General features: G+C 70.2%; 102 protein-coding genes (1 of these 102 running past the window's edge). 40 read left to right on the top strand and 62 right to left on the bottom strand.

The features are described 5' to 3' along the window. The 3 genes in view from ACH4DZ_RS32765 to ACH4DZ_RS32755 are tightly spaced (at most 37 nt apart) and all read right to left on the bottom strand, a layout consistent with a single transcriptional unit that may run on beyond the window. Positions 1-183: the start of a CpaF family protein gene (locus ACH4DZ_RS32765; RefSeq protein WP_398291301.1), read on the bottom strand. Its footprint begins 1,128 nt before the window's first position; the window shows 183 of its 1,311 coding nt (coding positions 1-183); it begins with the start codon at positions 181-183; its stop codon lies off the left edge, out of view. Between the two features lie 37 nt (positions 184-220). Continuing rightward, entirely contained in the window at positions 221-1,093 is an 873-nt protein-coding gene (locus ACH4DZ_RS32760; RefSeq protein WP_398291299.1) for a hypothetical protein, read from the bottom strand. Positions 1,094-1,114: 21 nt separating this feature from the next. Beyond that, positions 1,115-1,861 carry a hypothetical protein gene (locus ACH4DZ_RS32755; RefSeq protein ID WP_398291297.1) on the bottom strand — a complete coding sequence of 249 codons (747 nt, stop codon included), beginning with the start codon at positions 1,859-1,861 and terminating at the stop codon, positions 1,115-1,117. A gap of 675 nt (positions 1,862-2,536) precedes the next feature. Here ACH4DZ_RS32755 and ACH4DZ_RS32750 point away from each other — a divergent pair. Further along, the gene (locus tag ACH4DZ_RS32750) at positions 2,537-3,280 is read left to right on the top strand and encodes a hypothetical protein (protein ID WP_398291295.1); all 744 of its coding nucleotides are present in this window, start codon (positions 2,537-2,539) and stop codon (positions 3,278-3,280) included. 53 nt (positions 3,281-3,333) lie between these two features. Here the strand turns inward: ACH4DZ_RS32750 and ACH4DZ_RS32745 are convergent, their stop codons facing one another. Further along, complete coding sequence (locus ACH4DZ_RS32745) at positions 3,334-4,761, bottom strand: metallophosphoesterase (RefSeq protein ID WP_398291293.1); 1,428 nt, start codon at positions 4,759-4,761, stop codon at positions 3,334-3,336. A 70-nt stretch (positions 4,762-4,831) separates the two neighbouring features. After that, positions 4,832-5,113 carry a winged helix-turn-helix domain-containing protein gene (locus ACH4DZ_RS32740; protein WP_398291291.1) on the bottom strand — a complete coding sequence of 94 codons (282 nt, stop codon included), beginning with the start codon at positions 5,111-5,113 and terminating at the stop codon, positions 4,832-4,834. 159 nt (positions 5,114-5,272) lie between these two features. Here ACH4DZ_RS32740 and ACH4DZ_RS32735 point away from each other — a divergent pair, with 159 nt between their 5' ends. The 12 genes from ACH4DZ_RS32735 (at position 5,273) to ACH4DZ_RS32680 (ending at position 15,285) form a co-directional block, all read left to right on the top strand. Next, entirely contained in the window at positions 5,273-5,530 is a 258-nt protein-coding gene (locus ACH4DZ_RS32735; protein WP_398291289.1) for a hypothetical protein, read from the top strand. Beyond that, positions 5,527-5,907 (top strand): hypothetical protein, encoded by a 381-nt coding sequence (locus ACH4DZ_RS32730; protein ID WP_398291287.1) that lies wholly within the window; start codon positions 5,527-5,529, stop codon positions 5,905-5,907. Before ACH4DZ_RS32735 ends, ACH4DZ_RS32730 begins: the two co-directional genes overlap by 4 nt. A 242-nt stretch (positions 5,908-6,149) precedes the next feature. Beyond that, complete coding sequence (locus ACH4DZ_RS32725) at positions 6,150-6,821, top strand: hypothetical protein (RefSeq protein ID WP_398291285.1); 672 nt, start codon at positions 6,150-6,152, stop codon at positions 6,819-6,821. Continuing rightward, the gene (locus tag ACH4DZ_RS32720) at positions 6,818-7,906 is read left to right on the top strand and encodes a hypothetical protein (RefSeq protein WP_398291283.1); all 1,089 of its coding nucleotides are present in this window, start codon (positions 6,818-6,820) and stop codon (positions 7,904-7,906) included. Before ACH4DZ_RS32725 ends, ACH4DZ_RS32720 begins: the two co-directional genes overlap by 4 nt. A 16-nt stretch (positions 7,907-7,922) precedes the next feature. After that, positions 7,923-8,255 (top strand): hypothetical protein, encoded by a 333-nt coding sequence (locus ACH4DZ_RS32715; protein ID WP_398291281.1) that lies wholly within the window; start codon positions 7,923-7,925, stop codon positions 8,253-8,255. A 49-nt stretch (positions 8,256-8,304) separates the two neighbouring features. Further along, entirely contained in the window at positions 8,305-10,299 is a 1,995-nt protein-coding gene (locus ACH4DZ_RS32710) for a hypothetical protein (protein ID WP_398291279.1), read from the top strand. Between the two features lie 154 nt (positions 10,300-10,453). Beyond that, on the top strand, positions 10,454-10,939 hold the full coding sequence (locus ACH4DZ_RS32705; protein WP_398291277.1) for a hypothetical protein: 486 nt from the start codon (positions 10,454-10,456) through the stop codon (positions 10,937-10,939). Positions 10,940-11,579: 640 nt separating this feature from the next. Continuing rightward, the gene (locus ACH4DZ_RS32700) at positions 11,580-12,617 is read left to right on the top strand and encodes a hypothetical protein (protein WP_398291275.1); all 1,038 of its coding nucleotides are present in this window, start codon (positions 11,580-11,582) and stop codon (positions 12,615-12,617) included. A gap of 21 nt (positions 12,618-12,638) precedes the next feature. Beyond that, on the top strand, positions 12,639-13,535 hold the full coding sequence (locus ACH4DZ_RS32695) for a hypothetical protein (RefSeq protein WP_398291273.1): 897 nt from the start codon (positions 12,639-12,641) through the stop codon (positions 13,533-13,535). A gap of 13 nt (positions 13,536-13,548) precedes the next feature. Then, positions 13,549-13,815 (top strand): hypothetical protein, encoded by a 267-nt coding sequence (locus ACH4DZ_RS32690; RefSeq protein WP_398291271.1) that lies wholly within the window; start codon positions 13,549-13,551, stop codon positions 13,813-13,815. Between the two features lie 4 nt (positions 13,816-13,819). Next, positions 13,820-14,269: an RDD family protein gene (locus ACH4DZ_RS32685; RefSeq protein ID WP_398291269.1), complete on the top strand. Its 450-nt coding sequence runs from the start codon at positions 13,820-13,822 to the stop codon at positions 14,267-14,269. Positions 14,270-14,490: 221 nt separating this feature from the next. Further along, positions 14,491-15,285 (top strand): hypothetical protein, encoded by a 795-nt coding sequence (locus ACH4DZ_RS32680; RefSeq protein ID WP_398291267.1) that lies wholly within the window; start codon positions 14,491-14,493, stop codon positions 15,283-15,285. Positions 15,286-15,305: 20 nt separating this feature from the next. Here the strand turns inward: ACH4DZ_RS32680 and ACH4DZ_RS32675 are convergent, their stop codons facing one another. From ACH4DZ_RS32675 to ACH4DZ_RS32665, 3 genes are all read right to left on the bottom strand, one after another. Then, the gene (locus tag ACH4DZ_RS32675) at positions 15,306-15,998 is read right to left on the bottom strand and encodes a hypothetical protein (RefSeq protein ID WP_398291265.1); all 693 of its coding nucleotides are present in this window, start codon (positions 15,996-15,998) and stop codon (positions 15,306-15,308) included. A 49-nt stretch (positions 15,999-16,047) separates the two neighbouring features. Further along, positions 16,048-18,126, bottom strand: coding sequence for a hypothetical protein (locus tag ACH4DZ_RS32670; protein ID WP_398291264.1), 2,079 nt, complete (start codon positions 18,124-18,126; stop codon positions 16,048-16,050). A 63-nt stretch (positions 18,127-18,189) separates the two neighbouring features. Beyond that, complete coding sequence (locus tag ACH4DZ_RS32665) at positions 18,190-18,591, bottom strand: hypothetical protein (RefSeq protein ID WP_398291262.1); 402 nt, start codon at positions 18,589-18,591, stop codon at positions 18,190-18,192. A 101-nt stretch (positions 18,592-18,692) separates the two neighbouring features. On the opposite strand from ACH4DZ_RS32665, the gene ACH4DZ_RS32660 reads away from it, so the two are divergent. Beyond that, positions 18,693-18,959, top strand: coding sequence for a WXG100 family type VII secretion target (locus ACH4DZ_RS32660; RefSeq protein ID WP_107020882.1), 267 nt, complete (start codon positions 18,693-18,695; stop codon positions 18,957-18,959). Between the two features lie 130 nt (positions 18,960-19,089). Here ACH4DZ_RS32660 and ACH4DZ_RS32655 read toward each other — a convergent pair whose 3' ends face one another. The 5 genes from ACH4DZ_RS32655 to ACH4DZ_RS32635 form a co-directional block, all read right to left on the bottom strand. Beyond that, positions 19,090-23,550 (bottom strand): FtsK/SpoIIIE domain-containing protein, encoded by a 4,461-nt coding sequence (locus ACH4DZ_RS32655; RefSeq protein WP_398291260.1) that lies wholly within the window; start codon positions 23,548-23,550, stop codon positions 19,090-19,092. A gap of 188 nt (positions 23,551-23,738) precedes the next feature. Further along, positions 23,739-24,077, bottom strand: coding sequence for a hypothetical protein (locus ACH4DZ_RS32650; protein WP_398291258.1), 339 nt, complete (start codon positions 24,075-24,077; stop codon positions 23,739-23,741). Positions 24,078-24,278: 201 nt separating this feature from the next. Further along, on the bottom strand, positions 24,279-26,534 hold the full coding sequence (locus ACH4DZ_RS32645) for a PQQ-binding-like beta-propeller repeat protein (RefSeq protein WP_398291256.1): 2,256 nt from the start codon (positions 26,532-26,534) through the stop codon (positions 24,279-24,281). Positions 26,535-26,655: 121 nt separating this feature from the next. Then, entirely contained in the window at positions 26,656-28,413 is a 1,758-nt protein-coding gene (locus tag ACH4DZ_RS32640; RefSeq protein ID WP_398291254.1) for a serine/threonine-protein kinase, read from the bottom strand. Positions 28,414-28,533: 120 nt separating this feature from the next. Continuing rightward, positions 28,534-29,415 carry a menaquinone biosynthetic enzyme MqnA/MqnD family protein gene (locus ACH4DZ_RS32635; protein WP_398291252.1) on the bottom strand — a complete coding sequence of 294 codons (882 nt, stop codon included), beginning with the start codon at positions 29,413-29,415 and terminating at the stop codon, positions 28,534-28,536. 371 nt (positions 29,416-29,786) lie between these two features. Between ACH4DZ_RS32635 and ACH4DZ_RS32630 the strand changes: the two genes are divergently transcribed. Continuing rightward, the gene (locus tag ACH4DZ_RS32630; protein WP_016645643.1) at positions 29,787-29,990 is read left to right on the top strand and encodes a cold-shock protein; all 204 of its coding nucleotides are present in this window, start codon (positions 29,787-29,789) and stop codon (positions 29,988-29,990) included. 137 nt (positions 29,991-30,127) lie between these two features. Here ACH4DZ_RS32630 and ACH4DZ_RS32625 read toward each other — a convergent pair whose 3' ends face one another. Next, positions 30,128-32,044, bottom strand: coding sequence for an AMP-dependent synthetase/ligase (locus tag ACH4DZ_RS32625; RefSeq protein WP_398291250.1), 1,917 nt, complete (start codon positions 32,042-32,044; stop codon positions 30,128-30,130). 191 nt (positions 32,045-32,235) lie between these two features. Next, positions 32,236-33,507, bottom strand: coding sequence for an acetyl-CoA C-acetyltransferase (locus tag ACH4DZ_RS32620; protein WP_398291652.1), 1,272 nt, complete (start codon positions 33,505-33,507; stop codon positions 32,236-32,238). A gap of 204 nt (positions 33,508-33,711) precedes the next feature. On the opposite strand from ACH4DZ_RS32620, the gene ACH4DZ_RS32615 reads away from it, so the two are divergent. Together ACH4DZ_RS32615 and ACH4DZ_RS32610 are read left to right on the top strand one after the other, a co-directional pair. Further along, positions 33,712-35,094: a 3-oxoacyl-ACP reductase gene (locus tag ACH4DZ_RS32615; RefSeq protein ID WP_398291248.1), complete on the top strand. Its 1,383-nt coding sequence runs from the start codon at positions 33,712-33,714 to the stop codon at positions 35,092-35,094. 567 nt (positions 35,095-35,661) lie between these two features. Beyond that, on the top strand, positions 35,662-36,594 hold the full coding sequence (locus ACH4DZ_RS32610) for a MaoC family dehydratase (protein ID WP_398291246.1): 933 nt from the start codon (positions 35,662-35,664) through the stop codon (positions 36,592-36,594). 43 nt (positions 36,595-36,637) lie between these two features. On the opposite strand, the gene ACH4DZ_RS32605 is transcribed toward ACH4DZ_RS32610, so the two are convergent. The 4 genes from ACH4DZ_RS32605 to ACH4DZ_RS32590 all read right to left on the bottom strand — a co-directional run bounded on the left by ACH4DZ_RS32605 (position 36,638) and on the right by ACH4DZ_RS32590 (position 39,127). Further along, a complete protein-coding gene (locus tag ACH4DZ_RS32605) occupies positions 36,638-37,378 on the bottom strand; it encodes a TetR/AcrR family transcriptional regulator (RefSeq protein ID WP_398291244.1) in 741 nt (246 codons plus the stop codon). Positions 37,379-37,460: 82 nt separating this feature from the next. Further along, entirely contained in the window at positions 37,461-37,811 is a 351-nt protein-coding gene (locus ACH4DZ_RS32600; protein ID WP_398291242.1) for a DUF4229 domain-containing protein, read from the bottom strand. Between the two features lie 107 nt (positions 37,812-37,918). Beyond that, a complete protein-coding gene (locus tag ACH4DZ_RS32595) occupies positions 37,919-38,452 on the bottom strand; it encodes a GNAT family N-acetyltransferase (RefSeq protein WP_398291240.1) in 534 nt (177 codons plus the stop codon). A gap of 114 nt (positions 38,453-38,566) precedes the next feature. Continuing rightward, on the bottom strand, positions 38,567-39,127 hold the full coding sequence (locus ACH4DZ_RS32590) for a DUF308 domain-containing protein (RefSeq protein ID WP_398291650.1): 561 nt from the start codon (positions 39,125-39,127) through the stop codon (positions 38,567-38,569). Positions 39,128-39,290: 163 nt separating this feature from the next. On the opposite strand from ACH4DZ_RS32590, the gene ACH4DZ_RS32585 reads away from it, so the two are divergent. Then, positions 39,291-39,887 carry a TetR/AcrR family transcriptional regulator gene (locus ACH4DZ_RS32585; RefSeq protein ID WP_398291238.1) on the top strand — a complete coding sequence of 199 codons (597 nt, stop codon included), beginning with the start codon at positions 39,291-39,293 and terminating at the stop codon, positions 39,885-39,887. A 205-nt stretch (positions 39,888-40,092) separates the two neighbouring features. Here the strand turns inward: ACH4DZ_RS32585 and mqnE are convergent, their stop codons facing one another. The 4 genes from mqnE to ACH4DZ_RS32565 all read right to left on the bottom strand — a co-directional run bounded on the left by mqnE (position 40,093) and on the right by ACH4DZ_RS32565 (position 43,066). After that, the gene (gene mqnE, locus ACH4DZ_RS32580) at positions 40,093-41,256 is read right to left on the bottom strand and encodes an aminofutalosine synthase MqnE (protein ID WP_398291236.1); all 1,164 of its coding nucleotides are present in this window, start codon (positions 41,254-41,256) and stop codon (positions 40,093-40,095) included. A gap of 75 nt (positions 41,257-41,331) precedes the next feature. Beyond that, positions 41,332-41,787 carry an Lrp/AsnC family transcriptional regulator gene (locus tag ACH4DZ_RS32575; protein ID WP_107020870.1) on the bottom strand — a complete coding sequence of 152 codons (456 nt, stop codon included), beginning with the start codon at positions 41,785-41,787 and terminating at the stop codon, positions 41,332-41,334. A 55-nt stretch (positions 41,788-41,842) separates the two neighbouring features. Then, complete coding sequence (locus tag ACH4DZ_RS32570) at positions 41,843-42,517, bottom strand: UbiX family flavin prenyltransferase (RefSeq protein ID WP_398291234.1); 675 nt, start codon at positions 42,515-42,517, stop codon at positions 41,843-41,845. A 51-nt stretch (positions 42,518-42,568) separates the two neighbouring features. Continuing rightward, positions 42,569-43,066, bottom strand: coding sequence for an Lrp/AsnC family transcriptional regulator (locus ACH4DZ_RS32565; RefSeq protein ID WP_398291232.1), 498 nt, complete (start codon positions 43,064-43,066; stop codon positions 42,569-42,571). A 73-nt stretch (positions 43,067-43,139) separates the two neighbouring features. Here ACH4DZ_RS32565 and ACH4DZ_RS32560 point away from each other — a divergent pair, with 73 nt between their 5' ends. Beyond that, complete coding sequence (locus ACH4DZ_RS32560) at positions 43,140-44,129, top strand: DMT family transporter (protein ID WP_398291230.1); 990 nt, start codon at positions 43,140-43,142, stop codon at positions 44,127-44,129. On the opposite strand, the gene mqnP is transcribed toward ACH4DZ_RS32560, so the two are convergent. Together mqnP and ACH4DZ_RS32550 are read right to left on the bottom strand one after the other, a co-directional pair. Beyond that, the gene (gene mqnP, locus ACH4DZ_RS32555; protein WP_398291228.1) at positions 44,119-45,021 is read right to left on the bottom strand and encodes a menaquinone biosynthesis prenyltransferase MqnP; all 903 of its coding nucleotides are present in this window, start codon (positions 45,019-45,021) and stop codon (positions 44,119-44,121) included. The two genes, ACH4DZ_RS32560 and mqnP, sit on opposite strands and share 11 nt — an antisense overlap. Then, the gene (locus ACH4DZ_RS32550) at positions 45,018-46,478 is read right to left on the bottom strand and encodes a menaquinone biosynthesis decarboxylase (RefSeq protein ID WP_398291226.1); all 1,461 of its coding nucleotides are present in this window, start codon (positions 46,476-46,478) and stop codon (positions 45,018-45,020) included. The genes mqnP and ACH4DZ_RS32550 overlap by 4 nt, the downstream gene beginning before the upstream one ends. A gap of 124 nt (positions 46,479-46,602) precedes the next feature. Here ACH4DZ_RS32550 and ACH4DZ_RS32545 point away from each other — a divergent pair, with 124 nt between their 5' ends. Next, entirely contained in the window at positions 46,603-46,959 is a 357-nt protein-coding gene (locus ACH4DZ_RS32545) for a PLD nuclease N-terminal domain-containing protein (protein WP_398291224.1), read from the top strand. A 21-nt stretch (positions 46,960-46,980) separates the two neighbouring features. Here the strand turns inward: ACH4DZ_RS32545 and ACH4DZ_RS32540 are convergent, their stop codons facing one another. The 4 genes from ACH4DZ_RS32540 to ACH4DZ_RS32525 all read right to left on the bottom strand — a co-directional run bounded on the left by ACH4DZ_RS32540 (position 46,981) and on the right by ACH4DZ_RS32525 (position 49,171). Beyond that, a complete protein-coding gene (locus ACH4DZ_RS32540; protein ID WP_398291222.1) occupies positions 46,981-47,493 on the bottom strand; it encodes a hypothetical protein in 513 nt (170 codons plus the stop codon). After that, positions 47,477-47,968: an RNA polymerase sigma factor gene (locus ACH4DZ_RS32535; RefSeq protein ID WP_398291648.1), complete on the bottom strand. Its 492-nt coding sequence runs from the start codon at positions 47,966-47,968 to the stop codon at positions 47,477-47,479. Before ACH4DZ_RS32535 ends, ACH4DZ_RS32540 begins: the two co-directional genes overlap by 17 nt. Positions 47,969-48,170: 202 nt before the next feature. Further along, entirely contained in the window at positions 48,171-48,800 is a 630-nt protein-coding gene (locus ACH4DZ_RS32530) for a class F sortase (RefSeq protein ID WP_398291220.1), read from the bottom strand. Continuing rightward, a complete protein-coding gene (locus ACH4DZ_RS32525) occupies positions 48,797-49,171 on the bottom strand; it encodes a sortase-dependent protein (protein ID WP_398291218.1) in 375 nt (124 codons plus the stop codon). The genes ACH4DZ_RS32530 and ACH4DZ_RS32525 overlap by 4 nt, the downstream gene beginning before the upstream one ends. Before the next feature lie 243 nt (positions 49,172-49,414). Between ACH4DZ_RS32525 and ACH4DZ_RS32520 the strand changes: the two genes are divergently transcribed. The 3 genes from ACH4DZ_RS32520 to ACH4DZ_RS32510 all read left to right on the top strand — a co-directional run bounded on the left by ACH4DZ_RS32520 (position 49,415) and on the right by ACH4DZ_RS32510 (position 53,238). After that, a complete protein-coding gene (locus tag ACH4DZ_RS32520; protein ID WP_398291216.1) occupies positions 49,415-49,921 on the top strand; it encodes a nucleoside deaminase in 507 nt (168 codons plus the stop codon). Continuing rightward, positions 49,914-50,942: an isopenicillin N synthase family dioxygenase gene (locus tag ACH4DZ_RS32515; protein WP_398291214.1), complete on the top strand. Its 1,029-nt coding sequence runs from the start codon at positions 49,914-49,916 to the stop codon at positions 50,940-50,942. Before ACH4DZ_RS32520 ends, ACH4DZ_RS32515 begins: the two co-directional genes overlap by 8 nt. Positions 50,943-51,102: 160 nt before the next feature. Continuing rightward, positions 51,103-53,238 carry a hypothetical protein gene (locus tag ACH4DZ_RS32510; protein WP_398291212.1) on the top strand — a complete coding sequence of 712 codons (2,136 nt, stop codon included), beginning with the start codon at positions 51,103-51,105 and terminating at the stop codon, positions 53,236-53,238. A gap of 19 nt (positions 53,239-53,257) precedes the next feature. Here ACH4DZ_RS32510 and ccsB read toward each other — a convergent pair whose 3' ends face one another. From ccsB to hemL, 7 genes are all read right to left on the bottom strand, one after another. Continuing rightward, positions 53,258-54,394 carry a c-type cytochrome biogenesis protein CcsB gene (gene ccsB, locus ACH4DZ_RS32505; RefSeq protein WP_398291210.1) on the bottom strand — a complete coding sequence of 379 codons (1,137 nt, stop codon included), beginning with the start codon at positions 54,392-54,394 and terminating at the stop codon, positions 53,258-53,260. Further along, complete coding sequence (locus ACH4DZ_RS32500; protein WP_398291208.1) at positions 54,391-56,247, bottom strand: cytochrome c biogenesis protein ResB; 1,857 nt, start codon at positions 56,245-56,247, stop codon at positions 54,391-54,393. Before ACH4DZ_RS32500 ends, ccsB begins: the two co-directional genes overlap by 4 nt. Positions 56,248-56,250: 3 nt before the next feature. After that, complete coding sequence (locus tag ACH4DZ_RS32495) at positions 56,251-56,973, bottom strand: cytochrome c biogenesis CcdA family protein (RefSeq protein WP_398291646.1); 723 nt, start codon at positions 56,971-56,973, stop codon at positions 56,251-56,253. A 51-nt stretch (positions 56,974-57,024) separates the two neighbouring features. Then, the gene (locus ACH4DZ_RS32490) at positions 57,025-57,648 is read right to left on the bottom strand and encodes a TlpA family protein disulfide reductase (protein ID WP_398291206.1); all 624 of its coding nucleotides are present in this window, start codon (positions 57,646-57,648) and stop codon (positions 57,025-57,027) included. 54 nt (positions 57,649-57,702) lie between these two features. Beyond that, positions 57,703-58,953, bottom strand: coding sequence for a hypothetical protein (locus ACH4DZ_RS32485; protein WP_398291204.1), 1,251 nt, complete (start codon positions 58,951-58,953; stop codon positions 57,703-57,705). A 387-nt stretch (positions 58,954-59,340) separates the two neighbouring features. Continuing rightward, positions 59,341-60,015, bottom strand: a complete 675-nt coding sequence (locus tag ACH4DZ_RS32480; protein ID WP_398291202.1) for a histidine phosphatase family protein — start codon at positions 60,013-60,015, stop codon at positions 59,341-59,343. Continuing rightward, the gene (gene hemL, locus ACH4DZ_RS32475; protein WP_398291200.1) at positions 60,012-61,331 is read right to left on the bottom strand and encodes a glutamate-1-semialdehyde 2,1-aminomutase; all 1,320 of its coding nucleotides are present in this window, start codon (positions 61,329-61,331) and stop codon (positions 60,012-60,014) included. Before hemL ends, ACH4DZ_RS32480 begins: the two co-directional genes overlap by 4 nt. A 139-nt stretch (positions 61,332-61,470) precedes the next feature. Here hemL and ACH4DZ_RS32470 point away from each other — a divergent pair, with 139 nt between their 5' ends. The 3 genes from ACH4DZ_RS32470 (at position 61,471) to ACH4DZ_RS32460 (ending at position 65,312) form a co-directional block, all read left to right on the top strand. Then, positions 61,471-62,133 (top strand): hypothetical protein, encoded by a 663-nt coding sequence (locus tag ACH4DZ_RS32470; RefSeq protein WP_199854965.1) that lies wholly within the window; start codon positions 61,471-61,473, stop codon positions 62,131-62,133. A gap of 268 nt (positions 62,134-62,401) precedes the next feature. Then, positions 62,402-63,565, top strand: a complete 1,164-nt coding sequence (locus tag ACH4DZ_RS32465) for a 4-hydroxybenzoate 3-monooxygenase (RefSeq protein ID WP_398291644.1) — start codon at positions 62,402-62,404, stop codon at positions 63,563-63,565. A 70-nt stretch (positions 63,566-63,635) separates the two neighbouring features. Continuing rightward, a complete protein-coding gene (locus ACH4DZ_RS32460) occupies positions 63,636-65,312 on the top strand; it encodes a methyltransferase (protein WP_398291198.1) in 1,677 nt (558 codons plus the stop codon). 121 nt (positions 65,313-65,433) lie between these two features. Here the strand turns inward: ACH4DZ_RS32460 and ACH4DZ_RS32455 are convergent, their stop codons facing one another. Both ACH4DZ_RS32455 and ACH4DZ_RS32450 read right to left on the bottom strand, forming a co-directional pair. After that, positions 65,434-66,747, bottom strand: coding sequence for an FtsX-like permease family protein (locus ACH4DZ_RS32455; protein WP_398291642.1), 1,314 nt, complete (start codon positions 66,745-66,747; stop codon positions 65,434-65,436). Between the two features lie 14 nt (positions 66,748-66,761). After that, a complete protein-coding gene (locus ACH4DZ_RS32450; protein WP_398291640.1) occupies positions 66,762-67,499 on the bottom strand; it encodes an ABC transporter ATP-binding protein in 738 nt (245 codons plus the stop codon). Positions 67,500-67,910: 411 nt separating this feature from the next. Between ACH4DZ_RS32450 and ACH4DZ_RS32445 the strand changes: the two genes are divergently transcribed. From ACH4DZ_RS32445 to ppk2, 3 genes are all read left to right on the top strand, one after another. Next, entirely contained in the window at positions 67,911-69,059 is a 1,149-nt protein-coding gene (locus tag ACH4DZ_RS32445; RefSeq protein ID WP_398291196.1) for an anion permease, read from the top strand. A 188-nt stretch (positions 69,060-69,247) separates the two neighbouring features. Beyond that, positions 69,248-69,481, top strand: coding sequence for a hypothetical protein (locus ACH4DZ_RS32440; protein ID WP_398291194.1), 234 nt, complete (start codon positions 69,248-69,250; stop codon positions 69,479-69,481). Positions 69,482-69,530: 49 nt separating this feature from the next. Next, a complete protein-coding gene (gene ppk2, locus ACH4DZ_RS32435) occupies positions 69,531-70,424 on the top strand; it encodes a polyphosphate kinase 2 (protein ID WP_398291192.1) in 894 nt (297 codons plus the stop codon). Between the two features lie 452 nt (positions 70,425-70,876). Here ppk2 and ACH4DZ_RS32430 read toward each other — a convergent pair whose 3' ends face one another. After that, positions 70,877-72,364 carry an ATP-binding protein gene (locus ACH4DZ_RS32430; protein ID WP_398291190.1) on the bottom strand — a complete coding sequence of 496 codons (1,488 nt, stop codon included), beginning with the start codon at positions 72,362-72,364 and terminating at the stop codon, positions 70,877-70,879. Positions 72,365-72,394: 30 nt separating this feature from the next. After that, a complete protein-coding gene (locus ACH4DZ_RS32425) occupies positions 72,395-73,147 on the bottom strand; it encodes a response regulator transcription factor (RefSeq protein WP_398291188.1) in 753 nt (250 codons plus the stop codon). Positions 73,148-73,441: 294 nt separating this feature from the next. Between ACH4DZ_RS32425 and ACH4DZ_RS32420 the strand changes: the two genes are divergently transcribed. Next, positions 73,442-74,707, top strand: a complete 1,266-nt coding sequence (locus ACH4DZ_RS32420) for a glycosyltransferase family 4 protein (protein ID WP_398291638.1) — start codon at positions 73,442-73,444, stop codon at positions 74,705-74,707. A gap of 659 nt (positions 74,708-75,366) precedes the next feature. On the opposite strand, the gene ACH4DZ_RS32415 is transcribed toward ACH4DZ_RS32420, so the two are convergent. From ACH4DZ_RS32415 to ACH4DZ_RS32405, 3 genes are all read right to left on the bottom strand, one after another. Continuing rightward, positions 75,367-76,023 (bottom strand): FMN reductase, encoded by a 657-nt coding sequence (locus ACH4DZ_RS32415; RefSeq protein WP_398291186.1) that lies wholly within the window; start codon positions 76,021-76,023, stop codon positions 75,367-75,369. After that, positions 76,020-77,129, bottom strand: coding sequence for an LLM class flavin-dependent oxidoreductase (locus tag ACH4DZ_RS32410; protein WP_398291184.1), 1,110 nt, complete (start codon positions 77,127-77,129; stop codon positions 76,020-76,022). Before ACH4DZ_RS32410 ends, ACH4DZ_RS32415 begins: the two co-directional genes overlap by 4 nt. A 339-nt stretch (positions 77,130-77,468) precedes the next feature. Next, complete coding sequence (locus tag ACH4DZ_RS32405) at positions 77,469-77,984, bottom strand: hypothetical protein (protein ID WP_398291182.1); 516 nt, start codon at positions 77,982-77,984, stop codon at positions 77,469-77,471. Positions 77,985-78,202: 218 nt separating this feature from the next. Between ACH4DZ_RS32405 and ACH4DZ_RS32400 the strand changes: the two genes are divergently transcribed. Continuing rightward, positions 78,203-78,997 carry an SDR family NAD(P)-dependent oxidoreductase gene (locus tag ACH4DZ_RS32400; protein ID WP_398291180.1) on the top strand — a complete coding sequence of 265 codons (795 nt, stop codon included), beginning with the start codon at positions 78,203-78,205 and terminating at the stop codon, positions 78,995-78,997. Positions 78,998-79,111: 114 nt separating this feature from the next. Here ACH4DZ_RS32400 and ACH4DZ_RS32395 read toward each other — a convergent pair whose 3' ends face one another. Continuing rightward, positions 79,112-80,305, bottom strand: a complete 1,194-nt coding sequence (locus ACH4DZ_RS32395) for an RtcB family protein (protein WP_398291178.1) — start codon at positions 80,303-80,305, stop codon at positions 79,112-79,114. Between the two features lie 206 nt (positions 80,306-80,511). Here ACH4DZ_RS32395 and ACH4DZ_RS32390 point away from each other — a divergent pair, with 206 nt between their 5' ends. The 3 genes from ACH4DZ_RS32390 to ACH4DZ_RS32380 all read left to right on the top strand — a co-directional run bounded on the left by ACH4DZ_RS32390 (position 80,512) and on the right by ACH4DZ_RS32380 (position 84,022). Then, positions 80,512-81,429, top strand: coding sequence for a DUF3558 domain-containing protein (locus tag ACH4DZ_RS32390; RefSeq protein WP_398291636.1), 918 nt, complete (start codon positions 80,512-80,514; stop codon positions 81,427-81,429). A 149-nt stretch (positions 81,430-81,578) separates the two neighbouring features. Continuing rightward, a complete protein-coding gene (locus ACH4DZ_RS32385) occupies positions 81,579-82,463 on the top strand; it encodes a DUF3558 domain-containing protein (RefSeq protein WP_398291176.1) in 885 nt (294 codons plus the stop codon). Positions 82,464-82,645: 182 nt separating this feature from the next. Beyond that, on the top strand, positions 82,646-84,022 hold the full coding sequence (locus tag ACH4DZ_RS32380) for a DUF2637 domain-containing protein (RefSeq protein WP_398291174.1): 1,377 nt from the start codon (positions 82,646-82,648) through the stop codon (positions 84,020-84,022). Positions 84,023-84,114: 92 nt separating this feature from the next. Here the strand turns inward: ACH4DZ_RS32380 and lysS are convergent, their stop codons facing one another. Further along, entirely contained in the window at positions 84,115-85,857 is a 1,743-nt protein-coding gene (lysS, locus tag ACH4DZ_RS32375) for a lysine--tRNA ligase (protein WP_398291172.1), read from the bottom strand. Positions 85,858-86,151: 294 nt separating this feature from the next. On the opposite strand from lysS, the gene argS reads away from it, so the two are divergent. The 3 genes from argS (at position 86,152) to ACH4DZ_RS32360 (ending at position 90,050) form a co-directional block, all read left to right on the top strand. After that, complete coding sequence (gene argS, locus ACH4DZ_RS32370; RefSeq protein ID WP_398291170.1) at positions 86,152-87,948, top strand: arginine--tRNA ligase; 1,797 nt, start codon at positions 86,152-86,154, stop codon at positions 87,946-87,948. A 276-nt stretch (positions 87,949-88,224) separates the two neighbouring features. Then, entirely contained in the window at positions 88,225-89,151 is a 927-nt protein-coding gene (locus tag ACH4DZ_RS32365) for a phosphotransferase family protein (protein WP_398291168.1), read from the top strand. A gap of 101 nt (positions 89,152-89,252) precedes the next feature. Beyond that, entirely contained in the window at positions 89,253-90,050 is a 798-nt protein-coding gene (locus tag ACH4DZ_RS32360) for a DUF4253 domain-containing protein (RefSeq protein ID WP_398291166.1), read from the top strand. Between the two features lie 18 nt (positions 90,051-90,068). On the opposite strand, the gene ACH4DZ_RS32355 is transcribed toward ACH4DZ_RS32360, so the two are convergent. The 9 genes from ACH4DZ_RS32355 to ACH4DZ_RS32315 all read right to left on the bottom strand — a co-directional run bounded on the left by ACH4DZ_RS32355 (position 90,069) and on the right by ACH4DZ_RS32315 (position 102,566). Further along, positions 90,069-90,971, bottom strand: a complete 903-nt coding sequence (locus tag ACH4DZ_RS32355) for an SAM-dependent methyltransferase (RefSeq protein ID WP_398291164.1) — start codon at positions 90,969-90,971, stop codon at positions 90,069-90,071. A 157-nt stretch (positions 90,972-91,128) separates the two neighbouring features. Then, positions 91,129-92,445, bottom strand: a complete 1,317-nt coding sequence (locus ACH4DZ_RS32350) for a helix-turn-helix domain-containing protein (RefSeq protein WP_398291162.1) — start codon at positions 92,443-92,445, stop codon at positions 91,129-91,131. Between the two features lie 141 nt (positions 92,446-92,586). Beyond that, entirely contained in the window at positions 92,587-95,310 is a 2,724-nt protein-coding gene (locus tag ACH4DZ_RS32345; protein WP_398291160.1) for an ABC transporter substrate-binding protein, read from the bottom strand. A gap of 143 nt (positions 95,311-95,453) precedes the next feature. Continuing rightward, positions 95,454-96,446: a porphobilinogen synthase gene (gene hemB / locus ACH4DZ_RS32340; protein ID WP_398291158.1), complete on the bottom strand. Its 993-nt coding sequence runs from the start codon at positions 96,444-96,446 to the stop codon at positions 95,454-95,456. Between the two features lie 227 nt (positions 96,447-96,673). Beyond that, complete coding sequence (locus ACH4DZ_RS32335; RefSeq protein ID WP_398291156.1) at positions 96,674-98,362, bottom strand: uroporphyrinogen-III synthase; 1,689 nt, start codon at positions 98,360-98,362, stop codon at positions 96,674-96,676. Further along, complete coding sequence (gene hemC, locus ACH4DZ_RS32330; protein ID WP_398291154.1) at positions 98,359-99,318, bottom strand: hydroxymethylbilane synthase; 960 nt, start codon at positions 99,316-99,318, stop codon at positions 98,359-98,361. The genes ACH4DZ_RS32335 and hemC overlap by 4 nt, the downstream gene beginning before the upstream one ends. Then, the gene (locus ACH4DZ_RS32325; protein ID WP_398291152.1) at positions 99,315-101,201 is read right to left on the bottom strand and encodes a glutamyl-tRNA reductase; all 1,887 of its coding nucleotides are present in this window, start codon (positions 101,199-101,201) and stop codon (positions 99,315-99,317) included. Before ACH4DZ_RS32325 ends, hemC begins: the two co-directional genes overlap by 4 nt. Next, entirely contained in the window at positions 101,198-101,965 is a 768-nt protein-coding gene (locus ACH4DZ_RS32320; RefSeq protein WP_210881859.1) for a redox-sensing transcriptional repressor Rex, read from the bottom strand. Before ACH4DZ_RS32320 ends, ACH4DZ_RS32325 begins: the two co-directional genes overlap by 4 nt. A gap of 331 nt (positions 101,966-102,296) precedes the next feature. Beyond that, positions 102,297-102,566 (bottom strand): glutaredoxin family protein, encoded by a 270-nt coding sequence (locus tag ACH4DZ_RS32315; RefSeq protein WP_398291150.1) that lies wholly within the window; start codon positions 102,564-102,566, stop codon positions 102,297-102,299. A gap of 417 nt (positions 102,567-102,983) precedes the next feature. Here ACH4DZ_RS32315 and ACH4DZ_RS32310 point away from each other — a divergent pair, with 417 nt between their 5' ends. The 3 genes from ACH4DZ_RS32310 to ACH4DZ_RS32300 all read left to right on the top strand — a co-directional run bounded on the left by ACH4DZ_RS32310 (position 102,984) and on the right by ACH4DZ_RS32300 (position 106,534). Further along, on the top strand, positions 102,984-103,919 hold the full coding sequence (locus tag ACH4DZ_RS32310; RefSeq protein ID WP_398291148.1) for an HAD family hydrolase: 936 nt from the start codon (positions 102,984-102,986) through the stop codon (positions 103,917-103,919). Positions 103,920-104,205: 286 nt separating this feature from the next. After that, the gene (locus ACH4DZ_RS32305) at positions 104,206-104,982 is read left to right on the top strand and encodes an ECF subfamily RNA polymerase sigma factor, BldN family (protein WP_107020822.1); all 777 of its coding nucleotides are present in this window, start codon (positions 104,206-104,208) and stop codon (positions 104,980-104,982) included. A gap of 316 nt (positions 104,983-105,298) precedes the next feature. Next, a complete protein-coding gene (locus tag ACH4DZ_RS32300) occupies positions 105,299-106,534 on the top strand; it encodes a DUF5667 domain-containing protein (protein ID WP_398291146.1) in 1,236 nt (411 codons plus the stop codon). A gap of 100 nt (positions 106,535-106,634) precedes the next feature. Here ACH4DZ_RS32300 and ACH4DZ_RS32295 read toward each other — a convergent pair whose 3' ends face one another. The 8 genes from ACH4DZ_RS32295 to ACH4DZ_RS32260 all read right to left on the bottom strand — a co-directional run bounded on the left by ACH4DZ_RS32295 (position 106,635) and on the right by ACH4DZ_RS32260 (position 113,835). Continuing rightward, positions 106,635-107,720 carry a lysophospholipid acyltransferase family protein gene (locus ACH4DZ_RS32295; RefSeq protein WP_398291144.1) on the bottom strand — a complete coding sequence of 362 codons (1,086 nt, stop codon included), beginning with the start codon at positions 107,718-107,720 and terminating at the stop codon, positions 106,635-106,637. A gap of 25 nt (positions 107,721-107,745) precedes the next feature. Then, a complete protein-coding gene (locus ACH4DZ_RS32290; protein ID WP_398291142.1) occupies positions 107,746-108,807 on the bottom strand; it encodes an NAD-dependent epimerase/dehydratase family protein in 1,062 nt (353 codons plus the stop codon). Between the two features lie 338 nt (positions 108,808-109,145). Then, on the bottom strand, positions 109,146-109,244 hold the full coding sequence (locus ACH4DZ_RS32285) for a 30S ribosomal protein bS22 (RefSeq protein WP_003948845.1): 99 nt from the start codon (positions 109,242-109,244) through the stop codon (positions 109,146-109,148). Positions 109,245-109,409: 165 nt separating this feature from the next. Continuing rightward, positions 109,410-109,619 (bottom strand): helix-turn-helix domain-containing protein, encoded by a 210-nt coding sequence (locus ACH4DZ_RS32280; RefSeq protein ID WP_037674604.1) that lies wholly within the window; start codon positions 109,617-109,619, stop codon positions 109,410-109,412. Between the two features lie 129 nt (positions 109,620-109,748). Continuing rightward, entirely contained in the window at positions 109,749-110,564 is an 816-nt protein-coding gene (locus ACH4DZ_RS32275) for a phosphatase (protein WP_398291140.1), read from the bottom strand. 177 nt (positions 110,565-110,741) lie between these two features. Then, positions 110,742-111,914, bottom strand: a complete 1,173-nt coding sequence (locus ACH4DZ_RS32270) for an acetoin utilization protein AcuC (RefSeq protein WP_398291138.1) — start codon at positions 111,912-111,914, stop codon at positions 110,742-110,744. Further along, entirely contained in the window at positions 111,865-113,109 is a 1,245-nt protein-coding gene (locus ACH4DZ_RS32265) for an MFS transporter (RefSeq protein WP_398291136.1), read from the bottom strand. The genes ACH4DZ_RS32270 and ACH4DZ_RS32265 overlap by 50 nt, the downstream gene beginning before the upstream one ends. A 78-nt stretch (positions 113,110-113,187) precedes the next feature. Further along, positions 113,188-113,835 carry an HAD family hydrolase gene (locus tag ACH4DZ_RS32260; RefSeq protein WP_398291134.1) on the bottom strand — a complete coding sequence of 216 codons (648 nt, stop codon included), beginning with the start codon at positions 113,833-113,835 and terminating at the stop codon, positions 113,188-113,190. Positions 113,836-113,963 lie beyond the last annotated feature (128 nt).

The following is a 113,963-nucleotide window of genomic DNA, read 5'->3' as shown; positions in this document are numbered from 1 at the left end:
GTTGATCTCCGTGCGGGCGTAGTCCTCCAGGATCTGGGCGATGACCGCGCGGGCGTACTGCCGCTCGTCCTCGTTGGACATCGGCGTGACGCCGGAGACCTGGTCGAGGCGGCGCTGCTCGGCGATACGGTCACCGGCGTCCTGCCGGAACCGCTTGACGAGCTGGTGGTCGACAGCGGTCATCGGCCCGCCTCCGTCGCCCTCTGCGTGCCGGCCACGGTCATCGGCCGGCTCCGGCGGTCGGCCGGCCGCCCGGGCCACCGGGACCGCCCGGACCGCCGGCCGTCGGTACGGACCAGGCCGCGCCGAACTGCTGGTAGAGGTCCGAGGTCACCTTGCGTGCCGAGCGGATGAGCAGCGACTTGTCGAGCCGTCCGCGCTTGCGGCCGGCCAACTGGTCGGCGCCGGTGGGGTCTTCGGCGATCGTGCCGACGACGCGGGCGCCGGTCTGCGCGGCCATCAGCATGTCGTCGACCTGGTGGACGATCTTGGCGGAGTCGCCCGGGTCGGTGATCAGCACGACGCCGATGAGGGGCGTGCCGAGCGCCGCCGCGCCCCGCGGTCCGCCGTGCAGCTTGGCGGTGAGCGCGGCGGCCCGGTCGCGCACCCGCGCGATGGCCTCCGGCTCGGTTCGCGACACCAGCAGGACGAGCGCGGCCTGCGAGAACATCTCCACGGCCGGGGAGTCCCCGCTGATCCGTCCGCAGTCCGCTATGACGTCGGCGGGCGCGTGCTCGGAGTCGGCGAGCTGCGCGAAGGCACGGCCGAGGGTGGGCCACAGCCCGGCGAGCCCGGCCGCCTGCTCGGCGTGCGCGAGCCCGACGAGCACGTCGAGCCCACCGCTCAACGGCTGTACGTGGTCCCAGATCTGGTCCGGTACGAGGCCGCGGCGGGCCGTGGCGGCTATGGAGAGCATGCCGGTGTTGGGGTTCAGCGGTCCGCCGTGCGCGGCGGCGCTGCGGTACACGAGGTCGCCGCCGGCCGGGTCGGTCTCGGCGAGCAGCACGCGGCGCGGCCAGACCGCCGCGAGGGCGACGGCCGTCGTGGTGACGCCGGGGGAGCCTTTGTCCGCGGCGAGGGCGATGAGGGCCATGGTGTGTGTGACTCTCTGCCGCTAGTTGCCGGGGACCTTGACGAGGGCGACCTGGTTCGCCGCGGCGGCGCGGGTCAGCGCGGCGGCATCGCTCTCGTCGACGGTCACGGTGACGCGCTGGTTGGTGCTGCTGATGGTGCTGTCGCTGCCGTCCGGCACTTTGGTGACGCGGGCGTTGTCGACGATCGGGGTGTCGCCGGAGCCGGTGGAACCGGAGCCCGTCGCGTCGTCCGAGTCCGCGTCGGAGTTGGAGTTGGAGTTCGAGTTCGAGGAGCCGGTGTTGCCGACCTGGTAGGCGGCCACGAGGTCGCCCGGCGCGATGCCCTGCGGGTACTGGCCCTCCTTGAGGGAGAGGCCGACGACGGCCTTGCCGGCCGGGACGCTCGCCTCGGTGCCGAACATCTGGCCGATGACGAGGGTGCCCGCGTAGATCGTGGACTTGGCCTTGAGTCCCCTGAGGGTCTTGAGCTGGGTCCACTTGATGTAGTTGACCCCGGCGTCGTCGGCCACCAGCACCGACTCCACCTTGCCGCCGACGGACTCACCGGCCTGGATGTCGGCCGTCACCTTGACGACCTCGATGCGGTCCCCGGCGCGCAGCACGAGCATGGTCGCCCCGAGCGCACCCACGAGGATCAGCAGCACCGCGAGCGCGGCCAGTGCCGGTTTGCGCTCGCGAGGCGGCGAGGGAAGGCGCTCCCCCATCGTCGGCTGAACCGGCGCGGAGGAACGGTTGCTGCCCGCCCCCGTACGCTCTTGGATCTTCACGCAACCGCTCCCCGTAACCCAAGAAGGTCTTCACCCAAGAAGGTCTTCGTCATTCAGGACACTTGGCACACTTGACGCATTTCGAGCACTGGGCCCTCACCGGGCGTACCGCCCGACCCGGCCGAATAGCCCCCGAAAGACTGCGAAATAGCCCTGGCCGGAACGAGTGTCAAGCCACCGCACCGTATCAGCAGCACATAAGCCCCTCAAGGCGCGACCGCGACCGCGAACCCCACACGCCACGACGTTGTCCACGCGCAACGAGGGGCGTTCGGTTCCCTGCTGAAGAAGGGGCCGCACACGGGGTTCCGGCCGGGGTCCCCACTGTGCACCAGCGAATCATCTGCCGCCGCCCGGCCGGATGTTGGTCACGCTGCGTCCATCATCCCTGCACGACACGCTCACGAGAGGCATGCGGGAGCGTGCGATGATCTTCGGCCACAGGGGGACGGCGGGTGGCTGTCGGTGACGGGGAGTTGATGTGCGGTGACGGGGGCGAAGGTGACGCCTGTCGGCGAGACACCCGAAGAGGTGAAGCCTGCACGGCGAGGAGCCCGCAGGGCCACGAACGGCAACGCCTCCGGAATATCGACGCCGGAGCCGGAGTACGTACAAGCCCTCGCCACCACCCACCAGAACCCGCCGTAAACCAAAAACAAAAGGAGCCAGTCCCCCATGAAGCGAACCGCCGCTCTGGCCGCGTCCGCATTCTCCGTCGCCGTACTGCTCACCGGGCTGACCGCCTGCGGGAGCGGCGACTCGGAGACGGACGCCACTGACAGGCCCGGGGCCGGCGCCACGGCGTCCAAGGCCGAGAAGACGACCCCGGCGGAGCGTCTGTCGAAGCTCATGATCACCACGTCGGAGGCCGGGGGCGGCGACGAGGTCGGGAAACTCTCCACCGAGTACGCCTTCGCCAAGTCGCAGGAAGAGGTGACCGTGGACAAGAAGGCATGCGCCCCGCTGGCGTACGCGCTGAACCAACTCCCGCTGGGCGGGACGACGGCCGACGTCACACGAACCGTGTCGAAGGAGGGTCTCAGCGGCGACGTCACCTACGTCACGCTCAACGCCTACGCGGACGGCGGGGCGGAGTCGGCCATGGCGGACCTGTCCGAGGCGGTGTCCTCCTGCGGCGCCGGGTTCACCGCCGAGGCGAAGGGCAACAGCAGCCCGTACGACTCGGTCGCCGCCGAGCAGACGGACAAGGCGGGCGAGGCGGGCGACGAGTCCCTCGCCTTCAAGTCGACGATGACCGTCCAGGGCACCACGCACACGATGCACTCGGCCGCCGTACGCGACGGCGACGTCGTCGCCGTCTACTTCGCGGTGAACGGCAGGGCGATCGCGGAGGGCCGGCCGAGCGACACGAAGCTCGCGGCGAAGGTGATGGAGACGCAGAACGCGAAGCTGGGCTGACCTGACGGGCCGCGTGCCCTGTGCCCCGTGCCGCATGCCCCGTGTGAGCCGCTTCAGGCGGCGCCGCGCAGGGCGGGCCGCCGTGTCACCGTCGGCGTGATGCCCGAGAGATCGCGTACGACGACGCTGTTGCGGTCGTGGACCGAGCGGCCGAGTGCGTACTGCGGCCACAGGCCCGCCGCGACCCGCCTGCTCCGCTCGCTCCACTCCCGCGCCGGGCCGCTGCTCGCCTTGTAGTAGTTGAGGGCGTAGCCGCCCGTGTGTATCCGCAGCAGGCAGAAACCACCGGGGTACTCCTTCACGGCGCCCACCTCCTGCAAGGTGACGTGCCGTGCCTGCGGGAGGACCGTGCGCTTGTTGCGGTGGGTGTGGCCCGCGTGGTGGAGGAAGACGCCGGGGGCGGCGGCGTACGTGTCGAGGATCGCGCGGGCCTGGCGGCGGTTCAGGCGTTGGCCGCTGGTCACGGGGAACGGCGAGTTGCGTACGGTCAGCGGGTGGTGCCCGAAGACCACCGTGGGCTGGTCCTTGTGCGCCCGCACATCGGCCCGGAACCAGGCGAGTTGCTCGTCGGAGAGCCCACCGGGCCCGGCCCCGTTCCCTCTCTTCTCGTACGTGTCGACTCCGAGGATGCGCAGACCGCCGAGGTCGCGGGAGAAGTACGCGGCCTCCCCGTCGGGTCCGCCGTCGGCGGGGAAGGCGTCCAGGAAGTTGTCCCCGCGCCCTTCTTGCACACCCTGACGACCGCACCGGTCGTGGTTTCCGCGTACGACGAAGTAGTCCTGCCCGTGCGTACCGAAACCGTCCAGCAGGCGTCTTGCCTCCGAGAGGTCCCGCGGTGCCCCGCCGGCGGATATGTCCCCCGCGGCCAGCAGGTGGCGGGCGCCGCGCCGGTGCGCCTCCTCCACCAGCGCCCGGCCCATGATCTCCGGATACGGGCCGAGGCCGAGCCGTTGCGAGATCCCGCGCATCAACGGCACGCCTGTCACCAGCCCGGCGGTGGTCTCACCGAGGTGGAGGTCGTTACAGAGAGCGATCGACAACAGGTGGCGGCCGGGCGGGGGTTGGGGCGTGGTGAAGGAGTACGGGCCCGCGCGGGTGCCGAAGCCGTGGAGGGAGGTGCCGACGGCGTTGCCGCTCACCAGGTGCAGTGGGGTGGGTGTGGCCGCGGAGCCGCGGGAACGGGCCTGGTAGTAGTACGTCTGACCGGGTTCGAGGTCCGTCAGCTCCACGTAGTGGTGAGCGGTGTCTCGGCCCTCGGAGGCGGTCCGGTTCAGATGGGCGGGATGGGTGCCGTAGACGACCTCGCCCTCCGATTCCACACCGGTGTGCCAGGTGATGACGGCCAGGTCCTCGGTGAGGGTCACCAGTTCCAGATTTACGGGGTCGGGGGCGTGAGGGTGGCGCGCCTGCGCCGTACCGCGACGGGCTGCGGAGTGGAGGGCTCGGAGGAGGGCGTGCGGGGCGGCGAGGCAGCATGGCATGCCTGTTTTGTGCCCACGCGTGGTGAACGCGAACGCCTGCGGGGTCCTGCGACCCCCTCTACTGCTCCTGCTACTGCTCCTGGCCGTCGCCTGTCGTCTCGGGGTAGGCGACGAAGGTGCCCTTGGCGGGGAGGGTGATGACGAGGCCGCGGTCGCGGAGTTCGCGGACCGCTCGACGGGCGGTCAGGTAGGCGACTCCGTACTCCGTACCGAGGTCACGCTCTCCGGCCAGCCGCGCTCCCGGCTGCAACTCGCCGGACGCGATCTGGGCGGCGATGTGGTCCGCCACCTGCATATAGACGTACGCGATCTTGTTGGGGTCAATCGGTGAATCGTCTGCTTCTCCTGCCATGCCTACCACCGTAAAACAGCACTGAGCTGCAGTGATGGTCATAGAGCTGCAGACTGCTATGCACTGACATGCGCAGCAATGTAGGCTCACGGCACGAAATACCCCGGCGACGGCGCGACCCGTCCCGGGGCATGGCCAACGCTTACTAGGAGCGTCAACGTGCTGGACCTTACTCTCCGCCTCCTCGCCAGGGTGCTGGACCTGTGCACCCCGCGCCCGCGCGGCCGTCACCGACTGGGAGCACTCCCGCCCCTCCGGTTCGTCCCGGTCCCACCACCCCGCTTCAGCTCCATCCGAGGTGACCGCACAGCAGACCACCGCCGCCAACGCGAACGCCGTCGCGCCCTCTACCTCGCGACGGTGGGCATCGACGTCGGCCCGGACCGTATCCACGGCGTCCCGGTGGCCGCCCGATGACGCGCCCCGCGGTGCGGATGTGCGCCCGCTGCCACCGGGTGACGGCCCAGCCGGTACTGGTCCACGAGGTACACGCGGCGACGGGCCCCGGCTTCAACGTCTACGCGTGCCCGGAGTGCGCGGACCAGTACCCGCCGATGACGGACGTACTGGAACTCGCCGGGCCCCGCCGCCAGGGCACCCGCCTCACCCTGCGGGTCTACACGGTCGACGCGCAGGGCACCGTGACCGGGGAGCGAAGCAGGGTCGAGATCCGGACCGCCGGAGGGGCGGGCCCGCTACCGCCACCACTGCCGCAGACGTCGGCGTACCCACCCTGCAGATGCCCGCGCTGCCGAACGCCGGAGCGCGGCGCGGCGGCGGCCCAGCAGAACTGAGACGCCTCGGGCCCCGGACGCATGCCGCTGCCCGGGGCCCGAGCCACAGGTGGAGGCCATATCCGGGGGTGTGTCCGGGTCCGCTGTGCACTCAGACACGATCGGGTCACTTACGCCAATCGGCTTGCCCCGATTCCTCCAGGTCCGACCGGCCGTACAAGGAAGTTCGCGGTAGCGAAAGCGTTCGCCCCACGGATACCGTCGTGGCTCTTGAATGCATCTAAATCTCACGGGGGTTCACTGTGAAGCGCCGATCTTTGCCCGTTGCTGCCGCGCTCGCCGCGACCGCAGCTCTCCTACTGACGGCGTGCGGCGGGGGCGAGGACGACAAGTCCAGCGACAACGACAAGATCGCGGGCGCCGACCAGGGCTCGAAGAAGCCGACGAAATCGGCGGAGCCGGCGGGCGCGGCGTCGGACAAGCCGGACGGTGTGGACGTATCCCTGCCCAAGGACATGAACCTGGTCTTCGACTGGGACAAGCCGAAGGCGAAGAACGAGGCGGCGGCGATGGATGATGCCGCGAACTATCTCCGCGCCATCTACCGGGGGGTGGACAAGCGCACGGCGGAGGACGCGGCCGTGACCGCGTACTCCACGGGCGACGGGCTGCACTACGCGCAGGTGCAGATCGGCGAGTGGATCAAGGGCGGCTGGACCGGCACCGGCACTCGCCGTCACTTCGACGTCACCACTCGCTCGACCGCGAACGGCAACTCGGTAGAGGTCGCGTTCTGCTCGGATGCCAGCAAGTTCTACGGCAAAGAGGTCAAGACCGGGAAGGTCCTGAAGACCGAAGCCAGCCCCAAGGACTTCGGCTACTACAAGATCATCATGGTCAAGTACCCCACGAGCGACGGCCTGTGGCAGGCGTCCAAGGTGTTCGTCGAGACGAAGGCGGCGAAGTGCCAGTGATCTCAACACGACGTACTGCTCTGGGCAGCACTGCCGCGCTGACGCTCGTACTCAGCCTCCTGTCCCTCACAGCGCCAGACGCGGCGGCCGATCCGGTGGACTACGACAAGGGTGGCTCCCAGACAGAAACGGGCGGCAGCGACAGCAACGGCAGCGGCATCTACGCCGCCGCCAGCGTCCAGTACTCCGGAGCCGTGGCCAAGAGCGGCGGCGCCGGCAACGTATCGTCCGCGGACGTCAACTGGACGCCGCCGTCCTGCTGGTACGCCCCCTACATGGGCGCCAAGGACTTCAAGAAGAAGATGTCCGAGAGCCTGAAGTCCCAGATGGGCAAGCCCGGCATGACCGGCCACGCCGGTGCGGCACTGAGCGAGACGCAGCGCCACTACGAGGACGACTACGGCTGGACCGACACCCCCGGCTACAAGGACTACAACGTCGACAAGGACGGCGAGGGGATGTTCTGGGCCGGCGTCGAGAACCCGAACGAGCCGGACTACCTCAAGCGCACGTCGTGCAGCGAACTCCCCTTCTGGGTCGACAACGGCGAGGCCCCGCCCGCGCGGTACGAGCAGGCCATCACTCCGGAGATGCTGGCGGCACTGGCGTACCAGCACATGGAGTTGCCCGGCACCAAGGTGACACTGGCGCCCGAGGCGATCACCAAGGTGAACCTGCCGACGTGGGCGTGGCTGGACGAGGCCGTGTTCGACGAGGTCCAGGCAACGGCGGCGATCAACGTGCCGGGGTTCGCCATCACCGCGACCACGACAGCGAAACCCAAATCCCTGACGCTGAGCCCGGGCACGGCGGACGCGACGACGATCCCCGCAAACGGCGGCTGCCCCATAGTCAACGGCAAGATCGGCGAGCCCTACGCCAAGGGCAAGGCCGGGGAGACACCACCCTGCGGGATCATCTACCGCCGCTCCTCCGGCGGCGCCACACTCCCCCTCAAGGCAGCCCTCACCTGGGAGATCAGCTGGACGGGCACGGGCCAGGCGGGAGCAATAGGCATGCCGGACGGCACGATCGAGGCCACCCAGAACATCACGGTGGAGGAAATCCAGTCGGTGAACCGCTGACTGACGGGGGAGCGAAATGGCGGCGGACGACGCCAAGCCAAAGCAGGACAACCCGGAACGGGAACGTCTGCAGCGATTGAAGCGGGAGCTTGAGAAGGAACGGTCCGACCTGGTCGACGCCCTGAAGAGGGGGGCGAGGGACATCGGCAAGGGCGGCCGGGACTCAACGAAGTCCTGGGTGGGCAAGACGGCCGACAAGTGGCACGGCGATGTCGTCGGCCACCGCAGGACCGTACGAGCCCGTATCGACAAGGTGCTTACGGACATCCAGCGCGAGATCGACCGTATGCCAGAGAAGGTCACGCCCGAGGAAGCCGGCGCGATGAACCGCAACAGGCGAATGTACTGAATGCGGCTGAGGGTCGGTAGCGGGTGCGCTGCGAACGGGGATGGTGGGCATGGACAAGGCTGACAGCTCAAGCGGTGGGAGTGTCTTCTCGGGCATTGACCCCGACGCACTCAAGGGCACGATCGACTCCGTACGACGGGACCAGGAAAAACTCCAGGACCGAGCGTCCTACTACAAGACGGAACTCGCCTACTACGGCGTGGGCGCCGAGGAGTTCCAGGACATCCTGCACGTGGCGAGCTGGGCCCGGGACGAACTGCCCATGCTGAAGAGGCGCTACCACCTGTCCATGAACCTGGACAACAGCCCCTTTTCCGCCTTCAAGGGCATGGTGCAGATCAACGAGGCAAACGTGACCCGAGCCGCCAACGCGGCAGCGGCCAAGGATGCCAAGCGAGCGACGAAGCTCGCGAAGAAGGACCCCGAGGACCTCACCCCGGAGGAACTCGACGAACTGAACACCCTCTTCGCCCTCAACCACGACCAGTACCCCTTCGCCGAGAAGGTCGTAGGGGCCCTGGGAGCGGAAAAGACGCTGCGGCTCTGGTACGGGATGAGCAACCTGGGCAGCGCTCCCGGATACGGCCGCCCCTCGGACTTCAAGAGCTCGGACGCCCTCGTCGAGGTGCAGAAGAACCTGAGCCTGACCGTGGCGGCGGCGACCAACTCCGACGCGCCGGCGATGGTGCGGTGGAAGAAGGACATGGTCGCGCTCGGCGACAACCCGATCGCAGAACCGGGCCCTCCCCCGTACGGCAGCTCCGGCGGCCCCAAGGGCTTCCTCGTCATGAGCAACCTCATGCGCTTCGGCGACTACGACGACAAGTTCCTCGAAAACTACGGAACAGCACTGGTCAAGGAAGACAAGCGGCTGGCGGACGGCCCCTGCCCCGGCTGGGGAGCCACGGGCAGGCTCAACCACGTGGGCAACGACAAGGGCAACGACCCTCTCACGGGTTACATGAAGGCCCTGTCGAACAGCCCGGCCGCGGCAACGGTGTTCTTCACAGCGAAGCAGAAGAACGACGCAGGCAAGCCGGAATCGAACTTCAAGTACCTCTTCGAGACCCGCGAGTGGCCGAACGACAGCAAACCGGGCGAGGAAAGCGTGACAGGCCGCAACTCCCTGGGCCACGCACTAGAAGCAGCAATGACGGGCCACCGCCCGGGCGAAGAGGCCACAACAGAAAACGCAAAACACTCAAAGCCCCAGGCAGCCTTGTTTTCATCCCTGGTGAGATCGGTATCCGAGGACCAGGACCGCCTACGCAATCATGAGTACCTGTCGGACAGCTTCGCGAACATCTCCGCCGAGTACATGCCCGAATTGTACCTATCGCTGGATCCCGACGAGGAAAACGGGGCCAAGCTCTTCCGGACCCCAGGCGCCACAACTTCTATCAACAAGTACGACACCATGCGCTTTATGCATACAGTATCCCGCAACAAGGAGGGGTACGACAGGCTCAACATCTCTCAGCACGCTTATGCTGCCGCGCTGATGGAGGCTTGGGTGAGGCGTCCAAATCCAGAATATGACCTGTCAGTCGACGAGGTTATCCAGAAAATCGCCTACGACACCGGTATCGCACAGGGCGTAATCGCCGGAGGTCTGCTTTTTCAGGCCGACGAGAACGGCGCTGAGGCGGCCGCACAAGACGACGCCTGGAAAGCCCACGCAAGCACGTGGGGAGGCTCCTTGGTCGGCAGCGCAACAACCCTCGCAACAGCATCATTCACCGGCCCTGGCGGTGTCGTCGCAGGCGGCTTGGCCGGAACAGCTGCCGCAGAGATCTTCGCGGGCATCCTCGACGGCTTTGACGACGACGGCGAGGACCGCAAGAAGCAGGTCTATGAGAACGTAAAGCGCGCAGATCAGATCGAGGAATCGGCCATCCGTACCACCCAGGAGTCCGTCAAAGCAGCCACCGGCGACGAAGGGGACGAATCCAGAGCGGGCGAGCAGGCAAGCAAGGGATTCAACGACGCCGATGCACTTATCGCGAAAAGTAAGACCACCGATAACCCCTCCAACGGCGAATAGGTGATGAAATTTGACGAACCCTACTAAGCGATATTACACCCGTAGACCTGTCATTTACGGAGCCCTGATTGCGTCTGGGGCTCTTGCTCTACTAATCACATACCTGCTCGGAGCCTTCGAGGAGCGTGGACACGTTCAGGCCGACGATGTGTGCATGCACGTGCCTGATAGGAAAAAGACCGCTGAAATTTTCAACTCTGTGCTGCCTCAGGCTCCCAAGTACAGCTTCGACGGGACTTGGAGGCCGGACCGGGACTGGGGATTCAGGAGCACCTGCACCGTAACTGGTGATGGCAAAGAATCCCTGCTCATCCTGACAGCCGAGATGGGATCCGCGAGGCCTTGGCAGCGATGGGCGGGGACAGAAATCCCGCCGAACTCCGGGGGCAAGCACACCTACTTCGAGGCCGGCCTCAAGGGCGTCTCCAATTCGGAAGTGGCCGCGATCTGGGTCCCCTGCTACGCCAAGGAGAAGGCCAGCAAGAAACCCTGGAACATGACCGTCCTCGCCGACGCCCTGAAGCCCCTCGAAGCCTCGGACGAAAAAGCACGCCAGACCCTAATCGACCTGGCAACAGACTTCGCCCGCCAAGCCCACAAGGACGCGAAGTGCGATCTTCCGTCCAAGCTCCCGAGCTGAGGGCGGGAAGGCGCCGAAACCCTACTTACCGGGGAACGTCCAGACGCACGGCTCCCCACCACCAACTTCGAGTTCGCCGGGATCAGATACGACTCGCGCAGGACACGGCCCTCGCCCCGCGTCCAGCTCTCGATGTCGTACAGGTACTCCCATGCCGCGCGCGTCGCCGGCCGCGCCGATGAGCAGCGCTCCGCGCTTCCCGCCGGACCGGATCGCACTGTGCAGGCAAGCAAAGAGAGCCGCACCGCACTGCGGCACAGCACCTCCATGCGGCGACCGCGACACCGCGACGCACCCCCTGCCGACGAGCCCCGCCCCGTGGCCCTACCCACGATCGCACCACGCGCACTCACCACTTGCCCTGATTCATCCAGATCCACCCGGCCCTACAAGGAACTTCGCTGTAGCGAAACCGATCGCCCCACGGATACCGTCATTGCTCTTGACTGCATCTTTGTCTCACGGGGGTCACTGTGAAGCGCCGCTCCTTGCCCGTCGCCGCCATGCTCGCCGCGAACGACGAGTCCGGCGACGCGGCAGCATGAGCCCGGGCCGGCCACCCCGTGCTCCGAAGAGCCATGTCACCACGCTTCGGCAGGACCGCATCGCGCCCTAGAGCAAACCAGAAAAGGATCGATCAGTGGGCTTCAAGGGAATGAACGACGTCCAGGCGCCGAAACTGGCAGCCGCCGTCGACGTACTGGGAGGGACACTCTCCATCCAGGGCGGCTTGATCAGCAACATTCTCGCAAAATGGGACGCGAAGGCGGAAGGCGTCTCCGACTTCCCCAAGAAGGCATCCTGGGCGCAGGACGAGGCCAAGGACATCCGTCGCCGGCTGGGGCTGTCCCTGGACGACCCGGAGGCGGTGCTCACTTTCGCCGGTCTCGCCGGCGCACTGGAGACGTGGAAGGAGTTCAAGGAGGGCACCCTAAAGGACATCAAGACGCCCTTCAAGATACTCAAGATCCCCACGGCGATCGAAGCCTCGATGCACCTCTACCAGAGGTGGGCCCAGGGGCAGAACGTGGCGGGCGCACGCGCCGTATGGGAACTCAACAAGTACTTCGGCTCACCGGCTGCGCGCACCGCCGCAAAGCGCGGCGAACTCCTGCAGGAGCTCCTCAAGGACCAGAAGATCCGCAACTGGTACAAGGAGCCCTGGAAGTGGCAGCAGGCAGTCCGGAACACCGCCATGCGCCTCAAGATCCCCTACGCCGCGAAGCTCTTCGCCAAGGCGCCCGGCACCGGCTTCCTCGCCACGCGTGTCTTTCTTCCACTGGCCGTCGTGAGCGGCGTCAAGGAGATGTTCCTCCCCACGCACGAAGGCGCCCAGGGCTGGGCAGACCGGGGCATGGGAGGCGTCCAGGCCGCGGGCGCCGTGGCCGTGTTGGGCGGCGCGGGCATGGCCACGGCCCTGGGAGCGTCCGCCGCCGTGGCCGCCGCGGTGCCCGTCGTAGGCTGGGTCGCTCTTGGCGTGGCCGGGGCCTACTTCCTGGGCAGTTGGGCCTGGGACAAGTGGGGCGACGACATCAAGGACGGCGCCAAGGAGGCCTGGAAAGCCACCAAGGAGTGGGGCAACGACATCAAGGACAAGGGTGCCGAGATCGTCGACGGAGCCAAGAGCGCCGTCACCAACCTGGTCCCCAACGCCATCCGCAAATACAGCTTCTGGTAAGCGAGCATCGGATTAACAGTCATGAAAAGCCCTGAAATCGACATGGACCTCCAGGAGTTCCGCGGAATTCTGGCCGAGGCGCTCTCCGAAGGAGGAACCCAGCCCCTCCTGCGGCTCACCGACGAAGAGATCGCCATCCTCGACCCCGACTCATTGACCGAGTGCGTCGCCCCCACGCCTCGGATCAGTGCGCTCTCCGGCCAGGAGCGCGAATGGGTCTACGCCACAGCACTACGGTCCCTCGTCTCGCGTGAGGCGGTGGAGATCGCCAACATCGACGAACTCGACGCCGTGCTGCGAGCGGCGTTCGGGAACTCCGGGGCCGACGACCCGAACTCCGCGTCCGGCGACGGCCCGGACCCCCGTTCCATCCCGTCAGGGGTGGACCTCGACATGCGCATCACCCCCGAGGTGAGCCTCGCCCTTACCCTGCGGCGAACCGCCGCCCGCGCGCTGGCTGTCGAACAGCACACGTCGAGCGGCGTCACGCACATGCTGGTCTACATACACGCCGAGGACCTCTACCTCGTGGAGCGCGTGACGGGCGGCGGCCTGCACATGTTCACCCTCGCCAGTTCCGCCAAGGACGCGGCGAAGATGGTGCAGCTCTTCATCGACCCCTTCGAGGTGGCCGACAAGGACGGGCGCGTCCAGCAGATCACTCCCGAGCAGATCGGCGAGGACAACGTCGGCCGCCCCCTCGGCGAGGCCATCAACAACGCGCTCGTCGTCGGCCAGACCGTGCTCCTCGCCGACGCCCCGGGCCCCCTCCTGACGACGTACGCCACCGACAGGGCCCTGTGGACGGTGTACGTCGAGAAGCCGAACGCCCCTACCGGCATCGAGGCCCGCCCGGTCAGCAGGACAACACTGCGCGCCATGATCGCCAAGTTGATCACCCCGGCCACCCAGAGCTGAAGAAGGCGGAAACATGTCCAGAGAGAGCGACTGCCGAGAGGACGTACGTCTCCTCAAGAAGTACGCGGACGAACTTGAGCGCTCCGTCGACAACGTCCAGAACCTCTGTGGCACCGACACCTGGAAGGGCCCCAAGAGCGAGCGCTTCCGTGGCGAGTGGTCCGGCCACAAGAAGCAGATCACCGACGCCGTGGCCAACGCCCGGGCGGCGATAGACAAAGCGCTCAAACGCGTGGAGCAGGAAGAGGCGGACAAGAAGAAGACGGGAACCGGAAGCTAGCGCCGTGGCCAACCAGCAACGCACCCCGACTCGCGTCCCGGCCCCCACGCCGGTACGCCGGATCACCGCGGCGACCGTCGACGCGGTCACCGCCCTGGTGTGCGGCCTCGCCGCCGGAGCCGCGGCCGGCCTGAAGGTGGTCGACGGAGTGGTCGAACTCCGGCCCGCGTCCCCCGCGGTGTGGGGCGCGGCGCTCGGCACGGCCTTGGGCGTCTCCTTCGTGAACCACGTCCTGCTCACGCTGGCGATCCGGGCCAGCCTGGGCAAGCTGATGACGGGCCTGCGCGTGGTCCGCGCCTCCGACAGTGGCCGCCCCGGCTTCCTCCGCCTCATCGGCCGCTGGCTCTTCGGCTTCTACTGGACGGTCGTGTTCGTACCTATCCATCTGGCAACGGACAGCGACGTCGAACAGCAGGACGCGGTGGGACTACGTATCGTGCGCCGGAAGGGCTGACCGAGGATCGCCAACGCTTCTGGCGTCCACATCATCGAACGGATCGGAACGAGATGCGTCACAGCCGAGCGATGGTCGCGGCACTGTCCATCGCAGCTCTCGCCTCTTGCACGAGCGAGAAGCCGCAGGACGGGGGTCAACCCTCCACAAGTCCCGTACGGATGAAGATTGAAGGTTCGTCCGACTTCGTGAGGGGAGAGCCGGGACCACTTGCTCTCGCAGTGGACAACAGCGAGTCGAGACGAAGCAACGTCGACGTCAGCCTTTCCCTCAGCTTGGAGCACGCGCCCAAGGGCGACGTCGCCATTGAGTACCAGGACCTCGGATCCTCTTCCTGGAAGAATCTCCGCCTCTCGCCGAAGGCCACCGGCGGGAAAGAGGACCTCAGCGGCACGTTCCAGACCGCACTGCCCTCAGGTCGCAGCACACTCAACCTTCGCCTGACCCCCGGAATGCGTCCCACAGACAGCGGTCAGTCCATCGACGTGACCGCCAGGATAATCAAAGCACGCACGTCACTGGCCGTCGCCCGCGGCTCAGCACGATTGACCAATTTTCAGGTCGAGAGGACTTCCGGAGCCGAGTACGTGCAGCGAGGTGGCGGCTGGTCCGAATACGACTTCTCGGTGAAGAACCAGTCCGCGGTGGACTACCCGAAGATCCAGATCCTGGCCTTCCTGTGCGAAGAAGTCGAAGGCGACTGCAGTGCAGCCGAGTCGACCTCCGCTCTGTCTGTCCAGTGGAAGACAGCGAATGGCTGGAAGGACTTGGAGATTCCCCCACCCGGCCCCACTCCGACCTCCGATGCCGTCCAGAGTCTGGAGGATGAAGCGGCACTCGTCTCCGACATCCCCCTGTCACGCGACGAAACCAAGCCTCTGCATTTCCGGATCAAGGAAACAGGAGATCTTCGCGCGGGCTCATGGCAGGGGCAGATTCAACTCACGGCACGTCTCAAGGGAGCCAAATCCACCACTGCACTGAGCTCTGAAGGTATCGCGTTCCACGTCAAATGACGTCCACCAGGGACAGCCCGTCAGCTCGCCACTTTATCCAGCTTCTGAAACTGCTTTTCAATGATCTGCTTCGGCACGGCGACGAATTCATGTGCATACTGAGTTGCCGCAGAGATTCTGATCAGAGTCGCCCTTTCACGCATCACGACATACCGAATCTTCATGCCCGCCTGATACTCGAACAGGATATTAATTTCACCGTCGGACGACGACTTGTCGGACGTGATCCGACGCACCTTGTTCGTCTGACCCGAGTACGTGAGATCGAATCCCGAAGAACAGGCTGAGACAGCGGTCTTGAGCTCCTTCAATGCGTCCTCGGCCGCCGACCCCGACTCAGCACTTGTCAAAATGAGCTGGTAGCTCGCATCCGGTTTCTCACTCTTGGTGATGCTCTGCCGTGCCGAGCGTTTGTCATAAGCCGAGATCTCGGGAGCAATGGCGAACACCACAATGGGCTGACAGGCCTTCTTGTCCGCTCGTGCCGAATTGTCTGTCTTAGCACGTGATTCGTCGAAGAACTTGTATCCCGACACATCTCCCTGACTCAGCACCGCGCGGGAGATCTGCGACTTGCTCAGCGGTTCTGCCCCTGCCTCATCCCCGCACGCCGCGGCCCCGAACAATACAGCGGCAAGGGACATCAGCGCAATGGCTTTCCGGCCAACGACCGGTGCCATCCCTTTGGGATTCCTTGCCTTTTCCTCGAACACACTGCCTCCGATTTTTGCCTCTATACCGAGAAATACTTGCTGTACATCACTAGCCGTTCTGGCCGGGCCAGTCCCAGGCGTTGCGGCCGTCGGAAAACGGCGTGTACACCTTCTGGACCACGGCAGGGTCGCGCAGCCATTCGCCATAGGCCGTGCGCTGCGTGGGCGACATCTTTTCCGGATCCATCACGACTCCATCCTTCGTCAGGAAGTTCCGCGACGAGTCTCCCTTGATGTATTCCTTGGGGTTCCCGGTGTACGTCTCATGACTTCCGTCGACCTTCCACACCTCGACTTCAGGAATGTAGCGCGCGTCGAATCCTCCATTCTTCTCGCGAAGGAGATCGTTCGCCTGATCCTGGTACGAGGTCTGCCAGCTCGTGTCGATGGTCGCCTTCTTCACGCCGTCGATCTGATGCCGAAGCTCAGCCGGTGCATCCGATGCGTCGACATGGACTCCTTGCTTGATCCAACCCGTGAGAATGTCTGATCCCATTCCATAGGCAGCCCCGATCGCAGCGCCCTTGGCACCCGCCACCCCCGCTCCGCCGGTAGCGCCCATGGCCACCCCCGTCACCTTGTCGATCAGGCCGTCGCGGAATGCGTTGGTGTCCGCAACCCACTTGTCCCTCTCGGCGCCCAGTTGATCGGCAACAGTACGCATGTTCTCGTAGTAGAAGCGTTGCATCATCCCCTTCTGAGCCGAGATGTATCGCACCGAGTCACCCGTACGATCCGGATTGATGTCATTCTCCTGCGCGATCATCTTCTGGTTGTAGCCCTGGAAGAGCGCTCCGATGATTCCAGCGCCCTTGGGGTCACGACCGGCTTCCACCGTCAGCGCTCCCCACATGTCCTGAGACAGCTCCAGTCCTGCACGCTTCTTGTCCTGACCGGCGAAGTAGGACTTGTCACTCCACTCCTTGCCGCCACTCCACAGGTCGTTGCTAACAGGTGACGTCACACTGTGCTCGACGTCTTTCCAGTAAGAGGTCATGATGCTGGTGTAAACGGCGGACGTACCATCGATCGGATGTACGTCCTTCAGGTCACCTTTGCTGTGCTGATAATTTTCGTAGATCAGGCGTGCCGCATTCTTTTCTGCCAGCGCCGGGTTGTCCTTCCGCAAGGTCACACTGCCCGCGTGCAAGATGTTCAGGAAGGCCACTCCACGCTCTTTTGGTTCATCGACCTTCCAGGGGCCGGTGGAGTACAGCATCGACTGGACGCCGTCCGCATTGTGATTCATCCACTCGCCGGATGCTTCCGGGTTCCGCGAGATGGCGTCGAACAGCTGCTCGTAACTGTCCTTCCCCCACTCCCCTTCTCCCATTCCGTTGTTGCCGAGGAACTGGTTCTCGTTGGTCTTCATGTCCTTACTGAACACACGATCACCGAACGCCACCAGGAAATCCTTGTCGTGTGACCCACCACGGAGCAGTGGCGTCAGGCGGTCCGGCCGGAATCCAAAGTGCTCGTCGAGCGCGGAGTCGTCGAACCATTTGTTCCACGCCCGCTGCTTCTCCTTGGGCGTCTTGCCCTCGAAAGCTACCTTCGTGTACGTACCGAAGGTGTCGGCGATAGTTTCGCGATCCTTTTCCCTCTGGTCCGCGTCATCCTTGTAAGCATCACTGTTACGGTCCCCCATCTCCTGGGACATCCACAACAGGCTTCGCGACCCGAGGGCGTCGTAGAACGACTTCACGTAGTCCGCGTCCGCCTTGTTAGCTCGCAAGTCAGCGAACATCTCGGGAGTGATTTCCTTCCCGTTCTCAAGCCGCTTCTTGAAGTCGTCGCCCAGCTTCTTCCCATTCGCCACCGACTGCTTCGTCTGGCCGACCATGCTTTCCTTGATCCGTACCATTCCCTTGTAGCCGTGGCCGTACTTCTCGTCCTCGGCGATGGAGAGGTGGTGGCGGCGTCTGAGCATGGGGAGCTGGTTCTCGGACCAGCCGGCGATGGCGAGCAGCTCGGTCAACGGCTCCGTTTCGACTCCGTAGCGTTCGAAACTTGACTTGATCCACGTCGCGCTGGACTTCAGCTTCTCCTGGTCCTTCTGGAGAGACTGGATCGTCTTGGCCAGCTGCTCCGGATCGATACCGGAGAACCCGTCCTCATCGCCCGCCATGAAAATGTCCCCCGATTGGTGCAGTTGCTACAGTTTGTTCAGTGTCAGCGCTGCTCTGCGGCGTCAACGCAAATCCATCCGCATCATCTTCGCCTCGGACGGCGACACCTTCTCCGGAAGGGAGTCGATCCTCCTCTGCACCGCAGGGATGAGCTTGTCGATCTCCCTGAGCATGCGGCCCCGGTTGCCCTCGATTTCGTCGTGCCACTTGTTGGCCGTCTTGCCCACCCAGGACTTCTTTTTGTCGCCAACGTCCTGAGATGCGGACTTCAGGCATTTTTTGAGCTCCTTGACCTCCTCCACGAGATTGCTCTTCAGCACCTCAAGCTGGGTTCGATAAGGGTTATCGACCTTCGGCTGCTCGTTCGTATCCCCCACTTGCGCCTCCAGTGCGGCATCAAGTTGCAGTTCGGAAATTTTTATCGTCGACAGGGAACCAAGAATAAGGAGCTTCCAGTACCACAAGCAAGGAGCCTTGAGCCGATGACGTGGCTACACCCATTGCGATAGCATCGGGTCCGGCGGACGGAAGGTTCGTCTGGCTATCGATACACGGGGAGGCAGTCATGACGCTAAAGGGCGCAGATACCACACGACTCCGGAGTCTTTCCACCACCTTCAAGACTCAGCACGGCAACCTCGACGACCTGATTCGTGCCATCTCGACGGGTACGAGTCACAGTGAGGAGTTCTGGAAGGGCGGCCGAGCCAACCGATTCCGGGAGGAATGGGACAAGCTCAAGCCGCAGCTGCAGAACTTTGTCACGTCTCTTGAGAATGCCCGCAAGGAGACCAGCGACGCCGCCCAGGCGAACGACACCATCAACGACTAGGTGAGCGACAGTCGTTGAAGCGACAGTCGTTGATGTGGGGGGAGTCGACCCCACTTCGCGCACACGTATTCGGGCCGGGCAACCTACGGGGTTGCCCGGCCCGAACGCGTTGGTCGTCGGCCACTCGCCGCTAGGGCCTGTCCGGCAGCACCGCCTGCGCCGGCATGGCTTCCCCGCTCCGGACGAACAGTCCGCGCCCGGTCGGGCCGCCGCCGCTGTTCGACGAGACGCGGATGTTGAACATCTCGCCGTCCGCCGTGCCCTGGGGAGAGAGCAGGAAGCCGTTGCGCGAACGGCGTGCCTGCACCACGGAACCTCGGTACTGGGAGGACAGCGTGTCGACCGCGCCTGCCATGATCAGGCCGAGACCGCCGTCCATACCGCGGCGCAGTTCCTCCTCAAGGGCCTCGTCGAGCGGGGTGTCGTAGATCAACTCGGCGTCGTCCACCAGGATGACGTACGGCCCCCGCGCACCGCCCGTCAGCGCCTGGAGGTCGTCAGCCGAGCCCTCGCTGTCGAGCGTTCCGAGGACGCCTGGCTCCGAGGCCAGGTCCCGCAGGGGTGAACGCCTCGGGGTGATCAGGACGACCTCGGTGCCACGGCTCAGCAGTGACATCGCCGCCACCACCAGGGTGCTGGAGCGCCCCGACTTCGGCGGACCCGAGATGACGAAGCCGGGCCCCGCCTCCTCCAAGTCCACGCCGAGCGGCGACAGTTCGTCCCCGCCGGCCGCGAAGAGGGCCCACAGACCCGACGGCGGAACGAAGTCGGGCTGCAGCGCCATGGCCTCCGACGCCTTGAGCCGCGCCGGCAGTACGTCGACCCGGATGGGCCTCTGGTGCGGGGCCGGGCGGGCCCAGGTCTGCGCCGCCACCCGTGCGATCTCCTGCAGTGCCGCCACCTGCGCCTGTCCGCTCGGGTTCTCCGCGAGCAGCGCGATCTGGCTCTCCTGCACCCCGTCGTCGGTCCCCTTGAGGGCCCGGCCGGACGGCACCTCCTTGGGCACGTCCTTCGGCGTGATGCCCGCGAACGAGTAGTCCTGCGGGTCGGCGAGCCTCAGCACGAGCCGCTCGGCGAAGGAGCTGGAGATCTCTCCCATCAGGCCGCTTCGGTCCGTGGCGAGAACGACCTTGACGCCGACGGCGGCACCCTCGCGGAACAGCCGCTTCGCCGCTTCGACGAGACGCCCGTAGTCGTAGTTCTCGAACGCCAGACGGAAGGCGTCCCATCCGTCGATCAGGACGACCATCCACGGCAGGCGGTCCTCGGGCTCAGCGGCCGCACGCTGCTCGGCCGCGCTCGACTGGCCCTTCTCCGCGAGGAACATCTGCCGTCGCGTGACCTCGTCGAGAAGGCGTCCCAGCAGCCGGTCGACACGAGCCGTCTGGTCACGGGTGACGACCGCCCCGCAGTGCGGGAGGCTGGTCAGCGGGAGCAGCGCGTTGGCTCCGCAGTCGATTCCGTAGAGGTGGACGTCGCTCGGTGCGCAGTTCTGCGCGAGGGCTCCCGCGACGGTCCGCAGGGCGGTCGACCGCCCGGAGCGCGGACCACCCGCGATCATCAGGTGCTCCCCGTCGGTCAGGTCGAGCGCGAGTGCCGCGCGGGCCTGCTGGGCCGGCAGGTCGGTGAGCCCGAAGGCCACGGGGCGGACCGTGTCGGCGCCGGGTCCGGCCTCGGGCGGAGCGGGCAGCTCGGAGGTCAGTACCTGCGAGGGAATCGGCGGGAGCCACGGGCTGCGGGGTTGCGCACAGCCGAGTTGCCGCGCCCCCGCGCTGATGGCCTCCACCAGTACGGCCAGGTCCGTCACCATCGTGCCGTCGTCGCCGTCCGCCTGTGCGGCTCGCGGCGGCGGATGCCCGTACGCCACCCAGTCCAGGAAGTTCAGCGTGACCTGGGGTGCCGTGTCGTGGCCGGGCCGCCGTCCACCGATACGCGCGGACTGCACACCGATGAGTGACTGGGCCCCGGACCGTACGTAGCAGCGCCCCGGGGTCGCCTTCGAGATGTTGCCCGAGTCGGGGGCGTCGATGACATCGCGCGACTCCTCGCCGTTGGTGACGCGCAGCGCGATACGGAGGTTGGTGTTGGCCCGGATGTCCTGGCTGACCACACCCGCCGGGCGCTGGGTGGCGAGCAGGAGGTGCACGCCGAGCGACCGGCCCCGCCTCGCGATGTCCACCAGGCCGGCGATGAAGTCGGGAAGCTCCGCGACCAGCGAGGCGAACTCGTCGATGACCAGCATGAGCCGTGGCATGGGTTCGAGGTCGGACCGCAGCCTGCGGGCGTCGTTGTAGTCCTCGATGTCCTTGGTCTCGGCCTCGAAGAGGATCTCCTCACGGCGCCTGAGCTCCGCGGCGAGCGAGGCGAGTGCGCGCTCCGTCAGATGGGCGTCGAGGTCGCTCACCATGCCGACGGTGTGCGGCAGTCGTGCGCAGTCCTGGAAGGCGCTTCCGCCCTTGTAGTCGATGAGTACGAAGTTGAGGGCATCCGGGGTGTTGCCCACCGCCAGCGAGGCGATGACGGTCTGCAGCAGCTCCGACTTACCGGCGCCGGTCGTGCCGGCGATCAGGGCGTGCGGCCCGTCCCGCCGGATGTCCAGGACGAAGGGTCCGTCGGCGGCCAGTCCGATCGGTGCGGCCGTCGTCGCCCCGCCGCGCTGCCAGATCCTGGCGATGTCGGCGCCGGTGGGGTTGGGCATCTCCAGCAGATCGAGCAGCCGGGCGGCCGTGGGCAGTGCGCTGTCGGCGTCGTCGCGGCTCACGTCCACCACGGGTGCGAGAGCGCGGGCCACGCGTTCGCACCAGGCGATGGAGACCTGGTCCGCCAGTACGTCGCCGGCGGCCTCGTATCCGTATCCGCGCAGGTGGACGCGGGTGGCCGACTCCAGGGTCCAGCAGATCGCGGTGCGGCACTCCTCCGGCAGCAGCCGTTCGTCCTCGTCCACGCAGAGCGCGAAGATCCCGTGGGCCGGGCCCTCCTGGAGCAGCTGGGGAACACCGGGCACCCTGCGCAGCAACCGGGCGCCGTCGAGGACGAGCAGTACCTGCGCGTCGGGGCGCAGGACGTTCAGACCGCCGTTCTCCTTGGCGACCGCCTGCCGTCTGGTGAGTTCCGCGAGGAGTTCGGCGATCCTGCGCGAGATGGACTCCGCGTCGGTGCCCATCAGGGCGACGCAGTTCTGGCCCTGCTGAGGGCTCGTGTGGGGCAGCCACTGTGCCCAGCTCCAGTTCTGTGCCGCGTCCGGCGCCGAGGAGAGCACCACCAGGGAGAGGTCGCGGGGGCTGTGCAGCACGGCCGCCTGGGCGGTCATCCAGCGGGCGCCGGCCACAGCCCGCGCCCTGTCTCCCGCGATGCCGACCACACCGAGCTCCGCGAAGGGCAGTGTCAGCGGCACGTCGGTCACCACCGGAGGCTCGGGTTCCTCCGCGTCCGAGGCGGCGTTGCGGGCGTTGGCGACGTCGATCTCCGCACGGAGATCGCTGAAGCCGACCCGCAGATGCATCGCGTCCGGGTCGGTGATCCGGCGTTCCCACAGGCGCCGCCGCGGACCGGTGGCGAACAGCAGGAGCTGGCCCGGATCCGGGTAGGCCTCGCGCCTGCGGCGCTGGTCCAGCTCGCTCAGCCGCACGACCTCGGCCTCGTGCTCGGCCTTGGCCTTCCGGTACTCCTTCATGGCGGCCCGGTACTTCTTCTTGCCGTGACGCCTGTCGCTGACCCACTGACCGAAGATCATGAGGGGTGACAGAAGGCAGAACAGCAGCATGTAGATCATCTTGGTGACGAAGTACATGCCCACCCCGAAGAAGAGGGGGAGGATCGCCGAGATGAGCTGGAACCGCTGTGCCTCGTCCTTTTTCGGCGGTGCGGGAACGACGAGCCGCGGGTTGGCTCTGGGTGAGGTCAGGCGCGGCGGGCGGTTGTAGGCCAGACCGCCCGCTCCCGCGGGTGAGAGGTGGGCGTCGGGCTCGCCGACCTCGGAGAGGCTGAACAGTGATTCGCCGGACTTCAGCAGGACACCGGGCTGCCACTCCTGCGGGGCGGACACCGGCGCGTCGTCCAGGACCAGTTCGGCGCCGTCATAGGGAGCGATCTCCACCCGCCCCTTGACGTCGACGGTCACTCGCGCCGCCAGCTGCGCCAGACAGGGGTCCTCGACGGAGAGCGTGGCGGTAGGTGCGGAGCCGATCGTGCTGACCCCGGCGGAGAGGCGGGCCACTCGGCCGGCCCCGGCACCACCGCTGACGGTGACCTCGTACCGGCCGACGGGTTCGCCGCTGACCATGAAGGGGCCGACGGACGGGTCGGTGGTGAGGCGCACGCCGTCCCGCAGCGCACTGCCGATCTTCGCGTCCGGCGCACAGAGCCTGCCGTCCACCCACAGTCCGGCTCCGGCCGTCGGCCGCTGCCACGAGGGGGCCTGACCAGGGAGGGGTGTCACCACCCCCTGAGCCGCGAACGTCGCGGGGCCGCCCCGCACACGGAGCCGTTCCACCGCCGCGGCGACCTCGGCCGCGGTCGTACCGTCGTCGACGTTGATGACCGCGTCCTGTGGTGCGACTCCCTCCCGGACCACGGTTGCCCGCACTCGCATCGGGACGTGTCCCCTCCCCCTTGGGATCCCGCAGGTGATCCTGCAGGTCATGATCTGAAAATACGCAGTCCAGAGCCTAGCTGGCACTGGTCGGCTGTTCGGGTGCATCGCCTGTGCACATTCCGGGGAGGCCTGGCGCCGTGGCAGGCAATGTTCGTCCCGTCGCGCAGACATTGCCTGCCACGGCACTAGCCGGGGCGCCCGTTCTCCTCCACGGCCACCGTCGGAGCGAAGGTGCGCAGAGCCTCGGTCAGGCGCTCGCGGTCGAGGGTCCACAGGTTGATGTGCCTGCTCGCCAGGAAGACCTCGTGATCGACATGGCCTGCCAGCCGGCCGGTCTGCTCCCGCGTCAGCTCGGAGTTGGGGCCCGGCAGTGCGGGCGCGCCCGCCCTGCGGCGAAGGCCCACGTAGCGCATCGGCGTCAGCGCGGCGGTCTCCTGCTGCCACAGCACCACCGCCTCGACATCTCCCCAGGGAACGAAGGCGGTCTGACTCGCGTATCTGGCGGGCGCACCCCCCAGGGTCACGCCGCTCCCATCGACGCGGAACGCGACAAGCCGCTTCGTCCATGCGCCGCTGAGCAGCTGAAAAGGTGTCCAGGTGAACTGGACTTCGTACGCTGAAGTCGAATCTGCAGACATGCTGATCGCAATCGCTCGGGTTCGCCGGTCCTCCGGGGCTGCCTGTGCTCAAGGACTGCCCGGAGGGCACGAACTGTCTGGTGTCCCTCACACCGCCGGCAGCGCATAGACCTCATACCCATGCGTGGCCAGCAGCCGGTTCCCGGAGATCGTGACCTGCCACGGCTCCCCGGGATCCTTGTTGTCGTTGTAGACCCAGCGGGCCCGGCCGGTCTTCGCGTCCAGCGCGAAGACCCCGCCCCCGTCCATGGCCGAGGCTCCGTACAGGGTGCCGCCCGCCCGGAGGAACTGGGCGGGTGCCTGGTCGGCGCCCGGGTCCTCGCAGAGCCAGAGCTTCCTGCCCGTCCCGACGTCGGCCGCCCATACGCCGCCGTCGTGGTCGGCGGTGTAGAGGACACCGTCGACGACCGTCGGGTTGTCGAAGCCGCGACGGCCGTTCGGGGACAGGGTCCAGCGGGACCTCCCCGTCTCGACGTCGATCGCCGTCAGGGTGGTGCCGGGGAGGAGGACGAGGCCCGCGCCGGGAGCGACCGTGGGCCGCCAGGTCCAGTCGTCCCCGATCTTCTTCGTCCACAGCTGGGTGCCCGTGGCCGTGTCGCGGACGGTGAGGTTGCGGCTGGAGTCCGCGTAGACGAGGTGCTTGCCGGAGACCGTTCCCTCGACGTCGTAGTCGGCGGTGCCCCAGTCGCGCTTCTGCAGCCACACCTTCTTGCCCGTGGAATGGCTGATGGCGGCGACACCCGTGCGGTAGTCCGTGGCGCTTCGGGAGTCGGCGTAGTCGGTCACCGTGACGTAGACGTTCTTCGCGTCGATCGCGATCGTCTTCTCGACCTTGAGATCCTCGCCGAGGCGGCTGCGCCAGGCTTCCTCACCCGTCGTCGCGTCCAGTGCCTTGAGCACGCCGCTGGTGTCGGTGTCCGCCATGTACAGCCTGCCGTCGGCGAGCAGCAGCGGGGCGCCGAACGGCAGCACGTCCTTACGGGACCAGCGCTGCTTGCCCGACCTCACGTCGTACGCCACCAGCGGGTCGCCGCTGATGAACAGCAGTCCGCCGTGGGTCAGCAGCCGCTCGGTCGTGGCGATGCTGTCCTCGGCGACCGACTTGTGCCACAGGGGCTGCGGGGCCGTACCCGCCGGCGGTGTCGTGAAGTCCTCCGCGTCCGCCCCGGCCGCGGGCTCGGCCGTTCCCCCTCCGGCAGCCGCCGAGGCCCCGTCCTTCCCGGCCCCGTCGTCCTTCCCGCTCAGCCACCAGGCGGTACCGCCGCCCGCCGCGGCCACGCCGGCAACGCCCGCGGCGAGACCGAGGAACCGCCGACGGGACGCGGCCTGAGCCGCAGGCGCAGTCACAGGCGCAGGCGCGGGCGCAGCCTGTCCGTATCCCGGTGCAGCGATCGGCATCGTCGGCGGCGGTCCGAACCCTGAAGTCGACAGCACCTCCGCCGGTTCCGGCGCCTCCAGGTCCAGGATCCCCGCCGCGTGCGTCGCGATCGTCGAGGCGACCGCCGACGGCAGCCAGTCGGTGAGCAGGCCCTCGACTCCGCCGGGTGCCAGAGCGGCCACGATCTCGGCGGGTGCGGGACGCCGCGCAGGATCCTTCAGCAGGCAGGCGCGGATCAGGCCGACGAGCGACTGCGGTACGCCGGTGACATCCGGTTCGCCGTGGACGACCTGGTAGAGCAGCGCGGCGTGTGAGGCGGCACCTTCGCCGAAGACGTTGCGGCCCGTAGCGGCGAAGGCGAGTACGACGCCGAGCGAGAAGACGTCACCGGCGGTACCGACGTCCCGCCCCATGGCCTGCTCGGGCGACATGTAGCCGGGCGAGCCGACCACGACTCCCGTCTGCGTCATACGGTTGCCGTCCACCGCCCGCGCGATGCCGAAGTCGATGACACGCGGACCGTCCGCCGCCAGCAGGACGTTGGACGGCTTGAGGTCCCGGTGGACCAGGCCCGCGGCGTGGATCTCCTGAAGGGCCGCGGCGAGGCCGGCGCCCAGCGCACGGACCGTTCGCTCGGGCAGCGCGCCGTGCGCCTCCACGACGTCCGTCAGATCGGGGCCGAGGACGTACGCGGTCGCGAGCCACGGCAGTGCCGCGTCCGGGGCCGCGTCCACGACCGGGGCCGTGTAGCGGCCGGAGACCGCGCGGGCCGTCTCGACCTCGTGCTGGAAACGGTTGCGGAAGTCGGGATCGGCGGCCAGCTCCGGTCGTACGACCTTGACGGCGACCGTGCGACCACCCGGTGAGCGCGCGAGGTAGACCCGCCCCATGCCTCCCGCGCCGAGTCTCCCCAGCAACCGGTAGCTGCCCAACTCCCGTGGATCGTCGGGCCGCAGTGTCTCCATGGTCGAGCCTTCCCCGTGTACCGACTACCAACGTTCGCTATCGCAGACACAGTAGTGATCACCGGGGCGGGCGGGACGCGCGGGGAGTCGGGGGCGCCTGCCGCTCGGCCCTGCCCGCGCGCTACCCGACCTTGGACATCCGAGCCACCGGATCCCCCGCATCCGCGTTGTCCGTCTCGTAGCGCAGGTCGTCGCCGACCGGGACCAGGCGGACCTCGTGGCGGCCCGTCGTGCACTCGGACGTGGTGGACGGCTTGGCCACGCTCGTGGCGATCAGCTGTCCGGCTGTCACCTTCTTGAGGTAGAGGTCGGTGTCGCAGGTACCGCCGATGAGGTCGGTCTGGCGGAACGTGCCGAGCCGCTCGCCCTTCTCCGCCTGGCGGACCGTCACCCGGAAGGTGCCCATGGGGAGCTTGCCGTCGAGGGCGAAGCCGTCGCCCTCCCAGGTGCCGAGGTACGACGTGGGGACGGCGCTGCTCCCGGTCGAGGGGGCGGCGCTGGCCGCGGGCGGTGTTCCGGCGGGGCCCGCGTCGCTGCTGTCGTCCGTTCCGGTGCCCGGCAGCAGGTCGAACACGAACACCGAGCCGAACGTCACCGCCGCCAGCGCCCCGGCCACCGCAAGGGCGACCGTGCAGCTCAGCTTGCGTCCCCGGCCGCCCGCGCCCGGCACGGAGGCCGCGGCCACACTCACCGACACCTTCCCGGCGGCGGGGGTGGGGGCGGACGTGGAAGCGCGCGGACCGTTGTCGTCCCGCGGCTGCGGTACGTACGTGGGGGCGCCGGGAGCGTAGGGCGAGTACGGGGAGTAGGACGCGTACGAGGGGTCCGGCGGGCCGAAGACCCCGGGCGCCCCTCCCTCCCCCGCCGCACCGGCCTCCGAAGCACTGTCCACCGAAGGCCTGCCCACGGACCCCGACGGGCTGTCCACCGAGGGACTGCTGAAGCCCACCGGTCCCGACGGCGCCGCCTCCGCCGCCCCGTCCGCCACCTCCAGGTTCAGCAGCCGTACGGCGCTGCGGCTGACCTGTTCCACCAGGGGGCCCGGCAGCCATCCCGCCGCCACCAGCCGTGCCGCGCCCTCCGGGGCCAGTGCGGTCGCGAGGGCCGCCGGGGACGGGCGCGCGGCCGGGTCCTTGGCGAGGCACCCGGCCACCACCTCCCGCAACCCGCCGGAGAGCCCGCCCAGTTCGGGCTCCTCGTGGACCACCTTGTAGAGCAGGGCGGCCGAGGAGTCGCCGGGGAACGGGGACGAGCCCGTCGCCGCGTACGCCAGTACCGCGCCGAGCGAGAAGACGTCGGCCGCGCCGGTGACGCCCTTGCCGAGGATCTGCTCGGGCGACATGTAGCCCGGCGAGCCGACGGAGACGCCCGTCGAGGTGAGGGACGCCGTGCCGTCGGTCGCGCGGGCGATGCCGAAGTCGATGAGCAGCGGTCCGTCGAGGGTCAGCAGCACGTTCGACGGTTTGACGTCGCGGTGGACCAGGTCCAGGCCGTGCACCGCCGCCAGCGCCTCCGCGAGGCCGGCACCGAGGACGCGTACCGAGTGGTCGGCGAGGGCGCCCGTGCCGGTGACCGCGGCGGTCAGCGTGGGACCCGCGGCGTAACCGGTCGCCACCCACGGGACCGGGGCGTCCGGGTCGGCGTCGAGGACCGGGGCCGTGTACGCGCCGCCCACCCGCCGCGCGGCCTCCACCTCGCGGCGGAACCGGGCGCGGAACTCCTCGTCGAGCGCGAAGTGCGGGTGCACGATCTTGACCGCGACGGTCCGGCCGCCCGCGCTGCGGCCCAGGTAGACGCGGCCCATCCCGCCGGAGCCGAGCCGGCCGAGCAGCCGGTAGGGCCCCACCGCGGTGGGTTCATCGACATCGAGCGGCCGCATGCGCCGCACCTCCCCCGTCCCCCGTATACCCGTGCGCGTATGCCGGTCGTCCCCCGGGCGATGCGCACGCACTCCAGCAGGGTAGTGCCGCACGCCCCGCGGACTCAGGGCCCGGGCGGCTCAGGGCTCCAGCAGGTCGACCTTCACGTCCGGCGCGAAACCGGTCGTGGGCCCCACCCGCCGGGCGAACTCCGTGACCGCTTCCAGCTGCGGCGCTCCGAAGCGGAAGTCGAGCGTCGTGAAGTAGCGCTCCAGGACGCTCTCGTCGAAGGCCTCCCAGCGGGCCGCCTGCTCGGCGACCTTGCCGACCTCCTCCAGGGACAGGTCGCGGGAGGCGAGGAAGGCCTCGTGGACCTTGCGGGTGAGGACCGGCTCGCGTTCCAGGTAGTCGCGGCGGGCGGCCCAGACCGCGAAGACGAAGGGCAGCCCCGTCCACTCCTTCCAGAGGGCGCCGAGGTCGTGCACCTGGAGGCCGTAGCGCGGGCCGTCCAGCAGATTGGCGCGCAGGGCGGCGTCGCCGATCAGCACCGCCGCGTCGGCCTCCTGCATCATCAGGCTCAGGTCGGGCGGGCAGGTGTAGTAGGACGGCTCCACGCCGTACCGCTCCGACAGAAGGAGCTGCGCCAGGCGTACGGACGTACGCGAGGTCGAGCCGAGGGCGACGCGGGCGCCGTCCAGCTGGTCCAGCGGGACCTGGGAGACGATCACGCAGGACATCACGGGGCCGTCGCAGCCGACCGCGATGTCGGGGAAGGCCACCAGCTCGTCGGCGTGCTTGAGGAACTCGACGAGGGTGATGGGCCCGATGTCGAGATCGCCCCGTACGAGCTGCTCGCTGAGCTTCTCCGGGGTGTCCTTGGTGAGCTCGAAGTCGAGCAGTGTGCCCGTTCTCGCGAGTCCCCAGTACAGGGGCAGGCAGTTCAGAAACTGGATGTGGCCGACGCGCGGCCGTGAGCGGCGGGCGTCGGGACGCCCCTCGGGAGACTCAGGAGAATTGTCCACATCGCGAGGCTAACCCTCATGAGGTACGGTGCAGGATCCAGGGTGCCCGAGTGGAGTACGAAACCGCTTCCACCTCCCGTGTCAACCCCTGTGACACCGAGTGATACCGCTACGTCAGCCCCTCCGGCGGGCCCGCCAAACTTCCGGGTGACGTGATCTTGCCCTCTATTGCTTTCGGCTGCCCTCCTGGGTAAGGTCGTCCGCAAGTTGCAGTTTGGTTTCCCTTGCAGTACAGAGCCTGCGGAGCATGTGACCGCGGGCTCTCGTCGTTTTCAGACGAATGCAGTTGTTTACAAGGTTTTGTTCACAAGCTTTTGTTTACACCTTGCAGGTTCTGGAGCAGGGCAACCCTTTGGGCCCAAGGAGGGCTTATGGCTACCGGAACCGTGAAGTGGTTCAACGCCGAAAAGGGCTTTGGTTTCATTGCCCAGGAAGGCGGCGGCCCGGACGTCTTCGTCCACTACTCCGCGATCAACGCGAGCGGATTCCGCTCCCTCGAAGAGAACCAGGCGGTTACCTTCGACGTGACCCAGGGTCCGAAGGGCCCGCAGGCGGAGAACGTCACCCCCGCCTGATCCTTCGGCTGAGTCCGGGCTCCCTGAGCCCCACACTCTGATCCGGAACCTAGAAGCAAGACCCAAGGAGCCCCTCACCGTCAGGTGAAGGGGCTCCTGCCTTTTCCCTGCTCGCTCTTTTCCCTTCGCTCTTTTCCCTACTCGCTGCCGAGTGCGCCGTCGTACATCGTCTCGATCTCCGCGGCGAACTCCCGGGTCACCACCGCGCGGCGGAGTTTCATCGTCGGGGTCAGATGTCCGGCCGTCTCCGTGAAGTTGAGGGGCAGGACGGTGAAGCGGCGGACGGATTCCGCGCGGGAGACGAGGCGGTTGGCGTCGTCGACCGCCCGCTGGAGGACGGTGAGCAGGTCGGGGTCGCTGACCAGGGTGGCCGCCGGGGCCTCCGCCCTGCCGGTCATCCGGCACCAGTGGGCGATGCCCTCGCCGTCCAGGGTGACCAGCGCGGTGACGTACGGGCGGTTGTCGCCGATGACGACGCACTGGCTGATGAGGGGATGCGCGCGGAGCCAGTCCTCCAGCGGCGCGGGCGCGACGTTCTTGCCGCTGGTGGTGATCAGGATGTCCCTCTTGCGGCCGGTGATGGTGAGGTAGCCGTCGTCGTCCAGCTCGCCGATGTCACCGGTGGCGAACCAGCCGTCCTGGGCCGCCGGGACCACTCCGCCCGCCTGCGGGTCCCAGTAGCCGCGGAACACCTGGTTGCCGCTCAGCAGGATCTCGCCGTCCTGGGCTATCCGCACCCGGGTGCCGGGCAGCGGCCAGCCGACCGTGCCCAGACGCGGCCGGTGCGGGTAGGTGAGGGTCGCCGCGGCCGTGGACTCGGTGAGGCCGTAGCCCTCGTACACCTGGATGCCGGCGCCGGCGTAGAAGGAGGCGAGGCGGCGGCCGAGCGGGGAGCCGCCGCAGATCACCTGGCGGACCTTGCCGCCGAGGGCCGCGCGGATACGGCGGTAGACGAGGGGGTCGTAGACGGCGCGGGCCGCTCTGAGTTTCGCGCTCGGCCCGGAGCCCGTGCCGTGCTGCTGGGCCTCCAGCGCCACCCCGTAACCGCGGGCCACCCGGGCGGCGCGGTCGAACGAGGCGGCGCGGCCCATCCTCTCGGCGGTCGCGCGTCCGCTGTTGTAGACCTTCTCCAGCACGTACGGGATGGCCAGCAGGAAGGTCGGGCTGAAGCCCGCGAGGTCGGCCAGCAGTTCCTCCGTACGGATGCTCGGCGCGTGGCCCAGGCGGACCCGGGCGCGCATACAGGCGACGGCGACCATCCGGCCGAATACGTGTGAGAGTGGGAGGTAGAGGAGCGTGGACGCGGGCTCCTTGAAGGTGGACCTGAAGACCGGGTGGAGCAGTTCGACGGCGTTGTCGACCTCGGCGAAGAAGTTGCCGTGGGTCAGCGCGCAGCCCTTGGGGCGCCCGGTGGTGCCGGAGGTGTACATGACCGTCGCGAGCGAGTCGGGCCCGAGGACCCCGCGGCGTACGGCGACCTCCTGGTCGGGGACGTCCCGGCCCAGCTCGGCGAGGCGGTCCGTGTGCCCCTTCTCGAAGACCCACATGTGCCGGACGTCGGGCAGCCGGTCGCGTTCGGGGCCGAGCGCGGCGGCCTGCGACACATGCTCGACGGCGATCGCCACCGCGCCCGAGTCCTGGAGGATCCAGCGCGTCTGGAAGACGGACGAGGTCGGATAGACGGGGACGGTCACCAGGCCCGCGGCCCACGCGGCGAAGTCCAGCAGCGTCCACTCGTACGTCGTACGCGCCATGATCGCGAGGCGGTCGCCGGGCATCAGGCCCTCGGCGATCAGCCCCTTGGCGACCGCGAGCACCTGGTCGGCGAACTCGGCCGCCGTGACGTCCTGCCAGCGGCCGTCCGGACCCTTGCGGCTGAGCACCGGGTCGTTCGGCACCTGGTCCGCGTTGTCGAACGGGATGTCCGCGAGCGAGCCGTGCGTCACGGGCAGGATCAGCGGGGGGACCGAGACCTCTCGCACGACCCCGTCCAGCCGCCTGACCTCGGGTTCCGGTAGGGCGGGCTGGGGGCGGGAAGAGGGATCTCGGGACACGGGCGGCTCCTTACTCTCGTACTTCTCCCATTACGGACCCGTGAACGGGCAGGTTCACCCGGGAAACCGGGGGGCTTGTGTGCACAAGAGTGAGAGGTTGGTGCGTGTTCGGACGGCTGTTCATCTTTTGCCGACGGGTTGGGCATGGATGGGCGTCGCCCAGGGACGAAGGTCGCGTGCGCCGGCGCGTCTCATGGGCGTTCGAGGATCGCCGTCACGCCCTGGCCGCCCGCCGCGCAGATCGAGATCAGGCCGCGGCCGGGCCCCTCCCGCTCCGCGAGCAGTTTCGCCAGGGTCGCCACGATCCTCGCCCCGGTGGCCGCGAAGGGGTGGCCGGTCGCCAGTGACGAGCCCGCCACGTTGAGCCGGGCCCGGTCGGCCCGGCCGAGACCCTGCTTCTCCCAGGCCGCGAGGGTGGCGAGCACCTGCGACGCGAACGCCTCGTGCACCTCGACGAAGTCGAAGTCGTCGAGGGCGAGCCCGGCCCGTTCCAGCATGCGCGGGACCGCGTGGGCGGGTGCCATGAGCAACCCGTCCTCCCCGCCGGCCACGTCCCCCGCCACGAAGTCGACGGCCGCCGTCTCGTACGCCGTCAGGTACGCGAGGGGGGTCAGACCGCGCTTGGACGCCCACGCGTCGCTCGCGAGGAGCACGGTGGCCGCGCCGTCGGTCAGGGGCGTCGAATTACCGGCCGTCATGGTCGGGTTGGGGCCCTGTACGCCGAACACGGGCTTCAGGGCGGCCAGTTCGGCGACCGTCGAGCCGGGGCGGAGGTTCTGGTCCCGCTCCAGTCCCCGGAAGGGCACGACGAGGTCGTCGAAGAAGCCGCGTTCGTAGGCGGCGGCGAGCCTCTGGTGGCTGGCCGCCGCCAGTTCGTCCTGCGCCTCCCGGGTGACGGCCCACGTCCGGGCGGTGACCGCCGCGTGCTCGCCCATCGAAAGCCCGGTACGCGGCTCGGCGTTGCGCGGGATCTCCGGGACGAGGTGGCCGGGGCGGACGCGGGCGAGCGCCTTCAGCCGGGCGCCCGCCGACTTGGCGCGCCGGACCTCCAGCAGGATGCGCCGCAGTTGGTCGTTGACGCCGAGCGGGGCGTCGCTTGCCGTGTCCGCGCCGCCCGCGACGGCGGACTCGGTCTGGCCGAGGGTGATCTTGTTGGCCGCCGCGACGACGGCCTGGAGGCCGGTGCCGCAGGCCTGCTGGATGTCGTACGCGGGGGTGCGGGCGTCGAGCCGTGAGCCGAGCACGGTCTCCCGGGCGAGGTTGAAGTCGCGGCTGTGCTTGAGGACGGCACCGGCCACCAACTCCCCCACCGCGCCCGGCTCTTCGAGCCCGAAGCGGTCCACCAGGCCGTCGAGGGCCGCGGCCAGCATCTCCTGGTTGGAGGCGGTGGCGTACGGGCCGTCGGAGCGCGCGAAGGGGATGCGCGTACCGCCGACGACCGCGACGCGGCGCGGCTCCGGCATACGGAGGGGCCCGGCGGCGGCGGGGGCGGGGCCTACGGCGCGGAGTGGCCGGGGTGTGCGAGTGGGTTCGACGGGGCTCATCTCGACCTGCTCCCTCACGGTGACGTAGCATTACCTCGGGTAACCTTACTCCAGAGTAAGCAAGGAGTGGGCGCCCGCGCGAGCCTGCGCCCGCGCGCATCCGACCCAGCTGGGAGCTGAACCATGGCCGACCGCTATCTGAGCCTCACCGGCACCGCGCCCGGCCGCTTCCTGACCCGGCGGCTCGGCCTGCCCCAGCCCGCGCGGCTACGGCGGTGGAGCGCCGAACGGCCCACCCTGCAAGGGCGGTTGCTGCATCTCACGGCGGGCAAATCCGACCTCGACCTGGCGCCCGGCCTCGCGCTCGCGGGGCTGGACCTGGACCTCGTGCCGGCCGGCTCGGCGCTGGACCTGGGCACGGAGAACCCGGTCGCCGTCGTCCTCGACGCCACCGGCGTCCGTGACGTCGACACGCTCGCCGAGGTCCACGCGGCCCTCCACCCCGCCGTCCGGTCGGTCGCCGGGAGCGGGCGGATCGTGGTGCTCGGCTCGCCCCCGGACCCCGCCGACCACCACCAGGCCGCCGTGCAGCAGGGCCTCGAAGGGTTCGTACGGTCGCTCGGCAAGGAGATCGGGCGGGGCAGGACCGTGAATCTCGTACGGCTCACGGACGCGCGCGCCGCCGAGTCGACGTTCCGTTTCCTCCTCTCACCCCGGTCGGCGTACGTCAGCGGACAGGTGATCGAGGTCGGAGGCGGTGACGGTGCGGGTGCGGGTGCGGGTGCGGGATCCGGTGCGGGATCCGGTGAGATGGTGGCCCCCGCGGACTGGGGCAGGCCGCTCGCCGGGCGGACCGCCCTGGTCACCGGGGCCGCGCGCGGGATCGGTGAGGCCGTCGCCGCGACGCTCGCGCGGGACGGGGCGCGGGTGGTGTGCCTGGACGTGCCCGCCGCCGGGTCCGACCTGGCCGCGGTCGCCGGACGGCTCGGCGGGGTCGCCCTCGCGCTGGACATCACGGCGGCCGACGCGGGGGCGCGGATCGCCGACGCGCTGCCCGAAGGGCTGGACGTCCTCGTCCACAACGCGGGGATCACGCGGGACCGACGGCTGGTCAACATGCCTGCCGAGCGCTGGAGTTCGGTGCTCGACGTCAACCTCGCGAGTGTGCTGCGCACCACCGACGCGCTCCTGACCGGCGGCACGCTCCGGCCGGGCGGGCGGGTCGTGGCGACCGCGTCCATCGCCGGGATCGCGGGCAACGCCGGCCAGACGAACTACGCCGCGTCCAAGGCGGGGATCGTGGGGCTCGTACGGTCCCTCGGGCCGCGGGCGCTCTCGGAGTACGGCGTGACCGTGAACGCCGTCGCGCCCGGTTTCATCGAGACGCGGATGACGGCCGCGGTGCCGTTGTTCATCCGGGAGGCGGGGCGGCGGATGAACTCGCTCGCGCAGGGCGGGCTGCCGGTGGATGTCGCCGAGACGACGGCGTGGTTCGCGAGTCCGGGGTCGGGGGCGGTCAACGGGCAGGTCGTGCGGGTGTGCGGGCAGAGCTTGTTGGGAGCGTGAAGGGGTTGCCTGCGGCGCTTGCCGAGATGACGGACCGCTGCCGGGTGCGGGCCGGTGGGGGCCGGTCGCGCAGTTCCCCGCGCCCCTTGAAAGCGGGCCGCTGCCGAGTGCGGGCACGTCGTAGCTGGGCGCGCAGTTCCCCGCGCCCCTTGGAAGCGGGCCGCTGCCGCGTGCGGGCGCGTCGTGGCCGGGCGCGCAGTTCCCCGCGCCCCTTAAAAGCGGGCCGCTGCCGGGCGCGGGTGCCTCGTGGCTGGGCGCGCACGTTCCCCGCGCCCCTTGAAAGCGGGCCGCTGCCGGGTGCGGGCGCGTCGTGGCTGGGCGCGCAGTTCCCCGCGCCCCTTGAAAGCGGGCCGTTGTCGGGTGCGGGTGCCTCGTGGCTGGGCGCGCAGTTCCCCGCGCCCCTTGGAAGCGGGCCGCTGTCGGGTGCGGGTGCGCTGTTTCTCGTGGTCCTTGGGGGCGTGGTCTTTTGTTTTTGGGGGCGCGGGGAACTGCGCGGTCAGCCCCCACCGGCCCGCACCCGGCATCAGCCCCCGGGCGCGGCCCTGTCGTGGAGGAGGAGAGTTCGAGATGGGTGACCTGGTGGATGTGGATGTGGATGTCGTGAACAGTGGGACTCGTACGCGTACCCTCGGGCGTTCGCCGTCGTTGTGGCCCCTGCTCGCCCGGGGAGCGGCGCTCTCCCCGTTCAAGCGGCCCCGGGCCGGAGTCACCGCCCCCCGTACCCGTCTGGTCCTCCCCGGCGTCCGGGTCGATCTGGGCAGGCTCGCCGCGTACGAGCGCGCCTGTGGGTTCGGGGTGGGGGCGGACGAGCTGCCGCTGACCTATCCGCATGTGCTCGGCTTCCCGGCGGCCATGCGGCTGATGAGCGGGCGGACGTTCCCGCTGCCGCTGCTCGGACTGGTGCACACGTCCATCGGGATCACTCAGCACAAAGCGCTCACGGCCACCGGAGCGTACGAACTCGCCGTGTGCGTGGACGACTTGGTGCCCCACAGACGCGGCACCGAGGCCGTCGTCGTGACCGAGGCGAGAGCGGACGGTGAACTCGTGTGGGAGTCACGCAGCACGTATCTGGCACGGCACGCCGTCGAGCCCGCGGGACCCGCAAGCGTCGCCGAGCAGGCCGTCGCGGGGCGGCTTCGCGGACAGGCCGCGGCGGCGGAGCTCAAACCGCTGCCCGTGCTCGCCGAGTGGCATCTCGCGGGGGATGTCGGGCGGCGGTACGGAACCGCGTCCGGAGACCGCAATCCGATCCATCTGCACCCCCTCACCGCCCGGATGTTCGGCTTCCCCCGGACCGTCGCGCACGGCATGTGGACCGTGGCGCGCTGCCTCGCCGAGCGCGGGGCACCCCGAGCGGCCCGGCTACGGGCGGAGTTCAGGGCGCCGGTGCTGCTGCCGGGGACGGTGGCGTACGGGGCGAGGGGCAGTCGTTTCGAGCTGCGCGGGGCCGACGGCGGCCGACTGCATCTGACGGGGGAAGTGCTGCCGCTCACCTGACCGGGGCGGCACCACCGGACACTCCACCGGCGTGGCCCCTGATTCAGGGTCTCGGCCCGGCCGCCGCGGTCCGCACGGGCTCCGCGCCCTCCGGAGCGACGGCCGTCTCCGGGACCACGGCGGACTCCGGGGCCGCGGCGGTCTCCGGGGCCTCCGCCCACGGCTGCCCCTCCATCAGGTCGCCCAGGCCCGCCCACGCGAAGTTCATCAGGGTCGCGGCGGCCTGCCGGGCGGAGACCCCGGGGGTGGCGTTGGCCCAGGCGGCGAGGGACTCGGCGGCGCCGACGAGGGCTTCGGCGAGGCCCGCGACCTCGCGCTCGGGCAGCGAGGGGTTCCGGTGGGCCTCCCGCGCCGCCACCACGATCAGCTCGGTGACGAACGCCACGATCTCCTCGCGCATCGCGGTGATCTCGGCGGCGAAGGGCTCCCCGTGCGTACGCGCCTGACGGTGCAGCACCGCCCAGCCGTCCGGGTTCTGCGCGGTGTGCGTGAAGAACGCCCGCAGGCCTTCCCAGAGTTGGCGGTCGGCGGGCAGGTCGGGACGGACTCCGGCGCGTACGGCCGCGGTCAGGGCGGCGGCCTCACGCCGGATGCACGCGGTGAAGAGGTCTTCCTTGCTGTTCAGGTACAGGTAGACCAACGGCTTGGACACGCCTGCCAGATCGGCGATCTCGTCCATCGAGGCGGCCCGGTAGCCCCGCTGCCCGAAGGTCCGCACGGCGGCGTCCAGCATCTGCTGTTCGCGCACGGCACGGGGCATCCGCTTGCTCTTCACTGCACCCATACAGGAAAGAGTATGTTCTGCCGGCGGTTGCACCGGGGCGAGGTGCGATCCCATCGGGGCCGGGTGCGGTCCGCCGTCGCCTTCAGGCCGTCCGGCTCCGGGCGCCGGACACCTCACCGGGCACCTCGCCCGACGTCTCACCCGACGTCTTGCCCGAGGCCGCGTCCGCCGCCTCGTCCTCCTGGTTGCGGTTCGCCTCCAGGTTGGACTTCATACGGTCGACGCGCTCCACGACCTGCATCGAGGCGCGGTCGCGCTCCTTGCGGAGGACCACGAAGCTGATGGGCGCCGAGACGACCAGGGCGAGCATGACGACCCACATGCCGTTGGAGTCGCCGAGGCCGCGCGGAGCGACGCCGGAGTAGACGAGGCCCCAGACGACCACGAGGCAGCCCACGAAGATCCCCAGGCGCATCAGTGTGTAGCGGAGCATCTCAATCCACTCTTTCCGTTCCGAACTTCCCCAAGGCCACCGTCCAGTGAAGCACGCGCGGGCCGCGATCTTGTAGGGGGGTGTCGGGGGTGCGCGGCCCGCCCGTGTCAGTCGACGCGGCCCAGGGACAGCAGCATCGTGATGTCGTCCCGGTCGTCGCCCGCCGACACCCTGATCGCGTCCGGTACGCGGCCGACCTCCTTGTAGCCGCACGATCCGTAGAACCGCTCCAGGCCCTCGCCGCCCCGGCAGGTGAGCCGTATCGCCTCTATGCCGTCGAGACCTCGGGCGGCGTCGGCGGCAGCCGTGAGCAGGTCGCGGCCGTAGCCCCGACCCTGGTGCCTCGGGTGCACCATCACCGTGTACAGCCACAGCCAGTGCGTCATCAGGCGGTGGGTGTTGTGGGTGAGGAAGGCGGTCGCGGCGACGGTTCCGTCCTCGTCGCGGCCGATCAGGAGCCGGGTGCGGCCCTCGGCCATCGCGACGAAGTGCTTCACGAGCTCCGGCCGTACGGTCTCGCGCGAGACGGGAGGTACGAAGCCGACGGAGCCGCCCGCGTTGGACACGTCGGCCCACAGATCGGTGATGCCGTCTCGCAGGGCGGGACCGATGGAGGGGTCGAGCTCGAACGTAAGGGCCATGTGGGCAGATTACTTATTACCCGACCTGTGACTCAAGTGGCTGCCGTTCCCCAGGGCCTCGCGACCCTCACGGCCCTGACCGCGCTCACAGCGCTCACAGCCGAGCGGACGGGGTCACACGCCGTCGCGCGCGCGGCCCAGGCGGAGGGCGGAAACCAGGAAGAAGAGGCCGCCGAGGAAGGCGTAACCGGCGAGGTTCGACAGCGAGGCGTCGTCGCCGGCGGCCGAGGCGAAGAAGGACGCGCCCGCGAGGGTGGAGATGGCACCGCTCACGATCATCGGCCACTGACCGCCCAGCTTCCGCCGACGGGCGCCCGCGACGAGCTGGACGATTCCCGAGAGGACGGCCCAGGCTCCCCAGACCCGCAGAACGGCCGGGATACCGGACGTGGCGGCCACGGCCAGGCCGACGACCGCCACCGAGCTGATCGCGATGTTCACGAACAGCGCCGGGGCCGTGCCGCCGTCGGCCCTGGCGGCCCGGAGGTCGACGACCGCCGCCGCCACGTCGAACAGGGGGTAGATCACCAGCAGCGTCGCGCTCACCGGCCCCAGCGTGTCGGCGGTGGCGAACAGCAGGGCGGCCCACACCGCGGCGAAGGCGAAGCGCACGAAGTACAGCTTGCGCAGGGCCGCGGGAACGCCGGCGGGGGCCGTTCCGACGAAGGGGTCCACGGGGGAGTTCACGGAGGTGTCCACGGGAGTGCCTTTCAGCGAGGGCGATGACGATGACATCGACAGGGGGGGGAGAACGTTCGGTCTTGTCACAGCTAAGAGGCAGCCGTGCACGCCTGTCAAGACCGAACGTTCTCCCTCTTCGACTTGGTACGCTGAGGGCATGAGCAGGAATCCAGCGGGCGGCGGCGCCGGCGTCAGCACGTCCGAAGCGCGTACGCGGCTGCTGAACACCGCGACCAGGATCTTCTACGCGGAGGGGATCCACTCGGTCGGCATCGACCGGATCACCACGGAGGCGCAGGTCACCCGGGCCACGCTGTACCGGCACTTCGCGGGCAAGGAGGAACTCGTCCTCGCGTACCTCGATCAGGCGGACCAGGGCATCCGGGGCCAGATCGCCGCGGCGCGGGCGAGCAGCGAGTCACCGGTCGAGCAGGTCCGGGCCGTGGGCAGGTCCATCACGGAGGGCATCCGGTCCCCCGGGTTCCGCGGCTGCGCCTTCCTCAACGCGGCGGCCGAGTATCCCGACGCGGCCCAGCCCATCCACCAGGCCGTACTGGCCCACCGGCAGTGGTTCCTGAACACGGTGACGGAGCTGCTGGCCCGGACCGGCGACGAACCCGCGGAGGCGGGCGCCCGGCACCTCGTCATGCTGCGGGACGGCGCGATGGCGGCCGGCTGCCTCTTCGACCCGAACCTGATCTCCGAGACCTTCATGCAGGGCGTAGAGGGAATCATCCGGGTCCGCACCACCTGACCCCGCCCAGGGCAGCGCCCCAATGGGGGGCGCGGGGAACGGCGCAATCTTTTGCCCTGACGCGCACGGGCATCGGCGCCCCAAAGGGGCGCGGGGAACTGCGCACCCAGCCCCCACGCACCCGCAGAAGACCGCGAAAGCGAGGGGCTGGGCGGGGCGGGGCGTGGGGGCGGCAGCCCCCAGAAGGTCAGCCTCAGCCCAAAGATCAGAACCGCATAGGCTGCGGCGACTCCCGCCGGCCCGCGGCAGCGGCCTCGTACTCGCGAATGATCTCGTACCGAGTGTTCCGCTCCACCGGCCGGAACCCCGCGTCCCGGATCAGATCGAGCAGATCCTCACGCGTCAGCTTGTTCGGCGTGCCGTAGTTGTCGGCGTCGTGCGTGATCTTGTACTCGACGACCGACCCGTCCATGTCGTCCGCGCCGTGCTGCAGCGCGAGCTGCGCGGTCTGGACGCCGTGCATGACCCAGAAGACCTTGACGTGCGGCACGTTGTCGAAGAGCAGCCGGGAGACCGCGAAGGTCTTCAGGGCCTCCGCGCCGGTCGCCATCTGCGTACGGGCCTGCAGCCGGTTCCGTACCTTCCCGTCCTTCATGTCGACGAAGTCGTGCTGGTAGCGCAGCGGGATGAAGACCTGGAAACCGCCGGTCTCGTCCTGCAGTTCACGCAGGCGCAGGACGTGGTCGACCCGGTGGCGGGGCTCCTCGATGTGCCCGTACAGCATCGTGCACGGGGTCTTGAGGCCCTTCGCGTGCGCGAGACGGTGGATGCGCGACCAGTCCTCCCAGTGGGTGCGGTGGTCGACGATGTGCTGCCGGACCTCCCAGTCGAAGATCTCGGCGCCGCCGCCGGTGAGGGATTCGAGGCCCGCGTCGATCAGCTCGTCGAGGATCTCGGAGGCGCTGAGCCCGGAGATCGTCTCGAAGTGGTGGATCTCGGTGGCGGTGAAGGCCTTCAGGGAGACGTTCGGCAGGGCCTTCTTCAGCTCGCTGAGCGACCGCGGGTAGTAGCGCCACGGCAGGTTCGGGTGGAGCCCGTTGACGATGTGCAGCTCGGTGAGGTTCTCGCCCTCCATCGCCTTGGCGAGCTTCACCGCCTCCTCGATGCGCATCGTGTACGCGTCCTTCTCGCCCGGCTTGCGCTGGAACGAGCAGTAGGCGCACGACGCGGTGCACACGTTCGTCATGTTGAGGTGGCGGTTGACGTTGAAGTGGACGACGTCACCGTTCTTACGGGTGCGCACCTCGTGGGCGAGCCCGCCCAGCCAGGCCAGGTCGTCCGACTCGTAGAGCGCGACGCCGTCCTCGCGGGTCAGCCGCTCACCGGCCCGGACCTTGTCCTCCAGCTCGCGCTTGAGCCCGACGTCCATGCGTGTACCTCTCCCTGTGACCTGCGACGATTCGTGTGGATCGTGCAACCGTTCAACCGTACTCCCGCGCCCGTCCTACTCCTCCTCGGGCAGCTCGCCCACCCTGTTCTCCCACTTCGTGGAGAGCACGATGGTGGTACGGGTCCTGGAGACGCCCTTGGTCCCGGACAGCCGGCGGATGGTCCGCTCCAGGCCGTCCACGTCGGACGCCCGGACCTTGAGCATGTAGGAGTCGTCGCCGGCGATGAACCAGCAGTCCTCGATCTCGCCGAGGTCCTTCATCCGGCGTGCCACGTCCTCGTGGTCGGCGGCGTCGGAGAGGGAGATGCCGATGAGGGCGATGACGCCGAGTCCGAGCGAGGCCGAATCGACCGTCGCGCGGTAGCCGGTGATGACACCGGCCGCCTCCAGGCGGTTGATGCGGTCGGTGACGCTGGGCCCCGAGAGTCCGACGAGGCGTCCCAGCTCCGCGTAGGAGGCCCGCCCGTTCTCCCTGAGAGCCTGGATGAGCTGCCTGTCCACCGCGTCCATGCGATCGATAGCCTTCCGCTGAAAATTCCTGAAGTATGAGTGATTAGCGCTGTGTTCAGGTGGTGCGGGAGCCGCCGCCGAGTTCGCCCTCCCAGCGGCGGTAGAGCGTGTGCCCGACGCCCGCCGCGTCCAGCACGCGTCCGGCGACGAAGTCCACCAGGTCCTGGATGTGCGTGGCCCCCGCGTAGAACGCCGGGGAGGCCGGCAGCACGGTCGCGCCCGCGTCGTCGAGGGTCACCAGGTGACGCAGGGTCTGCCCGTTCAGCGGGGTCTCCCTGACGGCCACGACCAGCCGCCGCCTCTCCTTGAGGACGACGCTCGCGGCGCGCTGCAGCAGGTCCTTCGAGAGGCCGATCGCGACCCCGGCGACACAGGCGGTGGAGGCGGGCACGATGAGCATGCCCCGGGAGGGGTACGAGCCGGAGGACGGCCCCGCCGCCAGGTCCCCCGCGCTCCAGTGCCGTACGTCGTCGACGTCCACCGCGAACGTGCCGGGCTTGCCGTCGGCCCCCCGGCCGAGCCACTCCCGCAGGTCGTCCCGCCAGTGGGCGTCCCGGAAACTGATCCCGGTCTCGTCGAGCAGGGTGAGCCGCGAGGCCCGCGAGACGACGAGGTCGACGCTCTCACCGGCCGCGAGGAGAGCACGCAGCACGGCAGCGGCATACGGCGTTCCGGACGCGCCGGAGACCCCCACGATCCAAGGCCGACGCTCTGTTTCTCCTGCGTTCACACCTTGAGCCTACCGGCGCGACGCCACCGACCGAGCGGCAGCACAGGCCGTTCAGCGTGCCCTGCCCGTGAAGCGGGGGCGGTCGGGGCCGGCCGCCGGCTCGATGCGGCGGGACTGGACGTGCTCGTAGGCCATCGTGGTCTGCACGTCGGCGACCTCTCTGCGCTCGGTGAGGCGGTCGATGACGAAGGCGTACACGCCGTCGACGTCGGGGACCGCGATGTGCAGCAGGAAGTCGTGCGTGCCGGAGGTCACGAACAGCCCGATCACCTCCGGCAGACGTGCGGCCCATTCCCTGAACCCCTCGATGACGGGGCGGGCGGGGGGCCGGATGCGTACCGAGATGAGTGCCTGGACGGGCCGGCCGGCCGCGTCGAGGTCCAGGGCGGCGTGGTAGCCGGTGATCACCCCGCGTTCGCGCAGCAGCCGTACCCGCTCAAGCGAGGTGGAGGGCGAGACGCCGGTCTTGGCCGCGAGGTCGCGGTTGGTCTGCCGTGCATCGTTCTGCAGCTCCCGCAGGAGAGCCAGGTCGAGTGCATCAAGTTCCATGAAATCGACCCTACGGCGCACGAAGTGCGGCCAAGGCCCGCACTGCCCGGGTTTCTGCTTAGTGTCGCCCGCCATGGATACACGAACGAACGGCCCGCTGCTCGGCGCGGGTCTGGTACTCGGGGCGGCGGTGCTGTGGGGCACGGTCGGACCCGCCCAGGTGCTGGCGTCCAGCACCATGACACCGGCGGCCCTGGGCGGCTGGCGGCTGGCCGTGGGCGGACTGATCCTGGCGGTGTTCACCGTCCGCCGGACCACCGTGCGGGCCCTGACCACGCGCGCGGTCGTACGCCCCCTGCTGATCTGCGCGGTGTCCACGGGCGTCTTCCAGGCGGCCCTGCTGTCCTCGGTGGAGCGGACCGGGGCGGCCCTGGCCACAGTGGTCGCCCTGGGCGTCGCCCCCGCGGCGATCGGCCTGTGCGCCCGGTGGATCACCGGGGAACGGATGACCGCCGTCTGGACGGCCGGCACCGCCGCGGCCGTCCTCGGCTGTGCCCTGCTGCTCACACCGGGGAGCGCGGGCGTGGACGCCCTGGGACTGCTCCTGGCCGTGGTGGCCGGTGCCTGCTACGGCCTCTACACCGTCTTCGCCAAGAAGCTGGCCGCCGTCGTCCCCGCCGACCGGCTGCCCGGACTCGCCGCGCTCTCCCTGCTCGCGGGAGCCCTCCCCCTGGCCCCCTGGATGGTCGGCGGCGCCGCTCCCGTGCGGCAGGGCGACACCCTCACCCTGATCGCCTGGCTGGGCGTGGCGACCACCGCCCTGGCCTACTGGCTGTTCACCACCGGACTCACCCGGGTGCGCGCGACCACGGCCGGCACCCTCAGCCTCGCCGAGCCCCTGGCCGCCGCGCTGATCAGCGTGCTCCTGCTGCACGAGCACCTCTCGGCGGTGGCCTGGGCGGGCGGTGCGCTGATACTCACCGGAATGATCACCATGTGCCTGCCGCCGCGGTTCCTCTCCCGCGAGAGGCGCATCACGACGGTCGCCGCCGGCCCCGTCGTGCCCATCGGCCTCGGCGGACCCGTCGAACCGGCCGAACCGGCAGAACCGGTCAGACCGTGAGTCCCCGCACCAGCAGGTCCAGCAGCGCGCACACGAACAGCGCGATGCCGATGAAACCGTTGACCTGGAAGAACGCCCGGTTCAGGCGGGACAGGTCCGTCGGGCGGACGAGGGTGTGCTCGTACAGGAACGCGCCCGCCACGATCAGCAGACCCAGCCAGAAGAAGACACCCGCGTCGGTGGCCAGCGCGTACCAGACCAGGAGGCCGGTCGTCACCGCGTGGCAGCCCCGGGCACCCCGGATCGCGGCCGGGACACCGAAGCGCGCCGGTACCGACTTCACGCCGACCTCGCGGTCCGTCCGCACGTCCTGGCAGGCGTAGATCAGGTCGAAGCCGCCGATCCAGACGCCGACCGCCAGGCCCAGGATCACGGCGTCCCACGACCACTCGCCGGTGATCGCCAGCCAGCCGCCGATCGGGCCCATCGCCTGGGCGAGACCGAGGATGGCCTGCGGGAAGTTCGTGAACCGCTTGCCGTACGGGTAGACCACCATCGGGATCACCGCGATGGGCGCCAGCGCCAGACAGAGCGGGTTGAGCAGGGCCGCCGCGCCGAGGAAGAACACCAGGGCCACCAGCGCGCCCGTCCAGGCGTGCTTCACCGACATCGCGCCGGTGACCAGCTCCCGGTGGGCCGTACGGGGATTGCGGGCGTCGATCTCCCGGTCGATGATCCGGTTCACGGCCATCGCGAAGGTCCGCAGTCCGACCATCGCCACGGTGACGAGGAGCAGCCGGCCCCACTGGATGTTGCCGTCCGTCAGGAACATCGCCGTCAGCGCCGCGATGTACGCGAACGGCAGCGCGAAGACGGAGTGCTCGATCATGACGAGCCGCAGGAACGCCTTGGTGCGCCCGGGCTGCGGGACCGCCGCTGATGCGCTGCTCACGAGAGTCCGTACTCCTTCCAGCGGCGGTCGACCTTCGCCGCCGTATCCGGGTCCGAGAGGACCATCTCGGGCCAGCCTCCGTCGCGCGTGTAGCCCTCCTCGGGCCACTTCCGCGTGGCGTCGATGCCCGCCTTGCCGCCCCAGAACTGCTGGTACGAGGCATGGTCGAGGTGGTCGACCGGGCCCTCGACCACCGTGAGGTCGCGGGAGTAGTCCGTGTTGCCCAGCGCGCGCCACGCCACCTCGTGCAGGTCGTGGACGTCACAGTCGGAGTCGACGATCACGATCAGTTTGGTCAGCGACATCATGTGGGCGCCCCAGACGGCGTGCATCACCTTCTGGGCGTGCTTCGGGTACTTCTTGTCGATCGCGACGATCGCGCAGTTGTGGAAGCCGCCCGCCTCGGGGAGGTGGTAGTCCACGATGTCCGGCACGATGATCTTGAGGAGGGGGAGGAAGAAGCGTTCCGTCGCGCGGCCCAGCGGACCGTCCTCCGTCGGCGGGCGGCCGACCACGATCGACTGGATCAGCGGGCGCTTGCGCATCGTCACGCAGTCGATCGTCAGCGCCGGGAACGGCTCCTGCGGTGTGTAGAAGCCCGTGTGGTCGCCGAAGGGGCCCTCGGGGAGCATCTCGCCCGGCTCCAGCCAGCCCTCGATGACGACCTCGGCCTGCGCCGGCACCTGGAGCGGCACCGTCTTGCAGTCGACCATCTCGATCCGCTTGCCCTGCAGGAACCCGGCGAAGAGGTACTCGTCGATGTCACCGGGCAGCGGCGCGGTGGAGGCGTACGTCACGGCCGGCGGGCAGCCGAAGGCGATCGCGACCGGCAGCCGCTCGCCGCGGCGCGCGGCCACCTGGTAGTGGTTGCGGCTGTCCTTGTGGATCTGCCAGTGCATGCCGATGGTGCGCTTGTCGTGGCGCTGCAGGCGGTACAGCCCGAGGTTGCGGATGCCGGACTCGGGGTCCTTGGTGTGGGTGAGCCCGAGGTTGAAGAAGGACCCGCCGTCCTGCGGCCAGGTGAAGAGCGCGGGCAGGGCGTCCAGGTCGACGTCGTCACCTCGGAGCACGACCTCCTGAACGGGGGCGTTGTCCGACTTCACCTTCTTCGGCGGTACGTGCGTCATGGCGCCGAGCTTCCCGAAGGCCTCGCGCACCCCGATGAAGCCCTGCGGCAGCTCGGGTTTCAGCAGTCCGCCGATCTTCTCGCTGATCTCGGCGTACGACTTCAGGCCGAGCGCCTTGAGCAGGCGGCGGTCCGTCCCGAAGACGTTCATCGCGAGCGGCATCGCCGATCCGCGCACGTTCTCGAAGAGCAGCGCGGGGCCGCCCGCCTTCTGGACGCGGTCGACGATCTCCCCGACCTCCAGGTACGGGTCCACCTCGGCCTTGATGCGCTGGAGGTCGCCCTCGCGCTCCAGCGCCCGGAGCAGGGAGCGAAGATCGTCGTAAGCCATGCGTTCCAGTATCGGCTACTCGCTACGCTGGCTCTGTAAGGGGGGCCGCTCGACCGGCCCCGACGGCCACGGGTTCTTCCGGACCCGTCTCCGTACGCGTCTCCACAGCAGGGGGAACCACCGCATGCTTCGGGTGCTGATGATCCTGGTGCCGCTGGCACTCAGCATCTACGCCTTCATCGACTGCATCACGACCGATGAGAAGGACGTCCGCTACATCCCGAAGCCCCTCTGGGCGATCCTCGTGCTGCTGTTCCCGCTCGTCGGCTCGATCTCCTGGCTGATCGTCGGCCGCGTCCGCACCCCGCGCGACGCCTCGGCGTCCCGCCGGGGCGGCTGGGTCGCGCCCGACGACAACCCCGACTTCCTCAAGTCCCTCAGGGACGAGAACAAGGACGACGGCAAGGACAGCGGCAAGGACGGCGACAAGGACGACACCGGCGGTGACGGGCCCGAGGACACCGCCCCGCCGAAGGCCTGACGGGCGGCCTGACGGGCGGGGCTACCGGCTCGTGGACGGGGACTTCGCGGACGGCGTCGGTGCCGCCGACGGTTTCCCGGTCGGCACCGAGGTGGGTGCCGACGAGTCCGCCGGCGGCTTGCTGGGGGCCGGCGCGGACGGACCGGTCGACGCTCCGGGGCTCGCGACCGGGGGCTTCTTGGTGGCCTCGGCCGCCCCGGTGGGCTTTTCGGCGGGTGACTCGCCGGACCCGGTCGACGGCGAGGGGGTGGGCGTGGCCGGAGGACTGCTCGTGGACGGCGGAGCGAGGGGGACCGTCGGGGACACGGGCCGGTCGGGTGCCGCCAGCCGGACCGGCAGCGCGACGAGAGCCGTGACGGCGCACAGCAGGCCGGCCCCGGCCGCGGCGCGGAGCAGCCGGCGGCGGGCCGCGCCGCGGCGGATCGCCTCGTACCGGCCGGCGGGCGGTCCGAGGTAGTCGGACGCGGGCCGCAGGATGACGGCGAGGGGATCGTCGGGTTCGAAGTCCGGGCCGTCGTCAGAGTGTGTGATCAACGCTTCTCCTCAGATGGGCGCGGAGCAGTTCGCGGGCCGCGTGGAGATCGGCCTTGACGGTTCCTTCCTTGCGCCCGGTCAGCACGGACACCTCCCTGATCGGCATGTCGGCGTAGTAGTGCAGCAGGATCGGGACGCGCAGCCGTTCCGGCAGCGACTGCACGAGCAGGCGCACCGACGGGTCGGCCTGTTCGGTGTTCGGGCGGACGGCGGCCTCGGCCGTCGCACGGCGCACCGCCCTGCGTTCGCGCTCCAGTTTGCGCCAGTGGTCCCGGACGATATTGGCCGCGGTCACGTAGAGGAAGCCACGGGGTTCGGCCACGGAGGTCCAGCGGGCCCAGAGCCGGGTGAACGCCTCCGAGGCGATCTCGTGGGCCGTCTCGTCGTCGTCGACCAGCCGGCGGCACCAGCCGGCCAGGCGCGGGTAGAGCGCGGCGAACAGCTCGGACGCTGCCTCCTCGCGGGACCGTTTCAACGCTCTCCAGGTCGTGACGCCGTTCATGGGACTTACTTGGCTTGCGCGGCTTGCATGGTTCGCACGGCTTGCGTGGCTCGTGGGGCTCACCCGGAAGGATCCCGGACCGTCGGCTTACGGTTCCGACGGCCCGGAATCCGGGGTGCGGGCGGCTCGGGCGGCTCGGGCGGTTCAGGTCAGGAGCTGCCCGAGCCGCTCGAACTCAGCTCGAACTCAGCTCGGCGAAGACGATCACGCTGTCGCGGTAGCCGTCACCGCTGCGGGGGCCGCCGCAGGTGATGAGCCGCAGCTCGGGCCGGCCCACATCCCCGTACACGTCGTCCGTCGGGAACTCCGCCTGCGCGACCGTCCGTACGGCGCTGACGGTGAACTCCGCCACCGTGCCGTTCTCCAGCCGCGCCTCGATCCGGTCGCCCGGCCGCAACCGCTTGAGATCACGGAAGACGCCGTCCCCGTACGTGCCGACCGTGACATGGCCGAGGATCACCGACGGACCCACCTGGCCGGGCGTCGGCGAGTGGCTGTACCAGCCCGCCCGGTCGTCGGCCTCGACCGGAGGCACCTCCACGCTGCCGTCCGGGGCCAGCCCCAGTTTCATGACCGGGGTGTCGACCTCGATGGCCGGGATGCGCAGCGCGACGGGCACCGAGCGCGCGAGGGCGCGCACGTTCTTGCCGGCGGACCTCGGGGGCGGCGACGAGCTCTCGCCACGGCCGCGACCGGTGTCGGCCCCGTCGCTCTCGTCGGCCTCGCCGCCCCCTCCACCGCCACAGCCCACGAGCAGGGTGGCCATCGCCGCGGTGACGAAGGCGCGCCTGGACGGCAGGGTCACGCCCCGGTCGCCCGTCGGCGGCGTACGACGTAGACCGCCGCGCCGCCCAGCGCGAACGCCGCGGCGGCGCCCGTGCCGATCAGGCCGCCCTCGCCACCGGACGTCGAACCGGTCGGCACCTCACCGGTGTCGGGCGCTCCGCTCGGTACGACGGAGACCTCGGCGTCGGACGGCGCCTTGGTCGGCGCGGCGCTCGCCGCGGTGCCCGGGGGCTTGCTCCCGTCCTCGGCCGGGGCCTTGGTCGGTTCGGCGCTCGGCTTCGCCGAGGCGGGGGCGGGGGTCGGGGACGTCCCGTCGGCGAACGCGGGCACCGTGCTCGCCAGCACGGCGGTGCACGCGAGTGCCAGGGCGCTGAGGACAGTTCGGCGCATGTGGGCTCTCTCTCATCGGTCCGTCCGCACGGTGGTACGGCGGACGGCTGCGGTACGGATGGCGAGCGGAGAGACGAGGCAGCGGCCGACCAGGTTGCAAAGAGAAGGCAAAGCCCTCGAACGGCTACGACAGGCGTTCCACTCGGAGCCGGTTGCTTTCTGCGGGCCGGTGGGGCGGCCCGCGGGCAAAGGGGGGACCGGCACGAGGACTGACCCGGGGGGCGATCGGGGAGAGTGGATGCCATGAGTGACGGCTTGGAACGTTCGGAGCGTATCGACAGGACGCGGGCCAGCCGGTGGCTCGCGACCGCCGTCGAGGAGGCCGCGGCCGGTCTCGCGGAGGGCGGCATCCCGATCGGCGCCGCGCTGTACGCGCCGGACGGCACCCTGCTCGGCCGGGGCCACAACCGTCGCGTCCAGGACGGCGACCCGTCCGCGCACGCCGAGACGGCCGCCTTCCGGAACGCGGGACGGCAGGGCTCCTACCTCGGTACGACGATGGTGACCACGCTCTCGCCGTGCTGGTACTGCAGCGGTCTGGTCCGGCAGTTCGGGATCTCCCGGGTGGTCGTCGGGGAGGCCGAGACCTTCCACGGCGGACACGACTGGCTGGCGGAGCACGGCGTGGAGATCGTGCTCCTCGACGACGCCGAGTGCGTCGCCCTGATGCGCGACTTCGTCAGGAACAACCCCGCACTGTGGAACGAGGACATCGGTGACATCGGTGACATCAGTGACATCGGTGAGTGACGCCGCCGCCCACGGCGGGCCCCGCGTGCCGACCGTCGATCTCGGGCCCTGGCTCTCCGGCGACCCCGAGGCCCGTACCCGGATCGCCCGGACCGTCGACAGCGCGCTCCAGAGCGCCGGATTCCTGCTGGTGACCGGTCACGGCGTCGACCCGGACCTGCGGGTACGCGTCCGCGAGGCGGCCCGCGCCTTCTTCGTCCTGCCCGCCGGGGCCAAGGAGCCGTACGCGGTGAAGGTCGGCGGCCGGGGCTGGCTCGGACCGGGCGCCGAGGCCAACGGCCACGCGGAGGGCACACCGACCCCGCCCGACCTGAAGGAGTCCCTGAGCTTCGCGACGCACGAGCCCTTCGGCGACCCGGAGACCGACGCGGAGTGGTGTGCGCCGAACGTCTGGCCGGCCGAGGCCCCCGGACTCCGGGCCCTGTGCGAGGAGTACCTGGCGCGGATGGGCGAACTGGAGAACCGGCTGCTGGCCCTGCTCGGTGAGGCGCTCGGCCTGGAGCCCGACTTCTTCACCCGGCACATGGACCACCCGACCTACGGCTTCAACATCAACTGGTACCCGGGCAGGGAGGTCGTCGGCGAGCCCGAGGAGGGTCAGTTCCGTATCGGCCCCCACACCGACTTCGGCACGGTCACCATCCTCGACCGGCAGGCCGGCAAGGGCGGACTGCAGGTCTGGACGGACGACGGCGGCTGGCAGGACGCGCCCTTCGACCCGGCGGCGTTCACCGTCAACATCGGTGATCTGATGGCCCGCTGGACCGGCGACCGCTGGCGCGCGGGCCGCCACCGCGTGCTGCCGCCGCCGGCCGACGAGCCCACCGAGGAACTGATGTCCCTCGTCTACTTCGGCGAGTGCACCCCCGGGACCCGCGTCGAGTCGGTTCCGGCCCCGGTCGGCCGGGTGGCGTACGAACCCGTCGACTCCCATGCGTACCTGCGGTCGAAACTCGACTCGATCACCGTGAACCGGGCCGAGCCCGGTCGGACCCCGTCGGCGGCGCCGACATTTCCGTAAGCCCGCGGACATCATCCGGTCCACTCCGAAGCAACGCCCCCTGGCCGCCCCACGGTTGATACACCTCACCTCTACACCTCTACGAGAACCGGACCCACGGGTCCCAGCACGGGTGCCAGGGGGAGATGCGGTGCGCGGACGGCTGTACGGCCGAGGGGCTTTGTTCGACACGGAGCCGCCCGGCCTCGCTCCACGGCTCGTCGGCCTGCGCCCGTTCCAGCACGGGCACAGTCCCGGCGAACACCCCAAGGAGATCCCCTTCGTGGTGTTCGCCGGGGCCCGCGGGCTCGGCAAGAGCGCGGTGCTGGCGGAGCTGCGGGCCGCGTACGAGGGCCGGACGCCCCTCGCGCTGATCGACTGCGAGGCGGACCGGTTCGCGGGACCGCCCGCGGGACGGCCGCACGAGGTCTGGTCGCCCGTGGCACAGGCGCTGGTGACGATCGCCGAGCAGCTCGCGGAGCCGGTGGCCGACGCGGGACGGATTCCCTTCCCCCGGCTCGCGGCGGGCCTGCTGGCCGTGGCGGCGGGCGGCTGGAACGACCGGGACGTGCCCCGCGTCCGCCGGGAGGCCGAACGGATCCTGCTGCTGAACGACACGGGCTCCTGGGTCGGCGGACACACGAGCCGCTGGGTGGGCCGGGTCACGGCCCGCCTCACCGACCCGCTCACCGGCCCACCACCGGGTACGGGTCCGGTGGTCGAGCCGGTCGTCGAGGCCGCCCTGGAGACGTTCTCCGAGGGGGTCTCGCCCACGCACCGCCGACTGCGGAAGGCCGCCGCCTGGTACCGCGACCACCCGAACGCCGACGGCAGCCCCAAGCTCGGACTCCTCCTGCTCTCCGGCCACTTCAGGGCGGGCGGCGACGCCCGCACCCACGCCGAGGGCCATCTCGTACGGGCCCTGCTGGCCGATCTCGACGACGCGTACGGCGGCTCGCTGCCGCGCGGGCACCGGCCCGGCCGTCCGGTGGTCCTCATCGACAACGCGCAGACCACGCCGGGCATCGGGCTGATCGGAGCGGTACTGCGGGACCGGGCCGACGGCATCGCCGACCGGGTGGCGTTCTTCGCCGGTCTGCGCGGCCACGGTCATCCGGCCCTGCGCAACGCGGCCCGCAGCACCCTGTGCGAGCTGGCCCGCACGAGGGACTGGAAGCCCGGCGGCACGGCCTCGTCGCGGGCGCTGCTCGTACCGCTGTCACCGCTGTCCCCCGACGACACCCCGCGTGTCGTCGAGACGGCCTGCCGGGGCCTGGCCGTACCGTCCCGGCTGCCGGGCGCCGCCCACCGGCTGACCGGCGGCAGCCCGCTCGGTACGACGCTGTTCGCCGAGTCCGCCCGGCAGAACCTACCCCGGGGCGCCGGCACACCCGGCGAACTGCTCACCGCGGACCTCGTACCGCAGGAAGCACACGGGGCACACGAGCAGCGCGAGGCGCGTGACGGCAGGCCCGCCTACCGTGAGCTTCTCGACCGGCTCACGCCGGACGGTCGCCAGGACGAGCTGGCGCTGCTGGCCGTGGCCCACGACCGCGAGTCGGCGTGCGCGCTGGCCGCGGCCCGGCTCCCCGGCGACTTCGGCGCGGTGGGGGTCCTGGCCCTGGAGGCGCGGCTCGCCGAGGAGGGCGTGCCCTCGGTCCCCGGCCAGTTCGTCGGCGATCCGTTCCTGCGGGCGCTGCTGCTGCTCGGTCTGCACCGCGGAGACCCGGACCACGGCACCTGGAAGGCCGCCCACCGCACACTCGTCGCCCACTACACGGACATCCCGGCCACGCCGGACGGCCCGAAGGACAGCTCGGGGCACGGCCAGGGGCGTGACCCCGGGCCGGAGGAGCAGCGGACCCTCTACCGGCTCCACCACGAACTCGCCCTCGGCGCCGCCGAACCGGCCGTCACGTATCTGCGCGACGCCTTCCCCCGCCACGACACGAAGGCCTGGCTGCGGGCGCTGGTCTTCCTCGCGTCGGCGCCGTACCACCTCGCGCCCGTCCCGGACGGATACGGCGGCACCGCGTCCGACGCCCGCACCCGGGTCGCGCTCGGCCGCGTCGGCACCGGCCCGCCACCGCCCCAGGGCGCGGACACCGCCCTGCACCTGCGGATACGCCGGCTCCTGTACGGGGTCTGGCAGGTCACCGACCCGCTGGCGCTGCCCGACCCGGTCGTCGCCGAGCGGCTGCGGTCCGAGCTGGAGCATCTGTCGAGGCTCCGGCCCACGGACGTGGAGCCGCTGCTGCGGGCCTCCCTGCACTGGCCCGAGGACGCCCTGTCCGGCCGCCCCCTCCGCCTCGGCTAGACACCGAGGCGGACCCGCCCTAGACCCCGGCGTAGGAGTGCTTGCCGGTGACGAAGATGTTGACCCCGTAGTAGTTGAACAGCCAGCAGGCGAAGGCGGCGAGCGCGATGTACGCGGCCTTGCGGCCCTTCCAGCCGGCCGTGGCACGGGCGTGCAGATAGCAGGCGTAGGCGACCCAGGTGATGAACGACCAGGTCTCCTTGGGGTCCCAGCCCCAGTAGCGGCCCCACGCGTCGCCCGCCCAGATGGCACCGGCGATGATCGTGAACGTCCACAGCGGGAAGACGGCGGCGTTCACGCGGTACGAGAACTTGTCGAGCGAGGCCGAGGCGGGCAGCCGCTCCAGCACGGACGTCGCGAAACGGCCGGGCTTGCCGCCGGTCGCGAGCTTGTTCTCGTAGCTGTCCTTGAAGAGGTACAGGATCGTGCCGACCGCGCCCACGTAGAAGACCGCGCCGCAGAAGATCGCCGTGGAGACGTGGATGTACAGCCAGTACGAGTGGAGCGCGGGCACCAGCTGGTCGCTCGCCGTGTACAGGACGGTGACGGCGAGGCCGAGGTCCAGCAGGACCGTGGTCACCAGGAAGAGGCCCATCCAGCGGACGTTCTTCTTCATCGCCAGCAGCGCGAGATACACACCGACGGCGACGGTGGAGAAGGTGATGTTGAACTCGTACATGTTGCCCCACGGCGCCCGCTGCACCGACAGGGCGCGGGCGAGCACACCGCCGAACGCGATGAGGAAGGCGAGCACGGTGAGGGAGATGGCGATCCGGCCGTACAGGTCGCCCTGCTCGTCACCGCCGTGCGCGCCGGGCCCGTCCGGCACGTCCCGCGCGCCGGCCGCGGCCCGCGTGACGACCTTGGGCCGCTCCAGGACGGCGGTGCCGCCCGCGTTCTGCACGGTGACCGCCGGGGCCGCCGCCTTCTTGCCGGCCCGGTCGGCGGTCAGCGCGGCGGCCGTACGGCCGACCTTGCTGCGGCTGCCGAGGAGCCATTCGGCGATGTACGCGAAGAAGGCCAGCGTGTAGACGGCCATCGCGGAGTAGATCAGCGTGTTGCTGACGTTCGCGAGGTGCTCGTTGGTCGCGGCGGCCAGGTCGGTCGCGGCGGCGAAGTCGGTCGCGGCGAGGTCGGTTGCGGCGGCGAGAGTCACTTCGTCTCAGCCCCTTCGGCAGGTACGGCGGGAGGTTCGGGGGTGGGGTTCTCGTTCTCGGAGACTGCGGTGTCCGGGCCGGGGCCCGGGGTGTCGGGTACGCCCGGCGCCAGGTCGTACAGATGGCCGGCCAGGGCGCCCAGTTCCTCGGGGACCTTGGCGGACTCGCTGCGGCCGAGGCCCGCCATCTCGACGACCGTGACCCCGTCGGGGCCGGTCACGGCCCGCACCCACACGCGGCGGCGCTGGATGAAGAGGGAGGCGGCGAGGCCGAAGATGGCACCGAAGGCACCGGCGAGGGCCCAGCCGGCCCCGGGCTGACGGGTGACCTGGAAGTTCGCCCACTCCTTGACCCCCTTCTCGAAGGTGATCGAGCCGGCGCCGTTCGGGAGCCGCATGGTCTCGCCCGGCTTCAGGTTCTCCCGCAGCTGCTTGCCCTTGGAGTCCTTGAACTCCTTCAAGTTCTTCTTTTCGAGCTGGTACACGCTCTGCGGCAGGCCCGCGTCGACCCCGAGGTCGCCGTGGTACGCCGCCAGGTTCAGCACCGGGTTCAGCAGCGCCGGGAACTGCGAGACCACCGCGGTGCCGTCGCCGCCGTACGCCGGGAGGAAGAAGGCCTGGAAGCCGAGCTGCTCCTGCTTGCCCCTGGCGTCCTTGTAGCCGTCCATGACCTTGATCGCGCCGGTCGAGGTGACGTTCGAGTCGAGCGGCAGCAGCGGTACGGCCTGCTGGTAGACGATGTCGCCCTTGCCGTCCCGGACGGTGACGACGGGCGCGTAGCCGTGGGCGGTGAGGTAGACCTTCGAGTCGTCGATGTCCAGCGGCTCGTTGACCTTGACGGTCTTCTTCTGCTCCTTGCCGTCCGCGCCCACGCTGTAGTCGACCTTCGCCTGGTACGTGCGCGGCGTGCCCTTGTTGGGCCCCGTCTCCTCGTACGTGCCCTCGAAGTCCTCCAGTACGAAGCTGAAGGGCTCCAGGTCGTTCGTGTCGAAGAGGCTGCCGGACTTGAAGTCGTCGTACTGCGTGAGGGTGTTGGCGAACCCGTCGCCCTCGACGATCAGTTTGTTGCCCTCGGACTTGAAGAGCTGGCCCCAGGCGAAGGCGACCAGCATCACGATGAGCGCGATGTGGAAGGCGAGGTTGCCGACCTCGCGGAGGTAGCCCTTCTCGGCGGCGACCGCGTCCCCGTCGAGGTGGGCGCGGAAGCGCCGCTTCTTCAGCAGCCTCAGCGCCTCGTCCCGGACCTCCTCGGGCCCGGCCTCGGTCCGCCAGGTCGTGTACGCGGGCAGCCGGGTCAGCAGGCGCGGGGCACGCGGCGGCCGGCCGCGCAGCTGGCCGACGAACTGCCAGGTGCGGGGCACGATGCAGCCGATGAGCGAGATGAAGAGCAGGATGTAGATCGCGGAGAACCACGCGGAGCTGTAGACGTGGAACAGCCCGAGCTTCTCGTAGATCGGCCCGATCGTGGTGTGCCGGGCCAGGAAGTCGGCGACCTTCGTCTCGTCGGTCCCGGACTGCGGGATCAGCGAGCCGGGGATCGCGCCGAGGGACAGCAGGAAGAGCAGGATCAGCGCGACCCGCATCGAGGTCAGCTGCCGCCAGATCCAGCGGGCCCAGCCGATGACCTCGCGGCCGGTCCACGCGAGCCATCCCGTGGCGCCCGGCGTGCGCACGCCGCCGAAGGAGCCGGGCATGACCGTCTCCCGGGGCGCGGTGGACAACTGGGCCCCGGCCGCACCGAGATCGCCGGCGTCCCGCGTCGCGGTGTCACCCGTACCGTGCTGGTCGGTTCGGCCGCCGCTCTCGCCGTTCTCGCCGTCGGTCCGCACGTCGGTGTCCCGTGTCGTGCCCATGAATCAGATCCCTACCGTGAAGCCGTCGGACCAGCCCTGCATCTCCTGCACGATGCCGTCCCACGCGCCGGTCAGCAGGAGCAGACCGGTCGCGATCATCATTCCGCCGCCGATCCGCATGACCCACACGTAGTGGCGCTTGACCCAGCCGAAGGCGCCGAGCGCCTTGCGGAAGGCGACGGCGGCGACGACGAAGGGCACGCCCAGACCGACGCAGTACGCGATGGTCAGTATGGCCCCGCGTCCGGCGCTCGCCTCGGACGAGGAAAGCGCCAGCACGGAGGCGAGCGTCGGCCCGATGCAGGGCGTCCAGCCGATCCCGAAGAGAGCGCCCAGCAGGGGGGCGCCGACCAGGCCGGCGACCGGCCGCTTGTGGAAGCGGAACTCGCGCTGGGTCAGCCAGGGCATCATCCCCAGGAAGAACACCCCCATGAGGACCATGAGGACGCCGAGCACCTGGGACATCGTGTCCTTGTGCTCCTGGAGGGTCGAGCCGAAGTACCCGAAGAGGGCGCCGCCGGAGACGAACACGGCGGTGAAGCCCAGCACGAACAGCGAGGCCCCGGCGACCATCCGGCCGCGCCGCGCGTCGGCCAGGTCGGTGCCGCTGACACCGGTGACGTACGAGAGATAGCCGGGCACCAGCGGCAGTACGCACGGGGAGAAGAAGGAGACGAGCCCGCCGAGGATCGCGATCGGGACGGCGAGTACCAGCGCCCCGGTCATGACGGTCTGGTTGGGGTCGGTGCCCGCGGCCACGAGAAGAGACACGAGCGGTCACTTCTCCGCGAGGATCGGCTTGAGCATCTTGCGCAGACTGTCCTCGCTGAGCGCGGACAGCGACCGGGAGGCGACCTTCCCGTCCCGGTCGAGGACGAGCGTGGAGGGGATCGTCTGCGGGTTGAGCGTGCCCTTCTCGAAGCGGAGCATCAGCTTGCCCGTCGGGTCGTACAGACTCGGGTACTCGACGCCGTGCGCCTTCTCGAAGGCGATCGCCGGAGTGGTGCTGGTGTCCCGGGTGTTGATGCCGACGAACTGCACGCCCTGGTCCTTGAGGTCCTCGGAGACCTTGACGAAGTTCTTGGCCTCCAGGCGGCACGGGCCGCACCAGGAGCCCCAGACGTTCAGGACGACGATCTTGCCCTTGTAGTCGGCGACATCGAGCGGCTTGCCGTCGATGGTCTTGCCCGACAGCTCGGGGGCCTGCGCGCGACTGCCCTGCTCGACCGTGGCGATTCCGTCGGATCCGGTGACGAAACCGGTGTCGCCCGACCCGCCGGACTTGCCCCCGGATCCGCACGCGGACAGGAGCAGCGCCGCGGCGACGGCCGCTCCGGTCAGTACGGCGGCGCGGCTACGGGTCCGGTCGGTGCGCTGGACGGCACGGCTGGCGGCACTCATGTGAAAAGTTTCGCATGTCCGTTCCGGGGATCTTGCGCACCCCCCTCGCGGGGTTCAGGCGGCCTGGTCCTGACCGAGGAAGGTCTTCCAGCCGCCGACCGGTTCCTGCCCCACACCCAGTGACCTGAGCTTCTCCAGGACGGCCGTGTCCTGCGCGTCGAGCCAGTCCACGAACTGGCGGAACGACACCAGGCGTACGTCCTTCTTGCCGGCGATGTGCTTCAGCGCGTTCTCGACGGCGTCCATGTAGATGCCGCCGTTCCATTCCTCGAAGTGGTTGCCTATGAAGAAGGGGGCGCGGTTCGTCTCGTAGGTACGCGTGAAGCCCGCTATGTACGATTCGGTGGCCTGCTTGCGCCAGGCCGGGTAGTTGGCGGGCGGGGCCTTGGTGGAGTTGACCGACTGGTTCGCGAGGATGTTGTAGTCCATGGAGAGGACCTCGAAGGTGTGCCCGGGGAAGGGCATCGCCTGGAGCGGCAGGTCCCAGACGCCCTCCTTCTTGCCCGGCCAGACCTGGGTGCCGCCGGGCGAGGAGGCGTCGTAGCGCCAGCCGAGCTCGCGGGCGGTGGGCAGCAGGTTGTCCTGGCCCTTGAGGCAGGGGGTGCGACCGCCGACGAGTTCCTTCTCGTAGTCGAAGGGCAGCGAGGGCACCTCCTTCTCGCTCCAGCCCGTGTTCGTACGCCACTCCTTGACGAAGGACTTCGCCTGGTCGATCTCGCTGCGCCACTGGGCCGGCGTCCAGTTCTCCACCGTGCCGGTGCCGCCGCAGAAGTGGCCGTTGAAGTGGGTGCCGATCTCGTGTCCGTCGAGCCAGGCCCGCCGGAGGTTCTTCAGCGTCGACTTGATGTGGTCGTCCGTCAGATAACCGATGTCGGACGCGCCCGGCGCGTTGTTCGGCGGAAGGTACTTGCGCCTTTTCGACTCGGGCAGGAGATAGAGCCCGGAGAGAAAGAACGTCATTCGCGCGTCGTGCTCTTCGGAGAGCTTCAGAAAGCGCTCGAAGAGACCGTTGCCGACATCTCCCGCGCCGTCCCAGGAAAAGACGACGAACTGCGGCGGGGTTTCGCCGGGTTGCAGGGGCACGGGCTTCTCAGGCTGCTTGGGCTGCTTGCCGGTGAAGCTGGTGGAGCCGTCCCCGAGGGGGCGGGCGGGACGGCTGCCACCACTGTCACCAGGCTTTCCTGAATCACCGGCGTGGTGGAAGCCGCCTCCCAGGGCGGTGCCGCAGCCCGCGATCCCCATGGCGGCCGCGGCTCCGGCGCCGGCTCCGAGACCCAGCATTCCCCTTCGGCTGATGTCGCGCATTTCTGTCCCCATTCGTCGTGCTCGGTGCCCAAGAAATCTGGACACGGAGTTAGAGGGCACGGCGAACAGGGGGGTTCCCCCGCACACTTAGATATTTCGGTGACCGTCCGATGACAAACTCGTGACGAACCGGCTCCGAGGCCCCGCGCCCCTTGGGGGAAGCGGGCGGGGCCGGAGAGTTGGCTGCGGGCCGGTGGGGGCGGGCCGCGCAGTTCCCCGAGCCCCTTAGGGGCCGCCGTGGGGGTGGCCTGAGTTTCCCCCCTCGTGCCGGGGGCGCAGCCCCGCTTTTCAGGGGCGCGGGGAACTGCGCGGCCCGCCCCCACGCGCCCGCACCATGCGAACGGGCGAACCGGGCGGAGCCGGACGGAGCGCGGCGGAGCCGAAGGGCTACGCCCCGAAAGCCTTGGACTTGCCCTTCACCGGCTTGGCGCCGGCCAGCAGATGCGCGGGCACCAGATCGCGCGCAGGCTCCGTGTAGCCCACGGACACGATCTTGTCCCCCCGATACGTGAACGTCGTCAAGGACGCCAGCGTGCACTGCCGCTTACGCGGGTCGTGCCACAACCGCCGCCGCTCCACGAAGGACCGCACGATCCAGATCGGCAGCTGATGGCTGACGCACACGGCCTCGTGCCCCCGAGCCGCGTCCCGCGCCGCGTCCAGCGCCCCCATCATCCGTACGACCTGCTCCAGATACGGCTCGCCCCAGGACGGCTTGAACGGGTTGACCAGGTGCTTCCAGTTCTCGGGATTGCGCAGCGCCCCGTCCCCGACCCCGAAGGTCTTGCCCTGGAAGACGTTCTCCGCCTCGATCAGCCGCGCGTCGGTCGCGAGATCGAGACCGTGCGTCCCGGCGATCGGCGTGGCCGTCTCGCGGGCCCGCTCCAGCGGGGAGGAGACGACGTGCGTGATGTCACGCGGAGCGAGGTGCTCGGCGACCCGCTCGGCCATCCGCTGCCCCAGCTCGGACAGGTGGTACCCGGGCAGCCGCCCGTAGAGCAGTCCGTCCGGGTTCTCGACCTCGCCGTGCCGCATCACGTGTACGACGGTGATGTCACTCATACTGCCGTGGCCTCCGCTGCTGCCCGTGCCGCCGCCGGAAGGGCGTCGGCGATCCGCTGTACCGCCCGGTCGTCGTGCGCCGTCGACACGAACCAGGACTCGAACGAGGACGGCGGCAGGTAGACGCCCTGCGCCAGCATCGAGTGGAAGAAGGCGTTGAAGCGGTACGACTCCTGCGTCTTCGCGTCCTCGTAATTGCGTACGTCCTCCCCCGTGAAGAAGACGGAGAACATGGTGGACGCGTTCTGCAGTCTGTGCACCACGCCTTCCTTGGTGAGGGCGTCCGTGACGAGCGTACGGATCTGCCCGGAGACCGCGTCGAGCCGGGTGTACGCGGCGTCGTCGAGCAGCCGCAGCTGGGCGAGGCCCGCGGCGGTCGCGACCGGGTTACCGGACAGCGTGCCGGCCTGGTAGACGGGACCGACGGGCGCCAGGTGCCCCATCACGTCCTCGCGTCCGCCGAAGGCGGCGGCCGGGAAGCCACCGCCCATGACCTTGCCGAAGGTCATGAGGTCGGGCGCGACACCGTCCACCCCGTACCAGCCGGCCCGGCTCGTACGGAAGCCGGTCATGACCTCGTCGGAGATGTACAGCGCGCCGTCCGCCGCGCAGGCGTCCTTGAGGCCCTGGTTGAAACCGGGCTGCGGCGGCACGACACCCATGTTGCCGGGCGAGGCCTCGGTGATCACACAGGCGATCTCACCGGGGTGCGCCCGGAAGGCCGCCCGCACGGCGTCGAGGTCGTTGTACGGCAGGACGATGGTGTCCCCGGCCTGGGCCCCGGTGACGCCCGGGGTGTCGGGAAGCGCGAACGTGGCGAGGCCACTGCCCGCGGCGGCCAGCAGGGCGTCGACGTGCCCGTGATAGCAGCCGGCGAATTTCACGACCTTGGCGCGCCCGGTGAACCCGCGCGCGAGACGGATGGCGGACATGGTCGCCTCGGTGCCGCTGGACACCAGCCGGACCTGCTCGACCGGTGCGACACGGGCGACGATCTCCTCGGCGAGCGCGACCTCGCCCTCCCCCGGCGTACCGAAGGAGGTGCCGCGGGAGACGGCGGCCTGGACCGCCTCGATGACCTCGGGGTGGGAGTGGCCGAGGATCATCGGCCCCCAGGAACAAACGAGGTCCACATACTCCCTCCCGTCGGCATCGGTCAGGTATGGACCGTTACCGGACACCATGAACCGGGGCGTACCGCCCACGGCGCGGAACGCGCGGACGGGAGAGTTCACGCCGCCGGGCGTCACGGCCGCCGCACGGTCGAAGAGAGTCTGCGAAACTGGGGCTTCGTACGGATAGCTCACACGGACCATGGTGTCAGAGGCTGCGAAGATCCTGCGGACAGGTGTTTCAACGCACGTTTCGGCGTGCGGCCGTGGGGGAGGTCACTGTCACGATGATCGGGTTGCGTGGCGGGGGTCGCGCACCCTAGAAAAGCAGTCGGGTGGAGATATGCATCGCGGTGGCGGACTGGGCGAGGGGACCGATGACCTCGGTCCTCGGCGTGCCCGGCGGGGGAAGCACCGGCGCGAGGCGGAAGCGGCCGAGGCACGGCAGACTCAAGGGTCACAGGGTGAACCTGAGCGGATCGACCCGTCCGCGCGTATGGACGGTATGGACTACACGGACCGCGGGGCAGACCAGCTCAGGCCAGGAAGCAGCGGGAATGGTGGCCGGGTGGGGGTGACCTACAAATACTTCGGGGCTCCGGACGGCGCGACCGCCGCCCGCGTCCCCATCTCCATGCGCCCGGAGGAGCTCGGCGGCGACGAGCTCGGCATGAACGGCATGTTCACGAAGATCAAGCCGGAGACGATGGCCGCGATGGTCCTCACCGGCATCGAGGGCATACCTCTGCACAAGGTGCCCCCGCTCGAACTGGTCGTCCTCCACCCGGACTACGCCGTCGTCAGGCTTCCCATGACGGTCGTCGACCCGCTCCGCGGCATAGGCGAGGAGGCCGTGGGCGCGGCAGCCTTCATCTGGTCGACGGTCCCGGACCGCGGCGGCCCCCGCGACGCGTACAACGTCTACCAACTGCTCCACGAATGGCAGGACTTCAGCCACCGCCTCCACGAGGCAGGCCACCAGCCGTACTGCCTGGTCTGGCCCTGACCGAAGCCCCGGCCGCCCGAGGCACGCTTTCAGGGGCGCACTTTCAGAGGCACACTTCCAGGGGCGCGGGGAACGGCGCGGCCAGCCCCCACGCACCCGCACCCGTCCACGCGCTGAGGCCACCCCAGAACAACGGCACCCGCCCGCTTTGCCGTTCGAAAGGCGCATTCGGGTGAATCAGGTGCGTTGACCGGTTTTGACCTGCTTAATATCTGGTTTCGTGACAGACGGGAAGAGCCGCTCAGGACCGGCCGGCCACACGACCGACGTGGCCGTCCTCGGGGCCGGGCCGGCCGGGCTCGTGCTCGGCAACATCCTTGTGGACCGGGGGATCGACTGCGTGGTCCTGGAGCGGGCCGGGAGCTCGCACGTACGGACCCGGGCACGTGCCGGATTCCTGGCCGCCGCCACCGTGCGGACCCTTGAACGGCACGGCCTCGCCGAGGGACTGCACCGTCACGGCCGGCTCCACGGCGTCTGCGAGTTCCGTACCGGGGACGGCAGGTTCCGGCTGGACTACGGCGGGCTCGGACAGCGGGAACGGCACACCGTCTACCCCCAACAGGACCTGGTCTCCGACCTGTTGACGCGCTTCCTCGAACGCGGCGGACAGATCAGGTTCGGCACCGAGGCCGTGGCCGTGCACGACGCCGACAGCGCACGCCCCGAGGTGACCGCGCGCGAGGCCGACGGGCGGCCCCTCCGGTGGCGGGCACGGTACGTGGCCGGCTGCGACGGGCGGCACGGCGCGGCCCGGCGTTCACTGCCGGCCGGCACGGTCCGCCACCACCGCGATCACGGCGTGACCTGGCTCGGTCTGCTCGCCGAGGCGCCGCCCAGCCTGGACGCCGTCGGCTACGCGGTCCACGAGCGCGGATTCGCCGGACACATGGCCCGTACCAGCGAGATCACCCGCTACTACCTGCAGTGCGAGCGGGGCACGCCGGCCGGCTCCTGGTCCGAGGAGCGGATCTGGGACGAGCTGGAACTCCGGATGCGGGCACGGGAGTACGGCCCGCTGCGCCGCGGGCGTGTGGTGCGGCGTTCCGTGGTCGACCTGGAGTCCGACGTGCTCGAACCGCTGCGCCACGGCGCGCTGTTCCTCGTCGGAGACGCCGCCGGGCTGATCAGCCCGTCCGCCGCGAAGGGCGCCAATCTCGCGGTCCTGGAAGCCGCGGCCCTGGCCGACGCCCTGACCGACGACCTCACGCTCGGCGACCCCACGGGCCTCGACGCCTACTCCGCGCGCTGTCTGACCCACGTCTGGCGTGCGCAGGAGTTCTCGCACTGGATGATCGGGCTGCTGCACGGCCCGTCCGGCGCGGACGGCGAATCGCTGTTCCACAACTCCCTGCGCCGCTCCCGCCTCACCTCGCTGCGCACCTCCCGCAGTCAGCAGGACTGGTTCGCCGAGCACTACGTCGGCATCTAGTGCCGCGACAGGCAACGCCGGTCACGTCCGTACGCAGTCATCCGAACTCCGGAATGAGGATCCACCCGCAATGATCACGGCATTGCCGGGCGATACGTCCCGCCTGCGCGCGACGGTCGAATTCGTCAGGGAACAGGACACCGCCACCCTCCTCCCGCTCCTGCTTCCCGGGCTCGACGGCCCGGAACTGCGCGCCCTCGCGGAGCGCTGCGTCTTCTCGCACGCGGCTCTGCTCGTCTTCCCGCCCGACGAGGCCGCGCTGTACACCGCGCTCGCCGACTGCGGGCTCGCCGTGGACGCGCCGCCACGGCCGAGCGTCGTCGTACGCGAGCGGCTGGCCGTACGCCACAAGCGCTTCGCGGCGGAGCTCGACGTCGGCATCCTGCGCCCCGCGGTGCGATGCCCGGACGGGACGCGGCGCACGGTCGAGGTGTTCGCGCTGACCGTGCCGCCGGGGTCGGACCTCGAAACGGTCGCCGCGCACGAGCGGGAGCGGCAGCGCGAGACGCATGTCGCCTTCGAGGTCGGGACACCGGATCCGCTGGTGCTGCGCGGCCTGTGTGCGGCCTTCGGACAGTACGGCGCCACCCCCGACGGCGGCGGCTACAACCCGCACGAGGACGGCACGGTGTTCTACTTCACCGCGCCCGCCGAGGCCAAGGCCGGATACCGGCGCGTGGAGCTGTTCGCCCCCGGCGACCACCGTGACGTCCTCGCCGCCCACCTCGACGCCACGCACCACGGGCAGCGGCACGCCGAGACCCTGCTGCGCCTGCTGACCGGTGCGTGGACGACCCAGGCCCTCGCCGCGTTCGCCCGCTTGGAGGTGGCCGACGCGATGGACCGGGAGCGCGGCGTGGGCCTCGCGGAACTGGCGCGAAAGGCCGGCGCCCTCGCGCCGAACCTGGCCACCCTGCTGCGTTATCTCACCATGCTCGGCGTGGTGAGCGAGGACCGCGACGGGTTCCGGCTCACGGACACCGGCGCCCTGCTGCGCGCGGACGCCGAAGGGTCGATGCGACCGCTGGCGCTGATGTACGGAGGGCCGTTCTACGAGTCCTTCGCCGGGCTCGGGCACACCGTGCGCACCGGACAGGTCGCCTTCGAGCAGCGCTTCGGCGAGAACCACTTCGACCACTTCGCCCGCGATCCCGAACTCGCGGAACTCTTCGACCTGTCGATGGCCGCCGGTGCCCGGATGTTCGAGCCGCTGCCCGCGCACCCGGTCCTCACCTCGGCGCCCGAGGGCGCCACCGTGGTCGACATCGCGGGGGGCAACGGGGAACTGCTCGGCCGGATCCTGTCCGCGCACCCCCGCCTGCGCGGCCTCCTGCTGGAGCGCCCGCAGACCGTCGAGACCGCCCGCCGCCTCCTCGGCGCGGCCGGCCACGCCGAGCGGTGCGCCTTCCTGCCCGGCGACTTCGCGGACGTGCCCGCGGGCTGTGACGTCTACCTCCTGTCCCGGATCCTGCACGACTGGGACGACGACCGCTGCCGCGAGATCCTGCGCCACTGCGCCCGCGCGATGCCCGCCACCGCCGATCTGCTCGTCGTCGAACGCGTCCTGCCCGCCGACGGCTCGGCCTCGCTGGCCACGGCCTGGGACCTGCACATGATGTGCAACGTCGGCGGCCGTGAACGCCGGGCCGACCACTACGCCCGTCTGTTCGCGGAAGCGGGCCTCACCCTGGTGGCCCGAACCCCGCTCCCCCTGGACGGCACGGTCCTGCACGCCCGCCGCACCTGAAGCGAAAAGATTGCGCCGTTCCCCGCGCCCCCATTCAGGGGCGCGGGGAACGGCGCAATCTTTTGGGGGCGCGGGGAACGGCGCGACAGGCCCCCACGAAGCCGCACTCTTGGAACGCACCCTAAGCGGCCAGCGCAACCGCACTGATCGCCGGCGCCCGCAGCACCCGCCAAGCGGTGACAAGGCTCGTCCCCACCGTCACCGCCACGGCCACCGCCACGACCCCGAGCCAGATCCCCAGCCCCTGGTCCGGCAGGACCGCGTCCGTGCGGACCGTCGTGAAGGCGGTGATTCCGGCCAGCGCGGCCCCCGTACCGAGGACGACGCCCGTCGCCGTGAGGACCAGCGACTCGATGCCCACCATGCCGAGGACCTGCCCCGGAGTCGCCCCCGCGAGCCGCTGCTGCCCGAACTCCTTGCGCCGGTAGGTCGTGGCCGCGTACAGGGAGTTGACCAGCATGACGCAGGAGAAGACCACGATGATGCCGACGACCGTCAGGTTGAGCGTTTCGAGGTTCTTCGCGTCGACCGACTTGGGGACGCCCGCCGCGTCGATCGCGTCGTTCTCGACCGCCTGCATGTAGAGCGTCGCCGTGGCCATGCCGATGAAGAGGATCAACGGCACGAGCACACCGGACAGTTGGGCGGCCCGCACGCGCAGGCCCCGTACGGCGAGATAGCCGCTCGGGCCCGTCAGCGGCAGCCGGCCGAGGACGGCCCGCAGCAGCCCCGGCGACAGGAGCGCGAAGCCGACCGAGAGCAGGATCGCGCCGTACGCGGGCGGTGCCATCAGCGCGGCGTCCGTCGCCGAGAAGGCGAAGGTCGAGCAGATCGACATCCCGCCGAGGACCAGCGCCCCGACAACGAGGAACCTGCGCCCCCGGGACCGGGAACGGCGCCGGCCGGTGGTCGCCCGGCGCACCGCGAGGAACGCCGCCCCCGCCGCGGCGAGCACCGTGATGTCGAGGCCCGAGTACAGGGCGATGGGTCCGAAGGTGTGATCCACGGACTCGGCGACCTGCCCGCTGTCCTGGAACACGTCGAGCAGGACCCGTCCGCCGAGCATCGCGGGGCCGATGGCGAGCAGCGCGCCCACCAGGGCGACGGCCACCGCCTCCCCGACGACCATCCGCTTGATCTGCGCGGGCGTGGCCCCGGAGCAGCGCAGCAGTTCGATCTCGGCGGAGCGCTGGCGCACGTTCACCGTGAGGGTGGAGGCGACGGCGAAGAACACCAGGAGGGTGCCGTAGCCGCCGACGACGCCCGCCGCGGTGGACAGGGTCTCCGAGCTGACGGAGTCGACACCCGGCGCACCGGCCGTGTCGTGCATCGAGTTGAACGTCATGATGATCGCCGCGCCCAGGAAGGCGGACAGCAGGGTCGCGGCGAAGCGCCCGGGGCGCTGCCGTACGGAACGCATCGCGAGGGTGAGCATGGTGAACATCGCGGTCACGCCCCCGCCAGCACGTCGTCGCCGAGGTGCGCGAGGCGCTCGGCCACCGCGTCCACGGTCGGCCGGCGCATCTCGCCCGCGAGCCGGCCGTCCGCGAGGAACAGCACCGAGTCGGCGTACGAGGCGGCGACCGGGTCGTGGGTCACCATGACGACCGTACGGCCGTGGACGCGTACCGCGTCCTGGAGGAGCCGCAGGACGTCCCGCGCGCTGCGGGTGTCCAGGGCGCCGGTCGGCTCGTCCGCGAAGATCACGCTCGGCTCGGTCACCAGGGCGCGGGCGATGGCGACGCGCTGGCGCTGGCCGCCGGAGAGCTGGTCGGGCCGGTGGCCGAGGCGGTCGCCGAGACCGACGGCGGTCAGGGTCTCCCGCACCCGGTCCCGGTGCACGCGGCGCCGGGCGAGCTTCAGCGGCAGGATGGTGTTCTGCGCCACGGTGAGCGTGTCCAGCAGGTTGTACTGCTGGAAGACGAAGCCGATCCGGTTGCGGCGGAATTTCGTCAGTTCGGCCTCGGTGCCGCCGGTCATCTCGGCCCCGTCGACCATCACGATGCCGCTGTCGGGCCGGTCGAGCCCCGCCGCGCACTGCAGCAGCGTGGACTTGCCGGAGCCCGAGGGGCCCATCACGGCGGTGAAGGTGCCGCTCGCCAGACTGAGCGTCACCTCGTCCAGCGCGGTCACGGCGCTGTCGTCGCTCCCGTACGTCTTGCTGACCTTGACCAGCCGCAGGGCCATCTCGGCGACGCCCGTGCCGTGGTCGTGCGTACGTCGATCGGTGGTACGTCCATCGGTGCTACGTCGATCGGTGGTACGGCGATCAGTGGTACGTCGATCGGTGCCGGTTCGGCGAAACATGGTCATCAGCCTCCGTCGGGCACGGTCCGCGCCCCGTGTGGGGCACCGCCGGTGCCCCGCTGCCGGGCACTGCCTGTGCCCCGCGAAAGACGCTACGGAGAAGGGGAGGCGGGCACATTGGGCGCAGAACCCGTATCGGGGGGTGTACTCAGCGACACCCCCGCACCCGGCCGGCCCCCGCTCGGCCTCCCTCCGGCATCCGTCCGCCCGGCCTCCGCCATTGCCACAACCTTGCAGGTCCTTTGCCTGGGCGTCGCCGTCCGTATGCCTCCGCTTGCTTCCATCGCACCCATGGACCACATCACGTTCCTCGTGGCTGTCGTCATCGTCACGGCCCTCGCCTTCGACTTCACCAACGGCTTCCACGACACGGCGAACGCGATGGCCACCTCCATCGCCACCGGTGCCCTGCGGCCCAGAACGGCCGTCCTGATCAGCGGCGTTCTGAACATCGGCGGCGCGTTCCTGTCCACCGAGGTCGCCAGGACGATCTCCGGCGGCATCGTGGACGACACCCTGGTGACCCCGGGCATGATCTTCGCCGGGCTGGTCGGCGCGATCCTGTGGAACCTGACGACCTGGCTGCTCGGCCTGCCGTCGAGCTCGTCGCACGCGCTGTTCGGCGGACTGATCGGCGCCGTGTGGGTGGGCGCAGGCGCGCACGGCGTGCACTTCGACAAGGTCGCCGAGAAGGTGCTGATCCCGGCGGTCGCCTCACCGCTGGTGGCGGGCGTGGCCGCGCTGATCGCGACGTACCTGGCGTACCGGATCACCGCCGGGGCCCGGGAGAAGTCGGTGACGAAGGGGTTCCGGCTCGGGCAGATCGCCTCGGCGTCGCTGGTCTCGCTCGCGCACGGCACCAACGACGCGCAGAAGACGATGGGCGTCATCACGCTCACGCTGATCTCCGCCGGGGCGCTCGGGCACGACGCCGGGCCGCCGCTGTGGGTGATCGCGTCGGCGGGGCTCGCGATCGGCCTGGGCACGTATCTGGGCGGCTGGCGGATCATCCGGACGATGGGCAAGGGGCTGACCGACATCCGGTCGCCGCAGGGTTTCGCGGCGGAGGCGTCCTCCACGGCGGTGATCCTGACCTCGGCCCACCTCGGTTTCGCGCTGTCGACCACGCAGGTGTGTTCCGGCGGGATCCTCGGCGCGGGCCTGGGCAGGCGTCTCGCCGAGGTGCGGTGGGGCACGGCGGGGCGGATGGCGTTGGCGTGGCTGGTGACGCTCCCGGCCGCCGCGCTGGTCGGCGGTCTGTCCGCGAGCGTGGTGACGCACGGCGGGAACCTCGGCATCGCGGTCATCGCACTCGTGGCACTCGCCGTGGCCGCCTTCATCGTCCTCGTGTCGCGCCGTGACCCGGTGCACGCGTCCAACGTGAACGAGACCCACGAGGTCGGCCTGCGCGGTCCGTCCCCGGCCGGGGCCTCCGCCTGAACCGACCGAACGGCCGGAACCGACTGAACGGCCGGAAACGGCCGAACGGCCTGATCCGGCTGAACGGCCTGAACCGGCTGAACGGCCTGAACCGGCTGTCCGGATCTGCCGGGCACGATCCGGTCGCGCGGACATGATCTGGACCGCCGGAAACCGGGAAGAAACAGGAGAGCAGGGGAGTACGAACGATGCAGCTGGACTGGACGGGTCTCGGAGAGGTCGCCGCGGTGAGTACGGGAGTCACGGTCGCGACGGTCGTGGTCTTCGCCCTCGGTGTGCTGGGCCTGGCCCGCGCGGAGGCGGCGCGGGAGGGCGACGGCGGCACCGACGCGGTGGGGCTGGGCGTTGCCGGGCTCTGCTTCCTGGCGTGCGCGGCCGTCGTGGCGTACGGGATCCATCTGATCGTGCCGCAGTTCCACTGACCCCTTCGCGGTCGCGCCGACAGTCCGCACTGACACTCCTGGGAGAGACATGACCGAGCTGCTGAGTGGCATGAGCGTCGACTACAGCGACCACGACGACCCGGTGCTGATCCGGCCCGACGGCACCCCGGTGGACACCTGGCGCGAGAACTACCCGTACGCGCGGCGCATGGAGCGCGCGGAGTACGACCTGCACAAGCGGCTGCAGCAGATCGAGCTGCTGAAGCTGCAGGGCTGGATCAAGGAGACGGGGCGCCGGCTCGTCGTCGTCTTCGAGGGGCGGGACGCGGCCGGCAAGGGCGGCACGATCAAACGCTTCACCGAGCATCTGAACCCGCGCGGCGCCCGGGTGGTGGCCCTGGAGAAGCCGACCGAGCGCGAGCGCGGGCAGTGGTACTTCCAGCGCTATGTGGAGCATCTGCCGACCGCCGGGGAGATCGTGCTCTTCGACCGCTCCTGGTACAACCGGGCGGGCGTCGAGCGGGTCATGGGCTTCTGCTCGGACGACGAGTACCGCCGTTTCATGCGGCAGGCGCCCGGTTTCGAGCGGATGCTCGTCGACGACGGCGTGGACCTGGTGAAGTTCTGGTTCTCGGTGTCGCAGGGGGAGCAGCGCACCCGTTTCACGATCCGCCAGGTCGATCCCGTACGGCAGTGGAAGCTCAGCCCGATGGACCTCGCCTCGCTGGACCTGTGGGACGACTACACCGCCGCGAAGGTCGCCATGTTCCGCGAGACGGACACCGAGCAGGCCCCGTGGACCGTGGTGAAGAGCAACGACAAGAAACGGGCCCGCGTCGAGGCCATGCGCAGTGTGCTGGCCCGCTTCGACTACACGGACAAGGACCACGAGGTGGTCGGGGAGCCGGACCCGAGGGTCGTGGGCGAGGCGGCGACCCTGCTGGAGGAGGGCGAGGACGACGACCTGCGGGAGGGCTGGTGACCACGACCACGACCCGTCGGGCCGACGGTCAGGGCCACGGCCTTGGCCTTGGCCGACCGACGGTCACGGCCCTGGCCCCGGCCCCGGCGGGCAGACGGTCACGGCCTCGGTCGGCCGCCTGTCATGGCCCAGGTCGGCAGACGGTCACGGCCCTGATCGGCCGACGGCCATGAGCCCGGCCGGCCGACAGCGACGACGGCCGATCGGCCGGAGGGCCGGGTGCCGGAGGGCCGGTCGGCCCGGTGGCCTGTGGCCGGATGGCCGCGTGGCCGGACGGCCCGGTGGCCGCGTGGCCGGACGGCCCGGTGGCCGCGTGGCCGGACGGCCCGGTGGCCGCGTGGCCGGACGGCCGGCTGGCCGCGTGGCCGGACGGCCGGCTGGCTGGCTGACTGGTGGCCATGCGACCGGTCAGCCCCGCCACTCCGTCCACCCCGCCCACCCCGACCACCCCGTCACCCCGCTCTCCCCGTGGCCGTGACGGTGAAGCCCGTCGCTGATCCGCCGCCCTCCCGGCGCCCGGCGAACGGCTCTCCCCCGTGGGCGTCCGCCACCTCGCGGACGATCGAGAGGCCGAGCCCGGAACCGGGCAGGCTCCGCGCGTCCGGCGCGCGGTAGAAGCGGTCGAAGACCCGGTCGAGATCCTCCTGGGCGATGCCGGGCCCGCGGTCCAGGACCTCGATCCGGACGGCGTCCCCGGCACGCGTCACGACGAGCTCGATCGGCCCACTGCCACCCCGGTCGAACTTCGCCGCGTTGTCCACCAGGTTGGACATCGCCCGCTGCAGCGCCGCGGGCCGCCCGTCGACCACCGTGTCCCCCCAGACCCGTACCGTCACGGCCCGCCCCGTGCGCCGGCGCGCCGCCACCGCCACGTCGTCCGCGAGGTCGCCGAGGGCCACCCGCCGCGGCGGCTCGGTGTCGGACTGGCCGGCCGCCAGCGCGACCAGCTCGTTGACCAGGTCGGTCAGCTCGCGGGACTCCTGGGCGAGGTCGTCGACCAGTTCCTCCCGGACCGCGGGCGGCAGTTCGTCGATCCGGCGCAGGATCGAGATGTTCGTGCGCAGCGAGGTCAGGGGCGTACGCAGCTCATGGCCCGCGTCCTGGACGAGGCGCCGCTGGTCGTCCTCGGACTGGGCGAGACGGCCCAGCATGCGGTCGAAGGAACGGCCGAGCCGGGCCACCTCGTCGTACCCGGCGACCGGCACCTGGATGCCGAGCCGCCCGGTGCGCGCCACATCCTCGGCGGCCCCCGCGAGCCGTACCAGCCGCGAGGTGATGCGCCGGGCCAGCCACCAGCCGAAGAGCCCCGCGGCGATCACCACGGCGCCCACCAGCAGCACGGTCCGCTGCTGGAGGTCGCGCAGCAGGTCCTCCGTACCGCTGAACTCCTGCGCCACCTGTACGGCGCCCCGCCCGCCGCCGAGCGAGACGGTCGCGACGCGGTACACGTCGTCGCCGACGTCGACGTCCCGGTGCTCCACCAGCCGCCCGGCGGACCGCGCGGCCGCGATCGGACGGTCGGCGGCGTCCACGGGCAGCGGCGTCCGGCCCCGGTCGACGACCGACCCGTCCGGCCCCAGGACCTGTACGACCGTGCCGCTGGGCCGTACGAGTTCGCCGCGCGGACCGCCGTCGGCGCCGGTGGTGGCGAAGTCCGCGGGCCCCAGCGGGTTGCCGCGCACCTCGTCGAGCAGGTCCTGTACGACGCCCTCGAACACGGTCTGCTGGTCCACGCGCACGAGCCGGGCGGCGGCGTCGTACGACAGGAACCCGACGAGGACGGTGACGGCCGCGGCGACGGCCGCGAACGACACCGTGAAGGTGGTCCGCAGCGACGACAGCCGGGCCCGTGCCACCCACCGCCCGAACCGGCCCGGCCGCCCGAGCCGACCCGGCCGCCCGGTCCGCACACCCGTGGGCCGCACGCCCGTGGATCGCATGCCCGTGGATCGCATGCCCGTGGGCCGCACTCAGTCCTCCCTCAGCACGTACCCCACGCCCCGCACGGTGTGGATCAGCGAGGGCACGGCGGGCGCACCGGCCGCACCGGCCGCACCGGTCCCACCGGCCGCTCCCGGCTCGTCGAGCTTGCGCCGCAGGTAGCCGACGTACACCGCGAGGTTCTTGGACCCCGGCCCGAAGTCGTAGCCCCAGATGCGGTCGTAGATGGTGGTGTGGTCCAGGACGATGCCGGCGTTGCGGACGAGCAGTTCCAGCAGGTCGAACTCGGTGCGTGTCAGCTCGATCTCCCGCGCCCCCCGCCAGACCCGCCGGGCCTGCGGATCGAGGCGCAGGCCCGCGGCGGCGATCTGGCCATCGGGCGTGCGCTGCGGTTCGCTGGGTACGTCGTCGGGGGCGCCCGTGCGCCGGAGCAGGGCCCGGAGCCGGGCGAAGACCTCCTCGACGTCGAAGGGCTTTACCACGTAGTCGTCGGCGCCGGCATCCAGTCCCGCGATGCGGTCCGCGGTCTCGACGAGCGCGGTGAGCATCAGGATGGGGGTGCGGTTGCCCTCGGCACGCAGGACGCGACAGACCTGGAGGCCGTCGATGCCGGGCATCATCACATCGAGAACGAGCACGTCAGGAGGGGTGCGGTGGGCCTGCGCGAGCGCCTGGACACCGTCGGCGACGGCGGTGACCTCGTATCCCTCCAGGCTCAGGGCCCGTTCCAGGGCGTGGCGGATCGCGCGGTCGTCCTCGGCGAGCAGCAGATTGTGGGGCACGGGACCAGTCTGCCAAGCCCTTCTGTACGTACTACCTGATGAAGGGGGGTTACGGCCGGGCCTCTTACCCGGCTCTCACCCCGCCGGGACCGGTGGCTTACCTCGCCCAGCCACTGTGTCCCCTGTGCCGGGGGCGAGCGCCGCGACGGGGAGGGCCACGCACCGATGAAGCGCACTGGACGCACGGAGCGTACGGAACGCACGGAGCGTACGGCGGGCGAGGAGGCCGCGAAGCGAATGAGCCGCAGGGGGCACAGCCGTACGGGCCGCAGCCGTACAGGCCGCACGGGCCGCATGAAGATCGTGTTCCTGCTGCACAACGCGTACGCCATCGGCGGGACCGTCCGTACGACGCTCAATCTCGCGGCGGCGCTCGCCGACCACCACGACGTGGAGATCGTGTCGATGCGGCGGCACCGGAACGAGCCGCGGTTCACCATCGATCCGCGGATCACGGTCGTACCGCTGGTGGACGAACGGGACGGCAGCCCGGACCTCACCGACGCCGGATACGCCCTCGCGGCCACGGACTTCCCGAACTCCGACAAACGGTACGACCAGTACACGCGCCTCACCGACCGGCGGGCCGCCGCGTACCTGACCGGCTGCGACGCCGACGTGATCATCGGCACCCGGCCCGGTATCAACGTCTACGTCTCCCTCTTCGCGCCGCGCCGGGCCCTGCGCGTCGCCCAGGAACACCTGCGGCACGACTCGCACTCCAAGCGGTTGCGGGCCGTGCTGGCGCGGCACTACCGCCGCCTGGACGCGGTCGTGACGACGACGGAGGCGGACGCGGAGGTGTACCGGCAGCGGATGAACCTGCCGGGCGTCCGGGTCGCGGCGGTGCCGAACATCGTGCCGGCGCCCGAGGGCATCACCCGCGACGAGACGACGAAGGTGGTGGCCGCGGCGGGGCGGCTGGTCCCCGGCAAACGCTTCGACCTGCTGATAGAGGCCTTCTCGGCGGTCGCCTCGAAGGAACCGGACTGGCGGCTGCGGATCTACGGCGGCGGTGCGCGGCGCGACCACCTCCAGGACCTGGTCGACGGTCTCGGGCTCTCGGGGCATGTACGCCTCATGGGCCCGCGCACGCCCATCGAGGCGGAGTTCGCGAAGTCGGCGATGGTGGTATCGGCGTCGGACGCGGAGTCGTTCGGGATGACGCTGGTCGAGGCGATGCGCTGCGGGGTGCCGGTGATCAGCACGGACTGTCCGCTGGGGCCGGCGGAGATCATCACCGAGGGCGTCGACGGGCGGCTGGTGCCGGTGGGCGACTCCCGCGCGCTGGCCGAGGCGATGCTCGACCTGATCACCGACGAGCCGCTGCGGCGGGCGATGGGCGGGGCGGCGCTGGCGGGTTCGCACCGCTATGACGCGGAGCCGATCGTGGCCCGCTACGAGGACCTGTTCGCGGAGCTCGGGTCCACGCGGGGGCGGCGGGCGTGGGCGCGGGGCCGATCCCGCGCGGCGGCCTGGGTCCGCCGCCAGACCCGCAGACTGCGCCGGGCGCTCCCGCCCCGCCCCCACGCCCCCGCGCCCCGGACAACGGCCCCCTGAACCACCGACCCACAAGCCGGGCTGCGAACCGCGAGAACAGAACCAGACCCAGAAGACCCGCCTGCCCCCCGGCGGGGCCGTCTCGCGCAGTTCCCCGCGCCCCCAGGGGGTGGGGCCTGCGGCCATGCGTCCGGCTGCGGCCCGGTGGGGGCTTGTCGCGCAGTTCCCCGCGCCCCTGGGAGGACGGGGGCGGGGGTGCGAAGTTCGCCCGCGGGCTCACCGGGGGGGGGTGGGGCCTGCAGCCATGAGTCCGGCTGCGGCCCGGTGGGGGCTTGTCGCGCCGTTCCCCGCGCCCCTGGGAGGACGGGGCGGAGGCGCGAAGTATGCCTGCGGGCCCAGGGGGGGTGGGGCCTGCGGCCATGCGTCCGGCTGCGGCCCGGTGGGGGCTTGTCGCGCAGTTCCTCGCGCCCCTGGGAGGACGGGGGCGGGGGTGCGAAGTTCGCCCGCGGGCCCCAGGCCCCGTCAGGGGCGCGGGGAACGGCGCGGCCGACCCCCACCGGCCCGCACCCGAACATCTGGGCCAGCCCCACCAAGGGGCGCGGGGAACTGCGCGGCCGACCCCCACCGGCCCGCACCCGAACACCCGGGCCCAGCCCCACCAAGGGGCGCGGGGAACTGCGCGGCCCACCCCCACCGGCCCGCAGCCGAAACCCGCACCCCTAGGGGACCCGCACCGCGGCAAGTCGCTCCGCGAACGGCACCACCTCGAACTCACCGACCTGGTCACCCCCGGCCCGCCCCACCGCCGAAGGCGCAGGCGCAGGCGCAGGCGGCCCCCCAACCCCCACCAGCGCGACCAACTCCCCCGCAGCCCGCCCGATCCGCTCGGCCAGCCCTTCCGCGCCCCAGTCCTCCGACGCCGCGTAGACCCCGGTAGGCACCACCACCGCCCGCAGATACGCGAACAACGGCCGCATCGCATGCTCCAGCACCAACGAGTGCCGAGCCGACCCACCGGTCGCGGCGACCAGCACCGGCTTCCCCGCCAGCGCGTCACGGTCCAGCACGTCGAAGAACGACTTGAACAGCCCGCTGTACGACGCGGAGAAGACCGGCGTCACCACGATCAGCCCGTCCGCCTCCGCCACCGCCGACAACGCCGCACCGAGCGCCGGCCCCGGAAACCCGGTGGTCAGGTTGTGCGCGATCTCGACCGCGAGATCCCGCAACTCGACCACCTGGACCTGGACCCCGGACCCGGCCCCGGCCGGAGCCGCCGCGGAGGCCCGCCCCACGACGGCCGCGGCAAGCCGGTCCCCCAGCAACCGCGTGGACGACGGAACACTCAGCCCCGCCGAGACGACGACCAGCTTCATGACGCGGTCACCTCCTGGCCGGCCTCCGCCGCCGCGGCGGCAGCAGCGACCCGCGCCGCATGCGTGGGCGCGTCCGGCACCCCGGCCGCCCGCCTCCTGGCGAACTCCTCCCGCAGCACGGGCACGACCTCCTCGCCCAGCATGTCGATCTGCTCCAGCACGGTCTTCAGCGGCAGCCCGGCATGGTCCACGAGGAACAACTGCCGCTGGTAGTCACCGGCGTAGTCCCGGAAGGCCAGCGTCTTCTCGATGACCTGCTCCGGCGAGCCGACCGTGAGCGGCGTCTGCTCGGTGAACTCCTCCAGCGACGGCCCGTGCCCGTACACCGGCGCGTTGTCGAAGTACGGCCGGAACTCCCGCACCGCGTCCTGCGAGTTGCGCCGCATGAAGATCTGCCCGCCGAGCCCGACGATCGCCTGCTCGGGCGTGCCGTGCCCGTAGTGCGCGTACCTCGACCGGTACAGCTCGACCATCTGCTTGGTGTGGTCGGCCGGCCAGAAGATGTTGTTGTGGAAGAACCCGTCCCCGTAGTACGCGGCCTGCTCGGCGATCTCCGGCGAGCGGATGGAGCCGTGCCAGACGAACGGCGGCACGCCGTCCAGCGGTCGCGGCGTCGAGGTGAACGACTGCAGCGGCGTACGGAACTTGCCCTCCCAGGTCACCGTCTCCTCGCGCCACAGCCGGTACAGCAGGGCGTAGTTCTCGACGGCGAGGTTGATGCCCTGGCGGATGTCCTTGCCGAACCAGGGGTAGACCGGACCGGTGTTGCCGCGCCCCATCATCAGGTCCACGCGCCCGTCCGCGAGGTGCTGGAGCATCGCGAAGTCCTCGGCGATCTTCACCGGGTCGTTGGTGGTGATGAGGGTGGTGGAGGTGGAGAGGATGAGGTTCTCGGTGCGGGCGGCGACCCAGCCGAGCATGGTGGTCGGCGACGACGGCACGAACGGCGGGTTGTGGTGCTCACCGGTCGCGAAGACGTCGAGCCCGACTTCCTCGGCCTTCTGCGCGATGGCGACCATGGCCTTGATCCGCTCATGCTCGGACGGGGTCCGGCCCGTGGTGGGGTCCGGCGTGACATCGCCGACGGTGAAGATCCCGAACTGCATGGCTACCTCATCCTCCAGGTTGTTGACGATTCAACTATACCCGCAAACGACCCCCACGCCCCGCCTATTCCCCACCCCCTACCCTCCCCCCCACCTGCGGCCCGGCGGGGGCTGAGCGCGCAGTTCCCCGCGCCCCCAAAAGACCCCCACCCCACAGCCAAACCCCAAGGGCAACCCCTCAGGGGCGCGAGGAACGGCGCGACAAGCCCCCACCGGGCCGGCACCACCCCGCACACCCGCACCCCCACCCTCTAAGGGGCGCGGGGAACGGCGCAATCCTTCAGGCGCGCGAGGAACAGCGCGAGCACCCCCCTCTCCCCGCCCCCCGCCCCCCGCCCCCTAGAAGACGTAACTGTCCCCGGTGTCCAGCACCAGCACCTCCTGCCGGTCGTTGCGGTGATTGCGATCCACCGCCCCGCCACCCCACACCGTGTCGATCCCCAGCGTCACCTCCGCCGGCTCACCCCTCAGCCGTACCGCCACGGCGAGCGTCCGCCCCCACCCGTCCGCGGGCAGCGCACCCGTCCGGCACAGCACGGCCCGCGCCCCCGACCGCGCACAGCCGGCCGGCAACCGCTGCTCGTCCGCGAGCGGCGCCGACCAGCGCAGCCGGACCGTCGCGTCGGCGACCCCGAAGGGACCATGGTTCTGCGGGGTCATCCGCAACTCGACCCGGCCACCGTCCATCCACAGCCGCCCGTGAAAGGCGAGATCGGCCTCGGGCGCACCGCCCACGGCACCCGCCGACGCAGCGCCCACGGCACCCGCCGGCCCCGCCGGCCCCAGGACGGCAACAGCCACAACGGCAGCCGTGCCGACCAGGGCGCCCGCCACCCGCCCACAAAGATCCCGCATCTCTCATGTCCTCCGCGTCGGCCCGCCGTGTGTCCCGTCCCTGACCCCGTGGGTCACCGCATGTATGCCACCCCGGCCGCCCGCCAGGCGCCGCCCATCAGGTGAGACGTCCGTCCGCCCACCGAGCCCGCCTATCCTGGCCGGGAGAGCAATCGACCGTACGAGCGAGCGCCGGCCGCAGTTCGCCCCGCCCGCCCCCCTCCGCCGAGGAGCACCCCATGACCGCCGCCGCACCCGCCGCATCCACCGCGCCCGCCGCCGCGTCCCGTATCGCCGTCGTCACCGGTGCGAGCAGCGGAATCGGTGCCGCGACGGCCCGGCAGCTGGCGGTCGCGGGCTACCGGGTGGTCCTCACGGCCCGCCGCAAGGACCGTATCGAGGCGCTCGCGGAGGAGATCGGCGCGGCGGGCGGCGAGGCGATGGCGTACGCGCTGGACGTCACCGACCGTGCCGCGGTCGACGAGTTCGCGACGGCCTTCAAGAAGATCGGCGTCCTGATCAACAACGCGGGCGGCGCGCTCGGCGCCGACCCGGTCGCGTCCGGCGACCCCGCGGAGTGGCGCCAGATGTACGAGACGAACGTCATCGGCACGCTGAACGTCACCCAGGCCCTCCTCCCGGCGCTGACCGCGTCCGGCGACGGCACGGTGGTCGTCGTCTCCTCGACCGCGGGCCTCAGCACCTACGAGGGCGGCGCCGGTTACGTGGCCGCCAAGCACGCCGAGCACGTCCTCGCCGAGACCCTCCGCCTGGAGATCGTCGGCACACCGGTCCGGGTCATCGAGATCGCCCCCGGCATGGTGCGGACCGACGAGTTCGCCCTGACCCGCTTCGGCGGGGACACCGAGAAGGCGGCGAAGGTCTACGCCGGAGTGGCCGAGCCCCTCACCGCCGAGGACGTCGCCGAGACGATCACGTGGACGGTCACGCGCCCCTCGCACGTCAACATCGACCTGCTGGTGGTGCGACCCCGCGCCCAGGCCTCCAACACGAAGGTCCACAGGGAGCTGTAACACGCGCTCACGCACGCGAAGCAGCGGCGAAACCCGAAACCCCCGCGCGGCAAAGCAAAACCCTGCGTGGCAAAGCGAAATCCGTGCCGCATGAATTCATACGGCACGGATTCGTCAACCCTTCACGCACACGACCTGCTTCAGCTTCGCCACCACCTCGACCAGATCCCGCTGCTGGTCGATGACCTGCTCGATCGGCTTGTACGCGGCCGGGATCTCGTCCACGACACCGGAGTCCTTTCGGCACTCCACACCCCGCGTCTGCTCCTCCAGGTCCTTGGTCGTGAAGCGGCGCTTGGCCGCGTTACGGCTCATCCGCCGGCCCGCGCCGTGCGAAGCGGAGTTGAACGCCTTCTCGTTGCCGAGACCCTTCACGATGTACGAACCGGCGCCCATCGAGCCCGGGATGATGCCGTACTCGCCGGAGCCCGCGCGGATGGCGCCCTTGCGGGTGACCAGCAGGTCCATGCCCTCGTACCGCTCCTCGCTCACGTAGTTGTGATGGCAGGAGATCTCCGGCTCGAAGGTCACCTTCGCCTTCTTGAACTCCCGGCGGACCACGTCCTTCGAGATCGCCATCATGATCGCGCGATTGTGCTTCGCGTACTCCTGCGCCCAGAAGAGATCGTGCCGGTACGCCGCCATCTGCGGGGTGTCCGCGATGAATACGGCGAGGTCGCGGTCGATCAGCCCCTGGTTGTGCGAGAGCTTCTGCGCGATACCGATGTGATGCTCCGCGAGTTCCTTGCCGATGTTCCGGGAACCGGAATGCAGCATGATCCAGACCGCGTTGTCCGAGTCGAGGCAGAACTCCCAGAAGTGGTTTCCGCCACCCAGGGTGCCCATCTGCTTGGTGGCCCGCCCCTGACGGAACTTCACCGCCTCCGCGACCCCGTCGAACCGCCCCCAGAAGTCGTCCCACCCCCGGGTGGCGAGGCCGTGGAAGCCGCCGGGATCGACCGGGCTGTCATGCATCCCCCGCCCGACCGGAATCGCCTCCTCCACCTTCGACCGCAGCCGGGACAGGTCGCCCGGCAGGTCGTTGGCCGTCAGGGACGTCCTGACCGCGGACATACCGCAGCCGATGTCCACCCCGACCGCCGCCGGACACACCGCACCCCGCATCGCGATGACCGATCCGACCGTCGCGCCCTTTCCGTAGTGCACGTCCGGCATGACGGCCAGGCCCTTGATCCAGGGGAGCGTGGAGACGTTGCGGAGCTGCTGCATCGCCCCTTCCTCCACCGACGCCGGGTCCGCCCACATACGGATCGGAACCTTCGCCCCCGGCATCTCCACGTACGACATATCGTCCTCATTCCCCCGGAAAACCAACAGAAGTCTTAAATCGCAAAACCGGCGCCAAGGCCAACGTTTGGGACAACGGACCGGCGTCCACGGCAGTGCGTGCGATACACATTGTCTCCAGGGCCCACCCCCGTGCGGCAACCGAATAACCACAGGACACCCTGGTCGTGAGCACAGTCGATCGACCCGTCGAGAGGAGCCCCACCGTGCAGCGGAAGGCGTACGTACCCGGCGTCGCCGCGCTCCTCGCGGCGTTGCTGGCCGGCTGCACCGGCGGATCGCCGGACAGCGGCGGCCAGGACGACCCGAAGCCGGGCGGCACGACGTCGACGGCCGCCGCCGCGCAGCCGGGCAAGTACCGCACCCTCCCGGAGCCCTGCGGCGCGGTGTCGCACAGCACTCTGGACTCGCTGCTGCCGGGCATCGAGCAGCTCACGGACGAGGAGCGGCGCGAGGAGGCCTACGAGGGCACGGCGACGGTCACGTACGACACGGACCGGAAGGTCGGCTGCCGCTGGAAGGCGGAGTCGGCGACCGCGACGGACCATCTGCTGGTGGATTTCGAGCGGGTGGTCTCGTACGACAACGCGGTGAGCGACGACGACCGCGCGGCGGAGCTCTACGCGAAGAAGGAGGTGGCGGCGGACCTTCCGGCACCGGCCGCGTCGCCCTCGGCCTCGTCGAAGGCACCTGACGCGTCCGAGTCGCCCGGGTCCGGCTCCGGGTCGACCCCCGATGCCGGCGCGTCCAGCACGTCCGGTGCGCCGGACGACGCCTCCGGTGACAGCGACAGCGGTTCCTCCACGAACGCGAACGCGAACCCCTCCACGGACTCCTCCACGGATCCCTCCACGGATCCCTCCGCCAGTGGCGTCCCCGGCTCCACGCCGAGCGCCCTCCAGCCCCGCACGCTCGACGATCTGGGCAACACGGCGTTCCTCGACGACGCGCTGAACGACTCCAAGCAGCGGACGGTGACTGTGGTGTTCCGCACGTCCAACGTGGTCGTGACGATCCAGTACGACGAGCAGCCGGCGACCGTCACGGACATCCCGAGCAGCGAGGACATGCAGGACAGGGCGCGGAAACTGGCGGGTCAGCTCGCCGAGTCGTTCAGCGATTAGGGACGTTCGGCGGGGGTTTCGGCCTCGGCGGAACCTGAGCCGCACATGTCCCGTTCGGGCTACCGTGGCTCCTCGGACCCGACCGAGTGCGGTCCGGCGCACAACGCGGCCGTCCGCACGTACACCCGAGCGTCTTGAGTGAAGGAACCATGCACCGATCCGTACAGCGACACCGTCAGCGACTCACCCGCGTCCTGGTCGGGGTTGCCGCCGTCCCGGTGATGCTCGTCGCCTCCGGCTGCTCCTCGGACTCCGGCGACGGCTCCGGCGACGACGCGAAGAAGGAGTCCGGCTCCTCGGCCTCGTCCTCCGCCACGGAGGCGGCCGCGGTGGTGAAGGAGGCGACGTACGCGAAGCTTCCCGAGCCGTGCAAGGTGTTCTCGTCGAAGACGCTGAAGGATCTTGTCCCGGAGGGCGCGGGGTCCGGCAAAGAAGGCAAGTCCGAAGACGTCGGCACACGCGGCAACTGCTCCTGGGACAGCCTGGACAACAAGGGTGTGAAGGGCTCGCAGTTCCGCTGGCTGAACGTGTCGCTGCTGCGTTTCGAGTCGGACGAGAGCCGGGGCACGGGCGAGAAGCTGGCCTCGGAGTACTACGCGAAGCACGCCGAGGACGCGCGTGCGGTGGAGGACGCGAAGAACACCAAGTCGCAGCCGGTGTCCGGCACGGGCAACGAGGCGACGCTGGTGACGTACGACCTGAAGAAGAAGGAAGGCACCTTCCGGCAGCAGACGCTCGTGACGCGCGTGGAGAACGTCGTCGTGACCGTCGACTACAACGGCGCGGGCCTCGCGGGCGACGACTCCCCGAAGGCGGCCGATCTGACGAAGTCGGCGCAGAAGGCCGCGAAGGAGGCCGTCCAGGCGGTGGTGACCGCGAACGGCGGCGGTGACGGGGCCACGGCCGGGTCGGACGCGGGCGCGAGCGCGTCCCCCAGCAAGTCCGCGAGCAAGAGTTCCGGCAAGGGTTCGGACCTCGGCGGCGGCTCCGACGACAGCGCGAGCCCCGACAAGTCCGCCACCGAGAAGGACTGACCCGGGGCCCGAGTCGGGAACCGCGGCGTCCAGTTCGACGCCCCCCACTCGCAGCCCTACCAGGACATTTGGTGGAGCCCGGCCCCCACGGAGGCCGGGCTCCACCCGTACCGGGCATCCGCACCCCGTACACATGTGCCACTCTGTTGCGCGCAACAGGTCGTAAGGGGAGGGGAGTACGGGTGGCCGCGCCTATGCAGCTCACCAAGACGCACAAGATCCTCATCGGAGTGGTCGTCTTCGGGGCGGTCGTCATCGCAGCGATCGGCTTCGCCGGTTCCTACGCTGCGGTCCGCGAACTCGCCCTGGAGAAGGGTTTCGGGAACTTCAGTTACGTGTTCCCGATCGGCATCGACGCGGGTATATGCGTCCTGCTCTCGCTCGACCTGCTCCTCACCTGGATCAGGATCCCGTTCCCGCTGCTGCGGCAGACGGCGTGGCTGCTGACGGCCGCGACGATCGCCTTCAACGGCGCCGCCGCCTGGCCGGACCCGCTCGGCGTGGGCATGCACTCCGTCATCCCGATCCTGTTCGTGGTCTCCGTGGAGGCGGCCCGGCACGCGGTCGGCCGGATCGCGGACATCACCGCCGACAAGCACATGGAGGGCGTACGCCTCACCCGCTGGCTGCTCTCCCCGCTCCCCACGTTCCTCCTGTGGCGCAGGATGAAGCTGTGGGAACTGCGCTCCTACGACCAGGTCATCAAGCTGGAGCAGGAACGTCTCGTCTACCAGGCGCGGCTGCGCTCCCGCTTCGGCCGCGCCTGGCGCCGCAAGGCCCCGGTGGAGTCCCTGATGCCCTTGCGGCTCGCCCGCTACGGCGTCCCGCTGGCCGAGACCGCCCCCTCCGGCCTGGCGGCGGCGGGCATCGAGCCCGCACTGCTGCCCCCGGCGCCGCAGCCCGCGCTGGAGCCGGCTGAGGCGTCCGCGGGCAGCCGCACCCCCGTGGCCGCGCCCGCCGTACGGGACGAGGCGGCTCCCGACCGGGCGCGGCGCCCCGCTGCCGAGGGCGACGAGTTCCCCGAGCCCCCCGAGCAGCCGGACCCCGCCGAGGTGCAGAACCCCTGGCTGCATGCCCGGGACCCCCAGTCCGTCGCGTACCAGGGCGGCTACGACCCGACGTACGACCCGGAGGCCGCGTACACCCAGTGGTACGCGGAGCAGCAGCAGGCCGAGGAGTTCGAGGAACAGCAACGACTCCAGGACGAGCGGCGGTTCCAGGACCGGCGACGGTTCGAGCGGGAGCCGCAGGCTCCCGAGCCCGCTCCCGAGCCGTCCATGGAGGACACCGGCACCTTCCCGATCCCGTCAGGTCCGAACCGCACCCGCCAGCTCGGCGAGGGCGGCGGCACTCCGGTTCAGGAGCCGGACGAGGAGTCGTTCTACCAGCTCTTCAAGCGGTCGATAAACGGACACGGTAGTTATCCGACTCCGCGTGAGTTCGGCTCCGACGTAGAGGCGGAGTTCCGCGTCGACCTGCCCGAGCAGGAGGCCAAGCGGCTGGTCACGCGCTTCACGAACCGCCACTTCATGGAACTGGAAGAAGACCACATCGCGTAGCACAGGCGCGCATACGCGGCAGGGGGCGCCCGGTGAACTCCGGGCGCCCTCTCTCACGTACAAGCAGGTCAGTAAGTACTGCTGCCGCCCGGCTACTCCCCGAGCAGCTTCCTCACCCGCTCCTGGCCCACCGCGAGCAGCAGGGTGGGCAGGCGCGGGCCGGTGTCACGGCCCACCAGCAGGTGGTAGAGCAGCGCGAAGAACGTGCGCTGGGCGACCTTGATCTCCGCCGGGAGTTCCTTGGGCGTGGCGTCGGCGGAGAAGCCGGCCTGGACCTTCGGAACGCCGTAGACGAGGTGGGTGAGCCCGTCCAGCGACCAGTGCGTGTCGAGGCCGTCGAGCAGCAGCCGCAGTGAGGCGCGGCCCTGGTCGTCGAGGGACTTGAGGAGTTCGGCGTCCGCGTCCTCGCGCACGACGGTCCGCTGGTCGGCGGGGACCTGGGTGTTGATCCAGGCCTCCGCCTTGTCGAGCCGCGGCCGGACCTCGTCGAGCGAGGTGATCGGGTCCGCGGGGTCGAGCTCGCCGAGGATGCGCAGGGTCTGGTCCTCGGCGCCCGCGGTGATGTCGGCGACGGAGGCGAGCGTGCGGTAGGCCATCGGCCGGGGCGTCTTCGGGAGCTCGCCGGCCGCGGTGCCGACAGCGCGCGCGTAGGCGGCGACGTCCCCCGGCAGGGCGGACCCGTCGGCCACCTTGGCGCCCAGCTTGTCCCACTCGTCGTAGAGCCGCTGGATCTCCTGGTCGAAGGCGATCTTGAACGACTGGTTGGGCCGGCGGCGGGCGTAGAGCCAGCGCAGCAGCTGCGGCTCCATGATCTTCAGAGCGTCGCCCGGAGTCGGGACCCCGCCCTTCGAGGACGACATCTTCGCCATCCCGGAGATCCCCACGAAGGCGTACATGGGCCCGATGGGCTGCTTGCCGCCGAAGATGCTCCCGACGATCTGCCCGCCGACCTGGAAGCTGGACCCGGGGGACGAGTGATCGACACCGCTCGGCTCGAAGACGACGCCCTCGAAGGCCCAGCGCATCGGCCAGTCGACCTTCCAGACGAGCTTGCCGCGGTTGAACTCGCTGAGCAGCACACTCTCCGAGAAGGAGCACTCGGTACAGGTGTAGGTCAGCTCGGTGGTGTCGTCGTCGTAGGCCGTGACGGTGGTGAGGTCCTTGCCGCAACCACCGCAGTACGGCTTGTACGGGAAGTACCCGGCGGATCCGGTGCCGTCGTCCTCGGCGGCGGCGCCCGACCCCTCGGCGGCCTCCAGCTCGGCCTCGTCGACGGGCTTCTGCCCCTGCTTCTTCGCGGGGGCCTTCTTGGTCCGGTACTGGTCGAGGATCGCGTCGATGTCACCGCGGTGCCTCATCGCGTGCAGGACCTGCTCGCGGTAGACCCCGGAGGTGTACTGCTCGGTCTGGCTGATCCCGTCGAACTCGACGCCCATCCCGGCGAGCGCCTCGACCATGGCGGCCTTGAAGTGCTCGGCCCAGTTCGGGTACGCGGACCCGGCCGGGGCGGGTACGGAGGTCAGGGGCCGGCCGATGTGCTCGGCCCACGACGCGTCGACCCCCGGAACGCCGTTCGGCACCTTCCGGTACCGGTCGTAGTCGTCCCAGGAGATCAGATGCCTGACCTCGTGCCCGCGCCGCCTGATCTCGTCGGCGACGAGGTGCGGGGTCATGACCTCGCGCAGGTTGCCGAGGTGGATGGGGCCCGAGGGGGACAGTCCGGACGCGACGACGACGGGTTTGCCGGGGGCTCGGCGCTCCGACTCCTCGATGACCTCATCCGCGAAACGGGAGACCCAGTCGGTGGTCTCGGTGCTCTGAGCCACGATCGGCACGTCCTTCTTTCCTACGGTTCGACACGGCTGACCGGCTCATTGTCCCAGCTCGGCCCGCATCCACGAAAACGCCTTTTCACCGCCCCCGCCGCCCCTCGTATCGCGCTTCGCGCTCGTCCTCAGACGCCGGACGGGCTGGTTTTCCAGCCCGTCCGGCGTCTGAGGACCGGGGGTTCGGGGGCGGAGCCCCTGAGTCGGTGACGGGACGGGCAGGGGCGGCGGGGGCGGAAAACCCCTTTACCCCCGTGGGATACTGGCCTGATCCATGCCCACGAGGAGAACGGCACCCACCCCATGCCCCCGGTCACGTCCCTCACCGCCCACGTCCACCAGCGCCTCGCGACCGCACTCACGGCAGCCCTGCCGGAGACCGCGGACGCGGACCCGCTGCTGCGACGCAGCGACAGGGCGGACTTCCAGGCCAACGGAATCCTCGCCCTGGCGAAGAAGGCGAAGGCCAACCCCAGGGACCTCGCGACCCAGGTCGTCGACCAGGTCGTCACGGGTGACCTGATCCAGGACATCGAGGTCTCGGGCCCCGGCTTCCTGAACATCACCCTCACGGACCGGGCGATCACGGAAACCCTCGCGGCCCGCGCCGCGGACCCGGCGGACCGCCTCGGCGTACCGCTCACCGCGCACCCCGGCACGACGGTCATCGACTACGCCCAGCCGAACGTGGCGAAGGAGATGCACGTGGGGCACCTCCGCTCCGCGGTGATCGGCGACGCGGTCGTGCGGATCCTGGAGTTCGTCGGCGAGAGCGTCGTCAGGCGGCACCACATCGGCGACTGGGGCACCCAGTTCGGCATGCTCATCCAGTACCTGGACGAGCACCCGCACGAGCTGGACCGCAAGACCGCCGCGGACGCCGGGGACACCGCCACCGCCGAGACGGGCGAGGAGGCGATGTCGAACCTCAACCGCCTCTACAAGGCGGCCCGCACGCACTTCGACTCCGACGAGGAGTTCAAGACCCGGGCGCGCCGCAGGGTGGTCGACCTGCAGGCGGGCGACGCGCACACCCTCGCCGTCTGGCAGCGGTTCGTGGACGAGTCGAAGGTCTACTTCTTCTCGGTCTTCGAGAAGCTGGACATGGAGATCCGGGACGCGGACATCGTCGGCGAGTCGGGCTACAACGACATGCTGGACGAGACGTGCCGCCTCCTGGAGGAGTCGGGCGTGGCGGTCCGCTCCGAGGGCGCGCTGTGCGTGTTCTTCGACGACGTGAAGGGCCCGGACGGCAACCCGGTGCCGCTGATCGTGAAGAAGTCGGACGGCGGCTACGGCTACGCGGCGACCGACCTCTCCGCGATCAGGAACCGCGTCTTCGACCTGAAGGCGGACACGCTCCTGTACGTGGTCGACGCCCGCCAGTCCCTGCACTTCAAGATGGTCTTCGAGACGGCACGCAGGGCGGGCTGGCTGAACGAGGACACCAAGGCGCAGCAGCTGGCCTTCGGCACGGTCCTCGGCAAGGACGGCAAGCCGTTCAAGACGCGTGAGGGCGAGACGGTCCGGCTGGTGGACCTCCTGGACGAGGCGATCGACCGTGCCACCGCGGTGGTCCGCGAGAAGGCCGAGAAGATGGGTCTTTCCGAGGAGGAGATCGTCGAGAACGGCCGGTTCGTCGGGGTCGGCGCCGTGAAGTACGCGGACCTCTCCACGTCAGCCGTCCGGGACTACAAGTTCGACCTGGACCAGATGGTGTCGCTGAACGGCGACACGAGCGTGTACCTCCAGTACGCGTACGCCCGCAGCCGGTCGATCCACCGCAAGGCAGGGGACAGGCGTGCGGTGGCCCATCCGGAGCTGGCGCTGGCTCCGGCGGAGCGTGCGCTGGGGCTGCACCTGGACCAGTTCGGCGAGCTGCTCCTGGACGTGGCCTCGGGGTACGAGCCGCACAAGCTGGCCGCGTACCTGTACCAGCTGGCGTCGCATCTGACGACGTTCTACGACCAGTGCCACGTGCTGAGCGACGCGAACCCGGCGGAGGTCGTCGAGAACAGGCTGTTCCTCGTCGACCTGACGGCCCGCACGCTCCACCGGGGCATGGCGCTGCTCGGCATCAGGACCCCCGAACGCCTCTAGGCCCTGTGTCGTCACATTCCCGTCTGCCCGCCGACGCCCCGTCAGCACCCCTCACCGTGACGCCCGTTCGGGTGAGGGGATGCTGAAGGCGTGCACGTCAAAGCGCTGGCCAAAGGTTGAGGTCGCAGGGCGTACCCCCCATTATGCGAGGCTGCGGGGCCGCGGCCCCCGAGTCCGGGGAACGCATGAGCCCTGTCGAACCGCACGCTGGGAGCGCAATGAGCACTGCACTGCCCTTCTTCATCCCTCCGGCCGGCCGGAGGGTGTGCGCCAGTCATGCTGCCACTCGTTGAGACCGGCGAGGAGCTGGACGCGGTCGTCCGCGACGAGGCCCTGCTGCGGCCGGCCGTGGCGGACCTGTGCGAGCGCCTCGGCCTGGTCCCCAAGCAGATGGTCCGCTACATCGAGGGCTCGCTCCCGGTGTACTCCATCGGCGCCGCGCACGTACTGAAGCTGTTCCCCGCCTTCGAGAAGCTCGACGCCCGGCGCGAGGAGCGGATGCTCAGCCATGTGTACGGCAAACTGCCGGTCCCCACACCGCAGTTGTACTCGGCCGGCGCGTACAAGAACGGCTGGTCCTTCGTCCTGATGTCCCGGCTGCCCGGCGAGGGTCTCGCGGACGCGTGGCCGCGGATCCCGGCGGCGGACCAGGACCGTATCGTCACGGAGGCCGGTGAGACGCTCGCGGCGCTGCACGCGCTGAGTACCGCGCCGCTCTCGGACCTCGTCGGTCCGTCCGACTGGGGCCTGTTCGTCGACTCGCAGCGCGCGAACGCGGTGGAGCGGCAGCGCGAGACCGGGCTGCCGGAGGTCTGGCTCGACCAGATCCCGTGGTTCCTGAACTCGGTCCCGCTGCCCGCCCCTTCGCGCCGGGTGCTGCTGCACACCGAGTTCATGCGTGAGCATCTGACGGTGGACCCGGACGGCTGGCGGCTGGCCGGCCTCTTCGACTTCGAGCCGGTGCTGGCCGGCCACCCCGCCTACGACTTCGTGAGCGTCGGCCTGTTCCTCTCGTGCGGACAGCCCCGGCTCCTGAAGCGCTTCTACGAGGCCTACGGGCGCCCGCCGTTCGACCCGCACACGGTGATGGCGTACACGCTGCTGCACGTCTACAGCGACCTGTCCTCGTATCTGCGCATGCTGCCGAAGCCGCCGGAGCCGACGCTGGACTCGCTCGCGCGGACATGGTTCGGCACCGACTGACGGACCGCCGCGGAGAGTTGGCGCGCGGGTGGCCGGAGCATCGGCCACCCACGTCGATGGCCCCGGGGCCGTTGTCAGTGGCGGGCTCTAAAGTCACGGGCATGGCGACTCTTCCGAACCAGCTGCCGACGCTCGCGGCCGACCCGGCCGGCCGCTCGCTCGGTCTCGACCTCCCGCCCGGTGCCCTGCTCGACACGACGGTCGAGGGCCCCTGGGACGAACCGCTGCTGTGGCGTGCCGACGCCCCGGCGGCGCCGGGCGACTGGCTGCGACTGGCGTCCGCGCGCCGCACGGCGGGCCTGTGCCCGGTCCTGGTCGGCGGGCGGACGGGCAGCGAACCGCACCCGGACAAGTGGGAGTTGGACCCGGCCCTCGCGTCCTATCCGGGCGACCACGACGCCGAGGAGGTCCTCGCGGAGCTCTGGGAGGAGTACGCGGCCGAGGCGCAGGACGCCGACTGGCCCGGCCTGGCCGCGGCGGGCGTACCGGACGTCGACCCGGACGTGTGGGCCGCCGAGGTGACGGACGCGCTCGTCGGCGGCGCGAGCCGGCTGCGGGAGCCACGCCTCGCGCTCGTCCCGGCCCGCCGCAGCGCGGACATCCCGGCCGCCATCGGCTGGTGCGGTCCGGTCGATCTCACCGACGACGTGGCGGAGCTGTGCGCGGTCCTGCGTTCCTGGGAGGACCGCTTCGGCGTCCGGGTCGTGGCGCTCACCTTCGACCAGCTGATCGTCTCCGTCGCGGCCCCGCCCAAGTCCCCGGCCGAGGCGGAGGCGATAGCCGCCGAGCACTACGCGTTCTGCCCGGCCGACATCACCCGGAGCGGCCATGCCTCCCTGCGGGCGTACGCCGAGCGCGAGGTGCTCGGCGCACATTCCTGGACCTTCTGGTGGGACTGACCGGCCGGCCCCGCGGTCTCAGGGCTTGCGGCCGGTGACCGCGTACACGTTGATGTCCGCGTCCGTCACGTCGTTGATGTCGCGGTAGCGGACCTTCTCGATGTCGTCGAGGCCGTCGAGGTAGGCCGCCTCGGGCTGCTCGGGCACGGGCGCCGCGTTGTCGGGCCGCCAGTGGTGGGCGGGGACCACACCGGGCTCGTCCACCTCAAGGCCGTTCTCGGTGAGGAACCGCTCGACCTCCGCCTTCGTACGCAGCACGAAGGTGAAGCCCCGCTCGGTGTACGTGCGCTGGACCGCGCGGACGTTCTCGGCGTTGAGGTCCTCGGTGAGATGGCTGAGCACGAGCCGGCTTCCCGAGGGCAGCGCGTCGATCAGTTCGCGGACGATCGGATAGGCCCGCTCGTCCTCGACGAAGTGCAGGATGGCCACGAGCGCCAGCGCGATCGGCCGGTCGAAGTCCAGGGTCTTCGCGGCGCCTTCGAGGATCTGGGCCGGGTTCTGCAGATCGGCGTCGATGTAGTCGGTGCGGCCCTCGGGCCCGCTGGTGAGCAGGGCGCGCGCGTGGGCGAGGACCACCGGGTCGTTGTCGACGTACACGACACGGGAGTCGGAGGCGATGCGCTGGGCGATCTGGTGCACGTTCTCCTGGGTCGGCAGCCCGGTGCCGATGTCCAGGTACTGCCGGATGCCCTCTTCGCCCGTCAGCGTGTTCACGGCGCGGCGCAGGAAGTCGCGGTTGTGCCGGACGTCGAGATAGCCGCGTGGATTGGCGGCGAGCGCGGCGGCCGCCGCGGCCCGGTCCACCGGGTAGTTGTCCTTGCCCCCGAGGAAGACGTCATAGACACGGGCCGGGTGTGCCCTGGTGGTGTCGATCCTCCTTCTCAGCTCGGCGGGGTCCTGGCTGAGAGCATCACCGGGCATAGGGCCTCTCCCTGGAGAGTCGCGTCAGTCAACGGGCAACAACCTAACTCCCGCCAGGACTTGATAGTGCCCCGACGTCAAGATCCACAGATTGGATCACCCGCTCAACGTTTCACCCGCCCCCGATCCGGGCAGAAGCACCCGCTCATCCAGGGACTCACCCGGGCACGTCGGGCTCGTACTCGTCGCGTCCCCAGGCGGAGTCACCGAGCGGATGGTTGTAGGCGGGCCGCCCCACGTTCCCGCTCGTCCGGAAGGGACTGCCGTCGTCGTCGACGCGAACCGTGCCCTTCTCGCCCCCGCTCGACCACTCCAGCTCCAGATACCAGCTCACGTCGTACGTCCGGGCGTCCGCGAAGATGTAGAACACCTCGGGGTCGGACTCGCTCACCTTGTACGGGAAGTCGCGCTGCCCGGCCCTGGGCGAGGTGTCGGGCCGCCCGGCGTCGAGGTTCACGCCGAACGACGTGGTCTCCACACCGCCGCCGCACCCGACGCCCATCTGGAAGTCGTTCCAGGCGAGCGGCGCGCTCTTGTCCACCACCCGCACATGCAGATCGTCCAGGACGACGGTGGACTTCCCGGTGCCCTGGACGGTCAGCGCGAGCATCTGCCGCCCGGCGGCGACCCCGCCGAGCGCGTTGACCCACCCGCGGGCGTCGGGCTCACTCGGCGGCGGGGGCACCTTCTCGGGCGCACGGTCGACAAGGTAGTGCTGGCTGCACGGGCTGTCCCACTTGTACGGGTTGACGGCGACGATGGGCGCGGTGGCACCCTCCGCGCCGCCGGCGCTCCCGGCGCCCCCCGCCGACCCGGCCGTTCCACCACTGCGCGAGGCGGAGGGTGCGGCGGACGCCGAGGGACTTTCCGAGCGCGAGGCGGACGGTGCGGCGGACTTGCCCTTCGCCCCGGCGGACACGGTGGCCTCCGGCCGGTCGTCCGCGGACGCGCCGGCCCCGACGGACTGCTCGCGTCCCTCACCGTCGTCGCCCGCCACGAACTGCGCGACGAGCGCCACCGACACGACAGCGGCGGCCACGGCGGCACCCGCGAGCACGACGGTACGCCGCCGCCGCGAGCCCGAAGGGGTGGCCTGCGGAGAGACCAGAAGATCGGCGGGGCCGGCCGCGGCCGGCGAGTCCTCCCGCACACCCTCGGCGGCGACCGTCACCGCGGCCTCCTCCCCGGCCGCGGCCTCGCTCCCCGCCCCCGCGGCTCCCTCACCCGGCTTCTGCCCCCGCCGCGCGTCCGCGAGAACCCACCGCCGGTGCAGCTCCACCAGTTCCTCGGGGGTCGCCCTGCACACCCGCGCGAACCGCTCCACCGGCGCGTAGTCCGTGGGCACGGCGTCCCCGTTGACGTACCGGTGCAGCGTGGACGCACTCGTGTGCAGCCGCTTCCCCAACACCCCGTAACTGAGCCCGGACCGCTCCTTCAGCCGCCCCAGCAGCTCCGTGAACTCGTCCCCCGCCACCGTCCGCACCTCTCTCCACGTCCCGGATCCGCATGCAGGAGCGGGTCGGTCCCCCGACGTCGAAGCCGCTGCGGCCGGGCCTGATCCCCGCACCGGCCCGGACCATCCAAGCACGCCGCCCCCGGCACCCGGTCGAGTGCCTCAGGGGCACCAGTCGTCCTGGGTCCCGTCGCCCAGACGGCCGCAGAGGCCCATCTGGGCGGGCAGGCCGCCGTTCACCACACGCTGGACCGAGATCAGCTTGTCGATCGGGGTGTGCCCGCCCGCCTCACCACCGAAGTCGATGGTGCCGCTCTCCCCGTCGAGCGCACGCCTACCGTGGACGGTGCCCAGCGCCTGCCACACGGCGTGCGGGGTGAGCCGCATGCCACGCGCGTTCTCCTGAAGGTAGGAGATCGCCTTGAGATACACGCCGACGGCGTCGAAGGCGAGGGCCGCGTGCCCGTCCAGGTAGGTCGTCGCGAGCGACGGGCACTCCTCCTGGAACAGCACCTTCATCGTGCTGTAGAGGTTGCCGGAGTTTTCGCAGGACGCCGTGTTGCGCGTGAAGTCGAGGAACTCGTACCGCAGACGGAAGAAGTAGGAGCGCCGCTCCATGTCGGCGCCGAGGCGGGCCACGTCGTCACCGCCGAGGATGAAGGGTTCGGAGGTGCCGCATGCCTGGTCGACGGCGCGGAGGATCGCCTCGAAGTCCTCGGAGCGTCCGGCGAAGAACACCATCCGCTCCTTGTCACGGCAGACGTCCTGTCCGGCGGAGTGCGCACCGGGTGTGCCGGAGAACGCGCCGACCGGCGCGGACACGGGGACGAACTCCCGGGGCGTCACGGTGAAGTCCTTTGCCTCGAAGGCACTTTCGACGTCCTTCCACAGGGTCCGGCTGTACGCGTCGCTCCGGTCGGCGGAGTACAGGACGAGTACCTCGCGCTTCCCCACCTTCTCGCCCGTCGTGACCAGCTCGTCGGCGTACGCGGCGGCGACTGCGGCCTCGCGCACGTTCTGCGGCGAGACCTGGTGGTAGAGCGGTGAGTGGTCGTCGAGCGTGTCGGCGGACGGGGTCGTGGCGACCATGGGCAGCCCGGCGCGGGTCAGGGCACCGATCGTCCTGACCGTGGCCTCGCGGCTCTCGTCGAGGCCGGTGACACCGACGATGGTCGGATCGGCCTCCATCAGCTTCCGCACCATGCCGGCGACCCGCACGCCGTACCGCATGCCGGAACCGGCGTTGGCCGACAGGATCCGCAGCACGGGCTCCGTCTCGCCCTGCCCGTCGAGCTGCCGCCGCTGGGCGCTCGCCACGCCCTGAAGCTGCTCGCGCGCGTACGACAGGGCCTTGAGCGACTGACCGTCGGGGCTGCTGAGCATGGCCGAGACATGGACGAGTGTGACCAGGGGCCGCTTGCCGGAAGCGCGGTGCAGCCGCTCCGCCCGCCCGTTCTGGTCGGCGATGACCTGCAGGGTCTTCGTCAGCTTCTGGTCGTGGGAACCGAAGGCGAACCCGTGCGAGGCGACCCCGACACACTCCTTCGTCCCCTTCCGCCAGGTCACCGTCGCCGCGTCGGCGTCGTAGCGCTCCAGTCCGCAGTGCGCCTCCTTCCACCGCGTTTCCCTCTCCAGCGTCGCCCCGACGGTCGCGGCGACCAGGGCGAGGACCAGGGCGACGGCACCGGCGGTGGCGGCCCGCCCCGCCCAGACGGGAGGCCGCCCGACGGTGAACCGCCGCGCCGCGGACGTGCACTCGCTCTGCGCCGCGAGATCGGGGTGCCCTGCCGGCAACGGCGCGGGCACCCGCACGGGCAGATACCAGAAGTCGGCGCCCCGACTGCGCCCCGCGCCCCGCAACCGCTCGCACCAGGCCTCGTACGGCGTGAGCTCCTCCGCCAGGCTGCGCACCCGCATGCGCTCGTGGTCGTGCTCGCCCTCCGTGCAACTGGTGATGATCAGCAGCGGGTCGAAGGCGCCGGTCTCCCTGCGCACCTCCACGAACGAACGCACCAGCTCCCGCCCGCGGTTGTCGTCGCTGACGCCCTTGAGGAACGCCACGCAGTACGCCGTACGCCGCGCGGCCCGCCGGCGCCAGGGCCGCCGCCGGTAGGCGACGCGCAGGTCCTCCAGAAAGGCGTTGATCATCAACTTCACGACCTGGTCGGGGTCTTCGCGCCCCCATCGCGGCTGGGTGAGCCGCAGCGCGAACCCCGCGAAGGTCCCCGGATCACCGGGTGCCATGTACGGCTGCCGCAGCAGCCACCGGTACTCGCCGCCCAGCACCCGCCAGGCCCGGAACCACATCAAGGGCAGCACGTACAACCCGAAAACGTACGCCCACCAGGGCACTTTCCCCTGCAGCGCCACCTCGGTGCCCGGGGCCCGCAGAAAACCGAGCACCGGCCGGCGCTGGAACTCACGGTCCCGCAGCCGGCTCAGCATGTCCTGGTCGTGCCGCGAGTCCGGTTCCTCGTCCGTGCAGGTCATCTCCAGCAGCCAGTTGACCAGCCCGAACCGCCGGAAGCGTACGCGCCGGTCGTGCCCGCCACGCTCGGACGAATACTCCTGAGCCAGCCGCACCAGCACCCTGCGGCACACCTCGGACCGCTGCCAGTCCGCGGCGAGATCACCACGCTCATGAGCGACTTCGCCCCAGCACTCGGCCACATCGATCACTTCGTGCGGAACACGCCGGGGCTGTGCCTCCCCGAGCGCCCGCCGGATCTGCTCGACGAGCCGGTCCTGCCGGTCACCGACGAGCCCCAGCACGGGCATCCCGTCCCGGTCGGGCACCTCACCCGGCGACTCGCCCTTCCGCGGGCGGCGTACGAGCTGGTTCAGCAGTGAGAAGAGCTTGTCGGCATGCGCGAAGACGGGTTCCACGGTTCCCCCGGAGCGGTGCTCGAACCAAAGTGACCCGCCACACTACTCACCGTAGCGATCCGGTCACTCCCCGAAGTGCACCCCTCGCACCCAACCGCCCCCGGCGCACCCCCAACACGCCCCCGGCCCAGCCGCTACGACGCTCAACGCAGCTTCTGCGCCACCTCGGTGGCCCAGTACGTGAGGATGTTCCGGGCCCCGGCCCGCCGAATCCCGGTCAGCGTCTCCAGGATCGCCGCATCCCGATCGATCCACCCTTTTTCGGCGGCAGCCTCGATCATCGAATACTCACCGGAGATCTGGTAAGCGACGACGGGCACATCCACCGCATCCGCGACACGCGCGAGGATATCCAGATAGGGCCCGGCGGGTTTCACCATCACCATGTCGGCGCCCTCTTCGAGATCGAGCGCCAACTCCTTCAGCGATTCCCGCGCATTGGCGGGGTCCTGCTGATAGGTCTTCCGATCCCCCTTCAACGAGGACCCGACGGCCTCCCGAAACGGCCCGAAGAAGGCGGAGGAATACTTGACGGTATAGGCGAGCACCGCCACGTCCTCGCGCCCGATCTGATCGAGAGCGTCACGGACGACCCCGACCTGGCCGTCCATCATCCCGCTGGGCCCCACCACATGCGCCCCGGCATCGGCCTGCACCTGAGCCATCTCGGCATACCGCTCCAGGGTCGCGTCGTTGTCGACACGCCCCTCCGCGTCCAGCACACCGCAATGCCCATGGTCGGTGGTCTCGTCGAGACAGAGATCGGACATCACCAACAGCTCGTCCCCGACCTCGCTCCGCACGTCCCGGAGGGCAACCTGCAGAATCCCGTCGGGATCGGTCCCGGCCGTCCCCAGGGCATCCTTCTTCGCCTCGTCCGGCACACCGAACAGCATGATCCCGGAGATCCCGGCGGCCACCGCCTCAGCGGCGGCCTTCTTCAGACTGTCCCGGGTGTGCTGCACCACGCCGGGCATCGCGGCAATGGGCACAGGCTCGGAGACACCTTCACGCACGAAGGCGGGAAGGATGAGATCTGCGGGATGCAGCCGGGTCTCGGCAACCATGCGCCGCATCACAGGACTGGTCCGCAGCCGCCGCGGCCGGCTGCCGGGAAAGGATCCGTACGTCGTCATGAGACCACGCTACGCCCGCCCACCCCATGCGGTTGCCGACGACCAGTCGGAGCCGGGCACCCCCCGAGCCACACGCGCGGCAACCCCGAACCACGGGTGCGGCGCCCTCGAACCACGGGTGCGGCGCCCTCGAACCACGGGTGCGGCGCCCTCGACTTCACGGCCTCGACGTACCGGCAAGGCCCCGACCCACAACAGCCGGACCACGTAAGGGACCACGTAACGGACTACGTAGTGGTACGCCTCCGCCGGGACCCCGGCCGCCGCTCACTCGGCCGGGTAACAGGATCCCCGGCCTCAAGAGCGGAGGCCCGCCGCCGAAGCCCGAACTCCGCCAGCGCCTCGGCCAGCCGATGCACGGACGGCTCGGGCGACATGACGTCAACGCGCAACCCGTGCTCTTCCGCGGTCTTCGCGGTAGCCGGACCAATACACGCGATCACGGTCACATTGTGCGGCTTCCCGGCAATACCGACCAGATTCCGCACGGTGCTCGACGAAGTGAAGAGAACAGCGTCGAACCCCCCACCCTTGATCGCCTCGCGCGTATCGGCGGGCGGTGGCGAAGCCCTCACCGTCCGATAGGCCGTGACGTCGTCGACCTCCCAGCCCAGCTCGATCAGCCCGGCGACCAACGTCTCCGTGGCGATATCGGCCCGCGGCAGAAACACCCGGTCGATCGGATCAAAAACGGGATCGTACGGCGGCCAGTCCTCAAGCAGCCCCGCGGCGGACTGCTCCCCACTGGGCACCAGATCGGGCTTGACCCCGAAAGCGATCAGCGCCTTTGCGGTCTGCTCACCCACAGCGGCGACCTTGATCCCCGCGAAAGCGCGCGCGTCGAGCCCGTACTCCTCGAACTTCTCCCGCACAGCCTTGACGGCGTTCACCGACGTGAAGGCGATCCACTCGTACCGCCCGGTGACGAGCCCCTTGACCGCCCGCTCCATCTGCTGAGGCGTACGCGGCGGCTCCACAGCGATCGTGGGCACCTCGTGCGGCACGGCCCCGTACGACCGCAGCTGGTCGGAGAGCGACGCCGCCTGCTCCTTCGTACGCGGCACGAGCACCTTCCAGCCGAACAGCGGCTTGGACTCGAACCATGAGAGCTGGTCGCGCTGGGCGGCGGAGGAACGCTCACCGACCACGGCTATCACCGGCCGGCCGCCCTCGGGCGAGGGCAGCACCTTGGCCTGCTTCAGCGTCTGCGCGATGGTGCCGAGCGTCGCGCACCAGGTCCGCTGCCGCGTGGTGGTACCGGCGACGGTGACGGTCATCGGGGTATCGGGCTTACGCCCGGCAGCCACGAGCTCGCCCGCAGCGGCCCCCACGGAATCGAGAGCCGCGGAAACGACCACGGTCCCGTCGGACGCCCCGACCTCGGTCCAACAGCGCGCGGACGCGGTACGGGCGTCGACGAACCGCACGTCCGCACCCTCGGCGTCCCGCAACGGCACACCCGCGTACGCGGGCACACCCACAGCGGCGGCGACACCGGGAACGACCTCGAAGGGCACACCCGCGGCGGCGCAGGCGAGCATCTCGCCCGCCGCGTACGCGTCGAGTCCGGGGTCACCCGAGACCGCACGGACGACCCGCCTGCCGCCCCTCGCGGCCTCCATGACAATATTGGCCGCGTCCTTCGACGCGGGGACGCCAGAGGTGGCTGACGTGCCGTCAACTACCTTCAGCTGAGGCGTGTCCGGGCTCGCGCCCGTATCGGTGTCGAGCACGGTGACGTTTCGTCTGGCGTGCGTGCGGACGACGTCGAGCACTTCGGGTTCGGCGACCAGGACATCAGCGTTCCCCAGCGCCTCCACGGCGCGCAGAGTCAGCAGTCCCGGATCACCGGGTCCGGCACCGAGGAAGGTGACGTGCCCGTGTTCGAGGCCGATGGGAAGGGTGGTGGGGCTCAATGTACTCGCTCCCCCATCAGACCGGCCGCGCCCTTGGCAAGCATCTCGGCAGCGAGTTCACGGCCGAGCGCCATTGCTTGGTCATGTGTCTCGGGCACGGGACCGGTGGTGGACAACTGCACCAGCGTCGAGCCGTCGGTCGTGCCGACGACGCCGCGCAGGCGCAATTCCTTGACAGTCTGCCCGTCGGCCAGCAGGTCGGCGAAGGCACCCACAGGGGCGCTGCAGCCGGCCTCCAGGGCGGCGAGCAGGGACCGCTCGGCGGTCACGGCGGCCCGGGTGTACGGGTCGTCGAGCTCGGCGAGCGCAGCGACGAGGTCCGCGTTGTCTGCGGCGCACTCGATCGCGAGGGCCCCCTGGCCGGGGGCGGGCAAAATGATGTCGACCGGCAGGAAATCGGTCACTTCGTGGGTCCGGCCGACACGCTGCAGTCCAGCGGCGGCGAGTACGACACCGTCCAGTTCGCCACCCCGCACGAACCCGATCCGCGTGTCGATGTTCCCGCGGATCGGAACGGTCTCGATCGTCAGCCCGAGGTCACGCGCGTGCGCGTTCAGCTGCGCCATGCGGCGCGGCGAGCCGGTACCGATCCTCGCCCCGTCCGGAAGCTCGGCGAACGTCAGACCGTCGCGGGCGATCAGCACGTCACGGGCGTCCGCGCGGACGGGTACGGCGGCCAGCGCGAGCTCGTCGGGCTGCCCGGTCGGCAGGTCCTTGAGGGAGTGCACGGCGAAGTCGACCTCCCCGCGCAGCAGCGCGTCGCGCAGGGCGGTCACGAAGACGCCCGTGCCGCCGATCTGCGCGAGGTGCTCACGGGACGTGTCCCCGTAGGTAGTGATCTCCACCAGCTCGACGGGCCGTCCGGTCACCTGGCTCACGGCGTCCGCCACCTGCCCGGACTGGGCCATGGCGAGTCTGCTCCGCCTGGTCCCGAGCCTCAGTGCCTGCTCAGTCATGCTCGCCCTCGGTTTTCGGCGCTCTCGAAGTTGTTGCTGTCGAAGTTCCTGCCGACAACGCGCCCGCTGTCGTCGAACCCGCCGTCGCCACGACGACCGTCAACCGCATCACTGTCGGTGTCGGCGTCCCGGCCCTCGGCGCGTGAGACGGCGGCGACCGTCTCCTGGTCCAGGTCGAACAGGGTCCGCAGCGCGTCCGCGTACCCGGCACCGCCGGGCTCGGCGGCCAGCTGCTTGACCCGTACGGTCGGCGCGTGGAGCAGTTTGTCCACGACGCGTCGCACGGTCTGGGTGATCTCGCTGCGCTGCTTGTCGTCGAGGCCGGGGAGCCGGCCGTCGAGCCGGGCGATCTCGCCCGCGACGACGTCGGCCGCCATCGTGCGCAGCGCCACGACGGTCGGAGTGATGTGTGCGGCGCGCAGCGCGGCGCCGAAGGCGGCGACCTCGTCGGAGACGATCCGTCGCACCTGGTCCACGTCGGCGGCCATGGGCGCGTCGGCGGACGCCTCGGCGAGGGACTCGATGTCCACCAGCCGCACCCCAGGCAGCCGGTGCGCGGCCGCGTCGATGTCACGGGGCATGGCGAGGTCGAGCAGCGAGAGCACGGGGGCGGGCCTGGGCAGCTCCGCGACGGGCTCGGGCCGGCGCCGCTCGGGCACCCGTCCGAGAACGGCCGCCGCGGCGGCGAGGGCGGTGATGGCCTCGGCCTCGGCGGCCGGGTCGAGGAGCGCGACCGAGCCGGTCTGGCCCTCGGCGGCCGTCGCCGCCACGCCCTTGTCCACCCAGGCGGCGTGCTGTTCGAGTTCGGACGCGGCCATCCCGGCCACGGCGGCCTCACCGAGCACGGAGAACCCGGCGGTGCCCTGCACGGTCTGCACGCTCTGTACGGTCTGCGCGGCGGGGTCGAGGGGACAGTTCTCCTCGGTGCCGACGCTGGTGGGCGGCAGTTCCCCCCGTACGACGGACGCACCGCGCGCACCGGCACCCGGGGCCGGAGCGGGGGCGGGCACCCGGACGGCACGGCCCTCCATCGCGGTGGCGACGACCTCGGCGGTGAGGACGAGACCGGTCGCGCCGGTGCACGACACGACGACATCGGCACGTGTCAGTTCATCCGCGACGGCGTCGATCGGCACGGCACGGGCCGGCACGTCGGTGCCGCCCTGCCTCGCCGAACTCTGCGCGTACTGCTCCACGAGCAGCGTGGCGAGCCGTTCGGCCCGGTCGAACGTCCGGTTGGCGACGACCACTTCGGCCACGCCCGCGCGCGCGAGGGTGGCGGCGGCCAGCGAGGACATCGAGCCGGCGCCGATCACGAGGACCCGCTTGTCCCGGGCCCAGGCCTCGACCGTCGCGCCCTCGGCGAACTGCTCCAGGCCGAAGGTCACCAGGGACTGCCCGGCCCGGTCGATGCCGGTCTCGGAGTGAGCGCGCTTGCCGACCCGCAGCGCCTGCTGGAACAGGTCGTTCAGCAGCCGGCCGGCCGAGTGCAGCTCCTGCGCGGTGGCGAGCGCGTCCTTGATCTGGCCGAGGATCTGTCCCTCGCCGACGACCATCGAGTCGAGCCCGCACGCCACCGAGAACAGATGGTGGACGGCCCGGTCCTCGTAATGCACGTACAGGTAAGGGGTGAGCTCTTCCAGTCCGACCCCGCTGTGCTGCGCGAGCAGCGTGGAGAGCTCGGCGACACCGGCGTGGAACTTGTCCACGTCGGCGTACAGCTCGATCCGGTTGCAGGTGGCGAGCACCGCGGCCTCGGTGGCCGGTTCGGCGGCGACCGTGTCCTGGAGCAGCTTGACCTGGGCGTCCGCGGACAGCGCGGCGCGCTCCAGGACGCTGACCGGAGCGCTGCGGTGGCTCAGCCCGACGACGAGGAGACTCATGCCGGCATCACGGCGGGGACGTCCCCGTCGGGCCCTTTCCCGGCCTCCTTGGCCGCCGCGGCCTCGGCCGCGAGCACGGCGTCGGCCTGCGCCTCGGCCTCCTCGCCGGCCTTGCGCTGCTCGTGGAAGGCGAGGATCTGCAGCTCGATGGAGAGGTCGACCTTGCGTACGTCGACGCCGTCCGGCACGGACAGCACGGTCGGCGCGAAGTTCAGGATGGAGGTCACACCGGCGGCGACGAGCCGCTCGCAGACCTGCTGGGCGGCCCCGGCGGGGGTCGCGATGACACCGATCGACACACCGTTGTCGTCGATGATCTTTTCCAGCTCGTCGGTGTGCTGCACGGGGATCCCGGCGACGGGCTTCCCGGCCATCGCGGGATCGGCGTCGATCAGCGCCGCGACCCGGAACCCACGCGACGCGAACCCGCCGTAGTTGGCCAGAGCGGCACCGAGATTTCCTATCCCGACGATCACTACCGGCCAGTCCTGGGTCAGGCCCAGCTCGCGGGAGATCTGGTAGACGAGGTATTCGACGTCGTAGCCGACACCGCGCGTCCCGTACGACCCGAGGTACGAGAAGTCCTTGCGCAGCTTGGCGGAGTTGACCCCCGCCGCGGCCGCGAGTTCCTCGGAGGAGACCGTGGGTACCGAGCGCTCCGACAGAGCGGTGAGGGCTCGGAGATACAGGGGAAGCCTGGCGACGGTGGCCTCGGGAATCCCTCGGCTGCGGGTCGCCGTTCGGTGAGTTCGGCCAGTTGCCACGGTGCTCCTGCGGGTAGCGCGGGGCTTCAGGCGGTCACACGTTCCTGGACCGCCCCGTCGAATGCAGGCTATGTCTTTGTGAACGCGTGCACAAAGATGGTGTCCGATTTGCCCGGCCAACGTGACCGGGGTCACGCACCCCCGGCGCACCCGTACGGAACGGGCGCTCACGCACCTTCGTTCCTCACATCTTGGGGGCAAAACCGCACACTCTCCTCTACGATCCCCGCCCCCGAGTCCGAACCGCCCTCGATCCTAAGTGACATTCCGGCCCCTCCGGACTGCTCGGTCAGGCCACGGTCCGATTACTCCTGCGTCCCGGCGGCCACCCCTACGCCGTGAGCGCCCGCCGCAGCCGGCCCTCGTCCACCCGCCAGAACGTGTGCTGCGCCCCGTCCACCAGCACCACCGGGATCTGCTCCCAGTACTCGCGGTGCAGCTCCGCGTCCTCGGTGATGTCCTTCTTCTCCCAGCGCACCCCGAGCTCACCGCAGACCTTCTCCACAACACCCTGTGCGTCTTCACACAAATGACAGCCGGGCTTCCCAATCAAGGTAACGACCCGCTCCCGCCGCCCACCATGCCGAAAAATAGACCTCATCCCCCCATTCTCCAGCGCGAAAGGCCGTGCGTCGGGCGCGGGCCGCCGTGGGCCGGCCGCGCCGTTCCCCGCGCCCCTAAAAACAGGGACCCGGCGCACAGCCCTTCCCCAGGGCCGCGGGGAAGCGCAATCTCTCAGGGGCGCGGGGAACTGCGCACGTGCACACCGGTCGGGCCCCCCACCTTCAAGCCCACGACGCCCCCAGCTCCCAAGGGGCGCGGGGAACGGCGCAATCTTTAAGGGGCGCGGGGAACTGCGCGACAGGCCCCCACCGGCCGGCACCCGACGAACACCCCCGGCGAAGCCACAAGCGCGGCCCCCCAAGGCGAAGCCCTGCAACAACACCGCCGCAAAGAGTTCACCGCATCCAAACCTCCCGGCTCCAGCCGCACCGAACAAACTGGCTATGCTCACGCCATGGCCGCTCTCGGATGGCTCACCCCCCGTAGGCGCTCCGCGACAGCGCGAAGCGTGCTGGCAGGCGAGGCCTCGGCTGAGGCAGCGCGCAAGACCTCCCAGGAACTGGAAGAACTCGCACACGCCGCACCCGGAACCGCCGAACCGGACTTCCCCGTCCACGGCGACGACCAGGCCGCCGCGTTCTTCGACCTGGACAACACCGTGATGCAGGGCGCCGCGATCTTCCACTTCGGCCGCGGTCTGTACAAGCGCAAGTTCTTCGAGTCCCGCGACCTGTACCGGTTCGCCTGGCAGCAGGCCTGGTTCCGGCTGGCCGGCGTCGAGGACCCCGAGCACATGCAGGACGCCCGTGACTCCGCCCTGTCCATCGTCAAGGGCCACCGCGTCGCCGAACTGATGTCGATCGGCGAGGAGATCTACGACGAGTACATGGCCGAGCGCATCTGGCCCGGCACCCGCGCACTGGCCCAGGCCCACCTGGACGCGGGCCAGAAGGTGTGGCTCGTCACGGCCGCCCCGGTCGAGATCGCCACGGTGATCGCCCGCCGCCTCGGCCTGACCGGCGCCCTCGGCACGGTCGCGGAATCGGTCGACGGCGTATACACCGGCAAGCTCGTCGGCGAGCCCCTGCACGGCCCCGCGAAGGCGGAGGCGGTCCGCGCCCTGGCCGCGGCGGAGGGCCTGCACCTCGGCCGCTGCGCCGCGTACAGCGACTCCCACAACGACATCCCGATGCTGTCGCTGGTCGGGCACCCCTACGCGATCAACCCGGACGCCAAGCTCCGCAAGCACGCCCGCACGCTCGACTGGCGGCTGCGCGACTACCGCACGGGCCGCAAGGCCGCGAAGGTCGGCATCCCCGCGGCCGCGGGGGTCGGCGCGGTCGCCGGCGGCACCGCCGCCGCCATCGCCCTGCACCGCCGACGCCGGTAGCGCGTCCTTCCGGGGCACGCCTGTCACGTTGACGGCACCCGGCCACAACACGCCCCGGACTCAGACGGAACGCGAACCGAATCGATCAACAACCGGTCACTATCCGGCACTTGATCAGGCGTCATTCGGTTACAGAAGCGACGTAATCGATGATTTGAGCAACTGGGTGTAGCACTGCCTGTACGAAGCGTTATTCTCCTCAGACGCATAACGGACCCCACTCTTCGCTACGACGGGTGAACGGTCCGGTACTGCACGTGATGGAAGCTCTGCCTCTGGGAGTCCCGTGTACCCACACGTCGGGGTTGACGCCTCGGGCCTGGCTACGCTGCGCGCAACGGTCCTCGACCGCTTGCGCGGCTTCGTCCCCACCGCGTACGCCGTCCCCGCCCTCGCTGTCTCCGTCGCGCCCGTCGGCCCGTGCTACGCACTGGCCGAAGGCAGCGCGGCGGTAGGCAGACGAGGACGTTCGAGCGCGCCAGCCACCCCCGCACGCCGCCCGGCCGCAGACAGTGACAGCGCCCGGATGATGGATCTCGTGGAGCGCGCACAGGCCGGTGAGGCCGAGGCCTTCGGCCGGCTCTACGACCAGTACAGCGACACTGTGTACCGCTACATCTACTACCGCGTCGGCGGAAAGGCGACCGCGGAAGACCTGACGAGCGAGACGTTCCTGCGCGCACTGCGCCGCATCGGAACGTTCACCTGGCAGGGCCGTGACTTCGGCGCCTGGCTGGTCACCATCGCCCGCAACCTCGTCGCGGACCACTTCAAGTCGAGCCGTTTCCGGCTCGAAGTGACCACCGGCGAGATGCTCGACGCCAACGAGGTCGAGCGCTCCCCCGAGGACTCCGTCCTGGAGTCCCTCTCGAACGCGGCGCTGCTGGACGCCGTTCGCCGCCTCAACCCCCAGCAGCAGGAGTGCGTGACCCTGCGATTCCTCCAGGGCCTTTCGGTCGCCGAGACCGCCCGTGTCATGGGCAAGAACGAGGGCGCGATCAAGACCCTCCAGTACCGGGCGGTGCGCACCCTGGCCCGGCTCCTCCCGGAAGACGCCCGCTGAGACCCCGTACCCCCGCCGGCTCGCCGCCACGCGGCCGGCCCGCCGTACCGTCCCCGGTACGACTCCGGTGCGTCCCCGTATGAATCCATACGCTCAGCGACGTTCAACTCACCCTCCGTGAAAGTCTGTTGACTTCGCGGTCCGATCATCCGTCGTCCGTAACCCAAGTGCCGAGCCGCTCGTTGTGCGGGATACAGGCTCCCTGTGGTCACACCCTGACCGTCTTCGATCACCCGATCGAGTTCTCGTGGTCAGGGGGTGCAACCCTCAGGACCCCCTGGGGAGCCGACCGTCATGACGAGAGGAGGTGCCGCCAGTGATCGCGAACGTATCGGCGCACCGGCGGACGAACGCCTTCGCCCAGGCCCTGGAGGAGCAGTCCGACAGGGGCACGGCGGCCGAGCAGTCCGAAGGACCTGCTCCGGCTGTCGCGGACCGGTCCGAGCAGAGCCGGATGCTGTCCCTGGCGACCGGCCTCGGCGAGCTGCCCAAACCCCAGATGGACCCCGAGGTGAAGGTCGTCCAGAGGGCCCAGCTGGTGGCCGCCATGGAGGCCATGCTGCTGGAGGGCACGGCCGCGGGAGGCGATGCGACGGGCCTGTCGGTCCCGGAGCAACGGTCCCATCGGGGCAGGGGCGCGCACAGGGCGACCGGACTGGGGAAACTGCGGCCCCGTTCCCGGCTGTCGAAGGGGCTCGCCGCAGGCGGACTCACCGTGGGTGTGGCCGCCGGAGCCTTCAGCGGGGTCGCCGCTGCCAGCTCCGACGCCCTGCCCGGTGACTCGCTCTACGGGCTCAAGCGCGGAATGGAGGACCTCAAGCTGGGCATGGCCGACGGCAGCAGCGACCGCGGCGAGCTCTATCTCGACCAGGCCTCCACCCGGCTGAGCGAGGCGCGCCGCCTGATGGAGCGCGGCCGCTCGGGCCCCCTGGACCACGAGTCCCTGGGCGAGATCAGGCGTGCGCTGTTCGGTATGCAGCACGACGCAGGCGAGGGCCACCGTCTACTGCACGAGGCCTACGAGCGGGACCCGGACTCCCTGGGCCCCATCCAGGCGCTCTCCGCCTTCTCGCAGTCGCACCGCGACGCCTGGGGCGCCCTGCGCGACCGGCTGCCCGTCCAGCTCGGTGACGTGAGCCGCCAGGTCAGCTCGGTGTTCGACGCCATAGACGAAGAGGTCGAGCCGCTGCGCGCGCTGCTCCCGCAGCCGCCCGCCCCGGAGGGCACCGGCCGCCACCGCGGCCCGAGTTCCGACTCCCCCGGCTCCTCGGGGTCGGACCGCTCGGTCCCGCCCAGCGCCACGGGCGGCGACTCGTCCGAGGACACCGGCACCGGGACAGGCAGCGGCAGGCCCAAGCCGTCCACGTCCAAGACCGAGGACGACGGCCTGCTCGGCGGCAACACCGGCGGCCTCCTCGACCCGCCCGAGGACGACACCAGCGCCTCTCCGTCAGGCAAGGACACCCCGACCCCCGAGCCGGATGTGACCCTGCCGCCTCTGCTCCCTGGCCTGCTCCCGGGCCTGGGCATCGACAGCGAGGACACGGACTAGCTTCCGCCGGTACGCGGCTGGGGGCGCCCCTTTGGAAAGGGGCGCCCCCAGCCGCGTACAAGCCGCGTACGCGCTCGCCGTCGGTCGGCGGAACCAGCGGTCAGAAGAACACCGAGCGGCGCTGCACGAGCAGCTTGTACAGGGTGTGCTGGATCTGTTCCCTGACCTGGTCCGTCAGGTTGAACATCAGCATGGGGTCCTCGGCCGCCTCCGGCGGATAGCCGTCCGTGCGGATCGGCTCGCCGAACTGGATAGTCCACTTGGTCGGCAGCGGCACGGCGCCCAGCGGACCGAGCCACGGGAACGTCGGCGTGATCGGGAAGTACGGGAACCCAAGCAGCCGCGCGAGGGTCTTCGCGTTGCCGATCATCGGGTAGATCTCCTCCGCGCCCACGATGGAGCACGGGATGATCGGCGTGCCCTGGCGCAGCGCGGTCGACACGAATCCGCCGCGGCCGAAGCGCTGGAGCTTGTAGCGCTCGCTGAACGGCTTGCCGATGCCCTTGAAGCCCTCCGGCATCACACCGACCAGTTCGCCGCGCTGCAGCAGCCGTTCGGCGTCCTCCGCGCACGCGAGGGTGTGGCCGGCCTTGCGGGCCAGCTCGTTGACCCCGGGCAGCATGAAGACCAGGTCGGCCGCGAGCAGCCGCAGGTGCCGGTTGTCGGGATGGTTGTCGTGGACGGCGACCTGCATCATCAGGCCGTCCAGCGGCAGCGTCCCGGAGTGGTTGGCGACAATCAGCGCCCCGCCCTCCGACGGGATGTTCTCGATGCCCTTCACCTCGACGCGGAAGTACTTCTCGTAGAGGGGGCGCACCAGCGACATCAGGACCTGCTCGGTGAGCTCCTGGTCGTAGCCGAAGTCGTCGACCTCGTAGTCGCCGGTCAGGCGCCGTCGCAGGAACGACAGGCCGCCGGCGATCCGCCGCTCCCAGCCACCGCCCTCCGGCTTCTCCACGGCAGCCGATCCGGCCGCCGACTCAGCGGGCGATCCGGCAGCAGGTTCCTCACGCGTCACAGGAACATCATCCTGCGGAATCGTTCGTGCGGGCAGGGGCTGGACCTCGTGAACCGCCGTGGGCTCGCCCTTGCGCCTGTTCCCCGCGCCCCGGCGCCGCGCGGGCCGCTGTACGGCACTCCCGCGGGACCGGTCGTCGTCGAACGGAATGACCTTGGCGTCCGCCATCGTTGATGCGCTCCTCGGTTGGCGCTCAGTTGGCGCTCTGCGTCGGGGGGTGGCCACCGCCCAGTGCGGGCAGTGCGGCGATCCGGTCGACGGCCCCCGCGAGGGCCTCCGGCGGCAGCAGTCCGGGGCCCCGGCTGCGGGCGAAGTCCGCGAACGTCTCCGCGGTCGTGAATTTCGGCCGGTATCCGAGCGTCTCGCGCATCTGGTTCGTCGCCACGACCCGGCCATGGGTGAGCAGCCTCAGCTGCTCGGGCGAGAAGTCCGTCATGCCCACCGTACGCAGTGCCGAGCCCACCCAGCTGATCGCGGGCATCAGCAGCGGGACCGTGGGCCGGCCCAGCCTGCGCGCGCACTGGGAGAGCAGCAGGACGCCGTCGCCGGTGATGTTGAACGTGCCGCTGTTGAGCGTGCCCCGCTCCGGCTCGTGCGAGGCGATCCGCAGTACGTCGATCACGTCGTCCTCGTGCACGAACTGCAGCCGCGGGTCGTAGCCGAGGACGGTCGGCAGCACCGGCAGCGAGAAGTACGCGGCGAGCGGGGTGTCCGCGCCCGGTCCGAGGATGTTGGCGAACCGCAGCACGCACACGGCGACGTCGGGCCGCCGCCGCGCGAACCCTCGTACGTACCCCTCGACCTCGACCGTGTCCTTCGCGAAGCCGCCGCTGGGCAGCGACTTGGGCGGGGTCGTCTCGGTGAAGACGGCCGGGTCACGGGGCGCCGATCCATAGACGTTCGTACTCGACTTCACGACCAGCCGCTTGACCGTCGGCGACTTCTGGCAGGCACCGAGCAGCTGCATGGTGCCGATGACGTTGGTCTCCTTGACCGAGGTCCGGCTGCCGCCGCCCAGCGGAGTGGCCGTCACGTCCAGGTGCACCACCGTGTCCACGGAGTGCTCTGCGAGCAGCCTGGCGAGGGTGGGCTGCCTTATGTCGGCGCGTACGAAATCCGCTCCGCCCAGGTGGTGCTCGGGCGCGACCGCGTCCACGGCGATCACCCGGTCCACCTCGGGGTCACGCTGGATCCGTCGTACGAACCGGCCCCCCAGCTGACGGGCCACTCCGGTCACGAGCACGACCTTCCCCAAGATCAGCGCCTTCCTTCCAGCCGTCGACGACATCTGCTCGTACTCTGCCGTGTTCCCCGTGCCGGTCACGTTAGCCGGTCGGTGTTGCGCTGTGATGACTGCCCGATGCCCGAAGTGACCGCGCCCCCGGACATACGATCAGACCAAGCCATGTGCCGCACGGAACGTACGCCCAGGCATACGCACGGCGTTCGTACCGCCGGACATCAAGGGGCCCGGAGTCCGTCCGGGGCACACGACTGTGGCCCCCCACCAACCGGTGGGGGGCCACAGAGCGCACTGTCGCGGCGTCGCCCACGCCCCGCTCGCGCGAGGTGGGCGACCGCCGCAGGTCGCGACTACTTCTTGTTGCGTCGCTGAACGCGAGTGCGCTTGAGCAGCTTGCGGTGCTTCTTCTTGGCCATCCGCTTACGCCGCTTCTTGATAACAGAGCCCACGACTACCCTCGCTCACTTCTCTTTACTCGTTGCTGGGCTGCATGGGCCCACACGACTTATGAGGGGCCAGCCTACCCGCCTGAGCGCCAGAGGTTGTAATCGAGGGGTTCCGGGCGAAATCCCGGGGACGCCATCAAGCACCCCGGGACCTCCCCCGGACCACCGTCAGACTGTCTCCACCCCCACGTAGGACTCGCGAAGGTACTCGTGAACCGCTTGCTCCGGGACGCGGAACGACCTCCCCACCCGGATCGCGGGCAGATGACCGCTGTGCACCAAGCGGTACACGGTCATCTTCGACACTCGCATCACCGAGGCGACTTCCGCCACGGTAAGGAACTGAACCTCGTTCAGAGGCCTCTCGCCAGCAGCCATGACACACCTGAACCTTCCGCACTCGACGGTCGCCGGCTTCCCCTTCCGGTGACACTTCGTCGTTGCGTGCTCACTCCCCAGAGTAGGGGCGGGTGATGCGAGTGGGGAAGAGGAGCCCCCATCGGCGGCCTACTGTGACAGACACGCTCGATTGAGTACATAGCGAGTAAGCGGTCGGTAGTAATCAGACCGCACAGCGTCATCAAGTGGAACGACGACGGACACCCGTCCCTCTGCCTCACCGACGAACAGCGCGGGATCATCGGTGTCACCCAGGCCGATGGCCTCGAACCCCAGCTGACCTGCTCCGCAGACCCACCCGTGGTCTCCCACCACGAGCTCCGGAAGCGGCCCGCCGGCCTCCGCGGCGGCGGCCAGAGCGGTGCGAACCGGGAGGGGGGAGTGGGTGTGCGCGCCGGTCTCGTGACCGGCCCCCCGCGCCCCGGGTTCCCGCACCAACGCGACTCCTCGTACGTAGTCAAGGTTGTACGTGCGTAGACCGAACCGGGTCGTTATGTCGACACAGCTACCATACGCGGAGGTGAGGACGGTACACCCGGCCGCCGACAGAGCGTCCGCGAGAGCGGCGTAGAAGCCGAGCAGGCGGTGCGGATGTCCGGTGCCGAGCAGCACCGGGGAACGGTTCCGCGCGGCTTCCGCAAGCCGCTCCGCGAAGGCGTCGAGCGCCGCGAGGGTCCGATCGGGATCGATCACATCAGGCCCGGAAGTATGCCGCGGATCGTCTGATACGCCGCACTTCTCCGCCATCAGGGCGATCAGATCGGACTGCTTCCAGGCCCGTTCGGGATCGAGTCCGATCGTCACTCGCGGATCCCGAGCGGCGAACAGCCGATAACTCCTGAGGCTCACCTCCCGCGAGGTGGCCACGGCCCCGGCCAGCCTCGCCGCCAGCAGATGCGCCCGCAACGCCCCGGTACTCAACACGCCCCGATGCTGCCGCACCCACCGCGCTCCCGCCCCCAAAACTGTCCCAGCACCCCACAGTTGGCGTAACAGCGCCCCAGCCTTTCAGCCCGTCCGGCGTTTGAGGACCGGGGGTTCGGGGGCCGACCCCCGAGTCGTTGACGGGAACGGGTAGGGGCGGCGGGGGCGAGAAAAGCCCTAGGCCAACAACCCCCGCAGCGGAAACGCCGCCCGCCGAGCGGCCAACACGGCCTGATCCAACCGATCCGCAGGGTCATACCCCGCGTCCCATCCCACGAACGACACGGGCCACCGCCCGTCAGTCATCCGCACAGGCCCCAACTGCCGCGTACGGGCGAACACTTCCGCCCGCCACCCCTCAGGGATGACGGAAGACGGCGCCACCTCCCGCCCCGCGGCGATCGCGACAAGATGCGTCCACGACCGCGGCACCACGTCGACCACCGCATACCCGCCCCCACCGAGCGCGACCCACCGCCCCTCGGCGTACTCGTGCGCCAGCTCATGGCACGCCACCTGCACAGCCCGCTGCGCGTCCAGCGACACGGCGAGATGAGCGAGCGGATCCTCGAAGTGCGTATCGGCCCCGTGCTGGGTGACCAGCACCTGCGGCCGGAAGTCGGCGATCAGCTCCGGTACGACGGAGTGGAAGGCCCGCAGCCACCCCGCGTCCCCGGTCCCCGCCGGCAGCGCCACGTTCACGGCGGAGCCCTCCGCCCCCGCGGCCCCGGTCTCCTCGGGCCACCCCGTCTGCGGGAACAGCGTGCGCGGATGCTCGTGCAGCGACACGGTCAGCACCCGCGGGTCCTCCCAGAACGCGGCCTGCACACCGTCACCGTGGTGCACGTCCACATCCACGTACGCGACCCGCTCGGCCCCCAGCTCCAGCAGCCGGGCGATGGCCAGCGCGGCGTCGTTGTAGATGCAGAACCCGGACGCGCCCCCGGGCATCGCGTGGTGCAGCCCGCCCGCGAAGTTCACCGCGTGCAGCGCGTCGCCCCGCCACACGGCCTCGGCGGCGCCCACCGACTGCCCGGCGATCAGGGCGGACACCTCGTGCATACCGGCGAAGGCGGGATCGTCCGTGGTCCCCAGCCCGTACGCCGCGTCGGCCGCCCGGGGATCCACGGAGGCGGCCTTGACCGCCTCGACGTAGTCCTCCCTGTGCACCAACCGCAGGGTGGAGTCACCGGCGGGCTTGGCCGCGACGACATCCACCTCCCGGTCGAGCCCGAAGGCGTCGACCAGGCGCCGGGTCAGCGCCAGCCGGACCGGATCCATCGGATGATCCGGACCGAAGTCATAGCCCGTTACTGCCTCGTCCCACATCAGCTGTGCGCGGCCGCTCATGCCCGTCACCGTATCGGGAAGGTCCAGAAGCGAACGACCGGGCGTAGAACAGTGTCGCGAGCACCAACGCCATCGGTACGAGCATCGCGCCCCGATAGCTCCACGCATCGCCCAGAGCTCCCACCAGGGGCGAACCGATCAGGAACCCCACATAGTTGAAGATGTTCAGTCGCGCGACGGCCGCGTCCGCAGCCCCGGGGAACAGCCTGCCCGCCGCCGCGAAGGTCTGCGGCACGATCACACACAGTCCGAATCCGACAAGAGTGAAGCCGAGCATCCCGACCCAGGCGCCCGGCGCGATCGCCACGACAGCGAAGCCGGCCGCCGCGACGACCGCCCCCACCCGCACGACCGCCACCGCCCCGAACCGCCGCACCCCGAGGTCCCCCACGGCCCGCCCGACCAGCGTGGTGACCATATAGACGTTGTACGGAACGGTCGCCAGCTGCTCCGAGCTGCCGAGCACGTCCTGCAGATACTTGGCACTCCAGTTGGAGACGGTCGAATCGCCGATGTACGCGATGGCCATCACCAGACACAGCGGCAGCAGCAGCTTGAACCCCACTCCCGCGCCACCGGCTCCACCGCCCCCACTGCTCCCAGCGGCCACGTCCGACGCCTGGGCCTCCTTGTGCCTGCTCCCGTCGACGTACCACCGGCTCCCCACGAGCGCGGCGGGCAGCAGCACCAGCACGGCGGGCAGGTACGACACGAACAACGCCAGGTCCCAGTGCGCCCCCACCCACGCGAGCGAGGCCCCGACGATTCCGCCGAGGCTGAACGCGGCATGGAACCCGAGCATGATGCTGCGCCCGTACGTGTGCTGAAGACTCACGCCGAGCATGTTCATGGACGCGTCGAGCGCTCCGACGGCCAGTCCGAAGGCGGCGAGGGCCAGCCCCAGCTCCCACAGCCCGTCACCGGCCGCGACCCCCAGCAGCGCGAGCAGCACGACCGGTTGGGCCCAGCGCAGTACGTGACTCGGCGGCACCCGCTTCACCAGGTGCTCGGTGCAGACGCTCCCGACGCCGGCGAGGATCGGTACGGCGGCGAGGAAGGCGGGCAGCAGCCCGTCGGACACGTCGTACCGGTCCTGGATCGCCGGGATACGGGTCACGAGCAGAGCGAAGGCGACGCCCTGGGCGAAGAAGCTGAACGCCAAGGAAGCCCGGCCACGCCGCAGCACATCTGTCATGGCGGCTCAGCGTAGGGCTCAGGCTTACTCGTGGGTAGACGAACAAGAAGATGAATTCTGCTCAGCTTCGGCCGAGGGTCAGCTCTGGAGGAGTACCAGGAGCTCACCCATCTTTCCGAAGAGCCGGTCGGCACCCGCCAGCCGCTCGCCCGGCGTCATCGCCGTGAAGCCGTACACGTCCATCCCTGCCGCGCGAGCCGCCTGCACCCCGAGCGGACTGTCCTCCACGACAAGGCACTTCTCCGGGGGTACCCCCATCCGTTCGGCCGCGTGGAGGAAGAGATCCGGTGCGGGCTTGCCGCGTCCCACGTCCTGCGAACTGAAGATGCGCGCGTCGTCGAACCACCGGTCGAGCCCGGTCTTCCGGTGCCCCACGCGGATCCGCTCGTGGCTCCCGGACGACGCCACACAGTACGGAATTCCGTCCGCGGCCAGCTTCTCCAGGACTTCCACAGCTCCCGGAACCGGCTCCAGCTCCCGCTCGAAGGCAGCGAACACCCGCCCGTGAAAGACGTCGTCGAAATCGGCGGGCAACCGCTCCCCGGTCCGCTCCTCGACCAGGTCGTGTACGCGATGCATGGCGGCCCCCATGTAGTCGCGCAGGGAGTCCTCGTACGAGGTGGGGTGCCCGAGTTCGGTGAGATACGCGGCGAGCAGGGTGTTGGAGAGGGGCTCGCTGTCCACGAGGACGCCGTCGTTGTCGAAGATCACCAGGTCATAGCGCATGACAAAGACCCTAAGCCGAACTGAAAGCGTCTGAACGCAAAAAAGCCCCCGCACCGAAGTGCGGGGGCTTTCCTGTAATATTTGTTCGGCGGCGTCCTACTCTCCCACAGGGTCCCCCCTGCAGTACC

The sequence above is a fragment of the Streptomyces sp. NPDC017991 genome, from assembly GCF_044328075.1.
In the GTDB taxonomy this organism is placed as follows: domain Bacteria; phylum Actinomycetota; class Actinomycetes; order Streptomycetales; family Streptomycetaceae; genus Streptomyces.
Note: the sequence above shows the minus strand (reverse complement) of the source record. Positions and strands in the feature narration are given on the sequence as shown.

Bases quoted from the DNA above. Each gene is read 5' to 3' on its own strand.
- ACH4DZ_RS32760 (WP_398291299.1), bottom strand. From the start codon at position 1,093: ATGGCCCTCATCGCCCTCGCCGCGGACAAAGGCTCCCCCGGCGTCACC.
- ACH4DZ_RS32750 (WP_398291295.1), top strand. From the start codon at position 2,537: ATGAAGCGAACCGCCGCTCTGGCCGCGTCCGCATTCTCCGTCGCCGTA.
- ACH4DZ_RS32745 (WP_398291293.1), bottom strand. From the start codon at position 4,761: ATGCCATGCTGCCTCGCCGCCCCGCACGCCCTCCTCCGAGCCCTCCAC.
- ACH4DZ_RS32740 (WP_398291291.1), bottom strand. From the start codon at position 5,113: ATGGCAGGAGAAGCAGACGATTCACCGATTGACCCCAACAAGATCGCG.
- ACH4DZ_RS32730 (WP_398291287.1), top strand. From the start codon at position 5,527: ATGACGCGCCCCGCGGTGCGGATGTGCGCCCGCTGCCACCGGGTGACG.
- ACH4DZ_RS32715 (WP_398291281.1), top strand. From the start codon at position 7,923: ATGGCGGCGGACGACGCCAAGCCAAAGCAGGACAACCCGGAACGGGAA.
- ACH4DZ_RS32710 (WP_398291279.1), top strand. From the start codon at position 8,305: ATGGACAAGGCTGACAGCTCAAGCGGTGGGAGTGTCTTCTCGGGCATT.
- ACH4DZ_RS32705 (WP_398291277.1), top strand. From the start codon at position 10,454: ATGCACGTGCCTGATAGGAAAAAGACCGCTGAAATTTTCAACTCTGTG.
- ACH4DZ_RS32695 (WP_398291273.1), top strand. From the start codon at position 12,639: ATGAAAAGCCCTGAAATCGACATGGACCTCCAGGAGTTCCGCGGAATT.
- ACH4DZ_RS32690 (WP_398291271.1), top strand. From the start codon at position 13,549: ATGTCCAGAGAGAGCGACTGCCGAGAGGACGTACGTCTCCTCAAGAAG.
- ACH4DZ_RS32670 (WP_398291264.1), bottom strand. From the start codon at position 18,126: ATGGCGGGCGATGAGGACGGGTTCTCCGGTATCGATCCGGAGCAGCTG.
- ACH4DZ_RS32660 (WP_107020882.1), top strand. From the start codon at position 18,693: ATGACGCTAAAGGGCGCAGATACCACACGACTCCGGAGTCTTTCCACC.
- ACH4DZ_RS32655 (WP_398291260.1), bottom strand. From the start codon at position 23,550: ATGCGAGTGCGGGCAACCGTGGTCCGGGAGGGAGTCGCACCACAGGAC.
- ACH4DZ_RS32645 (WP_398291256.1), bottom strand. From the start codon at position 26,534: ATGGAGACACTGCGGCCCGACGATCCACGGGAGTTGGGCAGCTACCGG.
- ACH4DZ_RS32640 (WP_398291254.1), bottom strand. From the start codon at position 28,413: ATGCGGCCGCTCGATGTCGATGAACCCACCGCGGTGGGGCCCTACCGG.
- ACH4DZ_RS32630 (WP_016645643.1), top strand. From the start codon at position 29,787: ATGGCTACCGGAACCGTGAAGTGGTTCAACGCCGAAAAGGGCTTTGGT.
- ACH4DZ_RS32620 (WP_398291652.1), bottom strand. From the start codon at position 33,507: ATGCCGGAGCCGCGCCGCGTCGCGGTCGTCGGCGGTACGCGCATCCCC.
- ACH4DZ_RS32615 (WP_398291248.1), top strand. From the start codon at position 33,712: ATGGCCGACCGCTATCTGAGCCTCACCGGCACCGCGCCCGGCCGCTTC.
- ACH4DZ_RS32610 (WP_398291246.1), top strand. From the start codon at position 35,662: ATGGGTGACCTGGTGGATGTGGATGTGGATGTCGTGAACAGTGGGACT.
- ACH4DZ_RS32605 (WP_398291244.1), bottom strand. From the start codon at position 37,378: ATGGGTGCAGTGAAGAGCAAGCGGATGCCCCGTGCCGTGCGCGAACAG.
- ACH4DZ_RS32600 (WP_398291242.1), bottom strand. From the start codon at position 37,811: ATGCTCCGCTACACACTGATGCGCCTGGGGATCTTCGTGGGCTGCCTC.
- ACH4DZ_RS32595 (WP_398291240.1), bottom strand. From the start codon at position 38,452: ATGGCCCTTACGTTCGAGCTCGACCCCTCCATCGGTCCCGCCCTGCGA.
- ACH4DZ_RS32585 (WP_398291238.1), top strand. From the start codon at position 39,291: ATGAGCAGGAATCCAGCGGGCGGCGGCGCCGGCGTCAGCACGTCCGAA.
- mqnE (WP_398291236.1), bottom strand. From the start codon at position 41,256: ATGGACGTCGGGCTCAAGCGCGAGCTGGAGGACAAGGTCCGGGCCGGT.
- ACH4DZ_RS32575 (WP_107020870.1), bottom strand. From the start codon at position 41,787: ATGGACGCGGTGGACAGGCAGCTCATCCAGGCTCTCAGGGAGAACGGG.
- ACH4DZ_RS32565 (WP_398291232.1), bottom strand. From the start codon at position 43,066: ATGGAACTTGATGCACTCGACCTGGCTCTCCTGCGGGAGCTGCAGAAC.
- ACH4DZ_RS32560 (WP_398291230.1), top strand. From the start codon at position 43,140: ATGGATACACGAACGAACGGCCCGCTGCTCGGCGCGGGTCTGGTACTC.
- ACH4DZ_RS32550 (WP_398291226.1), bottom strand. From the start codon at position 46,478: ATGGCTTACGACGATCTTCGCTCCCTGCTCCGGGCGCTGGAGCGCGAG.
- ACH4DZ_RS32545 (WP_398291224.1), top strand. From the start codon at position 46,603: ATGCTTCGGGTGCTGATGATCCTGGTGCCGCTGGCACTCAGCATCTAC.
- ACH4DZ_RS32525 (WP_398291218.1), bottom strand. From the start codon at position 49,171: ATGCGCCGAACTGTCCTCAGCGCCCTGGCACTCGCGTGCACCGCCGTG.
- ACH4DZ_RS32520 (WP_398291216.1), top strand. From the start codon at position 49,415: ATGAGTGACGGCTTGGAACGTTCGGAGCGTATCGACAGGACGCGGGCC.
- ACH4DZ_RS32500 (WP_398291208.1), bottom strand. From the start codon at position 56,247: ATGGGCACGACACGGGACACCGACGTGCGGACCGACGGCGAGAACGGC.
- ACH4DZ_RS32495 (WP_398291646.1), bottom strand. From the start codon at position 56,973: ATGACCGGGGCGCTGGTACTCGCCGTCCCGATCGCGATCCTCGGCGGG.
- ACH4DZ_RS32490 (WP_398291206.1), bottom strand. From the start codon at position 57,648: ATGAGTGCCGCCAGCCGTGCCGTCCAGCGCACCGACCGGACCCGTAGC.
- ACH4DZ_RS32485 (WP_398291204.1), bottom strand. From the start codon at position 58,953: ATGCGCGACATCAGCCGAAGGGGAATGCTGGGTCTCGGAGCCGGCGCC.
- ACH4DZ_RS32480 (WP_398291202.1), bottom strand. From the start codon at position 60,015: ATGAGTGACATCACCGTCGTACACGTGATGCGGCACGGCGAGGTCGAG.
- hemL (WP_398291200.1), bottom strand. From the start codon at position 61,331: ATGGTCCGTGTGAGCTATCCGTACGAAGCCCCAGTTTCGCAGACTCTC.
- ACH4DZ_RS32470 (WP_199854965.1), top strand. From the start codon at position 61,471: ATGCATCGCGGTGGCGGACTGGGCGAGGGGACCGATGACCTCGGTCCT.
- ACH4DZ_RS32460 (WP_398291198.1), top strand. From the start codon at position 63,636: ATGATCACGGCATTGCCGGGCGATACGTCCCGCCTGCGCGCGACGGTC.
- ACH4DZ_RS32455 (WP_398291642.1), bottom strand. From the start codon at position 66,747: ATGCTCACCCTCGCGATGCGTTCCGTACGGCAGCGCCCCGGGCGCTTC.
- ACH4DZ_RS32450 (WP_398291640.1), bottom strand. From the start codon at position 67,499: ATGGCCCTGCGGCTGGTCAAGGTCAGCAAGACGTACGGGAGCGACGAC.
- ACH4DZ_RS32445 (WP_398291196.1), top strand. From the start codon at position 67,911: ATGGACCACATCACGTTCCTCGTGGCTGTCGTCATCGTCACGGCCCTC.
- ACH4DZ_RS32440 (WP_398291194.1), top strand. From the start codon at position 69,248: ATGCAGCTGGACTGGACGGGTCTCGGAGAGGTCGCCGCGGTGAGTACG.
- ppk2 (WP_398291192.1), top strand. From the start codon at position 69,531: ATGACCGAGCTGCTGAGTGGCATGAGCGTCGACTACAGCGACCACGAC.
- ACH4DZ_RS32430 (WP_398291190.1), bottom strand. From the start codon at position 72,364: ATGCGATCCACGGGCGTGCGGCCCACGGGTGTGCGGACCGGGCGGCCG.
- ACH4DZ_RS32420 (WP_398291638.1), top strand. From the start codon at position 73,442: ATGAAGATCGTGTTCCTGCTGCACAACGCGTACGCCATCGGCGGGACC.
- ACH4DZ_RS32415 (WP_398291186.1), bottom strand. From the start codon at position 76,023: ATGAAGCTGGTCGTCGTCTCGGCGGGGCTGAGTGTTCCGTCGTCCACG.
- ACH4DZ_RS32410 (WP_398291184.1), bottom strand. From the start codon at position 77,129: ATGCAGTTCGGGATCTTCACCGTCGGCGATGTCACGCCGGACCCCACC.
- ACH4DZ_RS32405 (WP_398291182.1), bottom strand. From the start codon at position 77,984: ATGCGGGATCTTTGTGGGCGGGTGGCGGGCGCCCTGGTCGGCACGGCT.
- ACH4DZ_RS32400 (WP_398291180.1), top strand. From the start codon at position 78,203: ATGACCGCCGCCGCACCCGCCGCATCCACCGCGCCCGCCGCCGCGTCC.
- ACH4DZ_RS32395 (WP_398291178.1), bottom strand. From the start codon at position 80,305: ATGTCGTACGTGGAGATGCCGGGGGCGAAGGTTCCGATCCGTATGTGG.
- ACH4DZ_RS32385 (WP_398291176.1), top strand. From the start codon at position 81,579: ATGCACCGATCCGTACAGCGACACCGTCAGCGACTCACCCGCGTCCTG.
- argS (WP_398291170.1), top strand. From the start codon at position 86,152: ATGCCCCCGGTCACGTCCCTCACCGCCCACGTCCACCAGCGCCTCGCG.
- ACH4DZ_RS32365 (WP_398291168.1), top strand. From the start codon at position 88,225: ATGCTGCCACTCGTTGAGACCGGCGAGGAGCTGGACGCGGTCGTCCGC.
- ACH4DZ_RS32360 (WP_398291166.1), top strand. From the start codon at position 89,253: ATGGCGACTCTTCCGAACCAGCTGCCGACGCTCGCGGCCGACCCGGCC.
- ACH4DZ_RS32355 (WP_398291164.1), bottom strand. From the start codon at position 90,971: ATGCCCGGTGATGCTCTCAGCCAGGACCCCGCCGAGCTGAGAAGGAGG.
- hemB (WP_398291158.1), bottom strand. From the start codon at position 96,446: ATGACGACGTACGGATCCTTTCCCGGCAGCCGGCCGCGGCGGCTGCGG.
- hemC (WP_398291154.1), bottom strand. From the start codon at position 99,318: ATGACTGAGCAGGCACTGAGGCTCGGGACCAGGCGGAGCAGACTCGCC.
- ACH4DZ_RS32325 (WP_398291152.1), bottom strand. From the start codon at position 101,201: ATGAGTCTCCTCGTCGTCGGGCTGAGCCACCGCAGCGCTCCGGTCAGC.
- ACH4DZ_RS32315 (WP_398291150.1), bottom strand. From the start codon at position 102,566: ATGAGGTCTATTTTTCGGCATGGTGGGCGGCGGGAGCGGGTCGTTACC.
- ACH4DZ_RS32310 (WP_398291148.1), top strand. From the start codon at position 102,984: ATGGCCGCTCTCGGATGGCTCACCCCCCGTAGGCGCTCCGCGACAGCG.
- ACH4DZ_RS32295 (WP_398291144.1), bottom strand. From the start codon at position 107,720: ATGGCGGACGCCAAGGTCATTCCGTTCGACGACGACCGGTCCCGCGGG.
- ACH4DZ_RS32280 (WP_037674604.1), bottom strand. From the start codon at position 109,619: ATGGCTGCTGGCGAGAGGCCTCTGAACGAGGTTCAGTTCCTTACCGTG.
- ACH4DZ_RS32270 (WP_398291138.1), bottom strand. From the start codon at position 111,914: ATGAGCGGCCGCGCACAGCTGATGTGGGACGAGGCAGTAACGGGCTAT.
- ACH4DZ_RS32265 (WP_398291136.1), bottom strand. From the start codon at position 113,109: ATGACAGATGTGCTGCGGCGTGGCCGGGCTTCCTTGGCGTTCAGCTTC.
- ACH4DZ_RS32260 (WP_398291134.1), bottom strand. From the start codon at position 113,835: ATGCGCTATGACCTGGTGATCTTCGACAACGACGGCGTCCTCGTGGAC.